The organism is Prescottella equi (assembly GCF_002094305.1).
In the GTDB taxonomy this organism is placed as follows: Bacteria; Actinomycetota; Actinomycetes; order Mycobacteriales; family Mycobacteriaceae; genus Prescottella; species Prescottella equi.
In genome coordinates this window covers 346030-457839 of the sequence record NZ_LWTX01000001.1, presented here as the reverse complement: position 1 = coordinate 457839, position 111810 = coordinate 346030, and the positions used below count along the sequence as shown (strand labels likewise).

Here is a 111810-nt window from a genome sequence, read left to right as displayed (position 1 = left end):
GGCCGACGAGGGTCGCTCCGCCACGGCGAATCAGGACGTCTTCGAAATCGATGAGGAGATCAGGATCTGGTTCCGACACAGCGACCATCTTCGCGTACCGCCCGCCGGAGGGTCCGATCGGACCGGACCTGCGTGTCGGCGGGCCGATCAGGGGATCGGGGCGATCACCGTCATGGAACCGGGCGCAACCTCGGTGAACCCGGCGTCACGCACCGCCACGGCGGCACCGCGAGCGACTTCGTCACACAATTGGGCCCACTGCCCGGGGTCGGCGTCGCGCACCGCGCAGCGATAGCCGTCCGCGGCCCAACGGCGCACCCGTTCCACCGGCATCGCGCCGGCCAGGATCATCGACGCGTGCCCCACCTGCGCGGCGGCCTTGCCGACGCTCATGCCGAGCGAGGCGTTCACCCACAGCGTCGGGACGCCGTCCGGCACCGGTCCGGGCTCGTCGTGCTCGAGGTCGGTGCCGCCGATCTGCAGCTTGCGGATCCGCGGGTCGAGCGCGCCGACCGGTCCCGGCACCAGCGCTCGGGCCTGCGCGCCGGCGACGTCGACGGTGACGCCGTCGACGTCCTGCGCCGCCAGCCACTGCGCGCCACGCGCCCGACGCGCCACCTTGCGGATGCGCGCGTCGGCCCACTCCCGGAACGCGTCCTGCCACGGGCCCGGCTCGCCGTCGTCGTCGGGGCCGACCCGTTCGTCGAGGCACAGGGCGACCGTCGCGGACGCCGCCGCGGCCAGCAGGTCGCTGCGCGCGGGCGGATCGACCTTGGGGAGGTGCAGGACCATCGGCATCGCGAGGACCTGCGCGGGATCCTCCGGGTCGGGACGGCTGCCGTACCCGGCGGCGAGTACGCCGTGCCGAGCCGCGAACCCGTCCCCGGTGAGGGTCATGCGATCGGTACGCGCCGCACGACGCCGTCGACCGCGTCCGCCGCCTCGACCTCGTTCCGAGTGACACCGAGCACGAAGAGCACGGCATCCAGGAACGGGTGCGACAGCGCGGTGTCGGCGACCTCGCGCAGCGCCGGCTTGGCGTTGAACGCCACGCCGAGCCCGGCGGCGTTGAGCATGTCGATGTCGTTGGCGCCGTCGCCGACGGCGACCGTCTGCTCCATGGGAACGCCCACGTCCGCCGCGAACTTGCGCAGCGCGACGGCCTTGGCGGCGCGGTCGACGATGTCGCCCACGACGCGTCCGGTGAGCTTGCCGTCGACGATCTCGAGGGTGTTGGCCTGGACGAAGTCGAGTTCGAGTTCGTGTGCGAGCCCCTCGATCACCTGACGGAACCCGCCCGACACGACGCCGCAGTGGTACCCGAGACGACGCAGCGTCCGGATCGTGGTGCGCGCGCCGGGGGTGAGCTGCAGGTCGGCGGCGACGTCGTCGATGACCGACGCGTCGAGGCCCGCGAGCGTCGCGACCCGCTGGTGCAGCGACTCGGTGAAGTCGATCTCGCCGCGCATCGCTGCTTCGGTGACGGCACGGACCTCGTCCTCCACACCGGCGCGCGCCGCGAGCATCTCGATGACCTCGCCCTGGACGAGGGTGGAGTCGACGTCGAACACGATGAGGCGCTTGGCACGGCGGGCGAGTCCGGCGTGCTCGACGGCGACGTCGACGTTCTCGCCGACCGCGACCTCCGCGAGCCCGGTACGCAACTGCTTGTCCGCCTCGGCGCCGGTGCTCGACGCGGTGACCATCAGCTCGAGGCCGGTCACCGGGTAGTCGGCGACGCCCCGGATCGAGTCGATGTTCGCGCCCTGCCGGGCCAGCTCACGCGACAGCGAGCGGAACGCCCGCGCACTGACCGGGCTGCCCAGCACGACGACGGCGTGCGTGGACACCTGCTGCCGACCCGCCGGGTCGGCACCGATCTCGACGTCGACGTTCATGCCGACGGTGTCCATCGCCTCTTCGAGCTCCTCCTGGAGCGCCTCCGGGTCGGTGGGACACGCGACCAGCACGCCGAGGGTCAGGCGCCCCCGGATCACGACCTGCTCGACGTCGAGCAGGCTCACGTCGTGACGCGACAGCGCCGCGAAGAGCACCGACGTCACGCCGGGCCTGTCCGGACCAGTAACCGTCACCAGAACCGTGGCGTCTGACGCACCCACCGAGAGAACTCCGTCCGTTCGAACTCGAACAACTCGACAATGAAATACCGCTCCCCATTCTGCCAAGTCGGCGCGAGAGCAGCGGAAAGGCCCCGCCCGTAGTACGGGCGGGGCCTTCCGGTAGTGCAGGGACCCTCCGGTCCGCTAGGACTTGGTGTCCTCCAGGACCGCGGTGGAGTGCTTTCCGCCACCGTGTCCGATACCGACATGGGCCTCGTCGCGCATGCGCTCGACCATGTGCGGGTAGTGCAGCTCGAACGCCGGACGCTCCGAGCGGATCCGGGGCAGCTCGGTGAAGTTGTGCCGCGGCGGCGGGCAGGTGGTGGCCCACTCGAGCGAGTTGCCGTAGCCCCACGGGTCGTCGACCTTGACGACCTCGCCGTAGCGGTAGCTCTTGAAGACGTTCCACAGGAACGGCAGCGTCGACGCACCGAGGATGAACGAGCCGACCGTGGAGATCGTGTTCAGCGTGGTGAAGCCGTCGGTGGGCAGGTAGTCGGCGTAGCGACGCGGCATGCCCTCGGCACCGAGCCAGTGCTGGACCAGGAAGGTGGCGTGGAAACCGATGAACGTGGTCCAGAAGTGCCACTTCGCGAGACGCTCGTCCATCATGCGGCCGGTCATCTTCGGGAACCAGAAGTAGATACCCGCGTAGGTGGCGAACACGATGGTGCCGAAGAGCACGTAGTGGAAGTGCGCAACCACGAAATACGTGTCGGTGACGTGGAAGTCGAGCGGCGGGCTCGCGAGCAGCACACCGGAGAGGCCGCCGAAGAGGAAGGTCACGAGGAAGCCGACGGAGAACAGCATCGGCGACTCGAACGTCAACTGGCCCTTCCACATCGTGCCGATCCAGTTGAAGAACTTCACACCGGTCGGGACCGCGATGAGGAACGTCATGAAGGAGAAGAACGGCAGCAGCACGGCGCCGGTGGCGTACATGTGGTGCGCCCACACGGCGATCGACAGGGCAGCGATGGCCATGGTGGCGTACACGAGGCCGCTGTAGCCGAAGATCGGCTTACGCGAGAAGACCGGGAAGATCTCCGAGACGATGCCGAAGAACGGCAGCGCGATGATGTAGACCTCGGGGTGACCGAAGAACCAGAACAGGTGCTGCCACAGCAGGACGCCACCCGTTGCCGGGTCGAAGATGTGGCCACCGAGGTGACGGTCGACGAACAGGCCCATGAAAGCAGCGGTGAGCAGCGGGAACGCCAGCAGGACGAGGATGCTGGTGATCAGGATGTTCCAGGTGAAGATCGGCATCCGGAACATCGTCATGCCCGGTGCGCGCAGGCACACGATGGTGGTGATGAAGTTGACGCCACCGAGGATGGTGCCGAGACCCGCGACGGCGAGGCCGAGGACCCAGAGGTCCGCGCCGACGCCCGGCGAGTGCAGAGCGCTCGTCAGCGGGGTGTAAGCGGTCCAGCCGAAGTCGGCAGCACCACCGGGGGTGATGAAGCCGGCCGTCGTGATGAGGGCGCCGAACAGGTACAGCCAGTAGCTGAACGCGTTCAGACGCGGGAACGCCACATCGGGGGCACCGATCTGCAGCGGGACGATGTAGTTGGCGAAGCCGAACACGACCGGGGTCGCGTACAGCAGCAGCATGATCGTGCCGTGCATCGTGAACAGCTGGTTGAACTGCTCGTTCGAGAGGAACTGCAGTCCCGGCACCGCGAGCTCGGTACGCATCAGCAGCGCCATCAGGCCACCGATGAGGAAGAACGCGAAAGAGGTGACCAGGTACATGATCCCGAGCACCTTGGGATCGGTGGTCGTCACCATCTTGTAGATGAACGAGCCCTTGGGTCCCTGCCGCGGCGGGTAAGGCCTCGCTGCTATCTCCGGGACTGGCTGGGGCGCTACGGCAGTCACTGATCCTCCTGAATGTGCCCTTGGTCGCTCCGCAGGCCGCGCTCTGAGCGCCTACCCCGGACTGGCGGAAGAGGCGATCGCTGGCTTGCGCTCATCGAATCGTAGACGGTGCTTTCGGGCACCGCGGACCGGGTCCTACTCCCTGTCGTACTCGGGCCCTTCGACCTTCGGGCCTCGAGGCCGCGAACAGGGCTTTAGTCCCCCATCGGACCTCTCGACCACCGGCCCGCGGCGTGTCGGCGCGGGCCGGGCCTCACCGCCGAGTCGTACCCGGCTGTCGAGAGCAACGACACATCCATGCTATTAAGGTTTTCCTTACCTAATCCCCTCGGCTCGTCCGTTCCACTCGCTTGGAGTTCCATCTCGTGTACACACTCGCCCGACGCCGCACCCTCACTTCCCTCGCCGCCGTGGGAGCTGCCGTGAGCATCGCCCTCACCGGCTGCTCCTCCACCGAGAGCACAGCCGATACAACGGCCACCGAGTCGACCGGGTTCCCGCGGACCGTCGAGCATTTCCGGGGCGTGGCGAACATCGACGCCGAGCCGCAGCGCATCGTCACGCTCGACAACAGCTACGCCGATGCCGTGCTACTGCTCGAGTCGCCGCTCGTCGGCTTCGTCGACTACCGCGAGCAGGGCCTGCCCGACTACCTCGGCGACGCCCGTGACCGGTTTGCGGCCGACGCGGTGTCGGTCGGCAAGGTGCAGAACGTGAGTCTCGAGAAGGTGGCCCAGCTCGAACCGGACCTCGTCCTGTCGGCCGAGGTGCGCGACGGCAAGAACTACGAGGCGCTGTCGGCACTGGCACCGACGGTCTTCTCCCAGTCGACCGGCCCCACGTGGAAGGACAACATCCGCCTCGTCGCGAAGGCGCTCGGCAAGGAGGATCTGGCCGAGCAGAAGATCGGCGACTACGAGGCCCGCGCCAAGGCTATCGGCGACGAGATCAACGCCAAGGCGAACAACCCCACGGTGTCCGTCGTGCGATTCGCCGGCGAGCCGACCGCTCGCCTCTACCGGACGACGTCGTTCAGCGGCATCGTTCTCGCCGACGCCGGACTCGCCCGCCCGGCCAGCCAGCAGGCCGACCCCGCCGACGCCGGCAGCATCATGAACTCGATCAGCCCCGAGCGCCTGGCCGACGCCGAGGCCGACGTCATCTTCGTCGCGACGTACGAGGATCCCGAAGGCAAGTCGATCAAGGCCGCCGAGGCGTTCCGCCAGAACCCGCTGTGGGGAACGCTGAAGGGGCGCATCGTCGAGGTCGACGACGCGATGTGGATGACGCCGGTCAGCATCCAGGGCGCGCACAAGATCCTCGACGACCTCGCCGAGGCCTTCGGCGTCGACCCGCACAACGGCTAACCTGAGGCGGCCACACGCCGCGCTCGCCGAAGAGGAAGTCGTCGCATTGTCCAGTGCCCAGCCCGTCAGATCTCGCCGTATCGCCGCCGTCGCGCTCGCGACCGTGGCGCTCGTGGGACTCGCCGGCTGCGGTAGCGACACCGCCGACGACGCGAGCACCATCGTGCGGACGACGACCAAGATCGCCGGTGCCGGTGTCGTGAACGTCGAACGCGACACCGGCAACGCGTGCGCGGAGCCCTCGCCCGCCGACCCGGGCGCCGCCGACCCGCAGCGGATCGTCGTCCTCGACACCGCCGCACTGGACGCGGTGTGCGCACTCGGCCTGCAGGGCCGGGTCGTGGGCACCGTCACCCCCGACGGCGCCGACGGGCAGCCGTCGTACCTGGGTCCGGGCGTCGCGGCGCTGCCCGGCATCGGACCGGCCGGCGCCCCCGACGTCGATCTCGTCGCGAAGTCCGCCCCCGACCTGATCGTCGGAGCCGCGCCCGCGGATCCGGTGCTGGTCGATCGACTTCGCGCACTCGCGCCGACTGCGTTCGTCGGCGCCGACGCTGTCTTCTGGAAGAACCGCTTCCTCGCGACCGGTGAGGCGCTGGGACGCTCCGGCGCGGCCCGGCAGGCCCTCGACGCCTACACCGCCGACGCGGCACGGATCGGGAACGATCTCGCTGCCCGGCAGACGCAGGCGTCGGTAGTACGGTTCGGCGCCGATTCGCTCGCGATCACGGGGCCGGGCAGCTTCTCGGGCCAGGTCCTCGCCGACGCGGGCGTCCAGCGACCCGCCTACCAGCGCCTCGAGGTCGCGGCCGAGGAGATCGACGATCTCGGTACCGCGGAGGGCGACGTGATCTACGTCAGCTTCGACGGCCCGGACGGGCTCGAGCACGGCAAGTCCGTGATGGATTCCGACGAGTGGTACGCCCTCGGCGCCGTCCCCGACAAGCGCGTCTTCGCGGTCGACGACGAGATCTGGAACGGCGGGAACGGCATCGTCGCCGCGCGGGCCGTCCTCGCCGATCTGCAGCCGAGCCTCAACGGCTACGCCTAGGAGTTCACCGTGCCGGTACCGGAATTCGTCGCGGCGCTCCGCGACCACGTGGGGCACGCCCCGCTGTGGCTGCCTGGTGTGAGCGCCGTCGTGGTCGACGACACCGGACGGCTGCTGTTGACCCGGCGGGCCGACAACGGCAAGTGGGCCGTGGTCTCGGGCATCCTCGAGCCCGGTGAGGAACCGGGTCCGGCGGTGCTGCGCGAAGTTCGCGAGGAGACAGGCATCGACGCCGAACTGGTCCGGGTGAGCAGCGTCGACACCGCGGGGCCGATCACCTACCCGAACGGCGACGTCGCCAGCTACCTGGACGTGTGCTTCGTTGCGCGCGCGGTGGCGGGTGAGGCTCGCGTGGCCGACGACGAGAACCTCGACGTGCGCTGGTTCTCCCCCGACGCCCTGCCCGCGAATCTCACCGATTCGTCGCGGCGGCGGATCGCGGCCGCCCTCCGCGACGACGAGCGCACCTGGTTCGCGAGGGACTGACCCGTCCCCGACTCAGCCCTGCGCGGTCTCCCACAGACCCATGACGTTGCCTTCCGGATCACGGAAGTAGGCGGCGAAACCCATTGTGCCGACGGGCTGTTTCGCGGCGACGGTGGCGCCGCCGAGCGCCTCGATCTTCGCCAACGCGGCATCGATGTCGGCGACGTCGACGGTGATCACCGGACCCCGGGGTGCCTGGTCGGACCGCTGGAACATGCCGCCGCCGATGTATCCGGGCTCGGCCGGCATCCCGGACTCGGCCACCGGACCCGTGGACACGCCCGTGTACTCGAGTTCCGGCATCTCGGTGACGTTCCACCCGAACGCCTGCCGATAGAAGTTGCGGGCTCGGTCTCCGTCGTCGAACGGGACCTCGAAGTGCACTACTCGACCGGTCATCGCCGTCTCCTCGATCGTCGTCGACTGGGGTCACCTCACTCCAAAGTAGGCCGGGTGCACCGCCGGACTCAACGGCCCGCCGAAACCCCGCCCACACCATTGCCTTTCGCGGTGGCGTCCGGCACCCTTTCCCGGTGACGACATCCGAGTTCGACGCGACCACTCCCCCTGGTGCGGTTCCGCCGCCGCTCCCCGACAAGCACGGCGAGTCGGACGATCCGCGCTATCCGTCGCCGCGGCAGGCGCGGCAGGCGATCGCGTTCGTCGTCGACTGGATCCTGCACGTCGCTGCCGGGCTGGCTGCGATGACCGTTGCGATGGACATACCGGCGGTCGCGGACTGGGCCGCGCTCGCACTGCCGATCGGATGGATCGCCGCGTCGCTCATCGATCGCGTGGTGTTGCAGCGGATCGTCCACGCGACCGTCGGCAAACTCCTGCTCGGCGTCTGCGTCATCCGTCCGTCCGACGGCTCCTGGCCCACCCTCGGCTACCTGCTGAAGTGGTGGCTGCTCGGCGCCCTCGACGCGGTCGCCACCTTCTCGGACAGCCCGTGGCTCGGCAACTACGACAACTCCCCCACCGTGGTCCGACGCCGGGACGTCACGGCGCCCCGAACCGCCCCGTGAAACGCCGACGGCCGAATGTCACACCGGTTCAGTCCAACTGAACGCGTGTGACATTCGGCCGCGGAGAGTGCGGTGGAACTAGAAGTCCCAGTCGTCGTCCTCGGTGTTGACGGCCTTGCCGATCACGTAGCTCGAACCCGAGCCCGAGAAGAAGTCGTGGTTCTCGTCCGCGTTCGGCGACAGGGCCGAGAGGATCGCCGGGTTGACGTCCGTCTCGTCCTTCGGGAACAGACCCTCGTAGCCGAGGTTCATCAGCGCCTTGTTGGCGTTGTAGCGCAGGAACTTCTTGACGTCCTCGGTGAGACCGACCTCGTCGTACAGGTCCTGCGTGTACTCGACCTCGTTGTCGTACAGCTCGAACAGCAGCTCGAACGTGTAGTTCTTGAGTTCCTCACGCTCGGCCTCGGTGACCCGCTCGAGTCCGCGCTGGTACTTGTAGCCGATGTAGTACCCGTGCACGGCCTCGTCACGGATGATGAGGCGGATCACGTCGGCCGTGTTGGTCAGCTTGGCCCGCGACGCCCAGTACATCGGCAGGTAGAAGCCCGAGTAGAACAGGAACGACTCGAGCAGCGTCGAGGCGACCTTGCGCTTGAGCGGGTCGTCGCCCTTGTAGTAGTCGAGGACGATCTGCGCCTTGCGCTGCAGGTTCGGGTTCTCCTCCGACCAGCGGAACGCGTCGTCGATCTCCCGCGTCGTGCACAGCGTCGAGAAGATCTGCGAGTAGCTCTTCGCGTGCACCGACTCCATGAACGCGATGTTCGTGAGCACGGCCTCCTCGTGCGGCGTGACCGCATCCGGGATGAGGCTGACGGCGCCGACGGTGCCCTGGATGGTGTCCAGCAGCGTCAGACCGGTGAACACGCGCATCGTGAGCTGCTGCTCGTTCGGTGTGAGGGTGGCCCAGGACTGGATGTCGTTGGACACCGGCACCTTCTCCGGCAGCCAGAAGTTGCCGGTGAGACGGTCCCACACCTCCGAGTCCTTCTCGTCGGGGACGCGGTTCCAGTTGATCGCCGAGACGCGGTCGACCAGCTTGATGCGCGTGCCGTCGGCCGGAGAGTGCACGTTAGGGGCGGAGGTCATCGTTCTTCCCTCTTCGAGTTTCGTTGCGGGGTCTCAGAATTGGCGATCACAACATGCACGAGACGCAACCCTCCACCTCGGTCCCCTCGAGGGCCATCTGACGCAGGCGGATGTAGTACAACGTCTTGATTCCCTTGCGCCACGCGTAGATCTGCGCGCGGTTGACGTCACGCGTGGTGGCGGTGTCCTTGAAGAACAGCGTCAGCGACAGGCCCTGGTCCACATGCTGCGTGGCGGCCGCGTAGGTGTCGATGATCTTCTCGTACCCGATCTCGTACGCGTCCTGGTAGTACTCCAGGTTGTCGTTCGTCAGGTAGGGCGCCGGGTAGTAGACGCGACCGATCTTGCCTTCCTTGCGGATCTCGATCTTCGCGGCCACCGGGTGGATCGAGCTCGTGGAGTTGTTGATGTACGAGATCGAGCCCGTCGGCGGGACGGCCTGCAGGTTCTGGTTGTAGATGCCGTACTGCTGCACCGACGCCTTCAGCTCGCGCCAGTCGTCCTGCGTCGGGATGTGGATACCGGCGTCGGCGAACAGCTGCCGCACCTTCTCGGTCTTGGGCTCCCACACCTGGTCGGTGTACTTGTCGAAGTACTTGCCCGACGCGTAGTCGGACTCCGGGAAGCCCTTGAAGTGGGTACCCCGCTCCTTCGCGATCAGGTTCGACGCGCGGATCGCGTGGTACACGACCGAGTAGAAGTAGATGTTCGTGAAGTCGATGCCTTCTTCGGAGCCGTAGAAGATCCGCTCGCGCGCGAGGTAGCCGTGCAGGTTCATCTGCCCCAGGCCGATCGCATGAGAGTCGTTGTTGCCCTGCTCGATCGACGGCACCGAGTAGATGTGCGTCTGATCCGAGACGGCGGTGAGCGCGCGGATCGAGGTCTCGATGGTCTTCGCGAAGTCCGGCGAGTCCATCGTCAGCGCGATGTTCAGCGAGCCGAGGTTGCACGAGATGTCCTTGCCGACATGGCTGTAGGACAGATCGTCGTTGAACGTCGACGGGGTCGAGACCTGCAGGATCTCCGAGCACAGGTTCGAGTGCGTGATCTTGCCGGCGATCGGGTTCGCCCGGTTCACCGTGTCCTCGAACATGATGTACGGGTAGCCCGACTCGAACTGCAGCTCGGCGAGGGTCTGGAAGAACTCGCGCGCCTTGATCTTCGACTTGCGGATCCGCTTGTCGTCGACCATCTCGTGGTACTTCTCGGTGACGTTGATGTCCGCGAACGGCACGCCGTAGATGCGCTCGACGTCGTACGGCGAGAACAGGTACATGTCCTCGTTCTTCTTCGCGAGCTCGAACGTGATGTCGGGGATCACGACGCCCAGCGACAGCGTCTTGATGCGGATCTTCTCGTCCGCGTTCTCACGCTTGGTGTCGAGGAAACGGTAGATGTCCGGGTGGTGCGCGTGCAGGTACACCGCGCCGGCACCCTGCCGGGCACCGAGCTGGTTCGCGTAGGAGAACGAGTCCTCGAGCAGCTTCATGATCGGGATGACGCCGGAGCTCTGGTTCTCGATCTTCTTGATCGGCGCGCCGTGCTCACGAACGTTGGTGAGCAGCAGGGCGACTCCGCCACCGCGCTTGGAGAGCTGCAGGGCCGAGTTGATCGAACGGCCGATCGACTCCATGTTGTCCTCGATGCGCAGCAGGAAGCACGACACGGGCTCGCCGCGCTGCTTCTTGCCGGAGTTGAGGAACGTGGGCGTCGCCGGCTGGAAGCGTCCGGCGATGATCTCGTCGACCAGTTCGGTCGCGAGCGTCTCGTCGCCCGCCGCGAGGGTGAGCGCCACCATGCACACACGGTCCTCGAAGCGCTCGAGGTAGCGCTTACCGTCGAACGTCTTGAGGGTGTACGACGTGTAGTACTTGAAGGCACCGAGGAACGTGGGGAACCGGAACTTCTTCGCGTAGGCCCGGTCGATCAGCCACTTCACGAAGTTGCGCGAGTACTGGTCGAGGACCTCACGCTCGTAGTAGTTCTCCCTGACCAGGTAGTCGAGCTTCTCGTCCAGGTTGTGGAAGAAGACCGTGTTCTGGTTGACGTGCTGCAGGAAGTACTGCTTGGCGGCCTCACGATCCTTGTCGAACTGGATCTCGCCGCTCGGACCGTACAGGTTCAGCATCGCGTTGAGCGCGTGGTAGTCCAACTCGCCCGCCGACGCGTCGGGTTGTGCCGCAGCGCGCTCTACACTCCCAGCCGGGGCTGAATCTGTGATGGTCGGTGCCACTGTTCACTCTCCATGAATTGTGCGAGGCCCTCGCGCACGGCGACGACGTCCTCGGCTGTTCCCATTAGTTCGAAGCGGTACAGGTACGGGACCCGACACTTCTGTGAAATCACGTTCCCGGCGTAGCAGTAGGACTCGCCGAAGTTCGTGTTGCCGGCAGCAATCACCCCTCGGATGAGGTCGCGATTGTGCTCGTTGTTGAGGAATCGGATGACCTGCTTGGGCACGTAGCTCGTGTCGCGTCCCGTCGACGTCGTGCCGCCCCCGTAAGTGGGGAGGATCAGGACGTACGGTTCGTCGACCTCGAACGCGCCTTCGCGGTCACGTAGTGGAATGCGCGTAGCGGGGACACCGAGTCGTTCGACGAATCGGTGTGTGTTCTCCGACGCGCTGGAGAAGTACACCAGCGAAGCCATCGGCGTTCACCATTTCACTCGAGGTGGATCGTCCCCGCGGGGCTGCGGCGCGGCGGCTCAGGCAGCGTTTGCGGTGAGGTCCTTGATGCGGTCCGGGCGGAAGCCCGACCAGTGCTCCTCGCCAGCCACGACGACGGGGGCCTGGAGGTACCCGAGGGCCATCACGTAGTCGCGAGCCTCGGGGTTCTCGGAGATGTCGACGATGTCGTATTCGAGACCGGCCTTGTCGAGGGCACGGTAGGTGGCATTGCACTGAACGCAGGCGGGCTTGGTGTAGACGGTGATGCTCATGACGGGTCCCTCTTTCCACGGCCTGGCGAGCTCTGGATGTGCACTCTGTTGCCGAGGATGAGGCCTACTTTCGTACCCGGGATCTGATTCGTTCCCGTTGTGCCCTCTCGGCTGTGTAGACACTACACCTTGTGGCCGACAGAAACCCACAACCCGATATCTTGCGAGTGACACGGTTGATATTCGCAGGTCGGCAGCTTCCGGAGCACCCCACGAAACCGCCTTTCGGCGTGTCGCGGGTCACATTTCCGTGGCCGTGCGGAGGTGAGTTCGATCACGCCGCCGCCGCCGGCCTGCGCGGGCGCGTAACCCGCGCCACAGAACCGGCCGGACAGGGCCGACCACACCGCCCGCGCGCCGCCGTTCACCACCTCGACGCCGCGCCCCCGAACCCCTGCGGGAGCCCGCTTCCGACACGCCGAGCGCGACACGCCGAGATCCTCTCCATACATCGCGATCGGTATCACCCGAGGCCCCGCCAATGCTGTTAACTGGCAGATAACCAACCGTCACGCGGTGCCCCATGGTCGGGCACCCTGTGCCAGGGTGGGAAGCGTGCCCGACAATGCGAGCCCATACCTCTTCGCACCCGTCTCGGACGTCGTCCGCGTCACCCCCAACATGCAACGCATCACCCTGCGGGGCGGCGACCTGCGGCACTTCGCTTCGAGCGGCGACCCCGACGAACGCCTGCTGGTGGTGTTCCCGAACCCGGGAGACGACGCACCCCCGCGCCCGCAGCGGATCGGAACCGCCGTCGACTACCCGGCCGACGGCGCCCGTCCGGAAATGCGGAGTTACACGGTGCGGCGGTGGGATGCGTCGGCCTTCGAGATGGACCTCGACTTCGCCGTCCACGAGGGCGGCGCCGCCGTGCGGTGGGCGCTGCAGGCCCGCCCGGGGCAGACGCTGGGTGTCACCACCGCATCCGGTTGGTACCGCCCACCGCCCGACACCGCATGGCAGCTGCTGCTCGCCGACATGACGGCGCTACCCGCGGTGGGCCGCATCGTCGAAGGGTTGCCCCGCGGCGCCCGGGTGCACGTCGTCGCCGAGGTCACGACCCCCGCCGACGAGCAGCGATTCGACACCGCCGGCGACGTGACCTACACGTGGCTGCACGGCACCGGAAACGGCGTGGGCCCCAGCGCGCTCGCGACGGCCGCCCGCCGGCACGACCTTCCGGACGGTCCGGGCTACGTGTGGTTCGCGGGCGAGGCCGGACTCTCACGCGCGATACGCCGGTGGCTGCGCCACGACCTCGGCCGGCCCACCGAGCGCTACCACGTCCTCGGCTACTGGCGCGCCGACAAGGAGGCGTGGACGGCGCGCTACGAGCAGGTGCGCGAACAGATCGAGTCCGCCCAGATCGCCGCCCTGGAATCGGGCGGCGACTTCGACTCGGTCCGCGACGCCGTCGACGCGGCAATGGACGACGCCGGACTCTAGGCTCCCGAAACGGCTGAAGGGTTCCTTCGTGCGCTCGGAGCGCACGAAGGAACCCTTCAGCTGTAGGACAGGTCGGCGTCAGGCGCTGACGAGATCCTTGGAAGCCTCGACCAGGGCGGCGACGACGCCACCGACCTGCTGGGCGACCTCGGCGTTCTCACGCGGGTGCAGCTCGCCGAACTTCTGGATGGTGCCACCGATGGACAGTTCGGCGGCGAGGACGTTGCCGCCGGCGATGCCGAGCGCCTTGCGGGCGTCGTCGTGGGCCCACTTGGCGGCGTTGGGGCTCGGGGAGGCGCTGATGACGGCGACCGGCTTGTCCTTGACGGCACCGGCACCGTAGGGGCGCGAGAGCCAGTCGATGGCGTTCTTGAGAACGGCGGGAACGGTGCCGTTGTACTCGGGGGTGACCAGGAGCAGGGCGTCGGCCTGGGCGGCGGCGGCGCGGAGCTCGTCGACACCGGCGATCGAGGCGCCCGGGACGTCGATGTCCTCGTTGTAGAAGGGCAGGTCTCCGAGGCCCTCGAAGATCGTGACCTCGACGCCCTCGGGGGCGACGGCCGCGGCGGTCTCGGCGACCTGACGGTTGACGGAGCCGGCGCGGAGGCTGCCGACGAGGGAGAGAACGCGGGTCTCAGACATGACTGGTGCTTCCTTCGATGGTGCGATGGTTGACGCTGCAACAGGTATAGCAGCATAAACGGACCGCGGTCCACTTCTGTTCCCGCTGGGCTACGATGCCTCACGTGAACAGCCCACTCCTTCCGCTGGTGGATGCCGAGATCCCCGAGAGATGTGACGCTGCCCGCAATCGGAAACTGCTCCTCGATGCGGCGGCGGACCTCGTCGCGGAGCGCGGCGTCGACGCCGTGACGATGGAGGCCGTCGCCGCCAAGGCCGGGGTCGGCAAGGGCACCGTCTTCCGACGGTTCGGCAGCCGCTCCGGACTGATGAACGCACTGCTCGACCACACCGAGCGCGAACTGCAGCACGCGTTCATGTTCGGTCCCGCGCCGCTCGGGCCCGACGCTCCCCCACTGGACCGTCTCATCGCCTTCGGCCGCGCCCGCCTCGACATGGTGACCGTGCAGGGCGACGTGCTGCGCGCCGCCGAGGGGTCACCCGACGTGCGCTTCGGCGGTCCGGCCCGTGCGGTGAGCCTGCGCCACGTCGTCACGCTGCTCGCAGACGCGGGCGTCGACGGTGACGTGGAACTGCTCGCCGTCGCTCTCCTCGCCACGCTCGAAGCCGGCCTCGTGCTGCACCAGATCCGGGTGCTCGGAATATCGCCCGCACGCATCGCGAACAACTGGGAAGACCTGGCCCGCCGAATAACTCGAATCGGACCCGATCTCGCCTAGGGTGTGCCCATGCGCACGCCGATCGTCCTCCTCGCACTTCTCGCCGTCGCGACCTCCGGCGGGTGTGGCAGCGCCGACGGCGACAGCGGCGCATCCACCACCACGTCCGCATCGGCTGCGTCCCCGGGCGACGCCCTGTGGGGCAGGACGTTCGTGTCGACCTCCGTGACGGGCCCGGCGATCCCCGGCGGCGGCCCGCTCGAGGTGGCCTTCCCTGAGCGGAACTCGATCGCGATGAGCGCGGGCTGCAACCGGGGCGTGAGCAGCGTCGATCTCGCCGACGGCATCGTGCGGACGGGCGCGATCGCGACCACCATGATGGCGTGCCCGGGAGAACTCGCGGGTGCCGACAAGTGGATGACCGACCTGTTCGAGGCGCGGCCGACCTGGGCGCTGGACGGCGCGATCCTCACGCTGACGGCCCCCGGCGCCGCCGTCACGCTCACCGACAAGAAGACCGCGAACCCGGATCGCCCGGTCGTCGGCACCACGTGGGTGGTCGACACGCTCGTCACTCCGCAGGCCGTCAGCACGTCGGCCGCGCTCGAGGCGTCGGCCCCCACGCTGACGATCGACGACGCCGGCCAGGTCACCGGCTCGACCGGATGCAACCGCTTCAACGGCCCGGCGACCATCGCGGGCGACACCATCACGTTCGGACCGTTGGCGACGACGAGGATGGCGTGCCCCGCCGACGTCGCCGACGTCGAGCGTTCGGTTCTGCACGTGCTGGACGGCCCGGTCACCTACGAGGTGGACGGGCCCACGATGCGACTGACGAAGGACGACGGCACGGGCCTGGGCCTGCGCGGCGCGTAAGCCCGCTCGATCATCGGCCCGCCGGCGCGCGACCGGGAGCGGGGCGGCCGGGCGGCCGGGCGAGCAACGCCTCCCACCCGGTGCTGCGGGCCACGAACCCGTGCCGATCGTAGAAGTCGAACATCGCGATCAGGCGATCGCGCGCGTCGCGCGGCAGATCACCGCCGTACCTGTCGGCCCACTCGTCGACGCGGATGCGGCGCACCGTGACCTCGTGCGGGAGGGCTCGGGACCACTGCCCGATGCTCGACACCTCGGCGGCCCCGAGTTCGTAGGTGACGCCGTGATGGACGTCGGCGCCCTCGTCGAGCACCCGGGCAGCCGCCGCGGCGACGTCCGGGAGGCGCACGAACGTGAAGGGCGCGTCGGGGTTGTACGGCACCTCGAGCGCCGTGGCGGTGCCGTCGAGCAGCGTCGGGAAGTTCTCGGCGTACGCACACGGCTGCAGGATCGTCCACTGCACGCCCCCGTGGGTGCGCAGCATGTCCTCACACACCGCCTTGTCGAGATGGTGCGGCATCGCGGGGGTGTGCGGCCACGCCACCGAGTGGTAGACGACGTGGTGCACGCCGGCCCGGGCTGCCGCGTCGAGCGTGCGGCGCAGCAGCCCCGGCTCGTCGGGATGCACGTTGGGTGCGATGAAGTACACCCCCCGGCAGCCCGTCAGGGCGGCCTCGAGCCCCTCCCCCGTCTCGAGGTCGACGCGGCGATCACCGGCGCGCCGGGCGGTATGGACCACCCGGCGCACCGGCCGCCCCGCGAGTGCGCGAACGACTGCCGCTCCGGTCTTGCCGGCGGCGCCGATGACGGCGAGTTCGCCGCCGCGGGGCTGGAAGCGATCCATCAGGTCAGCTCCCGACGAAGTCGTACTCGGCGAACTTCGCCCCGCCGGAGAGTCGTTCGTAGCCGGGGCCGCGGTCGAAGAACGGTTCGCCGTCACTGCGCTCGGTCCGCATCCGTTCCCGCAGGTGCGTCGTCGCGGCGAGATCCACGACCGGCTCGTCGGTCGTCGATTCCGGCGCCAGCACCACGCCGTAATCGTTTCGGGCGCCGTCCGGAGACACCTTGCGCCACAACACGTCCCGGACGACCTCCTCGACGGGCCGGTCCAACGGATCGCCCCAGCCGCCACCGCCGGTGGTCCGGATCCGGACCACTTCCCCGGCCTTGATCGGCTCCGCGTCGGTGAGGGCGTCGAACTCGCGCTCGTTCGGCCCGCCGGGATCGAGGACCACCGAGAAGGGCCGTCCGGCCTTGCCGCCCTTGACTCCCCAGCAGGACAGGATCGAGCGGTCGGCGATCGACATGAAGTGCGCGTCCTTGAGCATGCGGATGTGCTTTTCGTACCCGAGTCCGCCGCGGTAGCGGCCGGCGCCTCCGGAATCGATGGCCAGGCCCAGCTTCTCGACGACGAAGGGGAAGCGGCTCTCGGTGAACTCGGTCGGCAGGTTCCGGGAATCGGGGACCACGTGGATCGTGTCCTCGCCGTCGGCGTAGTGCCGGCCGCCGGAGCCGCCACCGAGGACCTCACGCATGAGGTAGGAGTGCCCCTCGAAGTCCTCGCCGTAGACGCCGGTGTAGCGGATTGTCTCCTGGTCGGCCGGCATGTTCCCGTCGACGGCCTTGGCGACCACACCTGCCAGAACGCCGAGCAGACGCAGGATCACGAAGGTGCGCGCGTTCGTGGGGGCCGGGAAGATCGGAGTGATCAGGGTGCCCTTCTCGGGGAACTTCATCTCGATCAGCGGCACCACGCCCTCGTTGACGTCCAGTTCCGCCATGCGCTCGGGGGTGTCCGCGAGATTGCGCAGAATCGGCGCCAGCCACTTGACGAGGAAGTTTCCGTCCGCGTAGTCGCCGCAGTGGTTGATCGGCCCCTTCGCCTGCGGACCGGTGCCGGTGAAGTCGAGGATGAGCCGCTCGCCGCCCGCGTCCTCCGGGCCGGTCTTGGTCAGGGTGATGCGCTGCGTGTGCAACTTCGGTTCGTCGACGCCGTCGTGTTCGGCGTAGTCCTCCCACGTGTACTCGCCCACCGGGATCTTGCTGAGGATCTCCCGCCGGTAGGTCTCCGTGGTGGCATCCATCATCGCGTCGAAGCACGCCTCGACCGTCTCGACGCCGTAGCGCTCGAACAGTTCGGTCAGGCGCCGAGCCCCCATCAGGCAGGCGGAGCACTCCGCGTCGAGGTCCGCCGCGAGCGCGTCGGGCATCCGCGAGTTGCGGGTCATGATGCGCAACGCCGCCTCGTTGGGCACACCGCGGTCCCACAGCTTGATCGGCGGCACCATGAGCCCCTCCTCGTACACCGTGGTCGCGCCGGACGGCATCGACCCCGGGCAGCAGCCACCGATGTCGTCGTGGTGACCGAAGGCCTGGACGAAGGCGACGACGGACGGCTCGGTGTCGCCGGGCCGGGTGGCGAAGACGGGCACCGTCACGCAGAGATCAGGGAGGTGACCGATACCGCCCTCGGAGAGGTAGACGTCGTTGTGGAAGTACACGTCTCCGGGGTTCATCGTCTCCAGCGGGAAGTCCCGTGCGACCGGGTGGACGAGCGCCGAGTACGAGCGGCCCGTGAGCTTGCGCAGGTTCCGGTCGTGGATGCCGGCGCGGAAGTCGTGTGCGTCGCGGATCATCGGCGACCGGGAGGTCCTCGAGATCGACGTCTCGACCTCCATCTCCACGCTGGCGAGGTAGCCGGCGACGATCTCCACGAGGACCGGATCGGGCGCTGCCCCATCCGGGGGGCTCAACCGGTACGGCTTGCTCGCCTGCACGGCAGCGGGCTCGGTGATGGCAGTCATCGGTTCACTCCGTTCGAGTCGGACGTCTTGGCGATGCGGATGTTCCCGAACGCGTCGATGCGTGCCCGGAATCCGGGATGGACGGGAATGGTGGAGCTGAACTCCTCGATCACCGCCGGACCGTCGAGTTCGTCACCTGCCCCGAGCTTCGTGCGGTCGTAGACCGCGGTGGTGACCCACTCGTCGAAGTAGGCCGGGCGCGTGCCGGTGACGGCGCTCTCCGCTCCCTGCCCGGCGGGGATCTCGGTGAGCTCGGGGCGTTTGATCGGTCCGATACCGCTCACGCGGAGGTTCACCCACTCGACGTGCTGGTGAGGGTCTCCCCGGAAGTCGTAGCCGTACAGCTCGCGGTGGGCCTGATGGAATCGCTCGGCCGCCTCGTCCATGAGGGTCCGGGTGACGGGACCGTCGCCGATGGGGACACGCACCTCGAACGCCTGGCCGAGGTAGCGAAGGTCGGCCGAGCGCGCATAGCGGCGCTGATCGGACGCGAATCCCTCGTCGGCGAGCGCGCGCTCCGCTTCCGCGGCGAGAGCGTCGAACTCGGATTGCAGCGCGTCGGCCTTCAGCCGGTCGTGCCTGGAGACGTGGGTCTGTACGTAGTCGTTGCGCACGTCGACCGTGAGCAGACCGAACGCGGAGACGTTGCCCGGATTCGGCGGGATCAGGACATCGCGGAGTCCGAGGATGTCGACGAGCCGGCACGCGAGCAGCGAGCCGGATCCACCGAAGGTCACCAGCGTGAAGTCGCGCACGTCGAGCCCGCGCTTGACGGTGATCTGGCGCAGCGCGTTGGCCTGGTTCCAGGCCGAGACCTCGAGGATGCCCGTCGCGCACGCTTCGAAGTCGAGGCCCAACGTGCGGGCCAGTTCCTCGACGCCCTTGCGGGCGAGTTCGGTGTCGAGCGGGATCTCGCCGCCGAGCAGGTGCGGAGGGATACGGCCGAGCAGCACGTGCGCGTCCGTGATCGTCGGCTCGCTGCCGCCCTTGCCGTAGCACAGGGGGCCCGGGTCGGCGCCCGCCGACTGCGGACCGACGCGCAGCGTCCCCTCGGGCGTCATCCACGCGATCGAGCCGCCGCCGGCGCCGACCGTGACCACGTCGATCATCGGGATCTTCGACGGGTACACGCCCACCCGCCCCTCGGTGGTGAGTGCGGGCTCACCACGGACGACGACGGTCACGTCCGTGGAGGTGCCGCCACCGTCGCAGGTGAGCACCTGGTCCACGCCGGCCACACTGGCGATGAGTGCCGCGCCGAGGGCGCCCGCCGCCGGCCCGGACAGGACCGTCGTGATCGGCTGGTGGACAACCTCTTTGGCGGACAGCACGCCTCCGTTCGACTTCATCACGTAGAACGGAATGTCGCGCCGCTCCCCCTCGACGGACGAGAACTCCCGCAGGCGTGTCGCGATGTTGTTGACGTAGTTCCGGATGTTCGGCTTCACCGCGGCATCGACGAGAGTGGTGATCGACCGCTCGTACTCGCGATACTCGCGCAGCACCTCGCTCGAGATGCTCACGGTCGCGTCGGGGAATTCCTCGAGCAGGATGTCCCGGACACGCCGCTCGTGGCTGGGGTCGGCGTAGGAGTGCATCAGGCACACGCCGATCGTCCGAATGTCACGGTCCGCGAAGAAACGGGCCGCCGAACGCACGTCGTCCTCGTTCAGCGGGCGGATCTCGTTGCCGTCGAACGCAAGCCTGCCGCGGACGGTGCGTACGCGGTCGGCGGGGACGATCCGATCGGGCTTGACCCAGAAGTACGAGTTGCCGTAACCGTCCGGGACGGACTGGCGGGCGATCTCGAGCACGTGCTCGTAGCCCTCGGTGGTGATGAAGCCGAGGTTCCCCACCTTTCCTTCGAGCAGCTTGTTCGTCGCGACCGTGGTGCCGTGGCTGACGGCACCGATCGCATCACCGGTCTCCCCCAGTTGCGCGAGCACCTTCTCGATCCCCGCGAGGAACCCGAGCGCCGGATCCGCGGGCGTGGACGGGGTCTTCGTCGTGACGACGGCCCCGGACTCCTCGTCCACTGCCACGACGTCGGTGAATGTGCCGCCGGTGTCGATGCCGACCCGGATTTTCCTGGATTCCACGCTGCCTCCTGGCTGGTCTCGCCCGTTCCTACCTGCGTGCTCCCATTCCACCCGCTCGATCGCGCGGATTCTTTGTCACATTTCGCCGAACCCGACGGTGCCCGTTGGGGGTTGACGACACTGCTGCACAGACGACGGCGCCCCGGGCCGTAGCCCGGGGCGCCTGCTCCCGCCGTCCGCTCGAACGGCTACCTTCGTGCGCCGCCGCGCGCGAGGATCCCGCCGACCACGACGCCGGTGAGGGCCAACGCGGCCCCCACCGCCGCCGAAGCGAACAGTGCCGGGGCGGAGACGGACTCGCCGCTCCGAGCGGGGACGGCCGACGCCCCGACCGCGCGCGCCGCGCGCGCCGCGGACGCCACGGGCGCGGCCGGCGAGGCACCCGCGACGATCTCGGCTGCTTCGACGACGTCGGCCGGGGCGTCGGCCACCGGGATGCCGTCGACGATCACACCGTCGATGCCCTTGAAGAAGACGCCCGCCATCTTCTTGGCCACACCGGTGATCATGCGCTGGCCGACGCCACCGACCATGCCGCCGACCACGGCATCGGCGTCGTAGCTCAGCAGAGTGCCGCCGCCCTCGCACTCTTCGAGCCGCACCGTGACGTCGGCCTTCACGGTGCCCGGGGCGCCCGAGCCGGATGCGGTGAGCACGAAGGACTCCGGCCGATTCTGTTGCGACAGAATCACTTCTCCGTCGTAGGTGCCCTTGATGGAGGCGACGCCCGCCGTGATCGACAACTTGTAGTGATTGTCGGCGAGCTGTTCGAGCGACTGCACGCCCGGGATCGTGGCGGCAAGCACACGCCCGTCCTGCAGGTTGTCGTACACGACCTCGGGCGGAGCCAACAGCTGCGCGGTGCCGGCGATTCTCATTCGTTCTCCTCGCTCTGGGACGCTGCGTGCGTCAGACGCAGCTCGAACAACTCGGAAGGTGATATCGGCATGGACCGGATCGGGATGCCCTCGGCATCCTCGATCGCGGCGGCGATGACCGCCGACGTCGGGATCACGCCCGCCTCGCCGGCGCCCTTCATGCCGAGCGGGTTGAGACCGGACGGGGTGACGGTGTGGTCCATGTCGAGGGAGTCGGGCATCTCGGTGACGAAGGGCATCAGGAAATCCATGTACGACGCGTTGAGCATCTGCCCGTGCTCGTCGTAGACGATCCTCTCGTACAACGCGCCGCCGATCCCCTGCGCGACGGCGCCCTGGACCTGCCCTTCGACGATCCGCGGATTGATGACGTTGCCGCAGTCGTGCACCACCGCGTACTTCCGCACGAGGATCTCGGCGGTGACCGGGTCGGTCTCGACGATCGCGGCGTGCACACCGGACGCGAAGGTCGACGTCGGCGGCGAGTAGTAGCCGGTGGCCTCCAGGCCCGGCTGCTCGCCTTCCCGGACCGGGGGCACGGTCATGTCCGTCTCGGTGGACGCGAACCCCGTCGCCAGCCGCGACGACTCGTCGAACGCGTACCGCAGCGGATTCGACAGCACCGCGACCACACCGAGCGGAATCGACGTGCCGGCGGCACCGGGTTCCGTGCCCTTCCGGCAGACGTGCCCGCCGCGCAGTTCCAGATCGCCCGGATCCAGGTGCAGGTGCTCACCGGCGATCTTCCGTGCCTTCTCCGCGACCATCTGCGCCGCGACGTGGAAGGCGGAACCCGACATGACCGCACCGCGTGACGCGAACGTGCCGACGGCGTACCCGAACCGTCGGGTGTCGCCCGTGACGATCTCGACGTCGGAGACGGGCACCCCCAGATCGTCGGCGACGATTTGCGCGAAGGACGTCTGGTGTCCCTGGCCCTGCGTGGTCAGACCCGTTGCGGCCTTGACCTTCCCGGAGGTCTCGACGAGGACGTGGGCGCCCTCGTACGGTCCCGGCCCGGTGCCCTCGACGTACGCGCCGACGCCGATACCGACGGTGCGACCCTGCGCCTCGGCTCGCCGCTTGTACTCGGGGAAGCCGTCCCAGTCGATCAGCTCCTTCAGCTTGTCGATCCCGGCCTGGTAGTCCCCGGTGTCGTAGATGAGCGGCCGCCCGTCCTGGAACATCAGACCGAAGTCGTACGGCATCTCCTCCGGCCGAATGAGATTGGCCTCCCGGACCGCGAGGACGTCCTTGCCGAGGTACTGGGCGATGGCATCCATCGAGCGTTCCATCGCGAACACGGCCTGGGGGCGCCCCGCACCCCGGTAGGGCGTCACCAGCACGGTGTTGGTGTACAGCGAGTACGCGTCCACCCGGAAGGATCTCGGCTTGTACGGCCCGAGCACCTGCGTGGAGGTGTTCAGCATGACGATGATGCCGTAGGGCAGGTACGCGCCGTTGTCGTGCCAGAACGTGAAGTCGAAGGCCAGCAGCCTGCCCTCGTCGTCGAATCCGACCGTGACCTGCTGGAGCTGGCCGCGCTCGTGAGCGCTCGACACGAAATGTTCGCGGCGGTCCTCCACCCACTTGACCTCACTGGAGATTCCCGCGCGGCCGAGTTGGCGTGCGGCCCACGTGACCATCACCTCCTCCGGCCAGGGGTGCACGATCTTCACGCCGAAACCGCCACCGACGTCGGGCGCGATGCAGTGCACCTTGTTGTGCGCCATGTTCAGTCGCGCCGCGATGGCGGCGCGCGCCGAGGTCGACGTCTGTGTGGAGGTCCAGAAGGTGAGGGCCTGCTCGTCGTCGTCCCACCGCGCGTAGACGCCCTTGCCTTCCATCGGCATCGAGGCGGACCGCTCGATCTCGAGGTCCAACGTCAGCCGGTGTGGGGCCGAGGCCAACTCGGCGTCGAGGTCACCGAAGCCGTGCTGCAGGTGCGCGGCGACGTTGTCGGGGACATCGGCGTGGACGGCATTCTCGGCGCGGCGCGCCACGTCGATACCGACGACGGGCGGCAGCATCTCGTAACCCACCTCGATCAGCGCGCAGGCGTCCTCGGCGATGTACCGGTTGTCCGCGACGACCATCGCGATGGCCTCGCCGACGTGGTTGACCTCGTCCTTGGCCAGCGGATACCCGTTGCGGGGTGCCGTGATCGCGGGGTGCGGGATCAGGAGCGGCAGATTCTCCGCCATGCCGGCCGAGTCCGCCTCGAGGTCCTCGTAGGTGTAGATCGCGTGCACCCCGGCCAGCTCCGAGGCGGCATCGGTGTCGATCCCGGTGATCCGCGCGTGCGCGTGCGGTGAGCGTACGAAGGCCGCGATCAGCGCATTGTGGCCGAGGTCGTCGAGGTACCGCCCGTTGCCGCTGAGCAGGCGCGCGTCCTCGCTCCGGGGAATCGGCTTACCGAAGTACCGGTCCGGCTCGGACGCCACCTCGGACGCCGTGTCCGTGGTGGGGCGCTCGGCGGGCTTGGGTTTGGTGACGCTCATGCCCGTCCCGCCTTTCCGCCCACCGGCGCGGTGGTGCCGCGGACCTTGCCCTCGAGGGAGGCCCGGGCGGCCGCGTCGTCGGGCCCCAGGGGCGAGCCACCCGCACGCTCGCGCGTGATCTCCGCCGCTCGCAGGACCGCCGCCCGAATGTTCTGGTACCCGGTGCACCGGCACAGGTTCCCGGCAATCGCCTCGGTCGCCTCCTCCCGGGTGGGGGACGGATTCTCCTCGAGGAAGGCCGCGATGGTCGTCACGAATCCCGGTGTGCAGAAACCGCACTGGAGACCGTGACAGTCGACGAATGCCTGCTGGACGGGATGCAGCGTCCCGTCGGGCTCGACGAGGCCCTCCACCGTCGTGACGGACCTGCCCTCCAGACTCGCTGCGAGCACCAGGCACGATCGCACCGGCTTGCCGTCGAGCAGCACCGTGCACGCGCCGCACACGCCGTGCTCGCATCCCACGTGGGTTCCGGTCCGGCGGAGGTGATGCCGGATCGCGTCCGACGCGAGCGTCCTCGACGGCAGGATCACCGTCTGGGTCACCGAGTTCAGGGTGAAGGTCACCGCCACGTGCTGTTCGCCGGTCTCCTCCTGCAGGTCGGCGAGCTGCTCGTCGATGCCCCGTGTCGTCTTCGTCATCCTCACACTCCTCCCACCGAAGCCAGTTCGTTCACGCGGACACTCGTCGCGTCCTGCGCCGCGGCAAACCCGACCCGTGCGGTCAGGGCGGCAACCAGCTGCGAGCGGTACCCGGCCGTGGCGTGGATGTCGGCCTCGGTCTCGATCTTCTCGCGCGCCTTCTCGGACAGCGCCTGCCACAGCGGATCCCGGGCGTCGCTCGCGGACGCGCCGCCGAGAACGTCGGTGTAGTCGACGACGTCGCCGAGTTCGCCCGCGGACACGTACGTCATGCGGGCCGACGTGACGACACCGCCCTCGACGCGGACCTGCGCGGCCACCCCGACGAGCGCGTAGTCACCGTGCCTGCGGGCGATCTCGTCGATCGCGGTACCGACGCCGGGGCGCACGGCCGGCACCGTCACACTCGTGGCGATCTCGTCCGGCTCGAGCGCCGATTCGAGCGGTCCGACGAACAGTTCCGCCGCGGGGATCTCGCGGGTCCCCCGGACGGACCGCGCCGTCACCGTCCCGCCGAGCAACGCCACCACCGCCGGCATCTCCGCCGACGGGTCGGCGTGCACGATGGAACCGACGGTCGTGCCGCGGTTGCGAATCGTCGGGTGCGCGACGAGCCGGAGTGCGCGGCCGAGCAACGGTTGCACGCGGGCCGCGGCCGGGTCGGCCTCGAGGGCCGAGTGGCGGGTGAGCGCCCCGAATCTGACACCCGACTGCTCGGAGGCGGTGACGGCGTCCAGATCGGGGAGGGCACCGATGTCCACGAGGTGCGCAGGCGCCGCGAGCCGCATCGACAACAGCGGAATCAGCGACTGCCCGCCCGCGAGTACCTTGCCCTCGTGCGCTACCTGCGCCAATACCGTGCACGCCTCGTCGATCGACCCGGGCCGGTGGTAAGTCAGTGGCGACGGTTTCATCTCTCAAATCCTGCCTGCATCCAGAGCGCGACGTTTCGTGAAAATGTGACAAGCCTGACAGTTCGACGATGGCAGATGTATTCCAGGTCACACCGAGGGGGCCGGGACACGCGCGCCGTCGTCGGGTTCGGTATCCGGTTGGGGCGGCACGACCGCCGGCCGAGCCGGCTCGGTATCGGTGTCCTTGGGCGCGATCGCGCGGCACAGGTGGTACATCACGATGACGACGATCGTGCCGAGGGCGATGCCGCTGAGCGAGAAGGTGTCGGTGAACCGCAGCGTGGTGTCCCCGATCGCGATGATGAGACCGGCGGCGACCGGCATCAGGTTGAGGGGGTTTCCGAAGTCGACACCGTTCTCCTTCCAGATCTTGGCGCCGAGCAGGCCGATGATGCCGTACAGGACGACGGTGATGCCACCGAGGACACCTCCCGGGGTCGCGGAGATGACGGCTCCGAACTTCGGCGAGAACCCCAGCAGCATCGCGATCACCCCGGCCGCGGCGTACGCCGCGGTGGAGTACACCTTGGTGGCCGCCATGACGCCGATGTTCTCCGCGTACGTGGTGGTGGGCGAGCCGCCGACGCCGGTGGCGATGGCGGTCGCGAATCCGTCTGCGGCCAGCGCGCGTCCCATCATCGGGTCGAGATTCGTCCCGGTGATCTCGGCGACGGCCTTCACGTGGCCGGCGTTCTCGGCGATCAGGGCGATGACTCCGGGCAGGACCAGGACGATGAACGTGAGGCTGAACGACGGGGCGTGAATGCCCACGACGCCGTTGGCCTCGTCCGAGAAGGGCGGCAATCCGAACCAGGGCGCGGACGCGACACCGTCCCAGTTGACGCGGAAGTGTTCGGTGACCTCGCCGGCCGTCGGATCGTAGGACGTGACCGGCCCGAATCGGTCCAGCACCCAGGAGAGTCCGTACCCGAACAGCAGCGACAGGAAGATCGCGACCCGGCCCAGAAATCCTCGGAGCACCACGCTCGACACCACCAGCACGACCATCACGATCAGCGCCACCCACTGGTCCTGCGGCCAGTAGGTGCCGGCGACGACCGGCGCCAGGTTGAAGCCGATCAGCATGACCACCGCACCGGTCACGACGGGGGGAAGGATCTTGAACACGACACCGCCGCCGAGGAAGTGGACGATCACACCGATCGCGGCGAGCACCAGGCCGGACACCATGATCGCACCGGTCACCTGGGCCGAGGTACCGCCCTGCGCGCGGATGGCTGCGATACCGCCGACGAACGCAGCCGACGTGCCGAGGTAACTCGGGATCCGCCCCTTCACCACCAGCAGGAAGAACAGCGTGCAGAATCCCGACAACATCACTGCGAGTTGCGGATTGAGTCCCATGATGATCGGGAACACGAACGTGGCTCCGAACATGGAGACGACGTGCTGTCCGCCGAGCCCGATCGTGCGGCCCCAGGTCAATCGTTCGTCGGGCGCGACCACTTGTCCCGGTTCGATGGTCTTACCGTCTCCGTGCAACGTCCATATGGGCATACTCGGGCCTTTCGAACGAAGGGCGGTGCCTGCTGCGACCACGGGCCGGGGCCGACACACCCGTCCACGGTGTGCTGCAGCTCACAGTTGCACCTCGATAGGAGGGAAACGGTAGTACAGCGCTATCGCGGCGGCGTGAGAGCAATGTGCCAGTGCGGAACGGAAGATATTGGCAATGTTAGGAATTGATGCCACGCATGGCGATGATCTTCAGCGCGAGTGAGAGATCGAGGCGCAGGGCGGGGTGCGCGGTGAAGGGCCCGAGCATCTTCTCCAGCTTCACGACCCGATAGCGCAGGGTGTTGTAGTGAAAGTGCAACTGCCGCGCGGTTTCCGCGATGTTGATGTTCGTCGCCAGAAGGACCTCGAGGGTGCGGCGCATGTCCTGCGCCTCGGCGGTGTCCTCGGTGAGTTCCCGCAACGTCTCCCGCGCGAAGGACTCGAGCTCCTCGGGTTCGTCGACGAGGCTGAGCAATCGGTACACCCCCAGCTCGTCGAAGTGCGTCACGGCCCACTCCCCGGAGATGCGCCGACCCACTTCGAGCGCGGTCCGCGCCTGGCTGTAGAGCGCGGGAAGGTCGTCCACGGAGGCCGAGACACGCGACACGCCCACACCGAACGGCCGACGGCCCCCGCCGCCGGCGCCGCGCACGTGGGCGACGAGTTCGTGGACGAGGGTCATCGTGTCGGCGCCCTCCCCCATCAGGACCACGGTTTCCGTCGAGAGCGCGGTCACCACCGCCCCGGGATCACGCGCCGCGACGGCGCCGGAGAACGCTCGCGCCTGCCTCTCGACGACCGGCATCCGGTTCGGGGCCGCGGCGGCGTCCGTGTCGACGGGGTCCGGTTCGATCGCGAGGACGACGATCGGGCGCGACAGATCCCACCCGAACGTCCTGGCGTGCGCCACCACTCGGTCGGGGTCGCCGCCACGCCCACGCAGCAGGTCGCGGACGAAGTTCGCCCGATGCTTCTCCTCGACGGCCGCGACCGCGAGTTCGCGGGTGACCACCAGCGCGCACACCTCCGCGGCCCGCTCGACGAGGTACAACTCCTCGTCGGCCAGTGGGCGGGACGCCGTGAAGAACGCGAGCCGTCCGTGATCGATGCCGTTCGCGGAGACCGCGGAGACGGCGATGAACCCGTTGCCGAGCTCACGCCGCCCCAGCCCGCCCTCCACGGAGTCCGTTCGCAGCCGGCCCGTCGCGTCGAGCGCACTACTGGTCGCCAGCCGGCACAGATCGGCGTCCTCCCCGGCCCGGCTGATCTGCCGGCCGTCCGGGGTCGTGACGAGCACCGCGCCACCGAGCGCCCGCGCGAGCGCCGCGGCAAGCTCTCGGTGACCACCGCCCGCCATCACCACGGACAGCAGATCGTGCCGCACGTGGTCGGCGGCCAGTACCGCGTCGATCTGGCGGGCGGCCATGCGGTCGAGCGACCGGGAGATCTCGTGCCCGGAACAGCAGGCTGCCGTGAACGTCACGACGGGCATTCCGGCTTCGGTAGCGGCGTCCGTCAGCTCGCGCGGAAGCTCGGGGCCGGTGTCGAGCCGCACCGCGAGAGCGGCGACACCGCGTCGGTCGAGCCGGGCGACGAAGTCGGACGCCGACGCCAGCCGCGCCAGGACGCTGCCGGACGTGACGAGCAGCTGGTCGCGGCGGAGCCACGGCCCGACGTCCGGTACTGCCATCACGGCGACGTTCGTGATCGCCCCCGCGGCGGCGGGACGTTCGGTGACCAGCGCCGCTCCGGGCAGGAGTCCGGATGCCAGCAGGGTGTCGAGCGGAACCGGTGCGAACGTGTTCGACGCCGTCACCGCACCACCCTGCTCCTCTGATCTGCGCGCCCCCGAAACTCGGCAGCGCGCCAAACGGACTTCGAGATCATCTCTCCCGAGGGCGGTGAAGTCCAGCGCTCAAGCCGGGCAGTCCGCGGGGCGGACATCGCTCCGCCGGTCCCGGTGGATCGGGCCGTCGAGATCACGCAGTTCGAGTGCCGTTGCCGAGCGTGCCACCTTCATCATCTCCGCGAGGATCGACACCGCGGTCTCCTCGGGAGTTCGCGCGCCGAGGTCGAGGCCGATCGGCGAGTGCAGTCGGCCCAGTTCGTCGTCGGTCAGGCCCCTCTCCCGCAGCAGGGCGACGCGGCGCTCGTGGGTGGCCCGACTGCCCATGGCCCCCACGTACGAGGCGTCCGAGCGGAGCGCGCGTTCGAGCAGTGGAATGTCGAACTTCTCGTCGTGCGTGAGAACGGCCATCACCGTGTGTGCGTCGACGGGCGCGGTCTCGAGGAATCGGTGCGGCCACATCACGACCACCTCGTCCGCGCCGGGGAACCGGGCCCGGGTGGCGAACACCGGGCGGGCGTCCACGACGGTCACGTGGTAGCCCGCGAAGGAGCCGAGCGTGCACATCGCCGCCGCGAAGTCGACCGCGCCGAACACGTACATCCGCGGCCGCGGCGCGAACACCTCGACCATGGCCGACGCGCACGACCCTGTCGCCGGTTCGAACGCGTAGACCGTCGACGTGCCTCCCGCGGAGCGCGAGCGGATGTCGGCGACTTCCGACTCGGCCACCTCCACCGCCCCCCGCGAGGATGCCGCGGTGACCACGGTGTGGCGAGTCGGCCGCCCCGAATCCGTGGCGGTCACCACCGCGACGGGCTCACCCTCGCGGACGAGGCGTGCCACCTCGGCGAACTGCGGGTACGCGGCACGGTCGACCCGTTGGACGAACACCTCGATCGTCCCGCCGCACGTCAGCCCCACCCCGATGGCATCGTCGTCGGCCACGCAGAACACCTCCGTCCGGCTGCATCCGTCGGCGAGGACCTCGAGTGCCGACTCGTACACGGCGCTCTCGACGCATCCCCCGGACACGCTGCCGAGGACCTCACCGGCCGCGGACACCGCCATCGCCGCGCCGGGCGTGCGTGGTGACGACTTCCACGTGCGCACGACCGTCGCGAGCGCGAACGCTTCGTCCCGGTCGAACCACGCCGTGAGTTCCGTCAGGATGTCGCGCATCGCGAAGCCTCCTCGTGTGGTGATCGGTAGGTACTGGTCCGGCGGACACGGTGCGCCACAGAGAGTGCGACGTGCTCCTGCCACGGCCGCGCGATCACCTGGACGCCGATCGGCAACCCGTCGGCCGCCGTCGCGACCGGGACGACGACGGACGGAAGTCCGGTGACGCTGATCGCCCGACAGCACGCGAGCGCATCCTGCCAGGTCAGCGAGTGGCCGTCGACCGTGAACGTGTCGAGCCCGAGCGGTGGCGCGGTGATCGAGGCGACCGGGAGCACGAGGACGTCTCCCATCTCGTCGAGCAGCCCGGCGGTGAGGCGCGCTCGCTGCGCCCACAACTCCTCGACGTCGCGGTGGCTTCGTCGTTCCGAGGCCGCCGCCAGCACAGCCCGGATGTTCGCCCCGAAGTCGGACGGTGCGCCGTACGCCTCGATGTCCGCCGCGGTCTCGGTGGCGCGCAGTCGTCCGAACAGGTCGTTCGCCCGTTCGAGGGCCGAACCGGCGTACCGTCGGGCCCCGAGTCCGCCGGCCGTCTCCGCAACCGCGGCAACGATTCCCGCTTCGACGGGAACGGTGCCCTCCCCACCCGCCCAGGTGATGTCGAGCCCGTCCACCTCCACGTCCTCCGGATCGGCCCACCGGAACCGGCGAGACGACACGACCCGCAGGACCAGCGCGGCGTCGTCGAGGGTCCGTGCCAGCGGGCCGATCGTCTGCACGACGCCGTGCACGGTCGCGGGGTTGGCCAGCACCCGGTCGCCGGCGGCCACTCCCGGGTACTGGCCGTCCGCGCTCACCCGGCCCGACGTCGGGCGAATGGAACTGAGGCCGGTGCAGTGTGCGGGCCAGCGGACGGAGCCGCCGAAGTCGGTCCCGAGGCCCACCGCGCTCATCCCCGCCGCGAGAGCCGCCGCCTCCCCGCCGCTCGACCCGCCCGGAGAGCGCGGGTCCGCTTCGGTGCCCAGCGGGTTGCGGGTGTAGCCGAACAGGTCGTTGTGCGTCAGACCGCTCGCCCCGAACTCCGGGGTGTTGGTCTTGCCCACCAGGATTGCGCCGGCGCGCTTCATCGCCGCCACCGCCGGGGCATCGGCCGCGGGCACGTTCCCCGCGAGCGCCCGCGACCCCGCCGTCGTGCGGACCCCGGCGGTGGCGATCAGATCCTTGACGGTGAACGGCACACCGGCGAGCGGGCCGACCGGGTCACCGTGGGCCAGCCGGCGATCGAGGCGGTCCGCCGCCGCCAACGCCTGCTCCGCCGGCACCGTGACCACCGCGTTCCACCGGGCGTTGCAGTTCCCGATGTGGTCCAGGTGCTCCTCGATCACGGCCTGCGCCGATACCTCGCGTCCGGTTACTGCGCGAGCGATGTCACGCGCGGTCGATCCGATCCGACCGCCTCCGAATCCTGCCACGGCGCCTCCTCCGGCATCGTCGTGCAGCACACGGTAGGGCTGCCGAAAACCGGTGCGAAACGGCCAGGATCCACAGCAAGTCGACACCCGAGCTGTGAACAGTTGATACTCCACCCCCTCCCCGCCTCTGCGAGGATCGGACCATGCCTGCCCCGTGGTTGCGTCTCGCCGTCGCCCTGTTCGCGGTGAGCTGGGGAGCCAACCAGTTCGCACCGATGCAGCTCGTCTACAGCCGGCACCTGGGGCTCACGAGCGGATCGTTCACCGCGATGCTCGGCGCCTACGTGCTCGGCCTCGTTCCCGCGCTGCTGTACTTCGGTCGCGTCGCCGATCGTGCGGGACGCCGGGTGGTCATCCGCTCGATGATCCCCGTCTCGGTGGTCTCCTCCCTCGTCCTTCTGCTCGGTCCCCTCAGTCCCGAACTGCTCTACGTCGGGCGGGTGCTCGCCGGAGTCGCGTCCGGCATGGCGTTCGGTGCGGGCACCGCATGGATGAAGGAACTCAGTGCCCGGGCGCCCGTCGGCGCCGGCGCGCGCCGGGCCGCGGTGTCCCTGTCGGCGGGCTTCGGATGCGGCGCGTTGTTCGCCGGCGTGGTGGCGCAGTGGCTGCCCGCACCTCAGGTGTCGCCGTACGTTGTCCACATCGCGCTGATGATCGCCGCCCTGGCGCTGGTGTGGCCGGTGCCCGAGACTCGTACCGTCCGAACGGCTCCGGCGGCCACCCGGGTGACGGCGCTGTCGAAGGCGCCCTTCCTACGGGGCGTGGTTCCCTGGACACCGTGGGTGTTCGGCACCGCGACCATCGCCTTCGCGACGCTCCCGCCACGCGTCGAGCAGTCACTGGATGCGGTATCGATCGCGTTCACCGGAACGATCGCGGCGCTCACCATGATCACCGGAGCGGTGATCCAGCCGTGGGTCCGGCGGTTTCTGGAGCACCGCGAGGAGTGGGGGGCACCGGCGGGAGCGGTACTCGGTGTGCTGGGACTCGGTGCAGCCGGCGTCGTCGTCCACACCGACGGCGCCGTCGCGGTCGTCGCGGTCTTCGGGGCGGCGCTTCTGCTCGGTTCGTGCTACGGAGTGCTTTTGATCTCCGGCCTGGTCGCGGTCGAACGACTCGCGCCGGAGGACGAACTCGCACAGTCGGTCGCGGTCTACTACTGCCTGATCTACCTGGGATTCGCGCTGCCGTTCCTCGTCTCCGTCCTGGCGCCGCGGATCGGGTACGGGACGTGCTTCGCTGCGATCGCCGTCCTGATGATCGCGTCGGTCCTGGTCGCGAGGACCGCACCCGCTCCCCGCGCCCGTCCCGCACGCCGCGACGACGTCTCGCCGGTCGGCCGATGAGCGACGGCGGCGGCACCGCGGTGCCGGGGAGTGGCGTGGGCGCCGTCCCCGGAGCCCGGACGGACCACGTCGTCGGACTGCTGCTGGCCGCGGGAGCCGGGCGTCGCTACGGCTACCCGAAAGTGCTTGCCCACGAGGGCCAATGGCTCCGCGCGGCGGTCCACGCCCTGCGGTCCGGCGGGTGCGGGCGCGTTCTCGTCGTGCTGGGGGCCGCACGCGCCGCGCTTCCGTCCGGGGCCGAGGCGGTGTACGCACCGCGCTGGGCCGAGGGCATGGGAGAGTCGCTGCGCGCCGGACTCGATGCGATCGCCGAGGACTCGGACGCGGACTACGTCGCCGTCCATCTCGTCGACCTGCCGGACGTCGGGCCCGACGTAGTCGCCCGCACCATCGACGCCGCCACGAGCACACCGAGCGGGATGGCCCGCGCGTACTTCGGTGTCACGCCCGGGCACCCCGTCGTCCTCGGGCGGCGACACTGGGGGCCGATCGCGGCCCGCGCCGCCGGCGACGCGGGCGCGCGGGAGTATCTGCGGACGCACCGCGCCGCGGTGGCCGCCGTCCCGTGCGGCGACCTGTCCACCGGCCGGGACCGGGACCGTCCCGACGAGCCCGGTTAGCGCGGTCCGAACGTCCGGGTCAGCCAGTCCGCGAGCACGCGTGCGCTGGCGTCCACCTGCGCGGGCCAGTCCATCGCGGAGTCGTCCGCGTGATCGCTCACGTGCTTGACCAGCCGGCAGCGGGCGCCCAGCCGATCGCACGCGAACGCGACCGCGAACCCCTCCATGTCGACCAGGTCGGCGCGCGCGGCGAGAGCGTCGCGGACCGCGGCGTCGGAGACGAAGGTGTCGCCCGTCGCGAGGACCGTCCCATCTCCGTCGGCGAGGTCGATCGCGTCGCGCACCGGGTGGCCCAACGAGCGCAGTACCTCGGCGCTGATGTCGTGGTTCAGCACCGCCGACGGCACGTACAGCCCCGCGTGATGGCCGTGCAGCGCACCGGCAGTGCCGATGTTGACCACCAGGGGCAGGCGGTCCGGGGCATAGCCGGCGAGAGCCTGCGTCACGGCGACGGCGGCCGCGACCTTGCCGATCCCCGTGACGACGACGTCGATGCCGTCGGGCACGTGGGCCGCTTCCTCCCGCGTGGCGCTCACCACGAGGATGCCGGTGCTACTCATCAGGCTCTCCCGAGTTCCGTGACGCCGCCGGTGACGTCGGGCCACATCCTGCCGTGCCGGTTCGCAGGGCTGCACACCCGACCCGTGCTCGCTACAGTTCTGCCATGGCTATCTCGCGTGCACGGATCATCGCGGAACTCGGTGTGGAGCCGACGATCGATCCGGAGGCCCAGATCCGCAGTCGGGTGCAGTTCATGAAGGAGTACCTGCTCTCCACTCCGGCGAAGGGTTTCGTCCTCGGTATCAGCGGCGGGCAGGACAGCACCCTCGCCGGCCGGCTGGCACAACTGGCGGCGGAGGAACTGCGTGCGGAGGGGCACACCGCCGAATTCGTCGCCGTCCGGTTGCCGTACGGCGCGCAGGTCGACGAGGAGGACGCCCAGGTCGCGTTGAAGTTCATCGCGCCGGACCGGTCCCTCGCGGTGAACGTCAAGCCCGGTACCGACGCGACAGCGGGCGAGGCGTCGGGCGCGCTGCGCGAGATCCTCGGCGACGGTGGGCAGCTGCGGGACTTCGTGCGCGGCAACATCAAAGCCCGTGAGCGGATGATGATCCAGTACGCGATCGCGGGTGAGCTCGGCTACCTCGTGGTGGGTACCGACCATGCCGCGGAGGCGCTGACCGGATTCTTCACCAAGTTCGGAGACGGAGGCGCGGACCTCACCCCGCTCACCGGACTCACCAAGCGTCAAGGCGCCGCGCTCCTGCAGGAGATGGGCGCGCCGGACTCGACATGGCGGAAGGTGCCCACCGCCGACCTGGAGGACGACCGGCCGTCGCTGCCGGACGAGGTGGCGCTCGGCGTCACCTACCAGCAGATCGACGACTTCCTCGAGGGCCGGGACGTCGCCGACGACGTGGCCCTCGAGCTCGAACGCATGTACCTGAACACCCGCCACAAGCGAACGGTGCCGGTGACGCCTCTCGACACGTGGTGGCGCGAGGACTGACGGAGGGCCGAGCCCGAGAGCGGACGACAGGGGGCGGTGGTGACGACGTATCTGGTGGCGGGCGGCACCGGGGTGGCGGGCCGGTCGGTGGTGGCCGAACTGGTGCGGCGCGGGGAGACGGTTCGGGTGCTGAGCCGCCGCGGCGGGGCACTGGGAGCCGGCGTCGAACAGGCCGCGGGCGATCTGCTCACGGGCGCCGGACTCGCGCAGGCTCTCGACGGTGTCGACATCGTCATCGACACGACCGACGGCAAGACCCGCCGCACTCGACCGGTCCTGACGACCGGGGCGGGGAATCTGCTGTCGGCGGCACGCGAGGCGGGGGTCTCGCGCGCCGTGCTGCTGTCGATCGTGAACGTCGACCGCAGCACGTTCGGGTACTACCGCGCCAAGACCGAGCAGGAACAGCGGTACGCGGCGTCGCCGCTGCCGACGCAGGTGGTGCGGGCGACACAGTTCCACGAGTTCGTGCCGATGCTGTGCGCCCCCACATCGAAGCTGGGCCTGATCCCGGCGTTCACCGGTGCCCGCTTCCAGTCGATCGACACCGCGGACGTCGCACGCGCCCTCGTCGACGCCGCGCAGACGCCCTCGGTGACGGCTGATCCGGTGGTCGTCGCGGGACCGCAGATCCTCACGATGCGCGAGATGGCGCAGGCGTGGAAGGCGGCCACGGGTGCCCGCGGACGGGTGACGGACCTGCCGATGCCGGGCGCGATGGGCTCGTTCTGGCGAAACGGCTCGAACCTGGTGCCCGACAACCACTTCGGGACGGTGACCTTCGATCAATGGTTGGCGGCGCAGTAGCGGGTGGTCAGCCGCCCGCGAACGGAGGGAGCACGTCCACCTGCGCGCCCACCCCGCTGCTCGGGTCGCGCGTGAGCTCGGAGTCGACGAGATACGCGGCGACCCCGAGGACCTTCGCCATCTGTTCGCCGTAGCGTTCGGCGAGTACCACCCGCAGGTGCGCCAGATCCGCGCCGACGGGCACCGTCAGCGTCTCCTCGGTTCGGCCCGCGGCCTCCGCCGCCGCCGCGAAGTACCGCACCTGCACCGTGCGCACCGTCTCGAGGGTCCCGAAGTCCGTCTCAGCCACCGATCGCTCCCATGCTCCGCCTCGGCGGGACGAAACCCGCCGCGTTGATGCCGTGTCCGGCCCACTTGTCCCACATCGCGGCCCGCCACATCTCGGCCAGGGTCTCGTCGTCGGCGCCGGAGCGCAGGGCGTCCCGCAGGTCCACCTCGCGGTCGCTGAACAAGCACGAACGCACGGTCCCCTCCGCGGTGAGCCTGGTGCGGTCGCACTCCTCGCAGAACGATCGGGTGACCGACGCGATGATTCCGACCGTCGCCGGGCCCCCGTTCACGAGCCATTCCTCGGCGGGCGCGGACGGATCCTCGCGCCCCACCTCCTGTAGGTCGAAGCGCTCGCCGAGAACCCCGAGCAGGGTCTGCGCGTCCACCATGTTCCCCCGTGCCCACTCGTGGTCCGCGTCGAGCGGCATCTCCTCGATGAAACGTAGCGCACACCCCGCGTCGAGGCACCACTGCAGGAGATCGGCTGCACCGTCCAGCGTTTCGGCCATCAGCACCGCATTGATCTTGAGCGGCGCGAGTCCGGCATCCTGTGCTGCGCGGATTCCCGTCAGCACCGACTCGAGGCGGTCGCGTCGGGTCAGTTCAGCGAAGTGCCGGCGGTCGATCGTGTCCAGCGAGACGTTGACGCGCGAGAGTCCGGCGCGGGCGAGGCCGACAGCGCGGTGCTCGAGACCGACCGCATTGGTCGTCATCGACAGCGGAATCCCGGGTACCAGCTCGCTGCACCCGGCGACGATCACCTCGAGGTCACGGCGCATCAGCGGTTCGCCACCGGTGAACCGCACTTCGCGGATCCCGAGGCGGTGCACCGCCACTCCGACAAGCCGGATGATCTCGTCGGCGGTGAGCAGGTCTCGGGCCGGGATCGCGGGCAGCCCCTCTGCGGGCATGCAGTACGTACACCGCAGCGAGCACTTCTCGGTGATCGACACCCGCAGGTCCCGCGCGACCCGCCCGAAACCGTCCAGCAGTTCGGGCACGTCAGGTCGCCCGTCCGTCGACGGCGCCGCCGACCGCACGGTGGGGATTCCCACGTTCACCGCCGTCGCCGTCCGCGCCGTTGTCACCATGTCCCCCAGTATGCCGCCGTCACCGCCCGCGGGCGCGACGACGGATGCCTAGGATTGGTTCTCATGGCACAACGTCCGGGTGCGCGATCCGTCGAAGACCATGCCGCCGACGTGGCCGAACTCCTCGCGCCGATGCTCACGCGGCCCACCGAGACCGTCCGGCTGGCGGACGCCCTCGGTCGGGTGCTGTCCCACGACGTCTGCTCCCCTGTCGATCTGCCGCTGTTCCGCAATTCCCAGATGGACGGCTTCGCGGTGGACGCCGCGTCGATCGCCACCGTCCCGGCGACGCTGCCGATCGTGGCGACGGTGCCGGCCGGCCCGGCCGAGCCGGCCCGGCACGTGCCGGGCACCGCGGTACGGATCATGACGGGGGCGGTACTCCCGGAGGGCGCGGAAGCCGTTGTCCCCGTGGAGGACACCGAGGTGTCCGACGGCAAGGTCACGGTTCACCGTTCGCGCGCCGTCGGCGATTTCGTGCGCGAACGCGGAAGCGACGTCCGCACCGGCATGCTGCTGCTCTCCGCCGGAACCCTGCTCGAACCCCGTCATCTCGGCGTGCTGGCCGCGGTGGGCCTGGCGGCGGTGGCCGTGCGCACCCGGCCGCGCGTCGCGGTGATCACGACGGGGGCGGAACTGGTGGACGCGGGTGCCACCCCGGAGCCGGGGCAGATCTTCGACTCCAACGGCGCGGCACTGTCGGCGAGCCTGCGCGCGAACGGCGCCGAGGTGTCGGTGACGGACCGCAGTAGCGACGACCCGGACGTCTTCCGGACCTGCCTGCGCCGCGCGATCGCCCGCGCCGAACTCGTGATCACGTCGGGCGGCGTCTCGATGGGCGACTACGAGGTCGTCAAGGACGTACTCGCCGAACTGGGCGCCCGCTTCGGGCCGGTGGCGATGCAACCCGGCGGGCCGCAGGGTCTGGCCCTGGTCGACGAGGTTCCGGTGCTGACGTTCCCGGGTAACCCGGTGAGCACGATGGTTTCTTTCGAAGTGTTCGTGCGCCCGCTGCTGCGCCGGGCCGCCGGGCTGCCCGAGGTGCCGCGGGAGGACGCGCCCCTCGCGCACGCCGTGACCTCGGTCGCCGGGAAACGCCAGTTCCTGCGCGGCCGTCGCACCGGCTCGGGTGTGGAGGTGGTGTCCGGTCCCGGGTCCCATCTCGTGGCGGCACTCGCGTGGGCCGACGTGTTGATCGATGTTCCAGCCGACGCGGTGTCCCTCGCCGCGGGCGACCGAGTGAAGGTGTGGCCCCTGTAGTGAGCGAGCAGAACATGACCGAACTGAGCCATCTCGACGGCGAGGGCCGTGCCCGGATGGTTGATGTGAGCGCGAAGGCGGACACGACCCGGATCGCGGTCGCCGCCGGCGAACTCGTGACGACACCCGAGGTGGTCGCGTTGGTGCGCGCCGACGACATGCCGAAGGCCGACGTCCTGTCGACGGCACGCATCGCCGGCATCTCGGGCGCGAAGAAGACGTCGGAGCTGATCCCGCTGTGCCACCAGCTGGCGCTGTCGTCGGTGAAGGTCGAGTTCGGGTTCACCGACTCGTCCATCACCATCGAGGCGACCGCGAAGACCAAGGGCCCCACCGGGGTCGAGATGGAAGCGTTGACCGCGGTCGCGGTTGCCGGTCTCACCCTGCACGACATGGTCAAGGCAGTGGACCCGGCCGCGAGACTCGACGGTGTCCGGCTCCTGACGAAGGAGGGCGGCAAGCGCGGGAGCTGGCGACGCGACGAGCGCGGCGGCGACACCGCCGCACCGGCGCCGGCACGGCCCGAGGTGCGCCCCGATTCGGCGACGGTGCTGGTGGCCTCCACCGGCGGTGCGCGCGGTACCCGGCCCGATACGACTGGCCCGGCGATCGCCGAATGGCTCACCGACCGCGGGTACACGGTGCGCGGTCCCCTCGTGTACGCCGACGCCGACATCGCGGCCGGCCTCGCCGACGCCCTCGCCGACGCCCCGGCCCTCGTCCTCACCACCGGCGGGACCGGCGCCTCCCCCACCGACGCGACCCCCGAAGCCACCCGTGCGGTGCTCGATCGGGAGTTGCCGGGCGTCGCCGAGGAGATGCGCCGGGTCGGCACGCAGGTGACACCGCACGCGTCGCTCAGCCGCGGCCTCGTCGGACTCGCGGGCCGGACCTTGATCGTGAACCTGCCGGGCTCGCCCGGCGGCGTGAAGGACGGCCTCGAGGTGCTGGATCCGATCCTCGAACACCTGCTGGCCCAGATCGCGGGCGGAGGTGCACACGATGAGTGACGTGTTCGCCCGCATCTCCGAGCAGCCCCTCGACCCTGCCGTCGTGGACGCGGCCGTCGCCGGACCGGAGCACGGCGCGGTCGTGGCATTCACCGGCGTCGTCCGGGACCACGACGGCGGGCGCTCGGTGTCCGCCCTCGAGTACCAGGCGCACCCCGACGCCGAACGCTTCCTGCGCCGATGCTGCGAGGAGGTCGCCGAACGCACAGGTTTGCCGGTCGCGGCCGCGCACCGCGTGGGATCGCTGGTGATCGGTGATCTGGCGCTGGTCGCCGCGGTGGCCGCGCCCCACCGCGCCGAGGCATTCGCGGCCTGCGCCGAACTGGTGGAGCGGATCAAGGCGGAGGTGCCGATCTGGAAGCGTCAGACGTTCGCGACCGGAACGTCCGAGTGGGTGGGCCTGTAGCCCGCCGGGTGATCGCCCCGACACCCCCTCGATCGCCGCAACCCGGTATGGTTGCGGGTACTGGACGTCCGCTTGCCGGGCGTCCAGCGTCGTAGAACGCTTCCTTCGCGCCGGATCCGCGCATTTGCTCGCGTGCACCAGCACAAGCATTTCTTGCGGCGATCGATCTTGCCTCCCGGCAATGTCGCCACCTTGTGCAGGCCGTGCACCGGGATCCCCCGGCCGTAGGCGTGCATGACGAATGCCCGAAAGGCACCGACGAACTTGTCCACCAGCGTCACCACCCCGTCCGACGAATCCGCCACGGCCTCCTTCGAATCGCTCGGCGTCCCCGCTCCGATCGTCTCGGCCCTCGCGGACGGCGGCATCACCGCGCCGTTCCCCATCCAGGTCGACACTCTCCCCGACACGCTCGCCGGGCGTGACGTTCTCGGCCGCGGCAAGACCGGCAGCGGCAAGACCCTCGCGTTCTCGATCCCGCTCGCGGCACGCCTCGCAGGCGGCAAGCGCCGTCCCGGCAAGCCGCGCGGTCTCGTCCTGGCCCCCACCCGCGAACTAGCGACGCAGATCACCGCGACGCTCGAGCCGCTCGCCGGCGCGCTGGGGTTGCGCGTCACCACGATCTTCGGCGGCGTCTCGCAGCACCGTCAGGTCAAGGCTCTCGAGTCGGGCGTCGACATCGTCGTCGCCTGCCCGGGCCGCCTCGAAGACCTGATGAAGCAGCGGTTCGTCACACTCGACGCCGTCGAGATGACGATCCTCGACGAGGCCGATCACATGGCCGACCTCGGCTTCCTGCCCGGCGTCACGCGCATCCTCACCGCGACGCCCTCCGGCGGGCAGCGCCTGCTGTTCTCGGCGACGCTCGACAACGGTGTCGACAAGCTGGTCAAGCGCTTCCTGCAGAACGAGGTGCTGCACTCGGTCGACGAGGCGAACTCGCCCGTTGCCGCCATGACCCACCACGTGTACGACGTTGCCGGCGTGGAGGCGAAGAAGGCGCTCGTGCACAAGCTGGCGTCGGGGCAGGGCCGTCGCATCCTGTTCATGCGCACCAAGCACCAGGCGCGCAAGCTCGCCCGCCAGCTGACCGAGTCGGGCATCCCGTCGGTGGACCTGCACGGCAACCTGTCGCAGAACGCTCGCGACCGGAATCTGGCCGCATTCTCGGAAGGCACCGCCCGCGTGCTGGTCGCCACGGACGTCGCAGCCCGCGGTGTGCACGTCGACGAGGTGGAGCTCGTTGTGCACGTCGATCCGCCGGCCGAACACAAGGCGTACCTGCACCGTTCGGGCCGCACCGCGCGTGCCGGAAGTGCCGGTGACGTCGTGACCATCGTTCTGCCCGAACAGCGTAAAGACCTCTCGGCCCTGATGCGCAAGGCATCGATCAAGGTGACGCCGGTGCAGGTCACGGCCGACTCCGAGCACGTGGTCACGCTGGTCGGCGAACCGGCACCGCACGTGGCGCCCGCGCCCAAGACGGACAAGCCCGCGGGCGACGGTCGTCGTCAGGGACAGGGTCAGCGTTCCGGCCGACGGGGCGGCGGTGCCCAGAACGGCCAGGGTGGGCGCAGCCGCGGTCCCCGCACCGAGGGTGCCGGTGGCGCCGGCGGCCAGGGCGGCGGCGGACGCCGACGCTCTGGTGGACGCTCGGGCGCTACCGGCGGTTCCGCCTCGGGTTCGGGCGGGGGCGGACAGGCGGCGGGCGGCGGCTCGCGCCGCCGGCGCGGCTGAAACCGCGGCTACCCGCTCAGAAACGTTCCCAGTGGATCGCGTCGGACAGGTCCCGACGCGTCCGCCAGCCGAAGCGTTCCAGATCCGGAACCTCCTGGAACTGGTCCACCTTGCCGACGCACAGCCACGCGATGGGGCGGACCGGTGCGGGAATGCCCAGCAGGTCCGTGAGGTACTCCTCGTCGTAGAACGACACCCAGCCGACACCGATGTTCTCGGCGGCCGCCGCCAACCACAGGTTCTGGATGGCGAGCACCGCCGAGAACAGGCCGGTGTCGTCGATCGTGTGTCGGCCCAGAATGTTCTGTCCGCCGCGGGACGGGTCGTACGTGACCACGATGCCGGTTCCGCTCTCCCGGATCCCCTCGATCTTGATGGGGTCGAACGTCTTTCGCCGGTCCTCCGGTAGCGAGTCGGCGAACGCCCGGCGACGTCCGGCAACGTGCTCGGCGAAGGTGTCGAGCGTGTCCTGGTTGCGGACCACGATGAAGTCCCACGGCTGGGTGTTGCCGACGCTCGGGGCCGCGTGCGCCGCACCGAGCACCCGCTGCAACGTCTCGTCGGGGATCAGCTCGCCACTGAACTCGGCGCGGACGTCACGGCGTCGGCGGATGGCTTCGTACACGGAAACGAGAGATTCGGTCACGCCTCCACGGTAGCCGCCGCACCACCGGCCTCTCCCGCGGTCGGGTCAGACTTCGACGGTGTACCGGTGCACGCCCATCATGGTGTCGCTCTCGAGGTAGTCGGCCTCGGGTTCGACGCACGCGTCGAGCAGTGCATCCACCGCGTCCGGATCGAGGTCCATCCCGATCACGACGAGTTCGGTGCGCCGGCCCTCCCCCGCCACCCAGCGCTGCGGGGTGAACCGGATGTGGTCGCCCACCACCTGCAACAGGTACTTCTGCTGGTATCCGGGCACACCGAAGTAGACGAAGCCCTTGATCCGGTAGACGCCGGCGGGTTGCTTCTCGAGGAATCGGATCAACCGACGCGGGTGCATCGGCAGATCGGACGTGAACGTGACGCTGTCGTACATCGCGTGGATGTGCGGATCGTGATCCCCGCCGCACTCACCGCACTGCTCCGACGGCTCGTCGAGACCGAGGAGCAGGTCGTCGAACGACAACTGCTGACCGGGGCGGGCGGTCGGGCGCGGTGTCCGATCGAACAGCAGACCCGGGTCGACTCTGCCCTGCACGGTGGACAGCACCGCGGCGCGGGGGTTGATCCGGCATACGTCCGCGAGCAGCGCGTCGTGCGCGTCGGCGTCGATGCGGTCGGTCTTGTTGAGGACCACCAGGTCCGCGATCGCGACGTGCTGATCCAGTTCCGGATGCCGCTGCCGGCTGCTCTGGTACTCGGCGCCGTCCACCAGCATCACCAGGCCCCCGTACGTGATGTACGGGTTCTCACTGCCGAGCACGAGCCGAATCATGTTGCGGGGTTCCGCGAGCCCGCTCGCCTCGACGACGATGACGTCGATCTCCGACCGGCGATGCGCGAGCCTGTTCAGCATCTCGTCCATGTCGCTGACGTCCACCGCGCAGCACAGGCAGCCGTTGCTCAGCGCCATCATCGAATCGACCTGTCCGGCAACCATCATCGCGTCGACGTTGACCGAGCCGAAGTCGTTGACGATGACGCCGATCCGGGTGCCGCCGTTGTTGTGCAGGAGATGGTTGAGCAGGGTCGTCTTCCCCGATCCGAGGAACCCGGCGACGATCACGACAGGGATCGACCGTGGAGCCCGCTTCTTCGCCACCCCGACCCTCCCAGTTACCGACGACACCAACCGGTCATCGTACTAGTGCGCCGGCCGGGCAGACGCGGGCGTGAACCGACCACGGCTCCACACACCCCCGGGGTATTCTTCCCCAAAGTGCCGGCCCCGGCACTCGAGCGATGGAGGCTATGGACATGCGCCGCACTCTGCCCGGCAATCGGTTCCCCGGACGCCTGTTTCCCGGCCGCCTGGCCGCAGCAGCGGCGTGCGCAGGTATAGGTGCGACGCTCCTCGCCGGTTGCGGCACCGACGGTGGCGACGCGCCCGCTACCTCTCCTCGACTCGTCGACGTCCGGGAGTTCGCCGACATCGCGGCGTCCGACGACACATTCGTCCTCAACGTGCACGTCCCCGACGAGGGCACGATCGCCGGAACGGACGGTGCGATCCCGTTCGACGCCCTGGCCGCCGAGGCGGCGGCACTGCCGTCGGATCACGGCACCACGATCGCGGTGTACTGCATGTCGGGCAACATGAGCGCCACCGCCGTGCAGGATCTCGCCGACCTCGGCTACACCGACGTGGTCGAACTCGACGGCGGCATGATGGCTTGGATGGCCGACGGGCGCGAATTGCTTCCTCCGGCAGCCTGATCCGTCCCCCACCGTTTTCGGCGGACACCGATCGCGTGCGACAATGCCCCGGTCAGACGAGGACGACAGGAGACGCGGGTGCGAGCCGAGGTGACCGCCGCGTCCCGCTGCGCCGTCACAGCGACCCTGGCGACCCTCGCGGGCCTCGGTCCGTACTTCACCGCCACGACGGGTGATCCCGGGCCGGGCGACTGGCGTCCGGTGCGCGACCTGTACGACGACGCCCACGCGCTCGCCGGCGTCGCGGGGCACGTGGGCGCGCGGATCGGCAGCACCGAGTACCGGGTGGCGGCGTCGACGTTGTTCCTCGGGTACGCGGCCCGACTGTGGTCGCTCACGCTCGGCGGCATCGTCCGCGCCGGCATCCTGCCCGACGCCGACCGCCTGCTGTGGCGCGACACGGACGGCCGCATCGACCTGCATCTGGCCGAGCCGGTCGGCTGGGGAGGCACCGGCCTGGTCGACGTCGCGCGGCAGATGGTCCTCGACCGCCACCTGGCGCCGCTCGTCGCCGCGATCCGCACCGTCGAGCCGATGTCGGACCGCCTGCTGTGGGGCAACGCCGCGTCGGCACTGATCGGGGCCGCCCGCATGCTCGACGGTGCGAGCGACACGGCGGCAATGCGCGTCGCCGAGACGATGCTGCGGGACTCTCGACTGATCGATACCGTCGACCGGCAGGGCGACGGTTATCGACGTCGTAGCTGCTGCCTCTTCTATCGCACGCCGGTCTCCGGCTACTGCGGGGACTGCGCGCTCATCCCTCCGCACGCACCCGAGCCCGGGCAGGGGTCCGACCCAGCGAAAATAGGTCATTAGACCGAGGCGGCGTGCCCCGCACCACAAATTGCACTAGAGTACAAAAATGTTGCCCCTCCCCCCTGGGCAGCAACGGGGCTCGTCCGGCTTTCCCCCCCTGTCCGGACGAGCCGTCGGGTGGTGGCGCGTGAGAGTACTCCGCGCCACCACCTGGCACCGTCTCCGCGCAGCTGACAGGATGCGCGGATGATCCTCGAACACGCTCCCTTACAGGTGAAACCGGGCCACGCCGACGAGTTCGAAGCGGCGTTCGCACAGGCGCGAACGATCGTCTCCGCAATGCCGGGGTTCCGCCGGCTCTCGTTGTCCCGCTGTGTCGAACGCCCGGACGCGTACCTCCTGCTCGTCGAGTGGGACACTCTCGAGCACCACACCGAGGGATTTCGGGGCTCCGACGAGTACCAGCAGTGGCGGCACCTGCTACACCACTTCTACGACCCGTTCCCCACCGTCGAGCACTACGAGCCCGTGGACCGCGCCTGAACGCCCGAGCCCCACCGGACGCGTTACCACGGACGTTCCGCACAGTGGACCGTTCGACGAGACAGCCGCCACAATCTGGTTTACGGTCGATCCGCCTCCCAGTCAACCGAAAGGTTGTTTGGTTGCGGCTATCGACAACCGGACACCGTGCCGGCGTACACACCAGAGGAGTAAAAATGGGTTCGTCTGACGCAGATCTCGCGCTGATCAAGCAGATTCAGCCGGTCGTGAGCGGCATCGGCACCGTCATCGGTGGCCTCGGCGCCATCCTGAGCCTCATCGGCGCGGTGGCTGCTTTCAGCTGATTCGTCAGCCACAGGCTCGAAACCCCCGACCCGTCCCCGGACGGATCGGGGGTTTCCTCGTTCGGGGGGAACCTCGCGGCGGGAGCTCGGACACGAAGAAGACCGGGCCACGATCGCAATGATCGTGGCCCGGTCTTCGGAGTGGAGCTAAGGGGACTCGAACCCCTGACCCCCACACTGCCAGTGTGGTGCGCTACCAGCTGCGCCATAGCCCCGTATCGAGTTGTTCTCTGCGCTTCGGGAGTGACTCCCTCGTGCTGAAAGAAAGTTACACCACCGCCGACTCGGACAACAAATCGGCTGGTCAGAGGCGATAAGCCGGTCGGTGGCCGGTCCGCTGCGGACCGGCCACCGGGCAGCTTCTACTGCGAAACCTGCGAGACCCAGTCCGGATCGCTCAGGGCGTCGATCACCTGGCCGTTGTGGACGACGGCCGGGGTGCCGGTGGCACCGGACGCGGCGAGGGCCTGACGGCCCGTCTCGGCGTCCGCGGCGGCCTGTTGCATGCGCTCACCGCTCGTGATGCAGTTGACGGCCGCCTCGTCGGCGCCGGCGTCCTTGGCGAGGGTCGCGAGCTGTTCGTTGGACAGATCGGACTTGCCGTTCTCGGCGGGCTGGTTGGTCGGCGAGAACAGCTCGGCGTGGAACTTCGAGTACGCGATGGCGTCACCGGTCTGCGCGACGCACTGCGACGCGGCCACGGCGCGCGTCGAGTAGTCCCCGCTGGCCGAGAGCCGGTTCAGGAAGTTGAGAATGTGGTAGTTGACCGCGACCTTGCCCTCGTCGATGGCCTGCGCCACTTCCTGGCCGTGCTTCTCCTCGAGCTGCGCGCAGTACGGGCACATGGGGTCCTCGAACACGTCGATGGTGTTCGTGACATCCGGCAGGCCCAGACGGACGACGCCCGCCTCCCCCATCGTCACCTGGACGGCGGAGTTCTGCACCGCTCCGTATCCCTCGTTGCGCGGCTTGTTGCTGTCGCGCGTGAGGAGAATGCCGCCGATCACCAGCGCGGCGATCACGACGACCGCGATGCCGCCGACGATGTACGTGGCCTTGCTGGAGGTCGGTTGCGGGTTGTACTTCGCCGACTTCGGTTTCTTCGAACTCACTTCGCGTCCTTCGTCATGGTTGTGAGATCCGTGCGGAACTTGACCGGAGTGCCTGCCGCGGGGCCGCGTGCAGGCACTACTCGGGACCTACTCTGCCACCGCTGCCTGAGCGGGCACTGAGAACGACCCGCGCGAGCGCGGCCCGAGAGCGAACGGACTACGCGGGAAGACGACGAGCCACACCGCCAGCGCCAGGAACCCGACGTCCCGGGCGATCTCCCGGGCGTAGTCCCAGCCGTCCACGTCCGCGGCCCCACCGCCACCGAAGCAGCCGCAGTCGATCGACAGCCCGCGCGCCCACACCGAGATGATGACGCCGATGAGCACCAGCAGGGCCGCGGCGGACACGATCGCCGTGAGCCGCACACCGAGTCCGATCACCAGGAACAGGCCGAGCGCGATCTCGAGCATCGGCATCGTGTACGCCACCGGGCGCACCAGGTCCTCCGGCAGAAGCTGGTAGGCCCGGACCGCCACGACCGTCTGCGTCGGGTCGATGAACTTGATCCACCCGGAGATCAGCCACACCGCGGCCAGACCGAGGCGCGCGAGGAGGCTCACAATGCGTATCCACACGTCTCACACGCTACCGAACAGGCCGGCCCGCGCTTTCTGGATCATCGCCCGTTTCCGCAGCTGGATTCGGTCGTAGGGACGACTGCGTGCCCCGTCCCGAGAAGCTTCGAGTCGCTGTTCGCCGGCTCGCGGGCGGCGGCGCGGGCCTACTGCTCGCGGGCGGGCTCGCCGCGTCTTTCACCGCCGAGCTCCGTGGGACCCTGCGGCAACTGATGTTCGGTGCGTTCGCGGTCGGTGCCACGTACGTCGTCGGTGCGCTCGTCGGGCTCGGGGTCGGCTGATCCCGGACGGATCCCCTTGGGCACCACCACCCACAGCAGGATCGGCAGGAGCATGATCGCGCCCGTCACCGCCCATGCCGCCTCGAAGGAGAGCTTCTCCGCGAGGCTTCCCGCCACGAGGGGCCCGGCGAAGCCGCCGATGTCGCTGGTCATCTGGAACGCAGCCAGCAGCGGCCCCCCGCGCCGACCGGAGCCGACGACGTCGGCCACCGCAGCCTGCTGCGCCGGGCCCATGATGCCCGAGCCGATGCCGGAGATAGCGGTCGCGACGTAGAAGATCACGAGGTCGTCGGTCAGACCCATCGTCATCGTCGACAGTCCACAGATCAGCAGTCCGGCGATCACGAACGGCTTCCGCCCCATTCGGTCCGACAACCGTCCCGAGCGCAACAGGACCAAGGCGTTGCCGACCGCGAACACCGTGAGCGCGACGGCGGTGGCCGCGGTGTCCCCCTCCAGAGCGGTCACGACGAACAACGGGACGAGCGCGATCCTCACACCGAAGATGACCCAGCCGGTGGCGAGATTCGACGCGAGTGCCGCCCGGAACATCGGTGCGCGCAAACCCTCCCGCAGGGTCATGGTCTGCAGACCGCTGTCCGTCTCGGGTGCGGCGAGGCGCGAGTTGCGGAGTGCGACGAACACGACCGCGGCCGCGACCACCAGCGCGACCGTGTAGATCGCGAACGGCACCCGCAGACCGAAGCGGGCGAACACGCCGCCGAACAGCGGGCCGGTGATGGTGCCGATCAGGAACGACGCGGTGTAGATCCCGGACACCCGGCCGCGGCCCTGCGGCGGCGACATCCGGATCAGCAGGCCGAGCGCGGACACCGTGAACATCGTCGATCCGATGCCGCCGAGGGCCCGGAAGACGAGCAACTGCCAGTACTCGGACGCGACCGTGCAGGCGCCCATCGACGCCGCCGTGATGAGCAGCCCGGACATGTAGGTGGGGCGCTCACCGAGTTTCTGGACGAGCCGCCCGCTCATCGGTGCGAACAGCAGACGCATCAGCGCGAACACGCTGATGACCGCGCTGGCCGCGGTGAGGCCCACCCCGAAGCTGCTCGCGAACTGCGGCAGCGCCGGCGCCACGATCCCGTAGCCGAGAGCGACGATGAACGCCGACACGACGAGGACCCAGATCTCCTTGGGCAGTTTCGTGTCGGCGCCCGCCGCCGCGTCAGTGTTACTCATTGCCGATGAATCTATCGGCGAGGGTGAACGGCCGTTCAGCCCAGTCCCAGTGCGCGGGAAACGACGTCTTGAGCGGCGGCCTGTACCTGCGCGAGATGTTCGGGGCCACGGAAGGATTCGGCGTAGATCTTGTACACGTCCTCGGTCCCGGACGGGCGGGCGGCGAACCACGCGTTCTCCGTGGTGACCTTGAGGCCGCCGATGGCCGCACCGTTGCCGGGCGCGGCGGTGAGCGTCGCGGTCACCGGTTCGCCGGCCAGTTCGGTCGCGGTGACCTGTTCCGGCGACAGCCTCGCCAGCACCGCCTTCTGTTCGCGGGTCGCCGGCGCATCGATGCGGGCGTACGCGGGATCGCCGTGCTGCCGGGTGAGTTCGCGGTACCGGGCCGACGGGCTCTGCCCGGTGACGGCAGTGATCTCGGCGGCCAACAGCGCCAGCAGGATCCCGTCCTTGTCGGTGGTCCACACGGTGCCGTCGTGGCGCAGGAAAGATGCGCCGGCGCTCTCCTCACCGCCGAAGCCGAGTGAGCCGTCGAGCAGTCCCGGCACGAACCACTTGAAACCGACCGGCACCTCCACGACGGGGCGTCCCAGTCCACCGGCGACGCGGTCGATCATCGACGAACTGACGAGCGTCTTGCCGACCTTCGTCGTCGGCGACCACCCGGCGCGGTAGGTGTAGAGGTAGTCGATCGCGACCGCGAGGTAGTGGTTGGGATTCATGAGGCCGCCGTCGGGAGTGACGATGCCGTGCCGGTCGGCGTCGGCATCGTTCCCGGTCGCGAGGTCGAATCGGTCGCGGGCCGCGATGAGCGAGGCCATCGCGTGCGGCGACGAGCAGTCCATCCGGATCTTGCCGTCACCGTCGAGTGTCATGAACCGCCACGTGGCGTCGACGAGCGGGTTGACGACGGTGAGGTCGAGGCGGTGCCGCTCGGCGATGGCCCCCCAGTAGTCGACGGAGGCACCACCCAGCGGGTCGGCCCCGATTCGCAGACCGGACGCCCGGATCGCGTCGAGGTCGAGGACGCCCGGCAGGTCGTCGACGTACTCGGAGAGGTAGTCGTACCGCCCGGCCTCCGCGAGGGCCCGCGCCAGCGGCACCCGGGCGATCCCCGACAGGCCCGCGCGGAGCAGTTCGTTGGCGCGGTCCGCGATCGCCGTCGTGGCGTCGCTGTCGGCCGGGCCGCCGTGCGGCGGGTTGTACTTGAAGCCGCCGTCGCGCGGCGGATTGTGCGAAGGGGTGACGACGATACCGTCGGCGCGCGCCGCCGGGCCGGAGGCGTTGTGCCGCAGAACGGCGTGGCTCACCGCCGGCGTCGGGGTGTAACCGTCGCGCGAATCGATCACCACCGCAACGCCGCCCGCGACCAGCACCTCGAGGGCGGTCGCCCACGCCGGCTCCGAGAGCGCGTGCGTGTCGCGGCCGAGGAACAGTGGGCCGGTGATGCCCTGGCCGCTGCGGTACTCCACGATCGCCTGCGTCGTCGCGAGGATGTGCGCCTCGTTGAACGCGGAGTCGAGGCTCGAGCCGCGGTGGCCGGACGTGCCGAACATCACCTGCTGCAACGGATCAGCCGGGTCGGGGGTGCGCGTGTAGTACGCGGACACCAGGTGCGCCAGATCCTCCAGATCCTCCGGCAACGCCACCTGACCCGCTCGTTCGTGCACCATCGACCCCTCCGAAACCTCGAACTGGAAACTCGGTTCCCATCGTGCCAGGGCCGGGGGTTCCCGGCGCGTTCAAGCGGTGATTCGAAACCCCAACCAGGCGAATCCGATACCGATCGCGATGCTGGACGCGACATACACGACGGAGGTGCCGGTTCGCCGCACACGTGCGAGACCCACAGTTTCGGTGGCGAACGTCGAGTAGGTGGTCAGGCCACCGCAGAAGCCGGTGCCCAGCAACGCGAACACCGCGGGCGGCAACGTGGCGCCCGAGAGCAGGCCGAGGACGAAACAGCCGACGACGTTGACGACGAACGTGGGCACCGGGAAGCTCCCGTACGACGTGAGGTGGCGGCCGGTGAGGTAGCGAACCCCCGCGCCCACGCCACCACCGAGCGCGACCCACAGCACCGTCACGCTTGCGCCCGCCGCCGGGAGTGCCATTCGTCACCGAGCGCCATCCCGATGCGTGCCGCGAGCAGTGCCGGCAGGAGGGTCGCGAGGATGTACACGACCGCCGAGCCGGGGTGCTGCACGACGTCGACGGCGAACGTCGAGAACGTGGTGAATCCGCCGAGTACACCGACACCGAGGAACAGACGCCACAACCGGTCGGGTCCGAGCACGGCGGCGAGGATGCCCAGCAGCAACGACCCCAGGACGTTGATCACGAGGATGGTCCAGATACCGGGGAACTGCAGTGCGAGCGCGTAGCGGATGCTCGCGCCGACGGCCCCGCCCGCGGCGACCACCGTCAGGGCCCGCGCCTGCGCCATCGCTCCTCCTGTCTGCCGGCCGATACCTACTGTGGCAGACGCGGACGGACCGCCGCATCAGCGACGCGGGGCCGCGGCCGCGGCCGCGGCGACAATCCTCGGGCCCGCAGCCGGATCCCCCGCCACCGGGTGTGCGCGGCCACGCGCAACGGCGCGATCGGGATGGTGAGTGCGGCGGTCAGCACTTCACGCGCGGTCACGTCGCGCCGGTCGCCCACGACTGTCGCGACGAGCGGCCGTTCTCCCGGACGCTCGAGGCAGATCCCGAGCCGGAGCGACGCGTCCGGCGAGGGCACCCGCATTCGGCATTCGTCGCCGGACGGCGAGACGTAGAAGTCCTGCGCCGCGCGCGTACCCCCGTGCGCGGAGGGCCGCAGCAGATAGCACTGCCTGTCGCCGTGGGTGGTGCGCACCTCCGCGATCACACAAGCCGGGCGCCCCTCGACGTCGTGGCACCAGAACACGGTGAGCGGATCGAACACGTACCCGAACACCCGGGCATCGGTGAGCATCAGCACCTTCCCACCGTCGAGGTCGATCGCGTGCGCCGCCAGGAAGGCATCGACGGTTCGCCGCAGGGTCCACGACAGGTCCCCGAGTTCGTCTGCGGACGCGAAGCCGGCCAAGCGTGCGAGCACGCGCGGCAACCTCGGCAGGTTGTCGATGTCCACGAGCCAGCTGTAGCTGCGGTAGCGGAAGGCGTTGTGCAGCGGTGCGGTTCGCACGTGGCTGACCGTCGTGCGATAGATCGCCGGCGTCGACGGCAGCGGTGGTGGTGGTGCGGTCGTCATGCCCACAGCCTCCTCCGTGGCTCTGCTCGTACCCGATGCTCACGAGACGTTCGAAGGCGTACAGCGGCGCGTCTGGTCACGGACGAAATCGACGGCGATCCGATGCCAGCGGCCCGGGTGGCGCAGCATGGTGTGGCCCGTGCCCGCCATACCGATCCATCGGGCGTCCAGGCCCCGCGCCTGAGCCAACGTGGTCTGTCGCCGCGACGCCGCCTGGTCGGTCCAGGTGTCCGCGGTGCCGTGCACGACGACCATCCGCCGGCCGGTCGGCACGCACCCGCCCTCCCCCTCAGGCCACCACGGGGCCAGAGCGAGGACCCCGCACACCAGAGGGTCGTCGGCGACCACTGCCGCCACTCGCGCGCCCATCGAGTGGCCCACCAGAACCACCGGTGTCTGTGCCGGTCGCAGGTCGTCGAGGATCCTGCGGACGTCGTGGACGGGGCTGCGGTCGGCTCCGTTCCAACCCCGGAGCAGGTAGCGGACCTGCCGGACCTCCACTTCCGGGCAGGATCGCCGGAGCGTCCGGGTGAACGACGACATGCGCAGATCGGCGACCTGCCAGGGCTTCGAGCGGCGACGATCGCTCGCCTTGCCACCCGGCAGCACCAACACGATCAGAGCCGGGGTCCCGCCCTCACCGTTCTGCGTTCGTCTCCGTACCGACATGCCCGGTATTCGGAACCGGTGGGCGTGCGGATGGGTGATCCGCGTCAGCCGCCCGTCGACCCTGATCGCGCGCCCGTAGCAGGCCCGGTCCCCTGCTGCGCGAACGAGTCGACAGCGGCAACGAGATGCTCGGTGAAGCTGCCGCCGCCGTGCCCGGCGTCGTCGACGACGACGAGACGGCTGCCCGGCCACCGCCGGGACAGTTCCCACGCGATGTCGAGAGGACCGGACACGTCGTACCGGCCGTGCACCAGAACAGCCGGGATGCCGGCGAGCCGGTGCATGTTGTCGTGCAGCTCGCTCGGGCGGAGGAAGCAGTCGTTGCCCCAGTAGTGCGTGACGAGGCGCGCGAACACCATCCGGAACGTCGGATCCCGATATCGCGCGTCCGGCGTCCATCCGGGAGTGAGAGAGACATGTGTGTCCTCCCATTCGCACCACCGGACGGCCGCGTGCTCGCGCACCGACGGATCGCGGTGGGCGAGCAGGCGCGCGTACGCGGCGGCAAGGTTGCCGTCCCGCTCCTCCGTCGGGATCGGCTCGACGAAGCTCTCCCATTCACGCGGAAAGATCCGCCGCATGTCCCGGGTGATCCACCGGACGTCGCGACGAGGATCCGACGTGATCGCCCCGAGCGCCATCCCCGTCACGCGGTCCGGATGCGCCTGCGCGTAGGCGAGTGCGAGCGTCACACCCCACGACACCCCCACGACGAGCCACTGTTCGATGCCGAGATGCTCCCGTAGCCGCTCGATGTCCGCCACGAGGTGAACGGTGGTGTTGGTCGACAAGTCGGCCCCGGGATCGTCCGCGCGGGGCGTACTGCGGCCGCAACCGCGCTGGTCGAACAGCACGGCCCGGAACTTGTCCGGATCGAAGAGCCGCCGCCTGCCGGGCCCGGCCCCGGCGCCCGGGCCGCCGTGCAGATAGACCACCGGGAGCCCGTCCGGCTCGCCGACCGTCTCCCAGTACAGACAATTCCCGTCGCTCACGTGCAGCAGACCGGTCTCGTAGGGCTCGGTCGGTGGATAGCGGACAACCATGGGACGAGTGTGCCAGTGGGGCGAGCGGCTCCGGGCAGAAGGACTTCGGGCAGGAAAAAGGGGCCCGATCGGAAAGGTCTTCCGATCGGGCCCCTTCTCAGTGGAGCTGCCGGGAATCGAACCCGGGTCCTCCGCCGCTTTGCCAGGGCTTCTCCGTGTGCCCAGTTTCGTTGCGCGCCAACTGGTCGACTTACGCGCAGGCTATCCGCTAAGTGCTGGATTCTTGCTCGTGAGTCACCATTTGACTTGCTCGTAAGTAATTGCGGCCGGTCCAGGGTTCGCATGTCCAAAGCGGTGAGTAAGCGGTGAGCGATGCTCCGTGCGCGCCTTTATCCTTGGTCGCACACCTGTTCGACTGCTGCTATCGTCGTGGCGTGCCTGAGGGAAGCGGGCACGCGGGCAGAGGGACACCCCGAGGGGAAGTTGGGGTGTCCCTCACTCGTATCAGGCTCCGACGACTAAAGGCCCCCACCCGGTGAAGGGTGGGGGCCAGTGTCATGCGGTGGGTGTGGTGTCCCAGCCTGCCGAGTAGCGGACCTCGCCGCCGCTGTCGCGGACCTCGCATGAGAGCCATGCGCCGTCGACCTCAAGGGTGATGGTGTGCCCCGGTAGGCCGGGGAGGGTGACCGTTTCCATGCGCGACTCCTAGCCGACGGTCCAGTAGAGGTAGGTGTTCAGGGAGCCGCCCAAGACGCCGGTTCCGCCAGCGTTCGTGACCTGCAGGTGCAGGGTGTCCGTCGCGGACGTGAAGATCACCGTTCCCGTGAGAACCGTGTTGACCGATCCGGACGCCACCACTTCGGTGCCGTTCCGGACCACGCGGACGGTCTGTCCGATGTTTCCGGAGGCCCCCACTCGCGCCGTGAATGTGACCGTCATCGAGGCTCCCGAGACGAGCTTGTCGCCGACGAGGTTGGTGTCCGGGAATCCGGAGCGGACCACGAACCCAATCAGGTCGGTGACCGCGAAGCTCGTGATCGACTGGTTCCCACTCTTGTCCATGCCCATGGGGAATGGCTTGCCGGTATCCGCCGCCCGCATCTGTCCAGTGGCAGTCGCGACTGGCATCCCGACACGCGCTCCGGCGGAAACGCTCGGCGCTGTCGCCTTGCTGGTTGCGGTACTGCGCGGCACGTCCTGCCGTTGCCCGTTTCTCACCGACGGTGCGAACGCCTGCCCCGACATGGTGGCTGCGATGGCATCGGCGAGCGCCTGGCCGCACACCGACACCAGGCGCACCTCGCCCACCGCGGTCATGATCTCGACCTCGACGTCGGCCGGCACTGCTGCGATCGGCGGGGGTACCGACCCGATCGCCGTCATGGCCGGCAGGTAGACGACCCCTGCTGCGATCTCGCCGCCAGAGGCGGGCAGGAAGCGTCCCGTCGCTGGCGCGGCGAGAACTTCCAGTGCGGCCGCTCCCGTCACATCCGGCGCGAAAGCGGTTCCTGTCCCCGTCAGTGTCGGCATAGCGATGCGAGCCCCGGCCGAGACGGTCATTGCACGGAACTCCGACACTGCCGTCGAGCGCTGCAGGGCGACACTCTGCCCAGCCTGCACCGACGGGGCAAGAACCTGCCCCGAACCCGTGAACCGCCGCACCGACGCCAGAGCCGGCGTCGTGCCGTCGAACACTATGCGGTCACCCAGGCGGACCTGCACCACCTGATGTTCGACACCATCGGCGTCGATGTAGCGGAGAGCCGCCGCGACCCTGCCGTTCCGGACAATCGGCACGGCTACCTCCCGAAGTTAGGAAACGGTCATCGTGCAGATGCCGGCGGGGTCCCAGATCAGCTGGAACGCTGCGGCCGTGGACGAGATGTCCTGGTCGAACGTGGTGTACCCGATCAGCGGTCGGGTTGCATCCGATCCGGGGGTGCTGTCGTAGATGACCGCATGGCGTGCGGTGATTGTCGCTGCCGGCCACGAGGCGTCGTCGGCGTCAAGCTTGAGGGTGTTGGTCGCCGCGTCGTAGGTGACGGTGACGCCCGTGAGGGTGACGCCACCCGCGGTGTATCCGGAGCCGGACACCTCGCCTGTGATCGACGACTTGTAGCGGTGCGTGTCCTGGTTCGGAGTGTATGCCGAGGTGCACAGCATCACCTTGAGGGTGTCGCTGTCGAGGTCGACTTCCTTGTTCATGGCGCTGAGAAGGAAGCTGCCGTAGAACTTTCCGATGTGGGCCATGTGGGACTCCTGGTGGTTACTCGAAGATGACGTAGAAGGTTTCGGGATCCTTCACCATTCCGGGGTACGCGGTGAGTGGGACCGCCTGGGCGCGTGCGATACCGCCGGCGTTGGAGATGTAGCCCGTGGTCCACGACCCGGGATCGGGCGGCGTGGCGGCCTGAATGAGCGGCCACAGCTGCACCGGCGTCGGAGAGTCTGGGACGGTGATCTGGTACGGATGCGGGTCGCCTTGGATGGTGAGGATGGCGATACCCGGCTCGAGGTCGGGGGTGGTGAGCACGCCGGCGTTCGCCTGACATCGCACCTTGCGCGTCGTGATGATGCCGTCGCCGCTGTCATCCTCCCGGACGACGGGGGTGGCGAACTTGAAGACGGTCAGGTCGTCGTAGGCGCCGATATCGCGGACGGTTCCAGTAAGGATGGTCATCGTTACCCCTGCCCCGTGTTGCCCGTGGAGGTGTCACGGGAGATGTGCTGGACTGTCAGCCGGTTGCGATCGGGGCCGCCGAGGATTCCCCGGAATGCCGCGATGTACGACACCCATGCCTGTACTTGGTAGCCGGGTGCCGGCACCACCACCGAGCAGATGTTCGTCGAGGAGACCGCCTCGCTGTCATTTAGCTTGGCGCGGGTCTGCGAGAACACATTCCCCGAGGGGGTGAGTACGCGAATCTGCCACTCGATGGTGCCGGTGAGGATGTTGATGAAGTCGAACCAGAGTTGGCAGCGGATATCCCAGAGACCCTTGTCGTCGAGGATGATCCGCCCGCCAGATAGGCGGCATCCCTGCATGGGGCCGATCTGGTTCGAGAACGAGCACTGGCCGGTCTGGTTAAACCCCTGGTTGGTGTTCATATAGGCGGACCCGAAGTCGAGCAGTGGGGACAGTAAGTCGGTCCGTTGGTTCAGTGCCAACTGCCCATCGGTGAATACCTTGAACTGGTCCTTGAACTGATCCTGCGCGCCGCTGAAGGCGCCCTTTACGCCGCCGGTCATGAGGGCCATCGCGTTCGCTTCGTCGTAGCTCTGCCCGTAGTCGGAGCCGACGACATACGCGCCGTCGGGGGCTGGGCCGACTGGATAGGTCACGTCACAGCTCCTCTCTCAGAAGCTCAGGGGCGGCTGGTGGGGTCACTCCAGGGAGGTGGGTTTCGATCCAGCGCAGCAGGATGCGGATGTAGTCGAAGGCGCCGCGGCGCACGCGCTGCTCGTGTTCGAGCTTGCGTTCGAGGTCTTCGACCCGCCCCCGGAGCTCGTTCTGGTCGGTCCGAACCTCGCGGATCTCCGCGTTCAAGCGAGCGTTCTGCTCGTTGTTGGCCTTGAGGATTTCCGCCCACGCCTCGGTGTTGTTCGATTCCTTCGTAGACTGGCGGTTCACCCGAGTCCCCAGGTACGTGAACAGCGCTGCCACGATGGGGGCGGCAACGCCGATTAGGGCTGTTTGGTACCCCGACATCGATCACCCCCCAGCCTCGGCGCCGGCGGCAGCTTCAACCGTTCGGAGAGTGCGGCCACGCAGAAGATGAGGGTCGCGATCACGAGGTAGCTGGTAGCTGACACGTACGCCCGTGGGACGCCGAGGAATACCTGCGACGCCATGAAGCTGAGTGCCCACAGCATGTTGAATCCGATACCGGCACCGAACGCGGCGCCCAGGATTCGGGGGTGCGGCCAGGCCGCGGCGAACAGTGCGATCGACCCGGTCGCTATCCACCCGACCGCGTACCAGGTCAGCGGGATCGTTTCATCGACGAACGCGAGTTGCGCCACTGAGCTATCGGGAAGTTGTGGGCTGAGATAAGAGGAGCCGCGCACGATCGACGAGATGCCGATCGCCGCGGCCGCGATTCTGCGGTACACGGACCGCCCCCTTCCAGGGCTGGGCGGTCAGGTATCGGCGCGATGCCGGCCAGCCGAAGTGCCGCCGGGGGCCGCGGATAGCCAGGGCAGGAACCGCGTCATGAACAGGTTGACTCGCGGGTCGGCCAAGACGCGAGTGATCGCTGCGCACACGGCGACCGCCTGCGCCGCCAAGCCCTCCGGAGGGACGCCGGACGCAAGGATCACTGTCGGAATGAGGGAAGCGAGGCCGACGACTGCGGCGAACACGGTGCGCGCCACTGCCCGCCACGGGTGAGCTACCTGAGTGGGAGAGGTCATCACTTGCCGCCCTTCAGGAGGTCCTCGATGCGCTTGAGCTGCTGGCCCTGCTCGAACACCGCCCTGTCGATCTGATGGATGTAGCCGAGCATGTCGTCCTCGTAGGTGCTGCCAGGGACACGGGACTTGTAGCGTCCGGTCACCTTCTGGTGTACGGCGGTGAGCTTGTCGTCTTCCATGGTTCCTCCTGGGGCGGGTGCGGGGCCGTCTACGTTCGCGTAGCAGTAGCCCTTCGGTGGGATGAGGGTGGTGAGCTGCTCGAAGCTCATCCAGTAGCCGTAAGGGCTGAAGCCTGAATCGGCGATCCATACGGCGCGGGCCACGTCGTCGTAGCCCATGACCGTCATGTAGTGGTAGACGGTGCCGCCGCCGTATGCGGGTGATGTGGACCCGTGCACGCCGCGGGGGTAGTTACTCGGCGGCGCAACGATGTTCACGATGACGCCCCAGCCGGCGTTCACGGAGCGAAGGATGTCGCGCCATAGGCGGTCCTTCTGCGCGCCGGTCGGCGGATCATTCGGCATCGACACCGACGTGTAGTTCGCCTCGGGTACGCGGCGGTCCAGCACGCGCTCGATCAGCCCGATGAAGTCGGTGCCGTTCCAGGTCGTACCGATATCGCTAGCGAGGGTCGCCTCTGCGACGTTGATGCCCCGCGAGTTCAGGACCACCTGCGCGGACGCGGGTCCGCACCAGTAGCCCGTCTCCTGTCGGACGATGCCGCGGTCATAGGGCAGTTGCTTCTGGGTCATGTCACATCCCCTTCCATCGGGGGTCGTTGAGGATTTGCGGGCGCGCCTTGCCGGTCATCTCAAGCGCGAGGACGCGGGCACGTTCGCGGTCGTCGGCGCCGATTAGGTAGCCGCGCACTTCCGACGGCGTGTAGTCCGCGGGGTTGAAGGTGCGCTCCACGGACGCCATGTCTCGCTCCAGCTCTGGCGTCGGGATCACGCCGTCGCGGTAGAGCTGCTCCGCGATAGCCGCCTGCTCGTTGCGGGTGTACTCCTTCGAGCTGACATCCGGGATCACCACCGGCGGCGGCTCCGGCTCGTCGATCCCCACCCACTGCATCGTCGCGTTCTGTGGGTGCTGCTGCCCGCGTGGCGGCGGGATCAGCTTCAACTCCTGCAACTCCGGGTGATGCCGGAACCCGAGCTTCCAGAGATGCTCAGACCAGTCGTCCGCCAGATCGGATGGCGGGGTGAACTTCTGCGGCCCCGCCCAGGGGAGCCCAACGAGCGCCCACTTGAACGCCGTCTTCGGGTCCGACTGGTCGCACATAGCCTGCAAGGGGATACGCGATTGCACTAGATCACTCCCAAGTCCTGCAGGAGCCCCATGAACTCCTGCATCTGCTCGAACGCCTTCAGTACGGGGTCCTCGTGCTTGCGCTGGCCGACCTGAATCCGCCACGTCGGGGTAGTGTCCCGATCCCACGAGAGGGTGAGCTCAGAGACGCGTTCGACGATGATGCGGCCGGGGGCGAGTGGCGCCTTCAGGGAGAAGCCGATGCGGTCCCCAAGGAAGTAGTGGCCGAATCCGTTCTGGCCGATCTTCCACGGAGCGCCGTCGGCGACTTCAAGGGTGACTGAGTGCTGCTCGCGGGTTTCCCATCGGCCGGTGCGCATCGCCAGTAGCCAGGCGATGGTGTATGCCCGGTCGGCGCCTTCCTGGAACCGCTCATGGTAGTGCGACCAGCCCATGCGTTGGGCGCGGGTGATGTTGTCCCACTTGCCGAATGCGAGGACGACGTCCGTGTATAGCGGCCGCAGGATCTCGTTCGCGACACCACCCAGTGGTGGGACGCCGGGGATCATCGCGGTCAGGTCGCCGGCCATCTCGATCGCGGCGCCGATGGTCTCGTTGACCATGGGCATCGAGTTCCCACCTGCAACGATCTGCCGATCCCGTGCGGGCTTGAGCGAGTATCTCGACGACTGAATGCCAGTGAACTCGCCTTCGCGGTAGACCACCGCGGGCATTGACGGATCGGAGCCCTTCACGCCCGGCTGCGAGTAGGCGGCCGGCACGTTCGGGTCGGCGACCGTTTCGAGGGACTCTTCGAGCCCGTCGGCGCCGATGCTGGTGAACTGGCGGATCAGCCCGGAGAAGATGCTGCCACCGAACGATGTCCCAGTGTTCCAGCCAGACTTGTCGATCAGGTCCCACACGAGGGTGCCGTGCCGGAGGTTCGCGCCCGGCCAGGGCGGTGGATCGCCCTGCAGGTATCGCCGCTGCTCCCATGACAACTGCCCGTCGGCAACCTGCTTACGCGACGCCTCGTGAATGGTCTTCATCCGCGATCTGACAATCGCGCCCACCGAGGTGTCCGGCGTCAGGTCCGGCTTGACGACCTGCGACCACGTGTTCAAGTCGCCGACCGCGTTCATCGCCGAGACGGTCAGGGGGTTGCCAGCCACCCACGACGGCGACTTCTCGAGCCGATGCAGGTTCACGTACAGCGTGGTCTTGAGCGCGGTGCGCGCCCGGCCGAACTGCATCCACACCTTCGGGAACTGGAACCCGATCGGCATGAACGGGTTCGGCCACGCGAGGATGTGCTTAAGTTCCTCGTAGTCGTGTTCGAACAGCACGCGCACGCGCCGGCCACGCTCATCGTCGATGACCTGCAGCTCGGACATGCGGCCACCCCAGCGGGCGCCGTCCTTGTCCATCGTGACGTGCACATTCGAGGTGGGGCGCTCGTCGGCAGCCGCCAGCCATTCCGAGAGGAAGTAGTCGGCGGGCATCTCCAGCATGCCGACGCCGGTCTCGTTGTCGATGAACGAGAACTCGGCGCCGATCTCCCGCTTGCAGATGCCGCGCAGGTTCCAGTCGCCGTCCCAGATACGGATCAGCGGAGGGGTGAGACGCTCGTCGGCCTCGGTCTTGATCTTCGCGGTGATCTGCTCGAAGACGGCATCGAAGTCGATGGTCTGCACAGTGGTCACAGCCGCAACCCCCATGGTCGTGAGTACGGTCGGATGAGTCGTAGCTGGATGCCGACACCCGCGGGTGCGCCGGTGACGGACACCTGGAACTCGGTTCGCTTCTGCCCCGACTTGATCGGGTAGAGGAACTGGGTTCCGTTCATGCGCAGGTAGATCTGGGTGTCGATGTTCGATCGGACCTGCTCATGCTTCGCGGCCTCGTCGGTGTTGACGTAGAGATGCTCGGCGGCGAGTAGCTTCGGCATGACGATGCGCCGATTCGCATCGGCTGTGGCGCGGCGGTAGCGGTCGTCGCCGAAGCTGTAGTCCGGGATGGTCCAGCGGGCGTCCGTGGCCGCCTGCACCATCCACTGCGCCCAGATCGGATCCGGCGTCGGATTCGCGAACGGGACGACGATGGTGCCGTTCGCCGTCGACCCACCCGTGGTGTCGATCGTCGACGCCCACGGGAAGGTGTCCACCTTGTCGTACCAGTACGGGTCCGCCGCGACGCAATGCATGACGATCCGCGTATACCCGAGGGCATGACCCTTGAACGGGTCCTTGACTTCGGGCTCGCGTGCGAGCGCGATGTCGATGTAGCGGCGTGAGCTCTCCGTCTCCACCCACAGGCGGGCGGTGCGGCCATAGTCGAACGCCAACCGCCACGCCGAGTCCAACTCCTCCCAGGACCCGGCCGCGCCAAGAACGCCGACACCGAACTGGATGTCGCGCTGGAGGTATCGCTTGCCGCCGTACGTTGAGCCCTTCTCGAAGGCGTGCGAGTTGTAGATCGGCTTCACGGGCGAGTCGTAAAGCCCTTGGATATCGGTCTTGAGAGTGACGCCTTCTGCGCCGGCGCCGGGGCCGGAGAGCGTGAACATCTGACCGTTCACGCCCTCCAGCTCGACGGTGGGGGCTGCGCCCACGTGTGCCTCCTACTTGATCCAGGACAGGCTCTTGCCGCCGATGTACTCCTGCCATTTGCGGACGGCGTCGTCGCCGTCCTTGGCGTTGATGACGACCTGCACGGGCGGGTCCTCGGCGATGACGCGGAGGACTTCGACCATCTGCTCGAGCGCCCGCACGTTCTCCGGCTCCTTGCCGGCGTCGATGAGGGCGCCGATCGCGCCGCCGGGCTTGAGCCCGAACGAGTCGAGCCACTCTTGGCCGGCCTGTTCCGTCAACTCCGCCATCCGTTCCTGCGGGGTCTTCACCTCGTAGGGCTTGACCTCGGACGGGTTCTCGCGGGCGGCTTGATCGGTCGGCGCGGGAGCGTCCGGTGCTGCGGGTTCGATCGCCATCGGCTGCAGGTGTGGGAACCGGTCGACGATGGCCTTGCGGAGATCCAGCAGTCCGACGACCCGGGGATCGTCTTCCTCGACCTGGAATGCGTCCCGGAGGTTGGCGGTGAAGTCGCCGTCCTTGAGGAGCGATCGCACGCCCAGGGTTGCGGCCACCCGCAGGTCGTCCTCTTCGACACCGAAAGCGTCGCGGAGGTTGCTGGTGAACTGCCCGTCGGCCAGGAGCGATCGAACGCCGAATGCTGCAGCGACTCTCGGGTCATCTTCCTCGACACCGAAGGTCTCTCGGACGTTCTGGTCGAACTGGCCGTTGGCCGCGGCGCGGAGCCCGAGCCATCGCACGATGCGCGGGTCGTCCTCCTCCACCCCGAACGCGTCACGGAGGTTCTGGGTGAACTCTCCATTGGCGAGCAGGGACCGCAGCCCGAGAGCGGCGATGACGCGAGGATCATCCTCTTCGACGCCCACCCGACTGAGGCTGGACGTGTAGTCGCCGCGCTCGAGCAGTGCCCGGACGCCGTCGACAGCATCGGCGATCGGGTTCGACGCCGGCGAACTGGTCGGCGCCGGTGCGGATCCTGCACCCGGAGATGTGGAACCGCCCGACGAGCCGGAGCCGCCACCGAACCCGGCGCCGCTAGGCCAGTTGGTGACGAACACCCGCTGACCGTCAGCCTGCTGCCCACCACCGGACGCGGTGGCGGGATTGTCTCCGCCAGTGCTCGCTTCCGGGAGGTGCCAGACCTCCGGGAAGTCGGTTGCACCCTGAGCGCCGCCGCCATACTGGATTCCGGCACCACTGGCCGATTCGACGTTGGTGCCGTAGAGGGTGCCGGCCATGTGGCCGTTCTCTCCGACGCCGCCGTTGGTGCCGACGGAGAACCCGTTCGGGTCGTAGCCGGGTACGAATCCCAGCGCCGCGAAGTCCGATGCGGTGGTGAAGCGGACGTTCTTGCCGGTCAGCTTGCTGTAGATGCCCGACAGGTAGCCGGAGCAATCAAGTGCGCCGTAGACGTAGCCTTCGCCGTTGTGGGCTTTGGCGTATGCCTCCGCTGCCGATCGGTCGACGCGCATTCCTCCGTCGGCCATGACATCGCGCTTGTTGATGATGCCGTAGCCAAAGCGGCGTGCCGTCTCCTTGAGGATCGCCAGAGACCGCGTGCGCTTCGATTGCGCGCCCGGGATGTATGCCTCCCAGACGGTTTCACCTTCGCCGTACTGGACGTTGCCCAGTGGGGTTTGAGCGAAGATGCCCTGCCCTTGCCCTTGGACGATGTGCGCGGTGTCGAGCATCCCGTTGGCGCGCTTCCTGAAGGGCAGCATCCATGCGCCGGCGCCGATGCCGCGCAGTCCGCCGTCGGCACCGTAGTGCTGGCCGACCGCAGCTCGCGGGGTGCCGGTCGTCCCGGTGCCGGACATGACCTCGTTGACGTAGATCGTGTGCGATCCGGTCGTCGTCTTGCCGTTGAGGTTGCGGTCGATGTTTCCAGCGATGTCCACGCTGTTGTCAGTGATGACGACCTTGCCGTTCGGGAGGGTCGTCGTTTGTATTCCAAGCTCAGAAAGCCTGGCCCGCACCTCAGGGCTGTTGTCGTCGATGACGATGTGCTTCTCGTTGTCCGAGTGGACCTTGATGCCGAGCTGCTCGAGCCCGGCCATGACACCCTCGTAGCCCGGCGTCTCGATGGTGATCGGCTTGACGGCGGGGATGCCGTCATACTTGCCGCGCAGCCCATCCAGGGCGTCGAACGCCGCCTTGGTGTTCGGGACGATCGTGAACTCTTTCGTCCCAGGAATCTGCTCGACAGTGAAGCCGACGCCCTCGAGTGCGGTCTTAGCCTCGTCGGTGAGCGACTTGACGGTGATCGTCGAGGTCGTGCCGTCGAAGCCCTTGAACTGGTCGCCGATCGAATCCAACAGCGTTTTGGTGTTCGCGGCGTTCTTGACGTCCAGGTTGATCTGGATGTCGTCGGGGTACATGCCGAGGGTCGCCGCAAGGATCTCGGCCTGCTCGCGGGACTTGAGCATCCCGGTCGCCAGCTCGATGAACTGGTCATACTGCGGACGCAGCGCATCGGTGAGGCCCTGGCCGCGGAGACCCGACTCATAGAGTGACGCAGCAAGCTCCTTGTAGCCTTCCGCCGCCTGCCGTGCCGCCTTGTCGGCAGTAGCGCCCTCCTTGGTCTTCGTGTCGATCAGTCCGGAGCCGTCGAGGCCGACATTGCCGAGCGTGCCTGAGAGTTCCTTGAGTTCACGGAATGACTCGTTGAGCTTCGCCTGCGCATCATGGACGGTGAACTGGTCGTCCGACAGCTTGTTCAGCGCGCCGGTCAGGATGTCGACACCAGCGGCGGCGCCCTTAGCGTTCGACTCGAATTCCTTGAGCGACTCTGTCATCCCATCTAGGGCGACAGTGCCGTCGACGGCGACCTCAAGCTTGAAGCCACCAGCTTCCGCTTCACGCTTGATCGCGTCCTGCTTCGACTTGATCGCCTTCTGTGCCTTTTCGTAGGCAGCGAGGGCGTCGCTGTACTCGGTGTCATACTCGTCGTTGCGCTTCGGCCCCGAGAAGGGTGTGCGGATGTCAAGATCGAAGAAGTCCTGCTTGATTCGATCCCACAGGCCCATCTGGTCAGCGGCCTGCTCGTGAGCATCCTTGAGCTGCTCGCGTGTCTTCTCGGCCGCATCGCCCATCCCGGCGAGGCCCTTGGCGGCCTGGTCGAGCGGGACGTTCGCCCTCGACAGCGCCTCTCCAAGGCTGGTGGTGCCGTCCTTGAGCTTGATCGTTTCCAAGGCCGCTGCGGCGGCCTGCTGGCCGGCCTCGCTGTACTTGCCGCCTGTCGACGACAGCACCGTCGCGGTGTCGGAGACGGCGGCGCCGATCTGCTCGGTCTGCGCCTTCGCCTTCGCGACCTCGTTCGAGTGCTTCACCCACAACGCGGTGGCGGCCATGATGCCGATGCCGAGCGGCCCGCCGAGAACGTTCGATAGGCCGGACGCTGCCGACTTCGCACCTTGCCACGACGCCGCCGCCGCTCCCATGACGTTCGGCATCCGCTTGGCCTGCGCTGCCGCATCCATGAACGCGGTGCCCATCTTGCCGATCGCGCCCGTGCCAGTGGACAGGGCCATCGCGTTGCGCTGCACAGCGTTCAAGGCGGGAGCGGTCTGCTTCAGCTCGCCCGACAGGTTGCGCCACGCCCCGACATTGCCGGAGATGTTCCCAGTCGACGATGCGATCGCCGACGCCGCGTTCCGCACCGGCGAGGTGAGCTTCTGACCCATCTCCGTGCCGAGCGCCATCGACGCCAACTTCAGGGCAGCGAACACGGCGACCGCAGACTGCACCGGCGCCGGGATCGAATCGAATGCACCCTGCGCGGCCTTGACCGCCTTGCCCGCACCGTCGATGCCTTCCGTGATGCCGCCCATGACGCCACCAGCGCGGTCGAACACCGGCTGCGCGAGCAGGGCACCGAACCGGGACACCGCGGCGCCCATGTTCTTGAACGCGCCCGAGACGGTCTCGCCCGACTTCTGTGCAGCACCGCCGAGGCCCTTTTCCATTGCGGCACGGAAGGTCTCGAAACCGATCTCACCCTTCGAGGCGAGGTTGATCGTCTCCTCGGCAGTCTTGCCGAGCTCCTTGCCGAGCAGCTGCACGATCGGGATGCCCGCATCGTTGAGCTGGGCGATGACGTCGCCCTGGATCTTGTTCGAGGCGGCGACCTTGTTCCAGATGGCGCCCATCTCGGACATACCCATCCCGGCGATAGTCGCCGAGTCACCAACCAGGGTGAGGGTCCTCTGCAGATCCTGACCGGGCTTGATGCCCGCAGCCACAGCGCCGGCCGCGGTGGAGGCGGCCTCGTCCATACCGAACGCGGTGCCCTTCACAGCTGCCATCGCGTTCTGCATGATCGCGGCGACATCCTGGGCGGAGTTGCCGAGGCCGGACAGCTTCGCCTGAGCATTCTCGATCGAGGTGAGACGGTTCCAGCCCTTGAACATCGCAGCGCCGAGCGCCGCACCCGCGGTCACACCGATCGCGGCCGCCGACGTCGGCAGAGACACCCCGAGCTTCGACTGCAGTTCCTGCGACGCGTTCGACACCGCCGACGACAGCGAAGACGAGAACCGCTGCCCGAACCCCTGGCCCGCCTTGTCGCCCGCAGCCGACGCCGATGAGGTCGCCGCCGAGGACAGCTTCGACCCGAACTGGCGGCCACCCTGCTCACCCGCCTGGCCCAGCTTCCCGGACACGCGTGCGCCCGTCTGCGAAACAGCCTGGTCCAGGCTCGTCAACGCCTGCGGGACCCGCTGAATACGGGTGTTGAACTCACTGTCGTCGAGGGTGAGGACAGCCTTCAGGGTGCCGACATTCAGGGACACAGGGGCCTCCTAGGCGGGTTCGGCGAGCCGCAGTCTCAGCCGGGATTTCGGGTCGGCGATCAAGCCGGTGATACGCACGGCCAGCCACCGCCACGACCGCTGCTCGAGCACCCCCGACTCGACGTCGATGCCGAGGTCTTGGAGGTCGAGTTCGACCGCGGTCCAGGCCTGCAGGATCGCCCGCCAGGAGAGGTCGACTACGACGCCTTGCGGGGCCGCTTGCTTCGGTTCGGCGTGGATCCAGTCGCGGATGCCGTGCGCTTCGAGGTATGGGCCGCCGCCGGGGTCGTCGGGGCCGTAGGTGCCGGGTCGGCAGGTGAGGGCTCCTCCGCACTCTCCGGCGCAGATGCAGACTGGCTCGGGTTCTCCCCCGTCTCCCCGTTCGGGTTCGGGGGCAGCGGGTTTCCCAGGACTCCGTCCATGCCGGTCCGCCAGTAGATGGCGCCGAAGTCTGCGCTGATGCCGTAGTGCATGAGGGCAGTGCGGCCGGCGTGGATGATCTCTCCCCAGGAGATGCCGTCGTCGTTCATCTGCTGCCAGACGCCGCCCGTCGGGTTGCCGTCATCGTCGATGTCGGCGCCGAACAGCTTCGCGATCTCGGCGAGCTCGTCGGTGTTGGTGAGGGTCTGCTCGTCGTCGGCGAAGATCGCCCGCAGCCGCAGGCCGTCGGCCGCGTTCGGCGTGTGGATCGTGTACGTCTTACCGTTGATCGGCAGGTGCAGGTCGGGGTCGAAGAACTCCCGAAGATCGTTGTACGGCACTGGGTCTCCTTGCGGCAGGAACCACTGAGGCCGCCACTACGTGAGTGACGGCCTCAGTGAGAAGTGGGTGAGTTAGGCGGGAGTGATCGTCAGGGTGCCGCCGGTCAGGCCGGATCCGGATCCGGTAAGGGTGCCGTGCGGGACGGTGACGACGTACGAGCCTGCCGAGCCAGTGACGGTGAAATCGCTAGCGTCGTAGCCGTCGTCGAGCGCGCCGAGCGCCGAGGCGACGGCGGTGTTCGCAGCGCTGGATGCGATGTTCGCGGTCGTCTTGCCGTTCCACGTCAGGGTTGCGTTGCCTGCCGTCGCGCCGCCGAACGACACATTGAACGTCTTAGCGCTGCCGCCGGTGATCGGCGGCTTGACGATCTCCTCCGGCTTACCGACGCCGCCGAGAGTGAAGCTGAACTCCTGGAGTGCGTTCGGATCGCCTGCGGCGGTGTCGGTCCACTTCACGATGTTCGTCGACTGGTACGCGTCGGGCAGCTCGTCGCGGCGGTAGATTCGCGCCTCGATGAAGTTGTCCGCGCCGGTGATGCGACCCTGGCGGCGCAGGAAGTTCTGGCCGGGGTCATCGACAAAGCCGGCGGTGTTGTCACCCTTACGCTTGCCGCCCCCTTCGATGCGGTACGACAGGCCGGTGATGATGGGCGACGAGTAGCCGTCAGAGTCGATGTCCGAGGCGTCCTGTTCGGCGCCCTCGAAGATCGGCGCGACCGAGGACAGGCCACGGACGCGAGTCCAGGTACTGCCGCCGACCGGGCGAACTTCGAGGATCCAGTCGCGGGCGAGTGTTGATGCGAGTGCCATGCGTCCTCCTAGGACGGGTTGGTCATGATGGTGTAGGAATCAGGGCGGGACCAGCGGCCGTTCATGTCCGGCTCGGCGGGGGCGCGTAGGTGCCGGTGACAGTGCAGGACACGGATGGCGCCCCACTGGCTGTTGGAGCGTTCGTTGACGCGGTCATCGAGGGCGCTGAAGGTCCAGTTCGCCATCCGCTCCGTGTCCCGACGCGTGCCGGAGATGGAGCGGAAACGCAACTGCACGAGGTAGATCGGCGTGTGCGGATCCCGCTCACGGTCGTCGTTGTAGACGTTGATCAACACCGCGCCGTTCGGCTTGTCTGGCATGGAGCCGAAGAACACGGCCGGCACGGTCAGATTCGTCGGGTAGGCGCCAGTGGGTTGATAGTCAGCGAGGCCCATGTCATGAAGGCGTTGCGCGAGGGCCGCCTCGAGTTCGTCACTCGTCGGTGGGCGGGGGGTCATGCGATGGACCTCCGTATCGCCTCGCCGATAACCTCAGCCACCGTCGCCTGCGTGGCATTGACGGCGTTCTCGAGGTACTTCGCTTGCCCGTCTACGTGATGCCAGCCGACCTCTTCGTGCTGCCTGGCTGCGTACGGGGTGTCGAAGTAGACGACCGCTTCCATCCCGTCCGATGCGGTGCCGGCGCTGTTGCGGAGGGCGCCAGTCTCTTTGGGGCAGCGTTCGATGGCCTCCTGCTTCACGACCTCGGCGGCGTCATGGAGGCCGCTCTTGGCGGCGCCGCGAACAGTTGCCGCGATGCCGTAGTTGAACTCGACGGGCACGACACCTCCTACGTCAGGTCGATCGAGTAGAAGTTCGGGGTCTTCCCTGCGCCGTCGTGATGCAGCTGCTCGGCGAGGACTTCAGCCGTGCGCCCACCGAACGGGTCCGGCAGCGTCACCCGTGACCCGGGTGGGATCAGCGGCGTGGTGGCGGGCATCGAGACGCGAGCCTCGGAGATCACCTCCGCGCCGTCCGGTGCGAGAACCTTCTTGCGCTTGTTGGTGATCTTCCCGCGCAGCGACGTGTCCTTCGGATCGAACACCGGGCCGTCCGCGCCATACCCGGCCAGCCGCTCGACCGTCACCGGCCAGCGCCACCAATGCTCGAGCGGATCAGTCATGACTGCACCGCCGACGATGCGAGGCCCGCGCTGCGGAGGATCCGGTAGGCGGACGCGCAAAGGTCGGTAAGCGACTTCGCCCGATCACCCGCGGTCAGGTACGTATCGAACGAGACCTGCGCCCCGTCGATGCCCGACAGGGTCATTCGCGGCTCCTGACCTCCCGGCCCCTTGAGGGGGTCGTCGCCGGTTGCCGCCCAGACCGCAGCCTGCGCGCAGGTGGCGTCCTGCAGGGCTTCACGCTTGTCGTCGTCGACCGGCAGCCCATTCGGCAGCGTGTCGAACACATCGCACCGACACGCGTCGCGGACGAGAATTGACGCCTCCCGCAGTAGGACTCCCGCGTTCAGTGGGCCGGGTGTGCCCATCCAGGACGACAGTTGATCCTCGGTAGCGAAGACGAGCACGGTCAGTCCTCCTTGCCGATGCCGACAGTGATCTTCTCGGTAGCAATGGAGTCGCCTGCCAGGACGTGGCGGCCGTCCGCGTCGCGCCGAAAGTAGGTGAGTTCGACGCGGTGTGGATCGATGTCGATGTGCCGCAGGTCGTCCCACTGGATTCCGGCAGCCTCCATCCAGCCCTTGATGACTGAACGGGGGATGATCGTCGGGGCGTACGCCATGTTCGGTTCCTCCTCGGGAGGGGTTGGTGGTTGGTGCGCAGGTCGGTCGTGAGGGCGCGAAAGGTACTCGGCATCGAAACGCCCAGCCCGCCTTAACGTGGGTTCCTATGAGTCCTGTGCCGAGCCACGTAGGGACGCACCAACCACCAAGTCGTGGTCCCGCCAGCCCCGCGCCCGGGAGTAGTCAGGCGCGGGGGGCGGGCATGAGTGGTCAGTCCTCGGCGGGCTCGGCAGGCTCGTCGGCCGCGTCGTCCATCTGGTCGGCGACGGACTCGCGCTCGATCGCAGCAGCGGCCGCCGGGTCGGCGCCCTCCTGTAGCGCGATGGGCGACTCCGCCTTCTCGATCTTCGCGAGGATGTCCTGCTTGCGCGTCGCGTCACCGAGGGCGATGCCCTTCGCCTTCGCGTACTCGCGCAGCTTCGACACCGAGAACTCCTCGAGGTTCCCGGCGGGCTTCCGCTCGGACGCGTCGTCCGCCGAGCCGTCGACGCCGTAGCCGTGACGCTCGAAGTACTGGATCGCGGCCTCATTGTCGGTTTCGGCCTGACCGTCCGCGAAGTGGACGCCGGCGACGACGCCGGTGAAGTCCTTCACGGGTGCGTTGATTGTTGCCATGATGTGTTCTCCTACAAGTGGGTTCGAGGGTGGGGCGGGTTGGTCTACTGGACCTTGATGTTGCGGAACACCGCCGCAGCCTTCGTCGACTTGAGGGCGACGCCCACCGGGCCGAGTTCGACCTCGCCCTTCTTCACCGCACCAGCCGAGGAGAAGTCCGGCAGCCACGACTCCACCAGCTGGCCGCCGACCGTGGAGACGCCATGGAAGCCGTCGAGGCCGACGCGGTAGGCGTACAGGTCGGTGAGGCCGGTCGTCGACACCGTTGCGACGGTGCGAGTAGCGACCGGGACGATCGGGTTGTTGCTGCCAGCCTTGGCACCCGGGTCGACCAGGAGAACGCCGCCGTAGGTTTCGCGGACCACAGGGCGACCGCCCGGGCCGAGGAGACCCTCGACGGGGTCCTTCGTGTACTGGCCGGCGCGCCGGACCGCGGCGCGGACGCGGGCGAGGGCCTTGCTGTTGCCGAGGATGACGGTAGGGGCACCGTCGAGTAGCGACAGGAACTCGTCGATCGCGTCGAGGGCCTTGTGCTCGGCCCGCGGGTTGGTGTCGAAGTCGGTCCAGTCGGTGACCTTGCCGGCGTTGAACTCGGTGGTGGTGCCGACGAGGGCCTTGTCGAGTCCGTCGAAGCCGTTCGCGTCGACTGCGGTGTCGCCGTTGATGATGGCGTCCTGGAACTTGGTGCGGGCCGCCTTGATCTTCTGCGACATGTTCAGGGCGACGGTGCCAGATGCGTTGGCGCCGATCTTCGCGATGACGCGGTCCACCTCGAATGAGCCACCGAGGACGGCGAGGGTCGTCGAGTACTTCTGGGTGGTGACGTTCGCCGGCGTGTACTCGGTGTTGAGTGCACGGAAGTCGGCGGTCGGCTGGGTGATGAGGCGCCGGTAGCCGTAGTCGAGGGTGGCGCCACCGCCCGCGGGGTTGACGACGTCGTCGAAGATGAGCGAGTCGAGGATGGCGGATTCCTTGCGGAACTCGTCGATGACGGCGGGGTCGTAGTCCTGGACTGCGTTGTTCTTGGATTCTGCGAGCGAGACAGCCATGTGTGGCTCCTAGGCGTAGTGGGCGCCGATGGCGCCGGTAAGTGTGGTGGGCTTGGGCTTCGGCTTCTCTCCGTCGACCGGGTTTCCGGATCGGCCGGCGGGGGCCTTCTGTGCTGCGAGGCGCTTGGCGAACGCTGCGACCTTGTCGGCGGGGAGCCCTTCGAGCAGTTCGAGGTCCTTCTTGTCGGTGATCCCGTGCTCGAGGGCGGCTTCGAGGACTGCGGCCTTCGCTTCAGCGGCGGCTGCGCGCTCCTCGGTGGCCTTTGTGGTGGCGGCCTGCTTTTCAGCATCCGTCATCTGCGCCTGCTTGAGCTTCTCCAGTTCGGCGGCGGCTGCCCGGTTGGCCTTGGCTTCGCGCTCGTTCTTGCGCGCCATTGCCTTCCAGTGGGCGGCGTCCTTCGAGGAGTCGTCGTCGGCGTTTCCAGCGTCTGCATCTACGTCGCCAGTCTCGTTCTGGTCGCCGTCGTCGTCAGTGGTATCCGTAGCGTCGACCTTGTTGCCAGTGTCGTGGCCTTCGTCGTCGCGGCGGGGATGCCGGGTGATGCGGCTGGGGCCGACTCCGAATCCGGCTCCGACGAGGAATCGAAGGTCGTCGATCAGGTTCGCCATTGCGCTCTCCTTCTGATGCCATTCGGCATTGGCCCTAGGCCGTTCGGCGTGGGGCTGGATGGGTGTTGCGGGGTCCGCCATTCGGCGGGGAGTCTGGGGTTTATCGGGCCTTATGGGGACGTATGGGATTTCGGCCATACAGTCCGATAGGTCAGCGTGCTCCAAGTTGTTCGCGCTTGGGCCTGCGTTTGAGGTCCCACTCGTCGATGTGGTCGCGGATCGCTTCGCGCTGCGCCTTGAGGCGGGCGTTCAGTTCCCGCTTGGCCTGCGGTGTCGCGGCCACGGCCAACTGGCGTTTGGTGTCACGGATGCCGCGTTCCATCGCCCGCTGCTGCTGCGTGGCCTCGTAGCCTTCAGGGTTCGGTTCGGTCTTGAACGTGCGCGACGCGCCGGGCACGAACGCGCTGACGGCATGGCCGCAGTTGGAAACAACCAGCCCGTCGGAACAATATAGGCTCAACTCTGCGGTAGAATCGAAAGCCCAACCGTCCCACCATTTTACAGTCACGCGCTCCAATGGAAGGGTCACGAAACTATGGCTACCGCCAACACCGCTGCCGCCCATGCCGCTCGCCGCGGCAACAAGGATCCGCTCTCGCGTCGCGCTCTGCGAGCGAAGACGAGAGAGCACATGATCCTCCACGCCGGACCGCATGAGAGCGTCCTCGCTGAGGAGTTCCGCAAGCGCGGGATCGAGTACAGGCAGCAGACCGCGTTCGGGCCGTACAACCTCGATTTCACCCTCCCCGAATCTCGCGTCGCCGTGGAGGTCGTGACTGGTGGCGGCAATGCGCGTATAGCCGCTGGCAAGTTCGAGCGCCTTGTACGCGTCCTCGACGAGTGGAACCTCGTGGAGGTTGTCATCCAAGGAGGCGAAGCCAGAACCGTCAACGCACCGAAGGTCGTAGACGAGTTGGTCGCCTTCCTTCAAATCGTGCGCCGGGATCAGGCCACGCACGGTCATTACCGGATGATTAAATCCGATGGTCGTCTCGCTATACCCCGTGCTGAGCGTTACCGCCGGGCCGGAGTAGCGGGAGCGGACTACCTCAATCGCCTCACCGTAGGTAACGAAGGTTGACCCTTCTAGGACCGCGTTCGGATGCTGAAACCCTGCGGCGCGGGCTTGCTCGAGCGTGGCCTTGATGCGCACCTTCACACCCCGACCGCCAACCGCCGACGGGCGGATGACGGTGCCGGTATCGCCGGACAGGCTGAGGACCTGGCCCTCGAACGGCTGACACTGCGGTGCCGGATTGCGGTGCGAGGACACGACGATCAGGTCCTGCCCTCGCTCCACCATCCGATCCGTGTGCGAGTCGATGAGCGTCTGGTTGACGATGGTCCGCGACTTCATCTCCAGGTAGGAGGTGAGCGACCAGTTGCGGCCACGGTTGTCACGGAAGCCGGTGATGCCGCGCTTGGTGAGGTGGTTCAGTGCCTCCTGCACGGCATCGAGGCGAGTCCCGCCAGACGCCGGCACGTCACGCACCTGCACCCGTGACACCACATCCTGATACAAGCGCTCACTGTTGCCGGGGATACGTTGCGTGAACTGCGCCAGCGTCACCCACGCCTCACGCGCCTGCTGCTGCGTGCGCCGCGGCGGGAGGTACCCCTCGGGCGGCTTCGGCAGCACGTTCGGCACGTCGGCGAGGTCGGCGTCGGCAGCGGCAACGCCCTTCGCGGCGGCTGCTGTCACTGCGGCGGTGACCATCGCGGGCATCTGCGCTTGCAGTTGCGCCGCAATCGCTTCCGCTGCCTGCCGGAACCGCAGCATCTCCAACGGCTGACGTGCCTCCCAGTCGGGAGTGTCGATGCCTTCGAGGATCGCCTGTGTCATCGCTGCGAGGAGCGCGAGTTCGGCGTCGGAGTACATCGCGATCAGCTCGTCGGGGATGCCCGCAGCTTCGGAGGGGTCCAGCGCCATCGGCTACTCCCCTTCGTCGACCGCCTCAGGGTCCGTGGCGGGATCATTCTCGGTGGGTAGTGGCGGCTGGTCGGTGCCGAACCCGAACGTCGGGGCCGACACAGTGTTCGCGTTGTCGATCAGGTCGGCCTCTTCCTGGACGCGCTCGTCGTCCCAGTCCTCGTGGAGGTAGGCGACCTTCGTCTTCGTCGACGCCGCGCTCGCGACCGACCACGCCTGCACCGTCTGCGCCTTCGCTAGATCGGACTCGCGGGCGAACTTCGGCCACTCGAGCTCCAGCTCCTCCGACGGGGCAGCGCCCTTGCCGGGGAACTTGATCGCATCCACGCGCAGGCAGGTCGTCGACAGCGGGCCGAGCGCGGAACCGAAGTGCCGGGCCTTCGCACGCGTGGTCTTGACGGTCAGGTCCTTCTTGCCGGACGCCTCGGTCGCGGTCTGCGCCACCTCGTCGGACAGGCCGAGCGATACTGGGCTGTAGCCGGTCTTCCGCAGCACCTCACGCAGCAGCAGCGCCGCGCCCTGGTCGTGCTCGAGGACGCGGATCGCAGGCTGGAAGAACTCGAAGATGGTCTCCATATCGCCGTTGGCGTTGAACCCACCGCTGCCGACGCGGGAGTAGACCTCCTGCTCCTCGTCGAGGCTGACACCCTGCCCCATGCCGAGGTTGGTGAGGACCGATTCGGAGGCGTGGACCTTGCCGGCGCCGATGCGAAAGTCCCGCATCAGTGACGAGTAGATGCGGTCCAACTCGTGGAAGGTGGGGAACAGGTCGGTCGACAGGTCGGCGCGGCCGAGGTAGCGCAGCTTCGGGTCGTGCCGCCACTCCGGGTTTGGGGTGACGTTCGGGACGTACGCCGCGGTGAGATCCTTGACGCCAGTCTCGACGTACGCGCCGCGGCCCTCGTCGGCCCCCTCGACTGCGATGTCCCTGGTGGCGGGATGGTCGGTCAGTGCCATCATCCAGCCGAGGCTCGTCGCGGTGCCCTTGTAGACGGCGTGCACGATGTAGCCGGACTCGTGGCGCTCGAGGTGCCGCCACACTTCCTGGCCGTCACCCCCAGCCAGCTCAGACCAGAACGTGACCGCGACCAATCGGCCCCAACGAAACTCGGGGATGGCGCGGTCGGCGTCCACGAAGTCGATCCACGCGTTGTCGGCGATCGTCGGGTCCCACACGATGCGCTGGAAGCTGCCCGAGAGTGCCGAGCATGACTCCCCCGCCTCGACGAGCGAGGAGTGGAAGCGCGGAGTGTTGAAGATCAGATCGGCGCGGGCCTGGACTTCCTTACTCTTGCCGGCGTCGAGGAACTTGAGCTGCTCGGAGAACAGTTCGGTCGTCGACAGCTTCGCGATCACGCCGGGGATTGGGGCGTGATACCGCTTCGGGGCTCGGCCGGTCGCGGTCGGTGTGCGGCCGTGGAAGGCCTCGTAGGCGGCCTTGGTGCGGGCCTTGATGCCGGACGGGCTGGTGCGGCCCTCGGCGCCATAGAAGGTGGCGAGCTTGTCGAGGTCGCCCTCCCACCACACGTGGGACTCGGCGACGCGGGCAGTGACCGCGGCGAGTTCGGGCGGCGGCCACGCCGTGTTCGCTTCAGGAAGGCTCACGCGGCCACCTCGATTCGTTCGTCGGGGAGCCGCTTGGCGGCATCGATCTGCGGGAGGAATGGCTGCCACATCGGGCGGGAGGTCGCGACGGCGTAACGCAGTGCGTCGACGGCGTGGTCGTTGAGCTTCACGGGCGCGTCCTCCCCCTTCTGTGCGGCCTTGGTGTCCCACACGTAGCCGGGAATCTCGCCGAGCAGTTCGGTGCACGACGAGTGGATGAGCAACTGGTCGGTCGACAGGAGCGCGGACACGAGGCCGATGCCGGCGCCGACGCGGTTCATGCCGTTCGCGTACGGCGGTGGACTGTCCGCGTGGCCGCCACCCCATCCGCCTCGCTGCAACTGGACCTTGAACTCGGCGGCCGCGGGGTCGACGAACACGTAGTCAGGCCGGTCGGTGGCACAGAAGGCGCGCAGGCCGGTCTCCCGGTCGGCGGTGGTGCCGGTTCCGGGCGCCCATTCGGCCATCGCGTACAGCCGGTTGTCGTCGCCGAGGCCGAGTTTGATGCCGCGGGTCGGGTTGGTGGTGCCGTAGTCGACGCCGACGGCGAGCACACGCTGCATCGTCGGGAGCGTGTCGACCACATGCCGGGCCGGGTCGAAGCACTCGTAGATGACGCCGTCCGCCATCGTCCACAAGCCCTTGACGAAGCGGTCGTGCCACAGGCCTGTGTACTGAGCCTCTAGGCCCTCGATGTACCCCTCAGGCAGGTATGCCCGGTTGTCCTCAAGGTTGAAGTGGAACACCTTATGGCCGCGCTCTTCGGCGCGGTCGATGTAGTTCACCTTCAGCCAGTGACGCGGCCCATCTGGGTTCGTCGTGGTGAAGATCCGTGATCCCGGGACGGACATGCGGGCGACGAGCTGGTTGAAGAACTCCTCGGCGACGAGTGTGGTCTCGTCGAGGTAGGCCAGCGAGATCGTCATGCCTCGGATGACGGCCTCGGATCGGACGTCAGATGCGCCGATGACGTGGACGGTGCGGCCGAAGATTTCGGCGGTCGGTGCTCCGCGGTTGTAGCGGATGTGCTCGACCATCGTCCCGTACATCGCGACGTTTTGCAGTGGCCCGATGAGGTTGCGGTAGATGGTGTCTCGAGTGCGGCCGATGACGACGATCTCGCCCTGTTCGGGGGCGGCTGCGACACCGGCAAGGAAGGCGACGAGGGAGCCGATGGTCTTGCCAGAGCGGACGGCGCCGTGCCAGATGTTGACGCGCCCCTTGGAGGCGTCGGCGTTGGCGAGGGCGATGGAGCGGAGCTGCTTGGCGGATACGGCGAGACCATCGAGGGTCATGCTTCTTCCCCTTCTTCGTTGACCAGTCGCCGGGCCTGCTCCATGAGCTGGTTGAGCATCGACTTAGCGTGGTCCGCCGAGCTGCCGGCGCCCATGCGGGTGAGGTTGTCGTGGGTCATGACGAGCTTCTGCACGGCGGACGCGAAGTCGCCGACGGCTTTCGCGTCAGGGAGATCGAGGGTCATGCGCTGCGGCCCCGCTGGGGTGGAGGCGACGATCTCGTATTCGTCCCAGATGCGCTCCCTGATGGCCTTGGCGTCAGCGATGGCAGCCTCGGCTAGGAGTGCGCGTTCGAGTGCGATACGTTCGCGCACTTTGTCGTTCATGGCCTGGACGTTGGGGCTGATGCTCCACAGGAGCCCCATGCGCTTCGCCCACCGGGACACGATCGGCTGTGGCACTTCGAGTTCGCGGGCGATGTCGGCTTGGGAGCGGCCGAGGGCGTGGCCTTCGCGGATGGTGGCTTCGCGTTCGGGGGTGAGTTCTTCTGCCACGGCTCACCTCCGTCCGGGTGGGTCCGCCCGTGCGGGTGGTTAGCGCTTAAACAGGGTGAAGCCTCTACCCTTGTCTTCTGGCTTGTCCAGACTGTCGGCTTGACTGAGGTGGAAGTGGTAGTGCACGACCGACTGCGGCTGCGGGGCTGGTGTGCCTTCGATGCTGTCGGCGATGCGTCTCATGACACCAGCGGTGATGCTGGTGATGGCCCCGATAGCGTCCACGTCAACCCCCGATGTTCGGCATGTGCCAGGTGACGATGCCGCCTTCGCCGCGGACCGCATAGATCTGGTTCTCACTGGGGAAGGTCGGCAGTGACGAGACGAGCTTGACCGACGGGTTGGGTCGGGCGGTGCCGGATGCAACTTCCCAGACGATGCTGCCCGTAGCGAGGAAGTAGAGGATGTTCATCCCGTCAAGGATGGGGACCTCGGCGATCACCTCGCCGCTGCTCTGGTCGACGACAGGCCACATGCCTGGTGCCCGGTCGGTGGTGATCTGCTGTGACGACCAGGTGGTGTCGGTGCCGATCGTGGCGTCATCGATACCCGCACCACCACCGCCGGACGGTAGGTCGTCGATGTCGGATGCGTTGTGCCGGTGACCGATCTCCGACCGGTTCGCCACATCAGACGCCAAACCGTCGAGGCTGGTGCGTAGTCCGTCAATCTCGTCGATCGGATGCTCATGCGTCTCGGGTGGGAACGCGGTGGGCTTTTCCTGCACCGCCTCCCACGTGACTGTGCCAGGCTGGCCGCCCAGCTCCTCCACAACCTTCGCTGTCACCGTCGCCGCGATGTGAGCGAACTGCTCAGCGGTCAGGCCGCCCTGCACGGGCACGGTGATCGGGCCGCCAGGAGTCGCGGCCGGGCAGATCGTCGGCATCCGGTTCGGGACGTTCACGGTCACCGTCACGCCGTCACTGATCTCAATCGTCACGCGCCACCACACCTTTCAGCCACGGCTCAACGGTCGTGGGATCGTCCAAGAACATGCACCGAATCCGCACCACGGCACGGTCCGGGATGAGGTCGGCGTCAGCGGGCTCGATGCGCCACGACACAGAGTCGGCGGTCACCGTCGCGGGGAATGAGCGGGCGCCCGCCTCGAGCGTGACCGTGGCGCCGGCGGGAAGCGTGACCGGGGAGAGCGCGAACCTCAGTGGGCTGCCGCGCTTCAGCCAGATGCGGATGCGCTGTTGAGGTGCGCCGATGTCGGTGTAGTCCACCGCGACCTCCTTGGAAGTAGGTGCGCCCCGTCGACAAGGGGAGGTAGTCGACGGGGCGCGTGATCCCCGGGCGCTGGCAAGCTGCTCACGGGGCCGGGACTACCGCGTTGGCGGCCGGTCGCGCCAAGGGGAAGGGCGGCGACTGAAGGTGTCCCGGAGGAATGAGGGGTGGCTAGAAACACCGAAGGCGCGAGGTTGTGGGTACAACTCTCGCGCCTGCGGCGTCAGCTTAACACATGGAGTGGGGCAAAGTCGCTAGGCGGACCGCTTCTTTCGCGACGGGCCAGCCGGGAAGGCTATATGCGCCGCCAGTACGTCACCGGCCGCGAACATCAACTGCTCGTCGCTTCCCTCATCGACTGCCACGGGTGCGATCCGCTTCGCTCGGTGCAGGGTCCGCACCCGATCCCGCGTGATCCCAGCCCACTCCCCGCCAAGCTCCTTCGCCAACGCTTCGATGCCACGGGCATTCAGTCGAGTGTTGGCCGCGTCCTCCACGCTTGCCTGCATCCAGCGGGGATCTCGGGGGCGGTCACATGCCCGCGTCGCCTGCGAGACTGCGGCCCGGATCTCGTCGAGCGCAGTCCCGGAACCCTCCGTCATGGCGAGGGCGATGATGTTGCGGTCCAGCCAGGCCGCGACACTCGTTGTGGCATCTGTGCCGTCGTATTCCATGCCGCGCTGGTCGAGGACGAGGCGCACCCATGATGCCAGTGTGAAGTGGAGGTAGTCGCCGGCGTCGGATGCGTTGACGTTGAACGGGAGTGGCTGTTCCTGTTCGCCGGTGCTGATGCGGGGGCGTCCGGTGGTGAGTCGGTCTTGTCGGGTGATGGTGACGGCGAGGTCTTCGATGAGTCCGGGGATGGTGCGGAGGATTGCCACGAGTGCAGCTTGGTCGTGGCGGGGCATGAAGAACTGGTCGTCAGCCACGGGCACCGTCCAGGGCTCGCTGAAGCAGAGTCGCGTCCACGACTATCGCGGTGGCCGCGTACTCGTCGGCGTCGTCAGGGTCGTATGCGAGGGCCCTCACCCGCTCGATGGTTGCCTGCGCTTCCTGCAGTTCGCGTTCAGATCGAGCGGAGTCGAGGGAGTGCTTCTCCGCCAGCGTCTGAAGCCACTCGATCGATCGTTGCGACTTCCTCAGCTCGGCGAGCATGGTGTGCGCCGTGCCGTGGTAGTTCGCGAGTTCCTCAAGGTCGCTGCAGCCGTATTGGTCAAGCAGTTCGCCCTCTAGTTTGTCGAGGTCGATGGTCATGCGTTCCCCCTGACTTCGGCGATGATGAACTCGGTGTCCCGGTAGCGGCCAGGGCACTCCGTGGCCCTCTCTAGCCACCCATTGCGGTTGATCTCGGCGTGCGCCCGTTCCGTGCACAGCGGGCTCACGTCGATGAAGCCGAATCCGCCGTCCCCCCGGGACCGCTTGGAGACAACGATGTAACCGATGATCGGGGCAGTGTTGGTCATGGCTTGTCCTCAGGTTGGTGGATGACAGTGGCTGGCAGTCCGATGCAGTCCATCCGAGAGTTCCAGTAGTCGTTCGAGGTGTGCTCGATGTAATCCTCATCGCCGAGGATGGCGACCGCCTGATTGCCGTAGTCGTCCCACATGACGACCGATCCCTCGGGTAGCGCTGCGAGTTCTTCGATGGTCTCCACCACACGCGGGCGGGAGTAGCCGGCGGCGAGGATCGCGTCGGCCTGATGTCGGCGGTGATGCTTCTGGAATCCGTCCCAGCCGCAGGAGCATCCCGCGAAGCATCCCCGGATGTTCCACAGCTCGCGATGAGCATGGAGCGTCTCAGTCAGGCTGGCGAGTTCGTCTCGCTGGTTCATGGCGTCCTCTCAGAACGGCGGTGCGTCGGCGGGCGGCGTGCTGCCCCACGGGTCTTCGGCGGGCTTGGTGGCCCTGCTTGATCCTCCCCCGCCGCGGTTGGCCTTGTTCACGGTGGCGGTGGCGTAGCGGAGGCTGGGGCCGATCTCGTCGACCTCCAGTTCGATGACGGTCCGCTTCTCCCCCTCACGCGTCTCGAAGGTGCGGGACTTGAGCTTGCCGGTGACGATGACCCGCGAGCCCCGCGACAAGCTCTCGGCGACGTTCTCGGCGGCCTCACGCCACACCTGGCAGCGCATGAACAGCGCCTCCCCGTCCTTCCACTCGTTCGCCTGCTTGTCGAACGTGCGCGGCGTGGACGCGACGGTGAAGTTGGCGACGGCAGCACCGGCCGGCGTGAACCGCAACTCGGGGTCCGCCACCAGGTTGCCGATGATGGTGATCAGGGTGTCAGTCATGCGATGGCCTCCAAAGCCTTCAGTTCAGTGTTCTGTTCGGCGGCTCGATACCCGCGCTGCCGCTCCCGCTTACACGCCCGGCACGCCCGAGACTTCCCACCCCGCACAATCGCCGTGTTCTCCGGCGTGTACTCGTGGCCGCGGATGCAGTGCGTCTTCGGGGCGGGCGGTGCAGGTGGTGGGGTGCAGGCGAGGCACCGAACGTAGGGGTTCGAGTTGCGGGGTCGGATGATGCGGCCGTGTTCAGCGAGGCTGTGGCCGGTGTCGCAGTGTCCGGTCATGTCGGGGTTTGCGGTGCTGTCGTGGTTGTGGGCGCCCCAGACGCCGTGTTCGTCGTTGGTGTCGCCGAGGGTGGTGCAGGCTTGCCTGGTGGGGCAGGTGGCGCAGATGCGTTGGGCTTGGGCGCGTTCGGTGGTTCCAGGGGGTGCGAACCACATGTCGGGGTTGGTGCTGCCTGCGCACGCGGCGCCGTCGAGGCGGGGTGTGTCGCGGAGGATCGTCACGATGAGCCCGACGGGGTCGCCGACCTGTTCGGGGTAGCCGTTCGTGGCGGGGTGGTGGGTGTTGGTGCTAATGAAGTCGTGGAAGCCTTGGGCGCGGGGTCGGGTCACGGCTGGTCACCGACCCTTTGTGCGAATGTCGAGGGCTTCTCGCGTCCTCTTCCGCCCGCTTTCACGACCGAGGCTGAATCCGGCCATGAACATGCCGGGGGCGGAGAGAAGTACGGCGAGGAGGGTGTCAGCCACGACGCTCACCGCCCTCCGCCGCACGAGCAGCAGACCCACGGATCTCACTGGTTGTCCGCCTGTCATCAGTCAGTGCGTCAGCCACGTTCCGCAAGAGCGTGGAGACGGCATGACGGACATTGCTGCCACCCGCGCAGAGGTCACGGTCGAGGTTCTGCGCCACCTGGCGAAAGAAGGCCGCGTCGGTGTCGAAGGGGCCCTTGTGCGCGACACTCGGCACATCGACGACGACCTTGCCGGCGTTGGTGAGCGCAGCCACCACATGCGCGGCGACCGAGGCGTAGTCGATGGCGCCCAACGCCTTGAGCGAGTCGGCGATGATCTGTTCCGCGGCGCTCATCAGCCCTCCATCGCGAAGTCGAGTGTCGGTTCCTGCAATCGCGTTCGGTAGTACGGGCTCGTCATGCCTTGTCTCCGTCCACACGCACAAACGGGGCGAGGGCGCGCATGGATTCGTCGGCTAGCCTCAGACGCTTGGCCTCACGAGCCACCCGCTGCCGCTCCCTCCGAGCCGCCCGTGTCCTGATGTCATCAGCTCGGATGCAGGTGCGGCACCGACGCTCGCCCGTTCCTGGAACGACATACACGTTGTCTGGCGACTTTTCGTGGCCGTGAGGGCAATGCGTGAGCACCGTCTCCTGCCCCCGCTCGACCGATTCGACGAGACCGCGGCGCACGTTCTCGGCATTCGACACAGCATCAAGGTGGCTTGGGTTGACGCAGGCCTTGTTTCGGCACATGTGGTCGATCACCATTCCTGCCTCGATCTCCCCGAACGTCAGCTCATAGGAGACGCGGTGCGCGTACTGGCTCCGCTTGTTGAACCAGGCATGGCCGTAGCCGTTCGGCTTGAGCGCAGCAGTCCAGATCCAGCATTCACCCGACTTGTCGACCTTCGACCAGAATCGCTTCTCGTCGTTTCCGAAGATTCGGGCGGGGGCGGTCAGATCGCCGCCGCGCCGGAGTCGGCCCCGGTGCATTGGGCAGATCTTGTGGTAGTCGTCAGGTGTGATCGACCGGTCGCAACCGTCGATGCAACACACTCGGGTAGCCTTCATGGCTAGCCCCTCTCTGCTCAGATCAGATGAGTGGGTCAGAGGCCGATTGGAGTGTCCAGCTCCGGTCGGCCTCGCTTCGTATTCTAGCAGGTCAGCCACTATTTTTCGCCTCCGCAGCGAGTCTCCCAGGGCTTCTCCGGTGTGCCATCCGGCCCACTGTCCGGGACAGACACAGCAGGTGGGGTGAATGCAGCCCGGAGGAGGTGGAACTCCTCAGCGTCGAGGTCGACCGCGTCGAGTAGCTCTCGCGCCTCCGCCGCCTGCTCAGCTGTGAGCACCGTCGCGCCTTCGGGGAGTAGACGCCCATCAGCCGCAAGCCGATCCAGGACGACGCGCATGATGTGGATGTTGTCCGCCCGGGCGTCGTCGGGGAGCGAGTCCCACTTCGCCAAAACGGGGGACTTGCGACGCCGGGTGCGGTGGTACACCTTCGCGTAAAACTCCGCCTCCTCGTCGCGGGCAGACTCAGCCTCCAAACGGGCAGCCTCCTGCCGCATCAACTGCCCAGAGCGGTCTTGTCCGGCGCCAACCATCCAGTCCGCGTGTGCCCGCAGCGATGCAGGCGTGATCGCGTCGGTCATCGGGACTCCTCGGTGTCGGGGCGGTGGAGGACGCGGGCAGGGAGATTTGGCGGATCAGCAGGCTCGTTGAATGCCCACCCGACACGAACCCATCCGTGGTCGTCGGGCACAGCCCGCTCCCAGCGCTCGTGAATCCAGCGACCAGCGTCGATCACGACCGAGTTAGTGGGCAGTGCGTCCAGCTCCTCCGCGGTGGTGATCTCGGGGTGCAGCGCAGCGAGGACGGCGTCGGCGATGCGCCAGGACTCCTCGGTGCTCACGGACGGCACTGCATAGAACGCACGATCTGCAATCAGCTCGCGGGTGTTGTCGGTCATCGCTGGGTCTCCTTGTCGGGGTTGGTGATGCCGCGGGCAGCCCAACCCCACGGGTCGTCGGTCGAGTCAGTGCGGGCTTCGAGCGCCCAGGACGGGAACGTGGCCGCCGGCGTCTCGCGTTCGCGCCAGCCTTTGCAGCCGTAGTCGTGGCGGCGGTCGAAGGTGCCGCAGTCGCAGACGAGCATCAGGCCACCTCCTCGAGCACGTCGCCGTAGCCGGCATCGCGCAGCAGGCGGGCAATCGCGGCGAGGGGCATGACGGCGAGCCACTGCCCCGGATCGCCGAGGTTCCGACGCTTGACGACGAGCACGGCGTGATCGGCTTTGGCTTCGTCGCGCTGCTCGTCGAGCTGCCGCAGCCACTCGCGCCACGCGTACTGGGCGCGGTCCTTCACCTGCACAGTCAATCCGGGTGCGGGATGGAGGTCGCCGGCGTCGCGGGTGTATCCGGCGCGGGTGCGTTCGCAGTGGGGGAAGCCGTTGGCGCGGAGGTAGTCACGCACGGCGCGTTCGGCGCGGTCACCCTTGGCCTTGTTGGGGTTGCTCACAGCGCGTACTCCCCGTCCGTGTAGCGGTCGTAGTCGTGGTCGGTGGTGTCGTCGTCGAGGTCGCGGTCGTCACGGCCGAGACGGTCCAGCTGGACCTGCAGGTGGCGTTCGAAGCTCATGCGGCCCTCCTGATTTCGAGGTCGTGGAGCGGCATTTCGACGCACATGACGTCGTCGAGGTCGCCGTCGATGGCGAGGCGCACGGTCGCGTAGCGGATGCGGTCTTCGACGCGGTACCGGAGGACGTCGACTACGGTGTCCTGGACGGGGTTGTCGTTGGTGACCAGCTCGGCGGTCGCGGCCCGGTGCTCGGTGATGCGCTCGTGGAGGCGGACCGCGATCAGCCACCGACGCAGTGTGGGGTCGTTGACAGTGAGCATGAGGCCGAACACGCCATGGTCGGCAGGCTTTCCAGCTTTGATGCCGTCGAGGTAGGCGTCGATCGCCTCGCGCTGAATGCCCCTCATGCCGTCACCGCCCACCACACCAGGCCCAGGCCGACGACAGCAGTCCACGCCAGCGCGGACAGCCAGATCGCCACCCACACGCCCGCGTCGGCGACCACCTCTTCGTCCGTCAGATCGTTGTCGGCCAGCGCGTCCTCCTCGTCGAGGATGACCTCGCACTCCACGCACTTCTCGTACGGGCCGTAACTGGGGTCGTAGAACAGAATCGTGTCCTGGTGGGAGCAGTCGAGGGCGATGACTTCGCCACGCTCGATGAAAGTCTGCATGGGGATTCCTTCCGATTGAGACGCCCGGTGCAACGGGCTTGACTTCCACGTTAGTCGCACACTTCGACGCAAGTCAATCCCTAACCACGACGAAACCCCCGCGTGTCGCAGAACAAACCTCGTGCACATGCGGAGCGCGGAATTACTGGCCGCCACACCCATCCCCCACGCCCTCGTTTTGCCGCCCAGCTTCGACGCTGCCGCACGAAATCCGCTCCGCCGCACACTCATGCGCGTTTCCCGAAATTCGGCGACACGACGACAGCGCGGCGCGGAGCCTCTTCGATCGCCGCCCGTTCGGCAAGTCGGCGACGCAGTTCGACCTTCTCGTCCTCCGTGAGACCTACCTCTGGCCTACGACCCAGCGCGATCCGACGGGCGAACCGATGCGCGGCCGGTGGCGCGAAGCCCATGTCCTGCAGCGCGTGGTTCACGTGGTCCATGCGCTCGCGCTCCTCCTCGGGCAGGTCACGCAGCGCCTCGAAGTACGCAGCCCGGGCGTGCTTGACGATCGACGCCGGCAGTGGACGGTAGCCGGTCTCCTCGGTCCGGTAGGCGCGGGCGACTCCGGCGAGGAGATCTTCGCGGGAGAGCTTCGATTCGGCGAACACTTCCGCCCACGCCTGGACGATCGCGTGCCCGCCCTTCGGGAACCAGGGGTCGTTGGCGGCGCACTTCGCAAGGACCTGTGCGGCGGTTTCGATGTCACGGTCGGCGATCATGCGAGCTCCCTACGGGCTTCGGTGGACTGGCTGGTGAGGCTGCGGCCGATGTCGAGGTAGCCGACGACCTTCGCGTCGTGGGCGTTCCCGGCGGCGGGCTGTGCGGATGCCTTGGCGCCAGCCTTGTGGACGAACGAGGCGATCTGGGTGGCACTGAAGCTGTTGGACGCTTCCCAGGCTCGGATGCCGGCTGCGACCTGTTCCGGCGGGATGCCTTGGGCGATGAGCGGAGTCACCGCGGTCTCGATCTGCGAGAGGGTCTTCTGGTCGATCGGCGTCTGCGAGGCCTGCTCATACTCGTGCATGAACCGGTACACCTCGAGTGGTCTCGCGGTCTCATTCATCGCGTCGACTGCCCGCATTCCCCGGCTCCGCTTCGGCGGCTCGGGCGCGTCACTTACTGAGGGGGAAGAACCTACGTAAGTAGGTTCTCTTCTCTTCTCTTCTCTTCTCTGTGGGTGGATTTCCGCGGACGTGTCCGCGGACAGATTCGCCTCCTCGGCACGCTTCCTGCGCTTCCGTTCGCGATCCTTCTCGCGGCGTTCGAGCAGCTCATCGCCGTTTTTCTGCCAGTCGGCCCATGCGGTGAAGCAGTATCCGCCACCTTCGACCACCGACAAGACTTGTCGCGAAACTAGTTCAAGAACTGCACACTTCTTGCGCGGGAATGCGACAAGAACGTGACAATTTTCGGGCAAGAATCCGCGTGTTTCTGCGTTCCCGGCGTACGCGAGCAGGCGGGTGAACATGGCCTCCACGGCGGGTGAGCAGCCCGCCAGCTTGGGGTCCATGTAGTACGTCGACGCCAGCCACACCTTCTCCATCAGGCGGCCCTCCCCTGCGCCGGCGCGGTGATCGCCTCGACGCGTGCGCCGCGGACGGAGAGGGGCTCGTCGATGTTCACCCATGCGGCGAGGGCCATCATGATCTGGGCGGTGCGGGCGGGTGATCCTTCGGCAAGGATGGCGAGCTCGTGGAGAAGTTCTCGCGGGTCTGTGGTGTGAACGGATTCGACGATGGCGTTGGCGAATCGTGCGACGACGTCGATGTCGGATTCGAGGCCGTCTACAGGGGGTGGGAGTGCGTGTGAGGGTTTCATGCTGCCGCCTGGGTTGTGTTGCTGTGTGGACGGTTCCAGCTCCACCCGCGCCCCTGGTGGGGTGTGTTGCGGCGGGTGGGGCTGGGGTTGGTCATGCGTTCGGCCCCTTGATCCAGATGCGATTCGGGTTGCCGTGCCGGCTGGCCCGCTTGGGGGTTGTGTAGCCGATGGCGACAATGCGCCGTGCGGCCGACGCGGCCCGGAAGAGGGCCGGGAGCGCGTTGGGGTGGTGGGCGTCGATGCCGTCCGGGATGAGGGCTCGGACGGTGTCGGCACTGAATGGGACGGCCCCGCGGATGCACTGGTCGAGTGCGGCGTTCGCGTGGTCGATCCATGTGCGGTGGATGGCAACTTCAGATGCGAGGCAGTCGTCGGCGGTGAGGCTCATGCGACCACCTCGGCATCGATCGCGTCGTCAAGAGTCGGCTCATCGGCGGGCTCAGGCTCGGACTCAGACTCGGCGGCAAGTTGCGCCTTGCGCGCCTTCATGAATGCCTTAAGCTCCTCTGCCTGCTCCTCCGTGAGGTTGGCGACATTCGCGTCCCACAGCGCGAGTAGCGCCTCGTAGGTGTCGAGGCGTGCGGCGGCATCCATGAGGGATTCCATGTCCACCACAACCGGCTCTGGCTCCGGCGCCAAGGCCTCGCTGATGGATGTCGGGCGCTGCGACCGCTGTTGCTGGCGGGGCGCTGGCGCGGGCCGCCCCTCCTCGTCGATCGCGCCGCCCAGCTCTTCCGCGGTGTAGATGACACCGAACAGGGCGTCGGAGGCCCACATGCGGGCAGCCTCGGTGATGGCGCGGGAGCGGAGCATTGCGCCCGGGTAGTTCGTCCACGGCCCCTTGGTGCCCCACTTGCCAGCCTTCCGCGCCTTGGCCTCGTCCCAGCGCACGGGCGTCGGGATGTAGTCGGGGTCGTCGGCTCGGATGATCGTCACCTCGGCGTAGGTGTCGTCACCTTCGACGCGGAGCCTGTGCCCGGCCTTGCGGACGAGGGAGGCGATGAGATCGGCGGAGGCGGTGGGCTTTCCGTCGATGACGTGGATGCTCGTGAGGGCGTTGATGCGGGGGATGCCGAGGGCGTCGGCGTACTCGCACGCGAACATCAGGTTGGCGGGGTTGCCGCGGTACTGGCGCGGGAGCATGTCGCCGGTCGCCATCGCCTTCGACCACTCAATCTTCTCGGCGAGGGAGTCCTGCTGGCGGAGTTCGATCTCGGTCGTGGTCATGCTGACTTCCTCTCTTTGTACCGGGCTACGGCGGCGCGCTGGCAGATTCGGCATTGCCGTTTGCCGTTGCGGAACCCGGGCTTGATGTAGGTGTTCTCGGGCGTGAACTCATGCCCGTGAATGCAATGCGTCGTCAGCGCGCTGCGCTGCGCAGCGGCGTTACCGGAAAGGCTTAGGACCCGGAGGTGATCGGGGTTGATACAGGCGGGCTTGAAGCACATATGGTCGACAGTCATGCCGTCGGGGATTGGTCCGACGAACGACTCGTAGGAGCATCGGTGGGCGAGCTTGCCGATGCCATGCACGGTCATCCGGCCATAGCCGCTCCGATCGAGGCAACGCTCCCAGATCCAACAGCCATCAGGGTCGACTGAGGATCGATTCGTGAAATACGACTTAGGCCGCATTGGAGTCACTTTCGTTGGCGTTCAGGAGGTCTGCGGCCTTCTCGGCGAGGCCGTTGGCGGCGCGGAGGGTGGGCGGCTTGTCGCCGCGGCCGGCGATGCGGGTCGCGATGGTGGTCCCGCGGTAGGTGGCCTTCTTCGACTCCCCTAGGTACTCGAGGAGGCGTGATGCGCCCGACTTGGCGCGGGCCTCGATGTCGGCCTTCTCGACATACGGTCCGAGGTAGAGCTCGGCGAGCTCGTCAGGGATCTCCACTCCGGGGTCGTCGACGATGGCGGTGTTGCCGTAGCGGACCGCGAGGCGATCGCATTCGCGGTCGTGGTTCGCGGGCGGCTGGATGCCGGCGCGGAGCATGGCGTCGAACTCCAGGACCTTCTCGCGGAGCATCACGGCCTCGCGGGGGTTGTAGTCGATGACGAACATGCGCGGGCGGCGATGGAACAGCTCGAACGGACCGCAGGCGGCGAGATGCGTTCGGCGGGCGCCGATCACGTCCATCTGCCACATGCACTGCACGAGGTACTTGATCGGCGGGACGTCACCCCACTCGTGCATGTCGGCCGCGGTCTTGATCTCGAGCAGCTCGATCGGCGCATCGCGATCGGCGAGTCCGATGACGCCGTCCGGGTTGGCGGTCTGCCAGGTGCGCTCGCTGTGCGCCCAGGTGCCGGTCTCGTAGATGGTCCAGCTCGGGTTCTGCTCGGCGACCCACTCGCGGATCAGCGGTTCGAACTGGTGGCCGCGGCCCTGCACGTCCGTCTGCGGCTGCGGCGGGACGATGCCCTTCTTTGCGTCGTAAATGCTCCGCGGGGTGTCCCACTCGGATAGGCCGCAGATCGCGGCCACCTGTGAGGCGGAGTAGGTGGCGAGCCATTCGGGGCTGCCGGGGATGAGGTCGACGTCGAGGCGGATTCCGGTGAGGTTCATGCCGCACCTCGCATCGCGAGCGCCTCGGCGACCTTGTCGGCAGCGTCGGACAGCATTGCGGCCAGATCTCGCCCCTGGGTGCGGATCCAGTTCCTCCGGGTGCCGATCTCGGTGTCAGGGTGTGTGATTCCATCCGGCAGCGGCACGGCAACGAGCCACTCGTGGAAGAGCGCCTCAGAGTGCTCGATCTGCCAGTAGGAGCCTCCGAGAAGCTCATTCAGTCGTGCGATGGCTTTGTCGAGGGTTTCCGCGGTATTCTTGTCGTGCATCTGCTTTTCCTTCCGATGGGTGGGTGCCTGCCCGTCCCGGTGCAACGGGGCGGGCTTTTACGTGTGTGCGGCGACTGCCCGGTTGAGGGCGTCGGACAGATCCCCTACTTGCGAGATGTCGATGGCGTGGCCGTCGATGACGATGAGGCGGTGTTCGGTTCCGTCGTCGTCGACGTGGAACTGGGCGCCGATCGCGATCTCGTGGTCGTTGGTGGTGGGGATGTCGGCGATGTGCCGAGCCCAGTTGCGTGGGTTGCTCATGCCGCCACCTGCTCGGTGCCCGCGGCCCGCAAGAGCTCCTGGAAAGGGGTGCGGATGCGCGACTTCTCGGGCTCGTCGACGATCTCGAACAGCTCGTAGAAGTTGGCGTCCGGGAGGGCGGCGAGCAGGCGGGCGAGCGTCTTCCCTTGGATGTCGCGTTCCTTGAGGATGCGGTGGATGCTGGGTTCGCTCATGTCCATGGCGGTGGCGAGGTGCTTCTGCTGGGACATGCCGGCGGCGACCATGGCTTCGGCGAGCTTGTCGCGGCGGATGCGGAGCGTTGCGGGCATTGCGTTCTCCCTTCACTGGGTGCGCTTCGATCGAAGTCTTGATTGCCTTCGACGTAAGTCTGAGGTTAGGCGCTGACTTAGATAGAAGTCAAGCGTGGATGTACTTCGATCGCAGAGAGTCTTGGTTGCAAGGGTGAAATTGACCGCGAAGTGTCATGCTTCGACAGAGGTCCGGATATGCGGCACGAAGTGCAGAATCACATGCGTGTAAGCCTGTGTGCGGCATGTCTTACGTCGAAGTAAGTGCTATTTCAGGTCCCACATGTGCGCTACCGTCACGCGCATGACCAACTTCGCAGACTGGCTATGGACGACGGCGCGCCGGCGAGGCCTGGAAACTGAGGCTGAGATCTCCCGCGCCGTCAACACTTCCCAGTCGATCGTAGGTCGGTGGCGGCTACAAGGCGCCGTGCCTGAGATCAAGACCCTCCGACGGATTGCTGACGGGCTGAATGTGCCGATCCAGGAGGCGCTGGTTGCGGCAGGCTACGTGCTTCCCGAAGAGGTCGGAGTTGTCCGCACTGACATCAAGGACATTCCCGCGGCGGAGCTGTTGGCGAACATTGCCACCCGGGATCTGCTCCTGGAGCTGGCACGCCGGCTCGGGGAAGACGAGCTCGGCGGCGAGGTCGCAGCTATACGGTCTGCGCGTCCGCTGAATCCAGATGAGCCGACATGGCGGCCAGGGAAGTAGCGGAGATGGTTTCGGCGGGGACGGAGATCCAGGCGGTCCAGCGCGGCTGGCCGTCGACGATCGAGTGTTCCCAACCGGGGTTAACGGTGCAGTCAGCCAAGAAGGCGACAGTGGCTGCACCGATGAGTTGTGCGTGTTGCCGCGCCGTGAGTCCCGCTTTGGGGATGGCGTGGATGGTGGAGCCGATCACTACGAGTTTGCCGATCTCCACGATGAGCTGTTTGCGGACGATGCGGTGGGTGATCACACCGTGTGGCTGTTCGAGGGCGATGCCGAGTACGGCGAGGTCTTCATCGGGCGGGCGCGTGGGTGCACACATGAAGTACACGGGCCCGGTGGAGCTGGTTGGCAATGCTTCCTCCCCAATTATTGAGCAACCGATCATTTTCAGTGCGCGCAACCTAACATGTGACCGAGACAACAATCTGAAAAGGGGAAGCAATGGGGGACTTGCTACTAACAAGTAGCCGAACATCGGTTCGCCGTGCCACAACGGGATGGGTCGGTATCGCTACCGCCGCAGCCGCCGCGGCACTCGTGGCTGGCTGCGGCGGCAATGCCGAATCGGCGGAGCCATCCACCTACTCGCCACAAGCCAGCGCCGAGGCCGCCTGCGACGAGTACTGCAGCGAGTTGGCGCGGCTTGATGCCCTGAAGTGTGACTTCCAGCCAGAAGACCCTGCGGGTTGCGCAGCACTACTCACTGACAAGTCCACTCTTGCCTGGAAGGTCAGTACCGCGCTTGAGAATCGCGATGCTGACGGGGTCTACCGCCCCGCCGGCGAAGAGGTCCAGCAGATTAATGCTGCTATCCATGACGTAACCAGCACCGACTTCGCGGACGAGCGCTGCTATGTGCCTACGGCGAACGCGACGAAGGCGTCCACGTGCGGGATGATTGCCCTCTCGAAGGACATGGCCTTCACAACGCTCACCCTTCGGCTTCGGACACTGGCCGGGTTGGCGTAACTGGATGCCCCGCCCATCCCTGCCCGTCGGCGCGCATGGCCGCATCAGTCGCACAAAGCTGCCCGACGGGCGGTGGCGTGCCGCCTGTCGCTTCCGCGACGCGGATGGCGTCACGCGGCAGGTGGTTCGGTACACGCCACCCACGGTCGACCGTGACAAGACCGGGGCGGCCGCGGAGCGCGCTCTCGTGGACGCACTGAAGGGGCGATCAACGACGGGCGACCTGAGTGCCGACAGTCGCGTGAGCGAGTTGTGGATGGCGTATCGGGCGCAGCTCGAGGAGAAGAACCGATCGCAGTCGACGCTGCAGGACTACGACCGGATGGCCGCGAAGATCCTCGACGGCCTCGGGAACCTGCGCGTCCGGGAAGCGACCACGCAGCGTCTCGACACGTTCGTGCGGGAGATCGCGACGCGGCAGGGTGCTGGCACCGGCAAGAAGGCGAAGACGATCCTGTCGGGCATGTTCCGCATCGCCGTTCGCTACGGCGCCGTGCAGGCGAACCCGGTGCGGGAGGTGACCGACCTCGGGGCCGGCCGCAAGAAGCGGGCGAAGTCGATGGACCGCGAACTGCTGGTGCAACTGCTGGCCGACGTCCGCGGGTCGGAGGCGCCGTGCCCCGTGGTGCTGTCGGAGGCGCAGATCAAGCGCGGGGTGAAGACGACGTCGAAGGCGGGTCAGGTGCCGTCGGTGGCGCAGTTCTGCCAGGCCGCCGACCTCGCGGATCTGATTGTGATGTTCGCGGCGACCGGCGCCCGGATCGGCGAGGTGCTTGGCATCCGGTGGGAGGATGTCGACCTCAAGAAGCGGACCGTCGCGATCGCCGGCAAGGTGATCCGCGTCAAGGGTGACGGGCTGGTGCGGGAGGACTCCACCAAGACTGAGTCCGGGCTGCGGCAGTTGCCGTTGCCGGGGTTCGCGGTGGAGATGCTCGAGAAGCGTCTCGTGGACCGCACGGGGCCGATGGTGTTCCCGTCGAAGGTGGGGACGCTCAGGGACCCGGACACGGTGCAGCGGCAGTGGCGGCAGGTGCGGGCGGCGCTCGATCTGGAGTGGGTCACCACGCACACGTTCCGCAAGACGGTGGCGACGATCCTTGACGACGAGGGGCTGACGGCCCGGCAGGCAGCGGACCATCTCGGGCACGCGCAGGTGTCTATGACGCAGGACGTCTACCTCGGCCGCGGGCGCACGCATTCGGCTGCGGCGGCCGCGTTGGATGCTGCGGTGGCAAAGCGGTGAGTAAGCGGTAAGCGGCGATTCCGGTACCGGGACACGAAAAAGGCCCCCACCTGCATCTCTGCTGGTGGGGGCCTTTTGGTGGAGCTGCCGGGAATCGAACCCGGGTCCTCCGCCGCTTTGCCAGGGCTTCTCCGTGTGCAGTTCGCTATGCCTCTACTTGGATCTCCCGGTCCCGCGAACAAGCCGAGATGACGATCCCAGTCGCTGTTGGATGTCCCGTGCCACTCCGCGACCGAGTGGAACGGTAAAGCCCTCTAGCTGATGCCAGTACCCGGGCCGAGGGCGAACCCGGACTGACAGACACGCAGTCGCTACTTAGGCAGCGAGGGCGTAGTCGCGCTGATTGGAATCGGCGCTTATTGGTTTGCAGCGACGCTTACGGTGGTCTCTTGCCTGCACCGACACGCTTCCCCTAACTCAACGTACGCAGTCGAAACCGTTCAGCCCCGTACGTCCCCACGTCTTTCATGGGGCTACTTACTCTAACCCGCGGACGGTCGGGAATCATCCCGATTTTCCGCCGAGGCTTCCGGGACCGTCGCGGCTCTCGCGTCACATCCATGCGTTTCGCCCTTCGGCACCACTTCATTCCATTAGTGTCTGGCCCCGAGATGGACTTTCGGTGACATTCGTCACTCGACACTCTCTGGGGGGAACTGGGATGACGTCGTTCGCGCGCCGACTCGTGGGCGCTGCCGTACTCGCTCTCGCCGCCGTGACCGCGGGCACACTCACGGCACCGGCGGCCGGGGCCGCCCCGGCCTATCCGAGGCCGTACACCGACCCGTTCTACGCGGCGCCGGCCGACATCGCGACCAAGGCACCCGGCGACGTTCTCGAGGTACGCCGCGCAGACACGTGGCTCGTCCCGGGCAACGAGGTGTGGCAGATCAAGTACCGCTCCACCAACTCGTCGGGCGATCCCATCCCCGCCGTCACCACGGTGATCAAGCCGATCAATTCGCCCACGGACATGCCCGTGCTGTCGTACCAGGCGATCGTCAACTCGCTCGGCCTGAAGTGCGCGCCGTCGGCCGCGCTGTTCACCGGCGAGATCAAGGACGTCTTCGGGTTGCCGCTCGCCCTCGCGCAGGGGTGGGCGGTCGCGATCCCCGACCACCTCGGTCCCGACAGCGCCTACGGGGCCGCCAAGCTCGGCGGCATGATCACGCTGGACGGCGTCCGCGCGCTCAAGCGCCTGCCGGAGCTGCGATTGTCGAACAGTCCTGTCGCGCTGGCCGGGTACTCGGGCGGCGGTATGGCCACCGCATGGGCGGCGGCGCTCAACCCGACGTACGCCCCGGACGTGAAGCTCGCGGGCGTCGCCCAGGGCGGCGTACCCGCGAACATCGAGGAGATGGCCGTCGGGCTCGGCCTCGCGGACCGGCACCCCGGGTTCGGACTCGGCTTCGCCGCCGCCGTGGGCCTCGAACGGGAGTATCCGGACCGCCTGCCGATCGGCGACCAGCTGACACCGGCAGGACTGGGGTTGCGCGAGGAGCTCAAGGACGAGTGCCGCACGATCATCATCGCGAAGGGGCTCCTGCACAGCGTGAGCGAGGTCGCGAAGTCCACGAGCCTGCTGCAGGACGAGCGGACCCGGGCCGTGATGCGCGAGAACAGCCTCGTCGACTACCCCGGTATCCCGACTGCGCCTGTGTTCATGTGGCAGGGCTCGACGGACGGCCTGACGCCGTTCGGCTCGGTGGCAGCAACCGCCGACCGCTACTGCAAGGCCGGGGCGACGCTCGTGTTCCGCGGCTACCCCATCGCCGAACACATGACCAATGCGATCGTGGGACTGCCCGAAGCGTTCCTGTATCTCAAGGATCGGTTCGCAGGAGTGCCCGCACCCACGGACTGCTGAACAGCGTTTACGTCGGCGAACAAATCGTATATGTCCATTCCTCGGGATTTGTCCGCGAATCCTCCTGGACGGCCGTTCAGCTTCACCTAACCTCCCCGTCTGAAGACGAGTGCGCTTGTTAGGGGACCACCGAATGTCCGTCCGCTCCACTTTCGTTCGCCGCCGACTGCTCCCTGCGCTCGGCGCCTCGCTGGCGCTGGCGCTCGCCGGGGCGGCGATCGCCGTGTCGGTTCCGCTGTCGCCCGATCCCACCGATCCAGGGCCGCCCACCGACCCCGTCTACGGACTCGCCGGCAACTGCTACACCCTCGCGTCGGAGACGAATCCGGGGTTCGTCGCGCGCGACGGCGACGGATACCGCCTCGCCGACGCCGCCGGCGCCGCCAAGTTCCGGATGCAGGCCGCGCAACTGGGCCGATTCCTGTTCTTCGGTGACGACACCGCCCTGATCGCGGGCGAGTCGGGTCGGGCGTTCGCCTCACCGCAGGCCACCCCCGCCACCGACTGGACACTGACGTTCACCGACGGCGCCTACACCGCGACATCGACCACGAACGGGCAGCAGTTGGGCGTCGACCGAGCCGACGGCCGGCTCACGGTCACCGCACCCGGCGAGGATCCCGAGGCGGGACGCTTCCGGCTCGAACCTGCGGACGGCTGCGCAGACTTCCCGGAGGTGGAGATCGGCGCCCGCGGAGTGCCCCTCACCACGTCTGCAGGTGAGGTGCGCGGGTTCATCGACGCACACGTGCACATGAACGCCAACGAGTTCATCGGCGGCGAGATCCGCTGCGGCGAGCCCTACTCGCCGCTCGGCGTCACCGTCGCGCTGCAGGACTGCGAGGACCACAAGCCCGACGGCCTGCCCGCGTTGCTCGAGAACGTCCTCTCGCACGGCAGCCCGTTCGAATCGCACGACACCACGATGTGGCCGAGCTTCGCGGACGTCCCGTCGCACGACTCGATGACGCACGAACAGATGTACTACCGCTGGGTCGAGCGCGCGTGGCGTGGCGGGCAGCGGATCATGACGAATCTGCTGGTGTCGAATCGTGTGCTGTGCGAGCTGTATCCACTGCGCAGCAATCCGTGCGACGAGATGGAGACGGTCCGGATCGAAGCCCGGCAGGCCCACGAGATCCAGGACTACGTGGATGCGCAGTACGGGGGCCCCGGTCGCGGCTGGTTCCGCATCGTCAGCTCCCCCGCCGATGCCCGTGCGGTCGCGGCGTCGGGCAAGCTCGCCGTCACGCTGGGTATGGAGATCTCGGAGCCGTTCGGCTGCGGCCTGCGAAACGGTGTCCCGCTGTGCACCGAACAGGACATCGACGCCGGGCTCGACGAGCTGTACGCGATGGGCGTGCGGCAGGTGATCCTGACGCACAAGTTCGACAACGCCTTCGGTGGCGTCCGATTCGATCAGGGCGTGACCGGCCTCGCGGTCAACGCCGGCAACTTCCTCGGCACCGGCGAATTCTGGAAGACCGAGCCGTGCACCGGGGTCGCGAAGGACAACCCGATCGGCAATGTCGACCAGGGCACCGCGGAGCTGACGAAGTCACTGCCGCCGGGCGTGACCCTGCCCCTCTACCCCGAGGGAGACGCGTGCAACGCGCGTGGCCTGACCCCGCTGGGTGAGTACGCGATCCGCGCGATGATGCAGCGCGGAATGATCGTCGACATCGACCACATGGGCGTCAAGACCGCCGACGCCGCCCTGAGGATTCTCGAGGAGGCGCAGTACTCGGGGGTCGTGTCGAGCCATGGTTGGACCGACCCGTCGAACTACCCGCGCATCTACGAGCTCGGCGGATTCGTGGCGTCGTACGCGGGACCGTCGGAGAACTTCGTCGAGGAGTGGCGCTCGGCCCGACAGGACCGCGACGAGCGGTACTACTTCGGCTACGGATTCGGCGCGGACACCAACGGATTCGGAGCGCAGCCGGCGCCGCACGAGGACGGTGCGCGGTTCGTCGAGTACCCGTTCACGACGTTCGACGGCGGCACGGTCATGGAGCAGCAGCGCGCGGGGACCCGCACGTTCGACTTCAACACCGACGGGCTGGCGCAGTACGGGATGATTCCCGACTGGATCGAGGACATGCGTGTGTTCGCCGGTCAGGACGGCGCCCAGTTCATCGACGACATGTCCCGCGGCGCCGAGGCGTACCTGCAGATGTGGGAGCGTGTCGCCCGCTAGAAGCTGCGGTGGCCGCCGCGTTCACCCCTCACGCGGCGGCCACCGCTACCACCCCGAACGTTCGACCGGACAGACCGTCAGCGCATGCCCTTGACGCGGCGCCCGAGCTCTCGCGTGACCTCGCGCTCGGCGGTGCGTCGGGCCAGATCCTGACGCTTGTCGTAGTCCTGCTTGCCCTTCGCGAGGGCGAGCTCGACCTTGACCTTGCCGTCCGAGAAGTACATCGACAGCGGCACCAGCGTCTGGTTGCCCTCACGGGTCTTGCCGACGAGGTGCTCGATCTCGCGCTTGTGCAGCAACAGCTTGCGGGTACGGCGCGGCGCGTGGTTGGTCCAGGTGCCCCGCGCGTACTCGGGGATGTGCAGCCCCCGCAGCCACACCTCGCCGTCGTCGACGGTCGCGAACGCGTCCACGAGGGACGCCTTGCCCTCCCGCAGGCTCTTGACCTCGGTTCCGACGAGCGCCACACCGGCCTCGTAGGTGTCGATGATGGTGTAGTTGTGTCGCGCCTTGCGGTTGGTCGCGATGACCTTGCGGCCCTTCTCTTTCACGTGCGGGCCCTCACTGTCGTCGATCCGCTGTCAGTTGTGCTCTGACCTGTCATGGGTACGACTCCAGCATAGGAGGCCCGGCAAGCCGATTACCTATCGCGTCAGTCCCGGACGTACAGGCGGAGCGCGATGTATGCGGTGATCGCCGCCATGCCGGCTCCGACGATCACGATGAACGGCGAGACCAGCAGCACGTCGCTGTTGGAGATCCGCGCCACGATGTTCGCGTCGTAGATCTCGCCGAGGACGTCGTCGATGAACAGATTCTTGGCGGTGAACAGGCCCACGATCGCCAGCCCCGCACCGATGAGCGAGGCGACGACAGCCTCGAGCAGGAACGGCAACTGGGTGTACCAGCGGGTGGCGCCGACCAGGCGCATGATGCCGACCTCGGTGCGGCGGGTGAGCGCGGCCACCTGAACCATGTTGGCGATCAGGAAGATCGCGGCGATCGCCTGGACGATGGCGATCGCGAACGCCGCGTTGCGGATGCCCCCGAGGACGCTGAACAGCCGGTCGACGAGTTCGCGTTGGTTGAGGATGCTGTCGATGCCGGGCCGCACCGCGAACTCGGCGTTGATCGACGCGAACTGGTCCGGATCGCTCATCTTGACCTTGAACGAGGCCGGGAAGCTCTCGGCGCTGACCAGCGACGCCAGTTCCGGGTTGTCCTTGAACACGCGGTCGGTGGCGTCGGCGACGGCGTCGTCCTGGTTGAGGTACTGCACGGCGACCACGCCGGCGGTGTTCTCGAGGTCGTTGCGGATCCCGCGGCACAGGTCCTGCGCGCAATCCGGGTCCGACGCCGAGATGTCCTCGGTCAGGAACAGCTGCACCTCGACTCGGTCGAGGAAGATCTGCTGCGTCTTGTCGGCCATCTGCACGACGAGCAGGCCGCCGCCGAACAGGCCCAACGAGATCGCGGTCGTGAGAATCATCGCGACGGTCATCGAGATGTTGCGGCGCAGGCCGGTGAAGACCTCGCTGAAGATGAAGCTGGCACGCATCGGGGAGGGAGTCCTTACGTCGTCTGGTCGAACGGTTCGGCTGGGGTGTGCCGTCTGGCCCTAGCGGCCGACTGCGTACACGCCCCGCGCTTCGTCTCGGACCACGCGGCCCAGGTCGAGCTCGACGACGCGTCGGCGCATGGAGTCCACGATGTGGTGGTCGTGCGTGGCCATCAGCACCGTCGTGCCGGTGCGGTTGATCCGCTCGAGCAGCAGCATGATGTCGGCGCTGGTGTCCGGGTCCAGGTTGCCGGTGGGCTCGTCGGCGAGCAGCACCAGCGGACGGTTCACGAACGCCCGGGCGATCGCGACGCGCTGCTGCTCACCTCCGGACAGCTCGTTGGGTAGGCGGTCGGCCTTGCCGGACAGCCCCACCAGGTCGAGCACCTCGGGGACCGTCCGCTCGATGGTCGAACGCGACTTGCCGATCACCTCGAGCGCGAACGCGACGTTCTGCGACACCGTCTTGCTCGGCAGCAGGCGGAAGTCCTGGAACACGTAACCGACGCTCTGCCGCAGCTTCGGCACCTTGCGGCCCGACAGCTTGTTGACGTGGAAGTCCGCGACGTAGATGTCGCCGGAGGTGGGCGTCTCCTCCTTGAGCAACAGCTGCATGAACGTGCTCTTGCCGGATCCCGACGGCCCGATCAGGAACACGAACTCGCCCTTGTCGATCTCGACGTTCACCTTGTCCAGGGCGGGCCTGGTGGAGGCCTTGTAGAACTTGGAGACATCCTTGACGCTGATCACGGGAAGCCAGTCTAGCCGTTATCGAACGGTGACCTTGGGTAGCGACGCGCGGCGATCGACGACCGCGCTCAGCCCTGCGGTGTCGGGGCGGTGGTCGTCACCTCGTCGGATGTTCCCGACTCCGGTTCCTGCGACTGCTGCGGGACCTGGGGCTGCGTGGTGGTCGACTTCGTCGCCGACTCCGACGAGGGCGTGTTGCGGCCCTGGTTCGGTGTCGTGGTCGGGGTGCCGGACTGTTGCCCACTCCGACTCGTCTCCGACGAGGTGGACGACGACGTCGCCGGGTCCTCCGTCTCCGAGGTTCGGGTGGACGTCTCGGGTGAGGTCGATGCCCGTTCGGTCTCCCGCTGGGGAGCCGGCGCGGCGGGAGCCCCGTCGCTCACGGCGGGCGCCGGGTTGGACGTCGCGGTGTCGGCCGGGGGGTTGAGATCGGCGTTGAGCATCGCCAGACCCAGCCACAACAGACACAGCACGACGGTGGTGGTGCGCATCCGGCCGCCGAACACGCGACGCGGGATCCGCTTCCACAGCAGCGACATCTTCTCCTGGGGGCTCATTCGTCGTCACCTCCGCCCACGGGATCGGCTTCGAGTTCCGCCGCGACGGTGATTCCCGCCCGGCGCAGGGCCGTGACGACCCGAACGCGCAGCGCCCGACCCACCTGGAACTGCTTGCCCGGCAGGGTGCGGGCCACCATCCGGACACTGACCTGGTCGACCGCGAGGCTCTCGACACCCATCACGGACGGTGTGTCGAGCAGCAGTGGCCGCAGACTCTTGTCCTCGTACGCGTCCACACCGACGCGGTGCAGGATGTCGTTGACCCTGTTGATGTCGGCGCTGGCCGGGATGGGGACGTCCACGACTGCCCGTGCCCAGTCCTTCGACAGGTTCACGGCCTTGACGATCTGTCCGTTCGGAACCGTGATGACCTCGCCGTCCGCGTTCCGCATGCGGGTCACCCGTAGTGTCACGTCCTCGATCACACCCTCGGCGTCGGTGCCCGAACCGGTGATCGCGATCTGGACGGTGTCACCGAAGCCGTACTGCCTCTCGGTGATGATGAAGAACCCGGCGAGGATGTCCTGCACCACACGCTGCGCGCCGAAGCCGAGCGCGGCGCCCAGCACGGTGGCGGGTGCGACGAGGCTGCCGATCGGCAGCCCCAGCAGATTGAGCACCTTCATGGCGGTGATCACGTAGATGATCGTGATGACCACCCAGGTGATGACCTGTGCCACGGAGTGCCGGTGCTTGGTCGCCTCGGACCGCACCAGCGCATCGCCCTGCTGGTAGTTGTCGTCGATGCGCTGCGTGATCCGACCGCCCGCCCAGTTCACGAAGCGAGCGAGGATCACGGCACCGAGGACCGTCAGCGCAATCGGCAGTCCGGTGACTTTCAGCCAATCGAGGAGACGGTCGTACGGGGTGAACGTCAGGGCGAGGTGTGTGGTCTGCATTCGTCCTAGGCTTGGTTTTCGCTCATCCGCCAGCGGATGCCGGCCTCGATGAATCCGTCGATCTCACCGTCGAGGACGGCGGACGGGTTGTTGACTTCGTACTCGGTCCGCAGGTCCTTGACCATCTGGTACGGGTGCAGGACGTACGAACGCATCTGGTTGCCCCACGAGCTGCCGCCGTCGCCCTTGAGGGCGTCCATCTCGGCGCGCTCCTCCTGACGCTTGCGCTCGAGCAGCTTGGCCTGCAGAACCCGCATCGCGGACACCTTGTTCTGCAGCTGCGACTTCTCGTTCTGACAGGTGACGACGATGCCGGTGGGCACGTGCGTCAGTCGGACCGCCGAGTCGGTGGTGTTGACCGACTGGCCACCCGGACCGGAGGAGCGGTAGACGTCGACGCGGACGTCGTTCTCGTCGATGTCGATGTGGTCGGTGGTCTCCACCACGGGCAGCACCTCGACCTCGGCGAACGAGGTCTGGCGGCGGCCCTGGTTGTCGAACGGGCTGATCCGCACGAGACGGTGGGTGCCCATCTCGATCGACAGGGTGCCGTAGCTGTAGGGCGCCTTGACCGCGAAGGTGGCGCTCTTGATGCCGGCCTCTTCCGCGTAGGACGTGTCGTAGACCTCGACGCCGTAGCCGCGCTTCTCGGCCCAGCGGATGTACATGCGCATGAGCATCTCGGCCCAGTCCGCGGCATCGACGCCACCGGCGCCGGCGCGGATGTTGACGAGCGCGTCACGCTGGTCGTACTCGCCCGACAGCATCGTCTTGACTTCCATCGCCTCGATGTCCGTGCGCAGCTGCGCGCGCTCGGCGTGGGCGTCGGCGACCGCTTCGGGCCCCTCCTCCTCGGCGAGCTCGTAGAGCACCGCCATGTCGTCGAGGCGCGAGCGCAGTTCCTCCACGCGACGTAGTTCGGACTGCGCGTGCGAAAGCTGGCTGGTGACCTGCTGCGCGTGCTCCTGGTCGTTCCACAGCTCCGGATCGGACGCCTGGTGTTCGAGTTCGTCGATGCGGCGGCGCAGCTCCTCGACATCGAGAACCTTCTCGACCGTGGTCAGAGTGGTGTCGAGCTCGTTGAGGTCAGCGGAAACGTCAGGATGCACAGTTATCCAGGCTACCGGGTGAATCGCCGGGTCCGACGTTGCACCGGCCACACACCGGTCGGCGCCTCGCGATCGTCGTCGACCGAGGGCCTCTCCCCCGTGCAGTAGCGTCGGACCGGTGACCGACCTCGAACTCGCCCTGCGCCTCGCCGACGAAGCCGACACCATCACCCGCGCCCGCTTCGGCGCGCTGGATCTGCGAGTCGACTCCAAGCCCGACCTCACGCCGGTGTCCGACGCCGACCTCGCGGTCGAGCGCGCGCTGCGAGCCGTGCTTGCCCTCGAGCGTCCCGGCGACGACGTGCTCGGCGAGGAGTTCGGCGGCGACGCGAAGTTCGCGGGCCGGCAGTGGGTCATCGACCCGATCGACGGCACCAAGAACTTCGTCCGCGGCGTCCCGGTGTGGGCGAGCCTCATCGCGCTGCTAGAGGACGGCGTCCCCGTCGTCGGTGTCGTCAGCGCCCCCGCGCTCCGCCGCCGCTGGTGGGCGTCGGCCGGCGAGGGCGCGTGGGCGTCGTTCGACGGCGGCGATCCGCGCCGCCTGTCCGTGTCCGAGGTCGGCGACCTCGGGTCGTCGAGCCTGGCGTTCTCCTCGCTGTCCGGGTGGAAGGACCGCGGCATTCGCGACCAGTTCGTCGATCTCACCGACGACGTGTGGCGAATCCGCGGCTACGGCGACTTCTTCTCCTACTGTCTGCTCGCGGAGGGCACGCTCGAGATCGCCGCCGAACCCGAGGTGTCGCTGTGGGACCTGGCGCCGCTGGACCTGCTGGTCCGCGAGGCCGGTGGCCGCTTCACGAGCCTCGAGGGCTCCGACGGCCCGCACGGCGGCAGCGCGGTCGCCACCAACGGTCTGCTGCACGACGAGGTCCTCGCCCGCCTGCGCTGATTCGCAGAATCACCACCCCGCGTTTTGCGCACTTGTCGCTCGAATTCGGGGTCCGAAACCGCGATTAGTGCGCAAAACGCGAGTTCGAGAGGGATGGGAGTGACTGGAATGGACGCCGACGAGGTCGACTTCGCACACACCGATCAGGCGAGCCGCAAGCGTCGGGACAAGGCACTCGGTCTCGCGCGATTCGCTTGGGAACGCGGCATCACCGGCACCGAACTGCTCGACATGCCCGACGACCGTCTCCGCAAGCTCGCCCGGGCCGCCGGGGCCAACCCGCCCAGCACCCGCGAGACCTGGACGGTGGCCGCCCAGTTGATCGACGAGAAGGATCACTGGGCCGGCCAGCACCCCGACGACCCACGGGCGGCCCGCGACCACGCCGACGAGAAGATCATGTGGGTCAAGCCGCCGATCGTTCCGTGGAGTTGACCGCGCACGGCCCGAGCGGGCGAGCCTCGAGAATCTCGTGCGCCCGCGCCCGGGCGGCGTTGTAGTCGAACCCGGTTGCGCCGCCGACACCGATGCCGCCGAGGGCGCACGAGCGGGCCGGTTCGGGCAGTCGGTCCAGCGCGGGAACGGCGTCGACGGACAGCCCCTGCAGGTAGGCGAGGTCGATTCTCCCGGTCTCGGTGTAGCGGTGGACGTTCCGCTCGGCGATGTAGCCGTCCGGGTTGAGCACCGCGAACCCGAGCAGACCGACCGCGGCCGACGCCAGCACCGCCCGGGGCAGCCACCGACCCGACATCCGGATCCCCGCGACGAGAAGAAGCACGAACACCGCGCCCAGCCACAGCTCGGCCGCCATGACGCCGAGGCGCAGGCGGGTGAATCCGAACTCGTTCTCGTACAACGCCATCCGATGCACTGCCGATGCGACGACCACGAGGCTCAACGCGCACAGCGCACCCAGTAGGACGCGGCCGAGTGCGCGATCACGGCGCGCGGTCCGATCGATCTTCCGCACGACGACGGCGATCACGAGCAGCGTGAGCACGGTGACCGCGGCCAGTTGCCAGAATCCCTGCCGCGCGTAGTGGGAGTACGTGAGACCGGCGGTGCCCTGGACGTGGTCGTCGCCACCGAACAGCACCGGCACCTGCACCGCGACGAAGCCGGCGAACAGCAGGTCGAGCAGCACGAGCGGTGCCACCCACTCCCACGCGGCGATCGGCCTGCCGGGCGCCGGGGCGAGGGCGTCGAATCGCGGTGTGCGCCTGCGCAGGTACGTCGCCGCCAGTGCCACGCCCGCGACGAGTAGTCCGAGCAGTACGCGTCCGCCGGGGTTCGTCACGCGCACGTCGGGCAGGAGGTCGTCGAACAGTCGACCGAACTCCGGATCCGCGCTGACGAACAGCGCTCCGAACAGCGCCACCAACGCCGCGCTGAGCGCGGTCACCGCGGCGATCCTCCCGGGCTTGACGCGGCTTTCGGTCCCCCGCCGAGACCGACCGCGCTGCACCCAGCCGACCAGCCGCACCGGGGTGAACCAGAGCCCGAGAGCACCCAGCATCATGCCGGTCCACGTCCAGCCACCCACCAGAGCCAACGATCCGACCACCCAGCTCGCCACCACGCACAGCGCGACGAGCCAGTCGGCACCGCGGATCGCGGCCACCGCCAGCAGCGCCAACGCGCCCGCCACCGCGACCAGTTTGGCCGGGGTGGGGCGCGGGCGGACCGTCCCGAACGCCGTGGCCGCCACCGCAGCGCCGGTGAGCACATAGGCAACGCTCGCGGCCGGCGTCTGCACGGTCAGGGTCGCGACTGTCCCGGCCCCGAGCGCGGCGGCCATCGTCGCCCGGGGCGCCACCGATGTCCGGTCACGCCGCCAGACGTCGCGGTGCCAGTGCCACAGGTCGCCGTCGGGGACCGGGTGCGGCGGGGTCAGGGTCGGTGCGCTCATGGTGTCCTCCTCGTTCACGCCGGCCCCGCCGGGGCAGGCGTCATCGCGGGACGAGCGGAAGATGCTCGTCCCGAAGGGAATCGGTTCCCTTATGCCTGGGGCAATGCAACCCGGATGCAGCAGCCGGACGTCGTGTCGACCACCTCGATGCGCCCGTCGTGCAACTCCACCGCCCAGCGCGCGATCGCCAGGCCCAGCCCGGTGCCGCCGTCCTGGGCGCCGCCGCGGGCAAAGCGTTCGAAGACCCGGGAGCGGTCGGCGACGGCGATGCCCGGCCCGTCGTCGTGGATGTCCAGGAGTAGTTCGCCCGCATGAGGATCGGTGCGCACCCGAATCCGCACGGGTGAGTCCGGCGCCCCGTGACGCGCCGCGTTGTCGACCAGGTTGGTGATCACCTGGTGCAGGCGGGCGCTGTCGGCCACCGCCCGCAGGCCCACCGGCGCCACGTCGACGTCGACCCGCAGAGGTCGGGCGGGGCTCGACGCCTGCCGCACCACGTCGTCGAGGAACGGTGCGATCTCGAACGTCTCGCGGCGCAGCGGAACCGCGCCGCCCTCGAGCCTGGAGAGGTCCAGCAGGTCCGCGACCAGGCCGCCGAGACGTTCGGTCTGTGCCAGCGCCGACCGCATGGTCGCCGGGTCGGGCTCCTCGACGCCATCGACCACGTTCTCGAGCACCGCCTGCAGCGCCGCGATCGGGGTGCGCAACTCGTGCGAGACGTTGGCGATCAGTTCCCGGCGGTACCGGTCGTGGGCCTCGAGGTCCTCGGCCATCTGATTGAACGCGGTAGCGAGCTGGCCGATCTCGTCGCGCGACGTCGACCGCACCCGGCGCGAATAGTCACCGGTGGCCATGGCTTTCGCGGCGGCGGTCATCTCGCGCAGCGGGGAGGTCATCCCGTGCGCGAGGATCTGCGTCACCACGAGTGCCGCGATCAGCGCGGCCAGCAGCGCGTACCGGAACTGCCACTGCGTGGTGATCCAGAACGTCAGCGACGCGAGCAGCAGCGACGCGCCGACCAGCAGTCCGGTCTTCGCCTTGAACGAACGCAGCGGGTCGAGCGGGCGGGGCCAGTTCATCGCGGCACCTCCAACGCGTACCCGACGCCGTGGACGGTCCGGATCACGTCGCCACCGAGCTTGCGGCGCAACGCCTTCACATGGCTGTCGACGGTACGACTGCTCGCCCCGTCGCCCCACCCCCACACCTGCTCGAGCAGGATCTCCCGGGCGATGGCGGCGCGGGGACGCGACGCCAGGTGAGCGAGCAGATCGAACTCGGTCCGCGTCAGGTGCACCTCGATGCCCGCGGAGCGGACCAGCCGGGCGCTGAGATCGATCGACACGTCGCCGAGCACCAGCACGTCGGAATCGGTCGTTCGGTCGGCGCGGCGCAGCAGCGCCGAGATCCGCGCGACCAGCACCCGCATGCTGAACGGCTTGCCCAGGTAGTCGTCGGCGCCCACCCCGAGCCCGATCACCAGGTCCGTCTCGTCGGCGCGGGCGGTCAGCATCAGCACCGGCACCGCGCGGGACGCCTGGATGCGCCGGCACACCTCGAGCCCGTCGAAGCCCGGCAGCATGACGTCGAGCACGACGAGGTCGGGGCCGAACGCCTCGCACTCGGTCACCGCGCTCGGGCCGTCGAACGCGGTCCGCACGGCGTAGCCCTCCGCACGCAGCCGGGCAGCGATCGATTCGGAGATCGTGTGTTCGTCGTCGACGACGAGCACTCGGCGCTGGCTAGCCGGTTCGCGATTGGTCACGGGTTCGACTGTATTTCGCGGTTGTGGGGATGCCCGGGAGGAGTTGTGAAGGTTGTGTGCAGATTTCTCCGACCTCGTTTTGCGCACTTGTCGCGACCCAAGGCCCCCCGAATCGCGCGACAAGTGCGCAAAACGCGGGAGCGGGATGTCCGTATCGTGATGCTCGTCACTTTGCCGATTGACTCGACTTCGTTTCTTACTCCGGAGTAAGGTAAGGGCGTCCGAGACCGCACCCCCGAGAAATGGTCATCATGAGCAAGCAAGACGTTGTGAAGACGAACGGCGCCAAGCGTGAGCCCCGCGACACCTCGGCGGTCGGCCTGAACCCGGTCAAGCGGGACGCGATGGGCACCGCCATGCGCGTGCTGACCCGGATCACCGGGTCCGACCTGGCCGAGAAGTACAACCTGCGCCAGGTCATCGACCGCGTCACCTACGAGGGCACCAAGACCGGCTTCAAGACCCTCGGTGCCGCGACCCGCACGTTCAACCGGGTCTCCGGAAACGGCGCCCCCAAGCGCCTGCCCGACGGCGCCCCCAAGAACGCCGGCTACTTCGACCTCACGCCGGACGACGAGCAGAAGATGATCGTCGAGACGGTCCGCGAGTTCTCGGCCGAGATCCTCCGTCCGGCCGCGTACGACGCCGACGAGACCGCCGCCGCGCCCGCCGACCTGCTGAAGCGTTCCGCCGAGCTCGGCATCACGCTCATCAACATCCCCGAGGAATTCGAGGGTGTCGCGTCCGAGCGCGGCGCGGTCACCAATTCGCTGGTCGCCGAGGCCCTCGCGCACGGCGACATGGGTCTGGCGCTGCCGATCCTCGCGCCCAGCGGCGTGGCCGTCGCTCTCACACAGTGGGGCACGGACGCACAGCAGAAGACGTACCTGCCCGCGTTCGCCGGCGAGAACGTGCCCGCCGCAGCCGTCGTGGTGAGTGAGCCCCGCGCGCTGTTCGACCCGTTCGCGCTGCAGACCAAGGCCGTTCGCTCCCCCAGCGGTTACAAGCTCAACGGCGTCAAGAGCCTCGTCCCCGCCGCGGGCTCGGCCGAACTGTTCGTCGTCGCCGCCGAACTCGACGGCCGTCCGGCGTTCTTCATCGTCGAGTCCGACACCAAGGGCCTTGTCGTCGAGGCGGATCCGAGCATGGGTCTGCGCGCCGCCGGCCTCGGCCGTCTGGTCCTCACCGACGTCGCGGTGCCCGAGTCCGCAATCCTCGGCGACGGCGACGCCGACCAGCGTGCCCGCGAGTACGCCGACGCGGTCCGTCTCGCCCGCCTGGGTTGGGCGTCGCTCGCGGTCGGCACCAGCCAGGCCGTGCTCGACTACGTGATCCCCTACGCCAACGAGCGGGAGGCGTTCGGCGAGCCGATCAGCCACCGTCAGGCGGTGGCGTTCATGATCGCGAACATCGCGATCGAACTCGACAGCATGCGGCTGGTGACGCTGCGGGGCGCATCTCGCGCGGAGCAGGGCCTGTCGTTCGCGCGTGAGGCCGCGCTGGCCCGAAAGCTCGCCTCGGACAAGGGCATGCAGATCGGTCTGGACGGCGTCCAACTGCTCGGCGGCCACGGCTTCACCAAGGAGCACCCGGTGGAGCGCTGGTACCGCGACCTGCGAGCCATCGGCGTGGCCGAGGGCATCGTCCTCATCTGACGCCGACCCGACTCGTTTACAGGAGACCTTTCGATGATCAATCTCGAACTTCCCAAGAAGCTGAGGGCCTCGGCGAACCAGGCACATCAGGTCGCGGCGCAGATCCTCCGTCCCGTGTCCCGCAAGTACGACCTCGCCGAGCACGAGTACCCCAAGGAACTCGACACCATGGCGGCCATGGTCGAGGGCCTCAACGACTCCGGTCAGGGCGCGTCCGGCGCCGCGCTCGGCCGCGGCGACGAGCAGCCCAAGGCCGTGGGCAACACCAACGGCGGCAACATGGCGTCGCTGATGAACGTGATCGAAACCTGTTGGGGCGACGTGGGACTGACCCTGTCGATCCCATACCAGGGCCTCGGCAACTCGGCGATCGCCGCGGTCGCCACCGACGAGCAGCTCGAGCGCTTCGGCAAGGTGTGGGCGTCGATGGCCATCACCGAGCCCAGCTTCGGCTCCGACTCGGCGGCCGTCACCACCACCGCCGTGCTCGACGGCGACGAGTGGGTCCTCAACGGTGAGAAGATCTTCGTCACCGCCGGTGAGCGCTCGACGCACGTCGTGGTGTGGGCCACGGTCGACAAGACGAAGGGCCGCGCCGCGATCAAGTCGTTCGTCGTCCCGCGGGAGGCGCCGGGCCTGAGCGTGGCCCGCCTCGAGCACAAGCTCGGCATCAAAGCGTCGGATACCGCCGTACTGCTGCTCCAGGACTGCCGCATCCCCAAGGACAACCTCCTGGGCGATCCGGAAGTGAACGTCGAGAAGGGTTTCGCGGGCGTCATGCAGACGTTCGACAACACCCGTCCCATCGTCGCGGGCATGGCCATCGGCCTGGGCCGGGCCGCGCTCGAGGAGCTGCGCGGCATCCTGGAGGAGGCCGGCGTCGAGATCTCGTACGACACCCCGGCCTACAACCAGCACGCGGCTGCCGCCGAGTTCCTCGCGCTCGAGGCGGACTGGGAGGCGTCGTACCTGCTGGCACTGCGCGCGGCATGGATGGCCGACAACAAGAAGCCGAATTCGCTCGAGGCGTCGATGTCGAAGGCCAAGGCCGGACGCACCGGAACCGCGGTGTCGCTCAAGGCCGTCGAGCTGGCCGGCAGCTACGGCTACTCGCAGCGCCCGCTGCTGGAGAAGTGGGCCCGGGACAGCAAGATCCTGGACATCTTCGAGGGCACCCAGCAGATCCAGCAGCTCATCATCGCCCGGCGCCTGCTGGGCAAGAGTTCGGCCGAGCTGAAGTAGCAACGCCGATCGACCAATCGAGCCCCCGTCGCAGCAGCGGCGGGGGCTCGTTCAGTTCGGTTCGCGGGGCCCGAAACGCCGAAGCGCCTCCCGCGCATGGGTCGCGGGAGGCGCTTCGCATCGAGAGCTGAGGAGGTGTCTCTGCCCTCGGGTCCGTGGGTCGACGCGTGCTCACCGAGCAGAACACCCGAGTACGCCGACAATGTGGCACTGATCGAACTGCATGCGACGGTACACCCGACCAAACCGACCGGCCACCCTTTCGGGGAAAAGAGCCCAAACCAATCAATCTGCACTGCAGTACATTTGCCCTGCGTCTACAGACGCGAAGAAGAGCGCCCGCCGCAGATGCGACGGGCGCCCTCTCGAGTGTTCGGCGACTCAGCGCTGCATGAGGTTCGACCGCCCGGCTACCACCGGGATCCACAGCGCCGCTAAGAAGGCCATCGCCGCCCACTCGACGAGCAGGCCGTAGCCGAGGCTGCCCGTCTCGGCGCTGCGGACGCTGTGCTGCGACCAGTACGTCAGCAGTCCGAGCGCGGTGCCGACGGTGACCCCGGCCATCGCGACCCACGCGAACACCCAGCGCCGCGTCCACGCCGCGAGCGCTGACACCCCGATCCCGAACACCACCACGAACCACGTGAACAGCCGGGCCAGGGCAGCGACCTCGTCGTGCCCGCCGGCCAGGACCTGCCACGCGCGCAGCCCGTCGACCTGCGGAGCCGCGAGCGCGATCAGCAGGATCAGCACGGTCGCCGCGATGAACGGGCCCCGCCCGCGCGGGTCGACTTCACGCGCCACCTTGGCCTCGATCGACGCGAGTTCGCGTCGCAGCAGCGACAGGTCGTCACTCATTCGTTCGTGCCGCTCGATGCTCGTCTGCGCTGAAACACACCGACGACCATATCGACGGCAACGAACCCGAGCAGCGTCAGCCCCAGCAGCGGCACGAACCATCCGACCAGTACGGAACCGATCACAATCGCGCCGATCACGGCGGGATGCAGGCCCCGCAGTGCGCCGCGGGCCGGCGGCCGACCCCAGCGCTGCGTGCCGCGCGTGGGACGTCGCAGCCACCACATCCGGTAGCCGAGGACGATCACCGCGACCAGTGCGATCGCCAACGCCAGCAGAACGATCTGGTTCGACAACCCGAACAGGATGCCCATGTGCAGCGCGATGCCCCACGTGGTGAGCTTCGCCGCGAGCGGCCAGTCGGCGAACCGCGATTCGTCGGTGATCTGCCCGGTCGCGCCGTCCACCGCAACCGCATCCGTCGAGAACTGCCACGGCTGACGGGTCTGGGTCACCACGAAGGCGGTCTCGGGCGTCGCCGGGATCGACGCCTCCACCTCACCGGTCACGCCGGCGTTCGCGGCGACCGCGAGGACGTCGTCGATGCGTCCGACGTTGCCGTCCAGCACATCTGTGCCGGCCGGAGCAGAAGCATGCCCGCCGTGGCCCTCGTGCCCACCGGACGGAGCGGCGTCGGTGCCGGACAGCGTCTTCGCCACCGACGGCGTCGTCCAGCCCAGCGACGTCCGCAGGTCGGTGACGTTCTCGCCCGCGTACTTCGACCAGGTCAGGCCCGTCGCGGACAGGAACACGAGACCGATTGCGATCCACAGCCCGACGGCGCCGTGCCATCCGAGCGCCCGGTTGCGCCCGCGTGCACCCCGCTTGACGGTCCACAACCGGGGTGCGGCGGCCGCGCTGCGGACTCGGGCCGTTCGGTAACGACGCACCCACAGGTAGACGCCACCGAGCGCGATCACCCACAGCCAGGACGCCGCGAGTTCGCTGTAGAGCCGGCCGGGTTCACCGAGGTGAAGATGCCGGTGCAGCTGGGAGATCCACGTCCGCAGCGGCAGCGCGCTGCTGCTTCCGTAGACGACGAGTTCGCCGACCGGCCGCGCTGTCACAGGGTCGACGAACACCGACAGCCGCTCGGATTCACCGAGTGTCGGGTCGGTGAACAGCACCCGCGTGGTCTGCCCCTCCCCCGACGACGGCCGTACCGCCGACACGGTCAGGTCGGGGCGCTCGGCCTGCGCGGCCGCGACCTGCTCGCTCACCGGTGCGGCGGGCCCGGTCGACTCGACGTGCAGGTAGTCGCGGTAGACGAACTGCTCGAGGGTGGGTGCTATCGCGTACAGACCACCGCTGATCGCCGCGATGACAAGGAACGGCGCGACGAAGATGCCGGCGTAGAAGTGCAACCGCAGCACCAGTTTGCGGAGTGCGCCGGGCGGAGACGAATCATTTGACTCCGGGCGGGATTTCGGATCGTTCGGAACGTGCGCAGGGGTGGTCCCCACGCCTTCGGAAGCATGCATGACACAGGCTCTTTCCTGAAGTCTC

At 68.0% G+C, this 111810-nt stretch carries 128 protein-coding genes, 1 tRNA gene and 1 other RNA gene (1 of these 130 only partly in view); 28 read left to right on the top strand and 102 right to left on the bottom strand.

Translation table 11 applies throughout. The annotated features are described in order from the left end of the window. From A6I89_RS02310 to ctaD, 4 genes are all read right to left on the bottom strand, one after another. Positions 1-88, bottom strand: the 5' portion of a protein-coding gene (locus tag A6I89_RS02310) for an ABC transporter ATP-binding protein (RefSeq protein ID WP_005518959.1). The gene continues 743 nt to the left of window position 1, outside the view; 88 of the gene's 831 nt are visible here — the first part of the coding sequence; its start codon is at positions 86-88; its stop codon lies beyond the left edge, outside the window. A gap of 59 nt (positions 89-147) precedes the next feature. Further along, positions 148-897 (bottom strand): aminoacyl-tRNA hydrolase, encoded by a 750-nt coding sequence (locus A6I89_RS02305; protein ID WP_005518958.1) that lies wholly within the window; start codon positions 895-897, stop codon positions 148-150. Next, entirely contained in the window at positions 894-2120 is a 1227-nt protein-coding gene (serB, locus tag A6I89_RS02300) for a phosphoserine phosphatase SerB (RefSeq protein ID WP_044991308.1), read from the bottom strand. Before serB ends, A6I89_RS02305 begins: the two co-directional genes overlap by 4 nt. Positions 2121-2264: 144 nt before the next feature. Next, positions 2265-4004, bottom strand: a complete 1740-nt coding sequence (gene ctaD, locus A6I89_RS02295) for an aa3-type cytochrome oxidase subunit I (protein ID WP_084978807.1) — start codon at positions 4002-4004, stop codon at positions 2265-2267. A gap of 365 nt (positions 4005-4369) precedes the next feature. On the opposite strand from ctaD, the gene A6I89_RS02290 reads away from it, so the two are divergent. From A6I89_RS02290 to A6I89_RS02280, 3 genes are read left to right on the top strand one after another with little or no spacing between them, the layout of a single operon-like run. Next, a complete protein-coding gene (locus A6I89_RS02290) occupies positions 4370-5371 on the top strand; it encodes an ABC transporter substrate-binding protein (protein ID WP_037086169.1) in 1002 nt (333 codons plus the stop codon). Between the two features lie 46 nt (positions 5372-5417). Beyond that, positions 5418-6422 (top strand): ABC transporter substrate-binding protein, encoded by a 1005-nt coding sequence (locus A6I89_RS02285; protein ID WP_022596973.1) that lies wholly within the window; start codon positions 5418-5420, stop codon positions 6420-6422. A 9-nt stretch (positions 6423-6431) separates the two neighbouring features. Further along, the gene (locus A6I89_RS02280) at positions 6432-6908 is read left to right on the top strand and encodes an NUDIX hydrolase (protein ID WP_022596974.1); all 477 of its coding nucleotides are present in this window, start codon (positions 6432-6434) and stop codon (positions 6906-6908) included. Positions 6909-6920: 12 nt separating this feature from the next. On the opposite strand, the gene A6I89_RS02275 is transcribed toward A6I89_RS02280, so the two are convergent. Next, entirely contained in the window at positions 6921-7307 is a 387-nt protein-coding gene (locus A6I89_RS02275) for a VOC family protein (protein ID WP_013416643.1), read from the bottom strand. A gap of 134 nt (positions 7308-7441) precedes the next feature. Here A6I89_RS02275 and A6I89_RS02270 point away from each other — a divergent pair, with 134 nt between their 5' ends. Then, entirely contained in the window at positions 7442-7936 is a 495-nt protein-coding gene (locus tag A6I89_RS02270; protein WP_022596975.1) for an RDD family protein, read from the top strand. 78 nt (positions 7937-8014) lie between these two features. Here A6I89_RS02270 and nrdF read toward each other — a convergent pair whose 3' ends face one another. The 4 genes from nrdF to nrdH are packed head-to-tail and all read right to left on the bottom strand — an operon-like array spanning position 8015 to position 11962. Continuing rightward, positions 8015-9022, bottom strand: a complete 1008-nt coding sequence (gene nrdF / locus A6I89_RS02265; protein ID WP_005518949.1) for a class 1b ribonucleoside-diphosphate reductase subunit beta — start codon at positions 9020-9022, stop codon at positions 8015-8017. A gap of 46 nt (positions 9023-9068) precedes the next feature. Beyond that, positions 9069-11255, bottom strand: coding sequence for a class 1b ribonucleoside-diphosphate reductase subunit alpha (gene nrdE, locus A6I89_RS02260; protein WP_005518948.1), 2187 nt, complete (start codon positions 11253-11255; stop codon positions 9069-9071). Continuing rightward, a complete protein-coding gene (gene nrdI, locus A6I89_RS02255) occupies positions 11213-11671 on the bottom strand; it encodes a class Ib ribonucleoside-diphosphate reductase assembly flavoprotein NrdI (RefSeq protein WP_022596977.1) in 459 nt (152 codons plus the stop codon). The genes nrdE and nrdI overlap by 43 nt, the downstream gene beginning before the upstream one ends. A 57-nt stretch (positions 11672-11728) precedes the next feature. Next, positions 11729-11962 (bottom strand): glutaredoxin-like protein NrdH, encoded by a 234-nt coding sequence (gene nrdH, locus A6I89_RS02250; RefSeq protein WP_005518946.1) that lies wholly within the window; start codon positions 11960-11962, stop codon positions 11729-11731. A 555-nt stretch (positions 11963-12517) separates the two neighbouring features. Here nrdH and A6I89_RS02245 point away from each other — a divergent pair. Beyond that, positions 12518-13411 carry a siderophore-interacting protein gene (locus tag A6I89_RS02245; RefSeq protein WP_022596979.1) on the top strand — a complete coding sequence of 298 codons (894 nt, stop codon included), beginning with the start codon at positions 12518-12520 and terminating at the stop codon, positions 13409-13411. 78 nt (positions 13412-13489) lie between these two features. On the opposite strand, the gene A6I89_RS02240 is transcribed toward A6I89_RS02245, so the two are convergent. Continuing rightward, positions 13490-14053, bottom strand: coding sequence for an NADPH-dependent FMN reductase (locus A6I89_RS02240; RefSeq protein WP_005518943.1), 564 nt, complete (start codon positions 14051-14053; stop codon positions 13490-13492). Between the two features lie 95 nt (positions 14054-14148). Here A6I89_RS02240 and A6I89_RS02235 point away from each other — a divergent pair, with 95 nt between their 5' ends. Together A6I89_RS02235 and A6I89_RS02230 are read left to right on the top strand one after the other, a co-directional pair. Then, positions 14149-14772 (top strand): TetR/AcrR family transcriptional regulator, encoded by a 624-nt coding sequence (locus tag A6I89_RS02235; RefSeq protein WP_005518942.1) that lies wholly within the window; start codon positions 14149-14151, stop codon positions 14770-14772. A 9-nt stretch (positions 14773-14781) separates the two neighbouring features. Then, positions 14782-15591, top strand: a complete 810-nt coding sequence (locus tag A6I89_RS02230) for an META domain-containing protein (protein WP_005518940.1) — start codon at positions 14782-14784, stop codon at positions 15589-15591. 10 nt (positions 15592-15601) lie between these two features. Here A6I89_RS02230 and A6I89_RS02225 read toward each other — a convergent pair whose 3' ends face one another. From A6I89_RS02225 to A6I89_RS02175, 11 genes are all read right to left on the bottom strand, one after another. Further along, the gene (locus A6I89_RS02225; RefSeq protein ID WP_022596981.1) at positions 15602-16435 is read right to left on the bottom strand and encodes an NmrA family NAD(P)-binding protein; all 834 of its coding nucleotides are present in this window, start codon (positions 16433-16435) and stop codon (positions 15602-15604) included. Positions 16436-16439: 4 nt separating this feature from the next. Then, complete coding sequence (locus tag A6I89_RS02220; RefSeq protein WP_022596983.1) at positions 16440-18395, bottom strand: hydantoinase B/oxoprolinase family protein; 1956 nt, start codon at positions 18393-18395, stop codon at positions 16440-16442. Further along, positions 18392-20494, bottom strand: coding sequence for a hydantoinase/oxoprolinase family protein (locus tag A6I89_RS02215; RefSeq protein ID WP_013416651.1), 2103 nt, complete (start codon positions 20492-20494; stop codon positions 18392-18394). The genes A6I89_RS02220 and A6I89_RS02215 overlap by 4 nt, the downstream gene beginning before the upstream one ends. Before the next feature lie 188 nt (positions 20495-20682). After that, a complete protein-coding gene (locus A6I89_RS02210; protein WP_022596985.1) occupies positions 20683-21372 on the bottom strand; it encodes an SRPBCC family protein in 690 nt (229 codons plus the stop codon). Further along, positions 21369-23873, bottom strand: coding sequence for an aerobic carbon-monoxide dehydrogenase large subunit (gene cutA / locus A6I89_RS02205; protein WP_022596987.1), 2505 nt, complete (start codon positions 23871-23873; stop codon positions 21369-21371). The genes A6I89_RS02210 and cutA overlap by 4 nt, the downstream gene beginning before the upstream one ends. Further along, positions 23870-24514 (bottom strand): (2Fe-2S)-binding protein, encoded by a 645-nt coding sequence (locus tag A6I89_RS02200; protein ID WP_005518924.1) that lies wholly within the window; start codon positions 24512-24514, stop codon positions 23870-23872. The genes cutA and A6I89_RS02200 overlap by 4 nt, the downstream gene beginning before the upstream one ends. Positions 24515-24516: 2 nt before the next feature. Next, on the bottom strand, positions 24517-25428 hold the full coding sequence (locus A6I89_RS02195; protein ID WP_022596989.1) for an FAD binding domain-containing protein: 912 nt from the start codon (positions 25426-25428) through the stop codon (positions 24517-24519). A gap of 87 nt (positions 25429-25515) precedes the next feature. Next, positions 25516-26946, bottom strand: coding sequence for a uracil-xanthine permease family protein (locus A6I89_RS02190; RefSeq protein ID WP_044991309.1), 1431 nt, complete (start codon positions 26944-26946; stop codon positions 25516-25518). Between the two features lie 178 nt (positions 26947-27124). Then, positions 27125-28762, bottom strand: a complete 1638-nt coding sequence (locus tag A6I89_RS02185) for a helix-turn-helix domain-containing protein (protein WP_022596993.1) — start codon at positions 28760-28762, stop codon at positions 27125-27127. A 99-nt stretch (positions 28763-28861) separates the two neighbouring features. Further along, positions 28862-29974: an XdhC family protein gene (locus A6I89_RS02180; protein WP_022596995.1), complete on the bottom strand. Its 1113-nt coding sequence runs from the start codon at positions 29972-29974 to the stop codon at positions 28862-28864. Continuing rightward, the gene (locus A6I89_RS02175) at positions 29959-31386 is read right to left on the bottom strand and encodes an amidase (protein ID WP_022596997.1); all 1428 of its coding nucleotides are present in this window, start codon (positions 31384-31386) and stop codon (positions 29959-29961) included. Before A6I89_RS02175 ends, A6I89_RS02180 begins: the two co-directional genes overlap by 16 nt. Before the next feature lie 143 nt (positions 31387-31529). Between A6I89_RS02175 and A6I89_RS02170 the strand changes: the two genes are divergently transcribed. Further along, positions 31530-32732 (top strand): MFS transporter, encoded by a 1203-nt coding sequence (locus A6I89_RS02170; RefSeq protein ID WP_022596999.1) that lies wholly within the window; start codon positions 31530-31532, stop codon positions 32730-32732. Further along, positions 32729-33352 (top strand): nucleotidyltransferase family protein, encoded by a 624-nt coding sequence (locus tag A6I89_RS02165; protein ID WP_022597001.1) that lies wholly within the window; start codon positions 32729-32731, stop codon positions 33350-33352. Before A6I89_RS02170 ends, A6I89_RS02165 begins: the two co-directional genes overlap by 4 nt. On the opposite strand, the gene A6I89_RS02160 is transcribed toward A6I89_RS02165, so the two are convergent. Then, positions 33349-33912: a nucleosidase gene (locus A6I89_RS02160; RefSeq protein WP_022597003.1), complete on the bottom strand. Its 564-nt coding sequence runs from the start codon at positions 33910-33912 to the stop codon at positions 33349-33351. The two genes, A6I89_RS02165 and A6I89_RS02160, sit on opposite strands and share 4 nt — an antisense overlap. Before the next feature lie 104 nt (positions 33913-34016). Between A6I89_RS02160 and nadE the strand changes: the two genes are divergently transcribed. Both nadE and A6I89_RS02150 read left to right on the top strand, forming a co-directional pair. Continuing rightward, positions 34017-34862 (top strand): ammonia-dependent NAD(+) synthetase, encoded by an 846-nt coding sequence (nadE, locus tag A6I89_RS02155; protein ID WP_005518910.1) that lies wholly within the window; start codon positions 34017-34019, stop codon positions 34860-34862. 39 nt (positions 34863-34901) lie between these two features. Further along, the gene (locus tag A6I89_RS02150) at positions 34902-35669 is read left to right on the top strand and encodes an SDR family oxidoreductase (RefSeq protein ID WP_037086167.1); all 768 of its coding nucleotides are present in this window, start codon (positions 34902-34904) and stop codon (positions 35667-35669) included. Positions 35670-35676: 7 nt separating this feature from the next. Here the strand turns inward: A6I89_RS02150 and A6I89_RS02145 are convergent, their stop codons facing one another. Both A6I89_RS02145 and moaA read right to left on the bottom strand, forming a co-directional pair. Then, positions 35677-35958, bottom strand: coding sequence for a MoaD/ThiS family protein (locus tag A6I89_RS02145; protein WP_022597005.1), 282 nt, complete (start codon positions 35956-35958; stop codon positions 35677-35679). Beyond that, complete coding sequence (gene moaA, locus A6I89_RS02140) at positions 35951-37030, bottom strand: GTP 3',8-cyclase MoaA (RefSeq protein WP_022597007.1); 1080 nt, start codon at positions 37028-37030, stop codon at positions 35951-35953. Before moaA ends, A6I89_RS02145 begins: the two co-directional genes overlap by 8 nt. A 63-nt stretch (positions 37031-37093) precedes the next feature. Here moaA and A6I89_RS02135 point away from each other — a divergent pair, with 63 nt between their 5' ends. The 4 genes from A6I89_RS02135 (at position 37094) to A6I89_RS02120 (ending at position 41443) form a co-directional block, all read left to right on the top strand. Next, the gene (locus A6I89_RS02135; protein ID WP_005518904.1) at positions 37094-38290 is read left to right on the top strand and encodes a molybdopterin molybdotransferase MoeA; all 1197 of its coding nucleotides are present in this window, start codon (positions 37094-37096) and stop codon (positions 38288-38290) included. A 14-nt stretch (positions 38291-38304) separates the two neighbouring features. Then, positions 38305-39300, top strand: a complete 996-nt coding sequence (gene moaCB / locus A6I89_RS02130) for a bifunctional molybdenum cofactor biosynthesis protein MoaC/MoaB (RefSeq protein WP_013416664.1) — start codon at positions 38305-38307, stop codon at positions 39298-39300. Beyond that, entirely contained in the window at positions 39293-39706 is a 414-nt protein-coding gene (locus A6I89_RS02125; RefSeq protein WP_013416665.1) for a molybdenum cofactor biosynthesis protein MoaE, read from the top strand. The genes moaCB and A6I89_RS02125 overlap by 8 nt, the downstream gene beginning before the upstream one ends. Before the next feature lie 234 nt (positions 39707-39940). Further along, entirely contained in the window at positions 39941-41443 is a 1503-nt protein-coding gene (locus A6I89_RS02120; RefSeq protein WP_005518900.1) for a DEAD/DEAH box helicase, read from the top strand. 16 nt (positions 41444-41459) lie between these two features. Here A6I89_RS02120 and bluB read toward each other — a convergent pair whose 3' ends face one another. Together bluB and A6I89_RS02110 are read right to left on the bottom strand one after the other, a co-directional pair. Then, positions 41460-42089 carry a 5,6-dimethylbenzimidazole synthase gene (gene bluB, locus A6I89_RS02115; RefSeq protein ID WP_005518899.1) on the bottom strand — a complete coding sequence of 210 codons (630 nt, stop codon included), beginning with the start codon at positions 42087-42089 and terminating at the stop codon, positions 41460-41462. 45 nt (positions 42090-42134) lie between these two features. Next, positions 42135-43208 (bottom strand): CobW family GTP-binding protein, encoded by a 1074-nt coding sequence (locus A6I89_RS02110; RefSeq protein ID WP_044991310.1) that lies wholly within the window; start codon positions 43206-43208, stop codon positions 42135-42137. Positions 43209-43363: 155 nt separating this feature from the next. On the opposite strand from A6I89_RS02110, the gene A6I89_RS02105 reads away from it, so the two are divergent. The 4 genes from A6I89_RS02105 (at position 43364) to A6I89_RS24920 (ending at position 45429) form a co-directional block, all read left to right on the top strand. Then, entirely contained in the window at positions 43364-43822 is a 459-nt protein-coding gene (locus A6I89_RS02105; protein ID WP_013416668.1) for a rhodanese-like domain-containing protein, read from the top strand. Between the two features lie 78 nt (positions 43823-43900). Then, positions 43901-44641, top strand: coding sequence for a (2Fe-2S)-binding protein (locus A6I89_RS02100; protein WP_022597014.1), 741 nt, complete (start codon positions 43901-43903; stop codon positions 44639-44641). A 186-nt stretch (positions 44642-44827) separates the two neighbouring features. After that, complete coding sequence (locus A6I89_RS02095; RefSeq protein WP_022597016.1) at positions 44828-45124, top strand: antibiotic biosynthesis monooxygenase family protein; 297 nt, start codon at positions 44828-44830, stop codon at positions 45122-45124. A 176-nt stretch (positions 45125-45300) separates the two neighbouring features. Next, a complete protein-coding gene (locus A6I89_RS24920; RefSeq protein WP_005518890.1) occupies positions 45301-45429 on the top strand; it encodes a hypothetical protein in 129 nt (42 codons plus the stop codon). Positions 45430-45571: 142 nt separating this feature from the next. Here A6I89_RS24920 and A6I89_RS02090 read toward each other — a convergent pair. The 63 genes from A6I89_RS02090 to A6I89_RS01775 all read right to left on the bottom strand — a co-directional run bounded on the left by A6I89_RS02090 (position 45572) and on the right by A6I89_RS01775 (position 90137). Further along, positions 45572-45644, bottom strand: a tRNA-Ala gene (locus A6I89_RS02090). A gap of 147 nt (positions 45645-45791) precedes the next feature. Further along, positions 45792-46541 carry a DsbA family protein gene (locus tag A6I89_RS02085; RefSeq protein WP_005518889.1) on the bottom strand — a complete coding sequence of 250 codons (750 nt, stop codon included), beginning with the start codon at positions 46539-46541 and terminating at the stop codon, positions 45792-45794. 87 nt (positions 46542-46628) lie between these two features. Beyond that, entirely contained in the window at positions 46629-47117 is a 489-nt protein-coding gene (locus A6I89_RS02080) for a MauE/DoxX family redox-associated membrane protein (RefSeq protein WP_005518888.1), read from the bottom strand. A 146-nt stretch (positions 47118-47263) separates the two neighbouring features. After that, positions 47264-48598 carry an MFS transporter gene (locus A6I89_RS02075; protein WP_005518887.1) on the bottom strand — a complete coding sequence of 445 codons (1335 nt, stop codon included), beginning with the start codon at positions 48596-48598 and terminating at the stop codon, positions 47264-47266. 35 nt (positions 48599-48633) lie between these two features. After that, positions 48634-50271: a phosphoglucomutase (alpha-D-glucose-1,6-bisphosphate-dependent) gene (pgm, locus tag A6I89_RS02070; RefSeq protein ID WP_005518886.1), complete on the bottom strand. Its 1638-nt coding sequence runs from the start codon at positions 50269-50271 to the stop codon at positions 48634-48636. A gap of 69 nt (positions 50272-50340) precedes the next feature. Next, positions 50341-50712, bottom strand: a complete 372-nt coding sequence (gene crcB / locus A6I89_RS02065; RefSeq protein WP_022597019.1) for a fluoride efflux transporter CrcB — start codon at positions 50710-50712, stop codon at positions 50341-50343. Beyond that, on the bottom strand, positions 50682-51044 hold the full coding sequence (locus A6I89_RS02060; RefSeq protein ID WP_022597021.1) for a fluoride efflux transporter FluC: 363 nt from the start codon (positions 51042-51044) through the stop codon (positions 50682-50684). Before A6I89_RS02060 ends, crcB begins: the two co-directional genes overlap by 31 nt. A 26-nt stretch (positions 51045-51070) precedes the next feature. After that, positions 51071-51841, bottom strand: a complete 771-nt coding sequence (locus tag A6I89_RS02055) for a DUF1365 domain-containing protein (protein WP_080668417.1) — start codon at positions 51839-51841, stop codon at positions 51071-51073. Positions 51842-51874: 33 nt separating this feature from the next. Further along, a complete protein-coding gene (locus A6I89_RS02050) occupies positions 51875-52504 on the bottom strand; it encodes an alpha/beta hydrolase (protein ID WP_022597024.1) in 630 nt (209 codons plus the stop codon). Between the two features lie 44 nt (positions 52505-52548). Continuing rightward, complete coding sequence (pip, locus tag A6I89_RS02045) at positions 52549-53547, bottom strand: prolyl aminopeptidase (protein WP_022597026.1); 999 nt, start codon at positions 53545-53547, stop codon at positions 52549-52551. Between the two features lie 495 nt (positions 53548-54042). Further along, positions 54043-54183 (bottom strand): hypothetical protein, encoded by a 141-nt coding sequence (locus A6I89_RS24515; RefSeq protein WP_016046515.1) that lies wholly within the window; start codon positions 54181-54183, stop codon positions 54043-54045. A 9-nt stretch (positions 54184-54192) separates the two neighbouring features. Continuing rightward, positions 54193-55284 carry a hypothetical protein gene (locus A6I89_RS02040; protein ID WP_016046514.1) on the bottom strand — a complete coding sequence of 364 codons (1092 nt, stop codon included), beginning with the start codon at positions 55282-55284 and terminating at the stop codon, positions 54193-54195. Positions 55285-55299: 15 nt separating this feature from the next. Beyond that, positions 55300-55737: a hypothetical protein gene (locus A6I89_RS02035; RefSeq protein WP_016046513.1), complete on the bottom strand. Its 438-nt coding sequence runs from the start codon at positions 55735-55737 to the stop codon at positions 55300-55302. A 16-nt stretch (positions 55738-55753) separates the two neighbouring features. Then, a complete protein-coding gene (locus A6I89_RS02030) occupies positions 55754-56167 on the bottom strand; it encodes a hypothetical protein (protein WP_016046512.1) in 414 nt (137 codons plus the stop codon). 2 nt (positions 56168-56169) lie between these two features. Then, positions 56170-56829: a hypothetical protein gene (locus A6I89_RS02025; protein ID WP_016046511.1), complete on the bottom strand. Its 660-nt coding sequence runs from the start codon at positions 56827-56829 to the stop codon at positions 56170-56172. Between the two features lies 1 nt (position 56830). After that, complete coding sequence (locus A6I89_RS02020) at positions 56831-57151, bottom strand: hypothetical protein (protein ID WP_022598751.1); 321 nt, start codon at positions 57149-57151, stop codon at positions 56831-56833. Positions 57152-57171: 20 nt separating this feature from the next. Then, entirely contained in the window at positions 57172-57600 is a 429-nt protein-coding gene (locus tag A6I89_RS02015) for a hypothetical protein (RefSeq protein WP_016046509.1), read from the bottom strand. A 299-nt stretch (positions 57601-57899) separates the two neighbouring features. Further along, a complete protein-coding gene (locus tag A6I89_RS02005) occupies positions 57900-58652 on the bottom strand; it encodes a C39 family peptidase (protein WP_016046507.1) in 753 nt (250 codons plus the stop codon). Position 58653: 1 nt separating this feature from the next. Next, complete coding sequence (locus A6I89_RS02000) at positions 58654-59208, bottom strand: phage gene 29 protein family protein (protein WP_022598757.1); 555 nt, start codon at positions 59206-59208, stop codon at positions 58654-58656. Further along, positions 59208-60851 carry a Gp37-like protein gene (locus tag A6I89_RS01995; protein ID WP_016046505.1) on the bottom strand — a complete coding sequence of 548 codons (1644 nt, stop codon included), beginning with the start codon at positions 60849-60851 and terminating at the stop codon, positions 59208-59210. Before A6I89_RS01995 ends, A6I89_RS02000 begins: the two co-directional genes overlap by 1 nt. Continuing rightward, the gene (locus A6I89_RS01990) at positions 60848-61759 is read right to left on the bottom strand and encodes a hypothetical protein (protein WP_016046504.1); all 912 of its coding nucleotides are present in this window, start codon (positions 61757-61759) and stop codon (positions 60848-60850) included. The genes A6I89_RS01995 and A6I89_RS01990 overlap by 4 nt, the downstream gene beginning before the upstream one ends. Before the next feature lie 9 nt (positions 61760-61768). Continuing rightward, entirely contained in the window at positions 61769-66526 is a 4758-nt protein-coding gene (locus tag A6I89_RS01985) for a tape measure protein (protein ID WP_016046503.1), read from the bottom strand. A 197-nt stretch (positions 66527-66723) separates the two neighbouring features. Then, the gene (locus A6I89_RS01975) at positions 66724-67287 is read right to left on the bottom strand and encodes a DUF7426 family protein (RefSeq protein WP_016046502.1); all 564 of its coding nucleotides are present in this window, start codon (positions 67285-67287) and stop codon (positions 66724-66726) included. A gap of 72 nt (positions 67288-67359) precedes the next feature. Continuing rightward, the gene (locus tag A6I89_RS01970; protein WP_016046501.1) at positions 67360-68097 is read right to left on the bottom strand and encodes a phage tail tube protein; all 738 of its coding nucleotides are present in this window, start codon (positions 68095-68097) and stop codon (positions 67360-67362) included. 8 nt (positions 68098-68105) lie between these two features. After that, positions 68106-68555 carry a phage tail terminator protein gene (locus A6I89_RS01965; protein ID WP_016046500.1) on the bottom strand — a complete coding sequence of 150 codons (450 nt, stop codon included), beginning with the start codon at positions 68553-68555 and terminating at the stop codon, positions 68106-68108. After that, complete coding sequence (locus A6I89_RS01960) at positions 68552-68878, bottom strand: hypothetical protein (protein ID WP_016046499.1); 327 nt, start codon at positions 68876-68878, stop codon at positions 68552-68554. Before A6I89_RS01960 ends, A6I89_RS01965 begins: the two co-directional genes overlap by 4 nt. 8 nt (positions 68879-68886) lie before the next feature. Beyond that, entirely contained in the window at positions 68887-69219 is a 333-nt protein-coding gene (locus A6I89_RS01955; RefSeq protein WP_016046498.1) for a hypothetical protein, read from the bottom strand. Continuing rightward, positions 69216-69626, bottom strand: a complete 411-nt coding sequence (locus A6I89_RS01950; RefSeq protein WP_016046497.1) for a hypothetical protein — start codon at positions 69624-69626, stop codon at positions 69216-69218. Before A6I89_RS01950 ends, A6I89_RS01955 begins: the two co-directional genes overlap by 4 nt. 2 nt (positions 69627-69628) lie before the next feature. After that, positions 69629-69841: a hypothetical protein gene (locus tag A6I89_RS01945; protein WP_016046496.1), complete on the bottom strand. Its 213-nt coding sequence runs from the start codon at positions 69839-69841 to the stop codon at positions 69629-69631. Positions 69842-70052: 211 nt separating this feature from the next. Continuing rightward, complete coding sequence (locus tag A6I89_RS01940) at positions 70053-70457, bottom strand: Rho termination factor N-terminal domain-containing protein (RefSeq protein WP_016046495.1); 405 nt, start codon at positions 70455-70457, stop codon at positions 70053-70055. 44 nt (positions 70458-70501) lie between these two features. Then, complete coding sequence (locus A6I89_RS01935) at positions 70502-71506, bottom strand: major capsid protein (protein ID WP_016046494.1); 1005 nt, start codon at positions 71504-71506, stop codon at positions 70502-70504. Positions 71507-71515: 9 nt separating this feature from the next. Beyond that, positions 71516-72115: a hypothetical protein gene (locus A6I89_RS01930; protein WP_016046493.1), complete on the bottom strand. Its 600-nt coding sequence runs from the start codon at positions 72113-72115 to the stop codon at positions 71516-71518. Between the two features lie 151 nt (positions 72116-72266). Further along, entirely contained in the window at positions 72267-74045 is a 1779-nt protein-coding gene (locus A6I89_RS01925; protein ID WP_016046492.1) for a phage minor capsid protein, read from the bottom strand. Between the two features lie 3 nt (positions 74046-74048). Continuing rightward, the gene (locus tag A6I89_RS01920) at positions 74049-75650 is read right to left on the bottom strand and encodes a portal protein (protein WP_016046491.1); all 1602 of its coding nucleotides are present in this window, start codon (positions 75648-75650) and stop codon (positions 74049-74051) included. Further along, positions 75647-76945 carry a PBSX family phage terminase large subunit gene (locus tag A6I89_RS01915; RefSeq protein WP_016046490.1) on the bottom strand — a complete coding sequence of 433 codons (1299 nt, stop codon included), beginning with the start codon at positions 76943-76945 and terminating at the stop codon, positions 75647-75649. Before A6I89_RS01915 ends, A6I89_RS01920 begins: the two co-directional genes overlap by 4 nt. Next, entirely contained in the window at positions 76942-77439 is a 498-nt protein-coding gene (locus A6I89_RS01910; protein WP_016046489.1) for a hypothetical protein, read from the bottom strand. The genes A6I89_RS01915 and A6I89_RS01910 overlap by 4 nt, the downstream gene beginning before the upstream one ends. A gap of 226 nt (positions 77440-77665) precedes the next feature. Then, positions 77666-78391 carry a hypothetical protein gene (locus A6I89_RS01900; RefSeq protein ID WP_115155950.1) on the bottom strand — a complete coding sequence of 242 codons (726 nt, stop codon included), beginning with the start codon at positions 78389-78391 and terminating at the stop codon, positions 77666-77668. Further along, positions 78369-78668: an LtfC-like domain-containing protein gene (locus A6I89_RS01895; protein ID WP_016046486.1), complete on the bottom strand. Its 300-nt coding sequence runs from the start codon at positions 78666-78668 to the stop codon at positions 78369-78371. Before A6I89_RS01895 ends, A6I89_RS01900 begins: the two co-directional genes overlap by 23 nt. A 255-nt stretch (positions 78669-78923) precedes the next feature. Next, positions 78924-79598, bottom strand: coding sequence for a hypothetical protein (locus A6I89_RS01890; protein WP_016046485.1), 675 nt, complete (start codon positions 79596-79598; stop codon positions 78924-78926). Next, complete coding sequence (locus A6I89_RS01885) at positions 79591-79923, bottom strand: hypothetical protein (RefSeq protein WP_016046484.1); 333 nt, start codon at positions 79921-79923, stop codon at positions 79591-79593. The genes A6I89_RS01890 and A6I89_RS01885 overlap by 8 nt, the downstream gene beginning before the upstream one ends. Then, positions 79920-80132 carry a hypothetical protein gene (locus tag A6I89_RS01880; RefSeq protein ID WP_016046483.1) on the bottom strand — a complete coding sequence of 71 codons (213 nt, stop codon included), beginning with the start codon at positions 80130-80132 and terminating at the stop codon, positions 79920-79922. Before A6I89_RS01880 ends, A6I89_RS01885 begins: the two co-directional genes overlap by 4 nt. Continuing rightward, complete coding sequence (locus tag A6I89_RS01875; protein ID WP_016046482.1) at positions 80129-80500, bottom strand: hypothetical protein; 372 nt, start codon at positions 80498-80500, stop codon at positions 80129-80131. The genes A6I89_RS01880 and A6I89_RS01875 overlap by 4 nt, the downstream gene beginning before the upstream one ends. 9 nt (positions 80501-80509) lie before the next feature. Beyond that, on the bottom strand, positions 80510-80956 hold the full coding sequence (locus tag A6I89_RS01870) for a single-stranded DNA-binding protein (RefSeq protein ID WP_016046481.1): 447 nt from the start codon (positions 80954-80956) through the stop codon (positions 80510-80512). Further along, positions 80953-81567 (bottom strand): WhiB family transcriptional regulator, encoded by a 615-nt coding sequence (locus A6I89_RS01865; protein ID WP_016046480.1) that lies wholly within the window; start codon positions 81565-81567, stop codon positions 80953-80955. Before A6I89_RS01865 ends, A6I89_RS01870 begins: the two co-directional genes overlap by 4 nt. 127 nt (positions 81568-81694) lie before the next feature. After that, positions 81695-82042 (bottom strand): hypothetical protein, encoded by a 348-nt coding sequence (locus A6I89_RS01860; RefSeq protein WP_016046479.1) that lies wholly within the window; start codon positions 82040-82042, stop codon positions 81695-81697. Between the two features lie 61 nt (positions 82043-82103). After that, positions 82104-82760, bottom strand: a complete 657-nt coding sequence (locus A6I89_RS01855; RefSeq protein WP_232244766.1) for an HNH endonuclease signature motif containing protein — start codon at positions 82758-82760, stop codon at positions 82104-82106. Positions 82761-82858: 98 nt separating this feature from the next. Beyond that, positions 82859-83341, bottom strand: coding sequence for a hypothetical protein (locus A6I89_RS01850; RefSeq protein ID WP_016046477.1), 483 nt, complete (start codon positions 83339-83341; stop codon positions 82859-82861). Then, the gene (locus A6I89_RS01845; RefSeq protein ID WP_016046476.1) at positions 83338-83658 is read right to left on the bottom strand and encodes a hypothetical protein; all 321 of its coding nucleotides are present in this window, start codon (positions 83656-83658) and stop codon (positions 83338-83340) included. Before A6I89_RS01845 ends, A6I89_RS01850 begins: the two co-directional genes overlap by 4 nt. Continuing rightward, positions 83655-83843, bottom strand: a complete 189-nt coding sequence (locus A6I89_RS01840; RefSeq protein ID WP_016046475.1) for a hypothetical protein — start codon at positions 83841-83843, stop codon at positions 83655-83657. The genes A6I89_RS01845 and A6I89_RS01840 overlap by 4 nt, the downstream gene beginning before the upstream one ends. Next, positions 83843-84205, bottom strand: a complete 363-nt coding sequence (locus tag A6I89_RS01835; RefSeq protein ID WP_016046474.1) for a hypothetical protein — start codon at positions 84203-84205, stop codon at positions 83843-83845. The genes A6I89_RS01840 and A6I89_RS01835 overlap by 1 nt, the downstream gene beginning before the upstream one ends. Then, positions 84202-84324 carry a hypothetical protein gene (locus A6I89_RS24915; protein ID WP_016046473.1) on the bottom strand — a complete coding sequence of 41 codons (123 nt, stop codon included), beginning with the start codon at positions 84322-84324 and terminating at the stop codon, positions 84202-84204. Before A6I89_RS24915 ends, A6I89_RS01835 begins: the two co-directional genes overlap by 4 nt. Continuing rightward, positions 84321-84671, bottom strand: a complete 351-nt coding sequence (locus A6I89_RS01830; protein ID WP_016046472.1) for a hypothetical protein — start codon at positions 84669-84671, stop codon at positions 84321-84323. Before A6I89_RS01830 ends, A6I89_RS24915 begins: the two co-directional genes overlap by 4 nt. Further along, positions 84668-84937: a hypothetical protein gene (locus A6I89_RS01825; protein ID WP_016046471.1), complete on the bottom strand. Its 270-nt coding sequence runs from the start codon at positions 84935-84937 to the stop codon at positions 84668-84670. The genes A6I89_RS01830 and A6I89_RS01825 overlap by 4 nt, the downstream gene beginning before the upstream one ends. A gap of 227 nt (positions 84938-85164) precedes the next feature. Next, positions 85165-85659 (bottom strand): hypothetical protein, encoded by a 495-nt coding sequence (locus tag A6I89_RS01820; protein ID WP_016046470.1) that lies wholly within the window; start codon positions 85657-85659, stop codon positions 85165-85167. Beyond that, on the bottom strand, positions 85656-86483 hold the full coding sequence (locus A6I89_RS01815) for a hypothetical protein (protein ID WP_016046469.1): 828 nt from the start codon (positions 86481-86483) through the stop codon (positions 85656-85658). The genes A6I89_RS01820 and A6I89_RS01815 overlap by 4 nt, the downstream gene beginning before the upstream one ends. Next, the gene (locus tag A6I89_RS01810; RefSeq protein WP_022598770.1) at positions 86483-86758 is read right to left on the bottom strand and encodes a hypothetical protein; all 276 of its coding nucleotides are present in this window, start codon (positions 86756-86758) and stop codon (positions 86483-86485) included. The genes A6I89_RS01815 and A6I89_RS01810 overlap by 1 nt, the downstream gene beginning before the upstream one ends. A 91-nt stretch (positions 86759-86849) precedes the next feature. After that, on the bottom strand, positions 86850-87146 hold the full coding sequence (locus A6I89_RS01805) for a hypothetical protein (protein ID WP_016046467.1): 297 nt from the start codon (positions 87144-87146) through the stop codon (positions 86850-86852). Then, on the bottom strand, positions 87143-87985 hold the full coding sequence (locus A6I89_RS01800) for a recombinase family protein (protein ID WP_016046466.1): 843 nt from the start codon (positions 87983-87985) through the stop codon (positions 87143-87145). The genes A6I89_RS01805 and A6I89_RS01800 overlap by 4 nt, the downstream gene beginning before the upstream one ends. Further along, complete coding sequence (locus tag A6I89_RS01795) at positions 87982-88296, bottom strand: HNH endonuclease signature motif containing protein (protein WP_016046465.1); 315 nt, start codon at positions 88294-88296, stop codon at positions 87982-87984. Before A6I89_RS01795 ends, A6I89_RS01800 begins: the two co-directional genes overlap by 4 nt. An 85-nt stretch (positions 88297-88381) precedes the next feature. Next, complete coding sequence (locus tag A6I89_RS01790; RefSeq protein ID WP_016046464.1) at positions 88382-89317, bottom strand: YqaJ viral recombinase family protein; 936 nt, start codon at positions 89315-89317, stop codon at positions 88382-88384. Beyond that, positions 89314-89586, bottom strand: a complete 273-nt coding sequence (locus A6I89_RS01785) for a hypothetical protein (RefSeq protein ID WP_016046463.1) — start codon at positions 89584-89586, stop codon at positions 89314-89316. Before A6I89_RS01785 ends, A6I89_RS01790 begins: the two co-directional genes overlap by 4 nt. Positions 89587-89643: 57 nt before the next feature. After that, positions 89644-89847 carry a hypothetical protein gene (locus A6I89_RS01780; RefSeq protein ID WP_016046462.1) on the bottom strand — a complete coding sequence of 68 codons (204 nt, stop codon included), beginning with the start codon at positions 89845-89847 and terminating at the stop codon, positions 89644-89646. Beyond that, positions 89844-90137 carry a helix-turn-helix transcriptional regulator gene (locus A6I89_RS01775; protein ID WP_016046461.1) on the bottom strand — a complete coding sequence of 98 codons (294 nt, stop codon included), beginning with the start codon at positions 90135-90137 and terminating at the stop codon, positions 89844-89846. Before A6I89_RS01775 ends, A6I89_RS01780 begins: the two co-directional genes overlap by 4 nt. A 283-nt stretch (positions 90138-90420) precedes the next feature. On the opposite strand from A6I89_RS01775, the gene A6I89_RS01770 reads away from it, so the two are divergent. After that, the gene (locus A6I89_RS01770; protein ID WP_139811861.1) at positions 90421-90831 is read left to right on the top strand and encodes a helix-turn-helix domain-containing protein; all 411 of its coding nucleotides are present in this window, start codon (positions 90421-90423) and stop codon (positions 90829-90831) included. Here the strand turns inward: A6I89_RS01770 and A6I89_RS24335 are convergent. Further along, complete coding sequence (locus tag A6I89_RS24335) at positions 90773-91183, bottom strand: hypothetical protein (protein ID WP_139811860.1); 411 nt, start codon at positions 91181-91183, stop codon at positions 90773-90775. The two genes, A6I89_RS01770 and A6I89_RS24335, sit on opposite strands and share 59 nt — an antisense overlap. Positions 91184-91272: 89 nt before the next feature. On the opposite strand from A6I89_RS24335, the gene A6I89_RS01760 reads away from it, so the two are divergent. Both A6I89_RS01760 and A6I89_RS01755 read left to right on the top strand, forming a co-directional pair. Continuing rightward, positions 91273-91800 (top strand): hypothetical protein, encoded by a 528-nt coding sequence (locus A6I89_RS01760; protein WP_016046457.1) that lies wholly within the window; start codon positions 91273-91275, stop codon positions 91798-91800. Between the two features lie 241 nt (positions 91801-92041). Next, on the top strand, positions 92042-93043 hold the full coding sequence (locus A6I89_RS01755) for a site-specific integrase (RefSeq protein ID WP_237171825.1): 1002 nt from the start codon (positions 92042-92044) through the stop codon (positions 93041-93043). A 76-nt stretch (positions 93044-93119) separates the two neighbouring features. Here A6I89_RS01755 and ssrA read toward each other — a convergent pair. Further along, positions 93120-93491, bottom strand: a transfer-messenger RNA (tmRNA) gene (gene ssrA / locus A6I89_RS01750). A 213-nt stretch (positions 93492-93704) separates the two neighbouring features. On the opposite strand from ssrA, the gene A6I89_RS01745 reads away from it, so the two are divergent. Then, positions 93705-94910, top strand: coding sequence for a lipase family protein (locus A6I89_RS01745; protein ID WP_022597038.1), 1206 nt, complete (start codon positions 93705-93707; stop codon positions 94908-94910). A 133-nt stretch (positions 94911-95043) separates the two neighbouring features. After that, entirely contained in the window at positions 95044-97110 is a 2067-nt protein-coding gene (locus tag A6I89_RS01740) for a membrane dipeptidase (RefSeq protein ID WP_022597040.1), read from the top strand. Positions 97111-97187: 77 nt separating this feature from the next. Here A6I89_RS01740 and smpB read toward each other — a convergent pair whose 3' ends face one another. The 6 genes from smpB to prfB form a co-directional block, all read right to left on the bottom strand. After that, positions 97188-97661, bottom strand: coding sequence for an SsrA-binding protein SmpB (gene smpB, locus A6I89_RS01735; protein ID WP_005518873.1), 474 nt, complete (start codon positions 97659-97661; stop codon positions 97188-97190). 101 nt (positions 97662-97762) lie between these two features. After that, complete coding sequence (gene ftsX, locus A6I89_RS01730) at positions 97763-98668, bottom strand: permease-like cell division protein FtsX (RefSeq protein WP_005518872.1); 906 nt, start codon at positions 98666-98668, stop codon at positions 97763-97765. 60 nt (positions 98669-98728) lie between these two features. Further along, positions 98729-99418 carry a cell division ATP-binding protein FtsE gene (gene ftsE / locus A6I89_RS01725; RefSeq protein WP_005518870.1) on the bottom strand — a complete coding sequence of 230 codons (690 nt, stop codon included), beginning with the start codon at positions 99416-99418 and terminating at the stop codon, positions 98729-98731. Positions 99419-99486: 68 nt separating this feature from the next. After that, positions 99487-99975 carry an Rv3103c transmembrane domain-containing protein gene (locus tag A6I89_RS01720; RefSeq protein WP_013416681.1) on the bottom strand — a complete coding sequence of 163 codons (489 nt, stop codon included), beginning with the start codon at positions 99973-99975 and terminating at the stop codon, positions 99487-99489. Then, positions 99972-100877 (bottom strand): mechanosensitive ion channel family protein, encoded by a 906-nt coding sequence (locus A6I89_RS01715; protein WP_005518867.1) that lies wholly within the window; start codon positions 100875-100877, stop codon positions 99972-99974. Before A6I89_RS01715 ends, A6I89_RS01720 begins: the two co-directional genes overlap by 4 nt. Before the next feature lie 5 nt (positions 100878-100882). Continuing rightward, positions 100883-101986 carry a peptide chain release factor 2 gene (gene prfB, locus A6I89_RS01710; RefSeq protein WP_005518866.1) on the bottom strand — a complete coding sequence of 368 codons (1104 nt, stop codon included), beginning with the start codon at positions 101984-101986 and terminating at the stop codon, positions 100883-100885. 118 nt (positions 101987-102104) lie between these two features. On the opposite strand from prfB, the gene hisN reads away from it, so the two are divergent. Then, positions 102105-102875, top strand: a complete 771-nt coding sequence (hisN, locus tag A6I89_RS01705; protein ID WP_013416682.1) for a histidinol-phosphatase — start codon at positions 102105-102107, stop codon at positions 102873-102875. A 108-nt stretch (positions 102876-102983) separates the two neighbouring features. Next, positions 102984-103310: a hypothetical protein gene (locus tag A6I89_RS01700; RefSeq protein ID WP_022597043.1), complete on the top strand. Its 327-nt coding sequence runs from the start codon at positions 102984-102986 to the stop codon at positions 103308-103310. Here A6I89_RS01700 and A6I89_RS01695 read toward each other — a convergent pair. The 3 genes from A6I89_RS01695 to A6I89_RS01685 all read right to left on the bottom strand — a co-directional run bounded on the left by A6I89_RS01695 (position 103282) and on the right by A6I89_RS01685 (position 106516). Next, entirely contained in the window at positions 103282-104784 is a 1503-nt protein-coding gene (locus A6I89_RS01695) for a DUF4153 domain-containing protein (protein WP_022597045.1), read from the bottom strand. The genes A6I89_RS01700 and A6I89_RS01695 overlap by 29 nt on opposite strands. 89 nt (positions 104785-104873) lie before the next feature. Then, a complete protein-coding gene (locus A6I89_RS01690) occupies positions 104874-105863 on the bottom strand; it encodes a HAMP domain-containing sensor histidine kinase (RefSeq protein WP_022597047.1) in 990 nt (329 codons plus the stop codon). Further along, positions 105860-106516 (bottom strand): response regulator transcription factor, encoded by a 657-nt coding sequence (locus tag A6I89_RS01685; protein WP_005518860.1) that lies wholly within the window; start codon positions 106514-106516, stop codon positions 105860-105862. Before A6I89_RS01685 ends, A6I89_RS01690 begins: the two co-directional genes overlap by 4 nt. A gap of 275 nt (positions 106517-106791) precedes the next feature. Here A6I89_RS01685 and A6I89_RS01680 point away from each other — a divergent pair, with 275 nt between their 5' ends. Next, positions 106792-108204, top strand: a complete 1413-nt coding sequence (locus A6I89_RS01680; RefSeq protein ID WP_022597051.1) for an acyl-CoA dehydrogenase family protein — start codon at positions 106792-106794, stop codon at positions 108202-108204. Positions 108205-108237: 33 nt separating this feature from the next. Next, a complete protein-coding gene (locus A6I89_RS01675; protein ID WP_013416686.1) occupies positions 108238-109446 on the top strand; it encodes an acyl-CoA dehydrogenase family protein in 1209 nt (402 codons plus the stop codon). Between the two features lie 381 nt (positions 109447-109827). On the opposite strand, the gene A6I89_RS01670 is transcribed toward A6I89_RS01675, so the two are convergent. Both A6I89_RS01670 and A6I89_RS01665 read right to left on the bottom strand, forming a co-directional pair. Continuing rightward, on the bottom strand, positions 109828-110304 hold the full coding sequence (locus A6I89_RS01670; RefSeq protein ID WP_005518848.1) for an Rv2732c family membrane protein: 477 nt from the start codon (positions 110302-110304) through the stop codon (positions 109828-109830). After that, positions 110301-111785 (bottom strand): PepSY-associated TM helix domain-containing protein, encoded by a 1485-nt coding sequence (locus A6I89_RS01665; protein ID WP_022597053.1) that lies wholly within the window; start codon positions 111783-111785, stop codon positions 110301-110303. The genes A6I89_RS01670 and A6I89_RS01665 overlap by 4 nt, the downstream gene beginning before the upstream one ends. Positions 111786-111810: the final 25 nt, after the last annotated feature.

Coding starts and splice junctions, on each gene's coding strand:
- A6I89_RS02305 (WP_005518958.1), bottom strand. CDS start 897: ATGACCCTCACCGGGGACGGGTTCGCGGCTCGGCACGGCGTACTCGCC.
- A6I89_RS02275 (WP_013416643.1), bottom strand. CDS start 7,307: ATGACCGGTCGAGTAGTGCACTTCGAGGTCCCGTTCGACGACGGAGAC.
- nrdF (WP_005518949.1), bottom strand. CDS start 9,022: ATGACCTCCGCCCCTAACGTGCACTCTCCGGCCGACGGCACGCGCATC.
- nrdI (WP_022596977.1), bottom strand. CDS start 11,671: ATGGCTTCGCTGGTGTACTTCTCCAGCGCGTCGGAGAACACACACCGA.
- nrdH (WP_005518946.1), bottom strand. CDS start 11,962: ATGAGCATCACCGTCTACACCAAGCCCGCCTGCGTTCAGTGCAATGCC.
- A6I89_RS02240 (WP_005518943.1), bottom strand. CDS start 14,053: ATGTCTGAGACCCGCGTTCTCTCCCTCGTCGGCAGCCTCCGCGCCGGC.
- A6I89_RS02235 (WP_005518942.1), top strand. CDS start 14,149: ATGCCTCACGTGAACAGCCCACTCCTTCCGCTGGTGGATGCCGAGATC.
- A6I89_RS02230 (WP_005518940.1), top strand. CDS start 14,782: ATGCGCACGCCGATCGTCCTCCTCGCACTTCTCGCCGTCGCGACCTCC.
- A6I89_RS02225 (WP_022596981.1), bottom strand. CDS start 16,435: ATGGATCGCTTCCAGCCCCGCGGCGGCGAACTCGCCGTCATCGGCGCC.
- A6I89_RS02220 (WP_022596983.1), bottom strand. CDS start 18,395: ATGACTGCCATCACCGAGCCCGCTGCCGTGCAGGCGAGCAAGCCGTAC.
- A6I89_RS02210 (WP_022596985.1), bottom strand. CDS start 21,372: ATGAGAATCGCCGGCACCGCGCAGCTGTTGGCTCCGCCCGAGGTCGTG.
- cutA (WP_022596987.1), bottom strand. CDS start 23,873: ATGAGCGTCACCAAACCCAAGCCCGCCGAGCGCCCCACCACGGACACG.
- A6I89_RS02200 (WP_005518924.1), bottom strand. CDS start 24,514: ATGACGAAGACGACACGGGGCATCGACGAGCAGCTCGCCGACCTGCAG.
- A6I89_RS02195 (WP_022596989.1), bottom strand. CDS start 25,428: ATGAAACCGTCGCCACTGACTTACCACCGGCCCGGGTCGATCGACGAG.
- A6I89_RS02190 (WP_044991309.1), bottom strand. CDS start 26,946: ATGCCCATATGGACGTTGCACGGAGACGGTAAGACCATCGAACCGGGA.
- A6I89_RS02180 (WP_022596995.1), bottom strand. CDS start 29,974: ATGCGCGACATCCTGACGGAACTCACGGCGTGGTTCGACCGGGACGAA.
- A6I89_RS02170 (WP_022596999.1), top strand. CDS start 31,530: ATGCCTGCCCCGTGGTTGCGTCTCGCCGTCGCCCTGTTCGCGGTGAGC.
- A6I89_RS02165 (WP_022597001.1), top strand. CDS start 32,729: ATGAGCGACGGCGGCGGCACCGCGGTGCCGGGGAGTGGCGTGGGCGCC.
- A6I89_RS02160 (WP_022597003.1), bottom strand. CDS start 33,912: ATGAGTAGCACCGGCATCCTCGTGGTGAGCGCCACGCGGGAGGAAGCG.
- nadE (WP_005518910.1), top strand. CDS start 34,017: ATGGCTATCTCGCGTGCACGGATCATCGCGGAACTCGGTGTGGAGCCG.
- moaA (WP_022597007.1), bottom strand. CDS start 37,030: ATGGTGACAACGGCGCGGACGGCGACGGCGGTGAACGTGGGAATCCCC.
- A6I89_RS02135 (WP_005518904.1), top strand. CDS start 37,094: ATGGCACAACGTCCGGGTGCGCGATCCGTCGAAGACCATGCCGCCGAC.
- moaCB (WP_013416664.1), top strand. CDS start 38,305: ATGACCGAACTGAGCCATCTCGACGGCGAGGGCCGTGCCCGGATGGTT.
- A6I89_RS02125 (WP_013416665.1), top strand. CDS start 39,293: ATGAGTGACGTGTTCGCCCGCATCTCCGAGCAGCCCCTCGACCCTGCC.
- A6I89_RS02120 (WP_005518900.1), top strand. CDS start 39,941: ATGACGAATGCCCGAAAGGCACCGACGAACTTGTCCACCAGCGTCACC.
- A6I89_RS02105 (WP_013416668.1), top strand. CDS start 43,364: ATGCGCCGCACTCTGCCCGGCAATCGGTTCCCCGGACGCCTGTTTCCC.
- A6I89_RS02095 (WP_022597016.1), top strand. CDS start 44,828: ATGATCCTCGAACACGCTCCCTTACAGGTGAAACCGGGCCACGCCGAC.
- A6I89_RS24920 (WP_005518890.1), top strand. CDS start 45,301: ATGGGTTCGTCTGACGCAGATCTCGCGCTGATCAAGCAGATTCAGCCG.
- A6I89_RS02075 (WP_005518887.1), bottom strand. CDS start 48,598: ATGAGTAACACTGACGCGGCGGCGGGCGCCGACACGAAACTGCCCAAG.
- pgm (WP_005518886.1), bottom strand. CDS start 50,271: ATGGTGCACGAACGAGCGGGTCAGGTGGCGTTGCCGGAGGATCTGGAG.
- crcB (WP_022597019.1), bottom strand. CDS start 50,712: ATGGCACTCCCGGCGGCGGGCGCAAGCGTGACGGTGCTGTGGGTCGCG.
- A6I89_RS02060 (WP_022597021.1), bottom strand. CDS start 51,044: ATGGCGCAGGCGCGGGCCCTGACGGTGGTCGCCGCGGGCGGGGCCGTC.
- A6I89_RS02050 (WP_022597024.1), bottom strand. CDS start 52,504: ATGTCGGTACGGAGACGAACGCAGAACGGTGAGGGCGGGACCCCGGCT.
- pip (WP_022597026.1), bottom strand. CDS start 53,547: ATGGTTGTCCGCTATCCACCGACCGAGCCCTACGAGACCGGTCTGCTG.
- A6I89_RS24515 (WP_016046515.1), bottom strand. CDS start 54,183: ATGGAAACGGTCACCCTCCCCGGCCTACCGGGGCACACCATCACCCTT.
- A6I89_RS02035 (WP_016046513.1), bottom strand. CDS start 55,737: ATGGCCCACATCGGAAAGTTCTACGGCAGCTTCCTTCTCAGCGCCATG.
- A6I89_RS02030 (WP_016046512.1), bottom strand. CDS start 56,167: ATGACCATCCTTACTGGAACCGTCCGCGATATCGGCGCCTACGACGAC.
- A6I89_RS02005 (WP_016046507.1), bottom strand. CDS start 58,652: ATGACCCAGAAGCAACTGCCCTATGACCGCGGCATCGTCCGACAGGAG.
- A6I89_RS01970 (WP_016046501.1), bottom strand. CDS start 68,097: ATGGCACTCGCATCAACACTCGCCCGCGACTGGATCCTCGAAGTTCGC.
- A6I89_RS01965 (WP_016046500.1), bottom strand. CDS start 68,555: ATGACCCCCCGCCCACCGACGAGTGACGAACTCGAGGCGGCCCTCGCG.
- A6I89_RS01955 (WP_016046498.1), bottom strand. CDS start 69,219: ATGACTGATCCGCTCGAGCATTGGTGGCGCTGGCCGGTGACGGTCGAG.
- A6I89_RS01945 (WP_016046496.1), bottom strand. CDS start 69,841: ATGGCGTACGCCCCGACGATCATCCCCCGTTCAGTCATCAAGGGCTGG.
- A6I89_RS01940 (WP_016046495.1), bottom strand. CDS start 70,457: ATGGCAACAATCAACGCACCCGTGAAGGACTTCACCGGCGTCGTCGCC.
- A6I89_RS01935 (WP_016046494.1), bottom strand. CDS start 71,506: ATGGCTGTCTCGCTCGCAGAATCCAAGAACAACGCAGTCCAGGACTAC.
- A6I89_RS01930 (WP_016046493.1), bottom strand. CDS start 72,115: ATGGCGAACCTGATCGACGACCTTCGATTCCTCGTCGGAGCCGGATTC.
- A6I89_RS01925 (WP_016046492.1), bottom strand. CDS start 74,045: ATGGCGCTGGACCCCTCCGAAGCTGCGGGCATCCCCGACGAGCTGATC.
- A6I89_RS01915 (WP_016046490.1), bottom strand. CDS start 76,945: ATGACCCTCGATGGTCTCGCCGTATCCGCCAAGCAGCTCCGCTCCATC.
- A6I89_RS01885 (WP_016046484.1), bottom strand. CDS start 79,923: ATGACCATCGACCTCGACAAACTAGAGGGCGAACTGCTTGACCAATAC.
- A6I89_RS01880 (WP_016046483.1), bottom strand. CDS start 80,132: ATGACCAACACTGCCCCGATCATCGGTTACATCGTTGTCTCCAAGCGG.
- A6I89_RS01875 (WP_016046482.1), bottom strand. CDS start 80,500: ATGAACCAGCGAGACGAACTCGCCAGCCTGACTGAGACGCTCCATGCT.
- A6I89_RS01870 (WP_016046481.1), bottom strand. CDS start 80,956: ATGACTGACACCCTGATCACCATCATCGGCAACCTGGTGGCGGACCCC.
- A6I89_RS01860 (WP_016046479.1), bottom strand. CDS start 82,042: ATGAGCGCCGCGGAACAGATCATCGCCGACTCGCTCAAGGCGTTGGGC.
- A6I89_RS01855 (WP_232244766.1), bottom strand. CDS start 82,760: ATGAAGGCTACCCGAGTGTGTTGCATCGACGGTTGCGACCGGTCGATC.
- A6I89_RS01850 (WP_016046477.1), bottom strand. CDS start 83,341: ATGACCGACGCGATCACGCCTGCATCGCTGCGGGCACACGCGGACTGG.
- A6I89_RS01845 (WP_016046476.1), bottom strand. CDS start 83,658: ATGACCGACAACACCCGCGAGCTGATTGCAGATCGTGCGTTCTATGCA.
- A6I89_RS01840 (WP_016046475.1), bottom strand. CDS start 83,843: ATGCTCGTCTGCGACTGCGGCACCTTCGACCGCCGCCACGACTACGGC.
- A6I89_RS24915 (WP_016046473.1), bottom strand. CDS start 84,324: ATGAGCTTCGAACGCCACCTGCAGGTCCAGCTGGACCGTCTCGGCCGT.
- A6I89_RS01830 (WP_016046472.1), bottom strand. CDS start 84,671: ATGAGGGGCATTCAGCGCGAGGCGATCGACGCCTACCTCGACGGCATC.
- A6I89_RS01825 (WP_016046471.1), bottom strand. CDS start 84,937: ATGCAGACTTTCATCGAGCGTGGCGAAGTCATCGCCCTCGACTGCTCC.
- A6I89_RS01820 (WP_016046470.1), bottom strand. CDS start 85,659: ATGATCGCCGACCGTGACATCGAAACCGCCGCACAGGTCCTTGCGAAG.
- A6I89_RS01815 (WP_016046469.1), bottom strand. CDS start 86,483: ATGGAGAAGGTGTGGCTGGCGTCGACGTACTACATGGACCCCAAGCTG.
- A6I89_RS01810 (WP_022598770.1), bottom strand. CDS start 86,758: ATGAAACCCTCACACGCACTCCCACCCCCTGTAGACGGCCTCGAATCC.
- A6I89_RS01805 (WP_016046467.1), bottom strand. CDS start 87,146: ATGAGCCTCACCGCCGACGACTGCCTCGCATCTGAAGTTGCCATCCAC.
- A6I89_RS01800 (WP_016046466.1), bottom strand. CDS start 87,985: ATGACCACGACCGAGATCGAACTCCGCCAGCAGGACTCCCTCGCCGAG.
- A6I89_RS01795 (WP_016046465.1), bottom strand. CDS start 88,296: ATGACCGTGCATGGCATCGGCAAGCTCGCCCACCGATGCTCCTACGAG.
- A6I89_RS01790 (WP_016046464.1), bottom strand. CDS start 89,317: ATGAACCTCACCGGAATCCGCCTCGACGTCGACCTCATCCCCGGCAGC.
- A6I89_RS01785 (WP_016046463.1), bottom strand. CDS start 89,586: ATGCACGACAAGAATACCGCGGAAACCCTCGACAAAGCCATCGCACGA.
- A6I89_RS01780 (WP_016046462.1), bottom strand. CDS start 89,847: ATGAGCAACCCACGCAACTGGGCTCGGCACATCGCCGACATCCCCACC.
- A6I89_RS01775 (WP_016046461.1), bottom strand. CDS start 90,137: ATGCCCGCAACGCTCCGCATCCGCCGCGACAAGCTCGCCGAAGCCATG.
- A6I89_RS01770 (WP_139811861.1), top strand. CDS start 90,421: ATGACCAACTTCGCAGACTGGCTATGGACGACGGCGCGCCGGCGAGGC.
- A6I89_RS01760 (WP_016046457.1), top strand. CDS start 91,273: ATGGGGGACTTGCTACTAACAAGTAGCCGAACATCGGTTCGCCGTGCC.
- A6I89_RS01745 (WP_022597038.1), top strand. CDS start 93,705: ATGACGTCGTTCGCGCGCCGACTCGTGGGCGCTGCCGTACTCGCTCTC.
- A6I89_RS01740 (WP_022597040.1), top strand. CDS start 95,044: ATGTCCGTCCGCTCCACTTTCGTTCGCCGCCGACTGCTCCCTGCGCTC.
- ftsX (WP_005518872.1), bottom strand. CDS start 98,668: ATGCGTGCCAGCTTCATCTTCAGCGAGGTCTTCACCGGCCTGCGCCGC.
- A6I89_RS01720 (WP_013416681.1), bottom strand. CDS start 99,975: ATGAGCCCCCAGGAGAAGATGTCGCTGCTGTGGAAGCGGATCCCGCGT.
- A6I89_RS01715 (WP_005518867.1), bottom strand. CDS start 100,877: ATGCAGACCACACACCTCGCCCTGACGTTCACCCCGTACGACCGTCTC.
- A6I89_RS01700 (WP_022597043.1), top strand. CDS start 102,984: ATGGACGCCGACGAGGTCGACTTCGCACACACCGATCAGGCGAGCCGC.
- A6I89_RS01695 (WP_022597045.1), bottom strand. CDS start 104,784: ATGAGCGCACCGACCCTGACCCCGCCGCACCCGGTCCCCGACGGCGAC.
- A6I89_RS01690 (WP_022597047.1), bottom strand. CDS start 105,863: ATGAACTGGCCCCGCCCGCTCGACCCGCTGCGTTCGTTCAAGGCGAAG.
- A6I89_RS01680 (WP_022597051.1), top strand. CDS start 106,792: ATGGTCATCATGAGCAAGCAAGACGTTGTGAAGACGAACGGCGCCAAG.
- A6I89_RS01675 (WP_013416686.1), top strand. CDS start 108,238: ATGATCAATCTCGAACTTCCCAAGAAGCTGAGGGCCTCGGCGAACCAG.
- A6I89_RS01670 (WP_005518848.1), bottom strand. CDS start 110,304: ATGAGTGACGACCTGTCGCTGCTGCGACGCGAACTCGCGTCGATCGAG.
- A6I89_RS01665 (WP_022597053.1), bottom strand. CDS start 111,785: ATGCATGCTTCCGAAGGCGTGGGGACCACCCCTGCGCACGTTCCGAAC.